Genomic DNA, 115,343 nt, shown 5'->3' on the forward strand with positions numbered 1-115,343 from the left:
TGCGCGCCCGCTCCTCACCTATCTGATGAAAAACGGCAAAGACCAGCAGAAAACTGATGATCAGTGCAAAACCAGTCAGGGGAAGAAGAGATATACGGGTCCAGATCAATGGCGGGCTATCCCAAAATACATATAGTGCACATCATATACGTATAACAGAGGCCATACAGGATGAACCGAATCAAACTTGCGACAGGTCAGTCTTTTTTAACGCTGCTGCTACTGATGCTTGCACTCGCTCCTGCGCAAGCGGACGACCGACTTGAACGCATCCAGAGCGCAAACCAGTTACGCGTCTGTATCTGGCCTGACTATTTTTCGATCAGCGCCCGCCACCCCAAGACCGGCAAGCTGGAGGGTATAGACATCGAGCTGGCCGCAGACTTTGCCAGGGATCTCGGCGTAGACCTCTCGTTCGTCGAAACCCACTTTGGCCGCTTTATGGACGACCTGGAGCAGGATGCCTGTGACATCGGCATGTTTGCCATCGCAATCACGCCAGCGCGCGCCGAACGTATCGACTACAGTGCGCCTTACCTGGCCAGCCACATGTACGGCGTGACCACCAAGACTCATCCGGGCCTGAGCCGCTGGGAAGATATGGACCAGCCAGGCAACGTGATCTGTGTTCAGCGCGGCACCTACATGGAAAGCTTCATGAAACAAACACTGCGTCACGCCGAGGTACTGGTGGTGACCGATCCGCGCGAACGGGAAGAGGCGGTACTCTCCGGGCGCGCCGATGTGTTTATTACCGACTACCCCTACTCACGCAAGGTGCTGAGATTTTACGAGTGGGCGCGACTGATCGAGCCCGAAGACAGCAACGGCCCTCGCCCCTTCAAATACGCTTATGTCGTCGCTAAAAACCAGCCGGAATGGCTAGGCCGCGTTAACCGGTTCGTCAGCCAGATCAAGCAGGACGGCCGCCTGGAGCAGGCCGCCACTAACAATGATCTGCTGCCGGCCGTCGTGTTCGCTCAGGACAACTGAACCAGGTTGTGCTCGATCGCGTATTTCACCAGCCCCGCCGCCGTCTGGATGTTCAGTTTGGACTTGATATTCTGGCGGTGGGTTTCGACCGTGCGCACCGAGATATCCAGCTCGCGGGCGATCTCCTTGTTGTTTCGCCCGCCGGCCAGCAAACGCAGCACGGTCAGTTCCCGTGGCGTCAGCACACTGCCATCATCCGCCGGAGCGCTCGGCTCGTCAAAGCGCGCAAACAGTGTCTGGGAAGCGCCAGAGCTGAAATAGGTGCCGCCGTGATGCACGGTTTCGATCGCTTTCACCATCTCCTCTGAGGAGACATCCTTGAGGATGTAACCAGACGCGCCGGACTGGATCAGCTGAAGAATATACTCGCGGTTATCGTGCATGCTGAGGATCAGCACGCGCACCTCAGGACAGCATTCACGCAGCTTTTTGGTCGCTTCGAAGCCGTTCATCACCGGCATCGACACATCCATCATCACCACATCGGGTTTTAGCTCCATGGCAGCTTCTACCGCCTTAAGCCCATTGGCCGCATCGCCCACTACCCGGATACCCGGCTCGGCCTCAAGACGCGCGCGGATACCGTCGACCACCAGCGGATGGTCGTCAACCAAAATGACATTGATCGGTTTATCGGTCATTACTGCCCTATCCCAGTACCTGTGGCCCCTTGAGCGGCAGCGCCACGCGGATGCGAGTGCCCTCACCCTCACCGGCGTCTAGCCGGTACTCACCGCCCAGCAACTCAACGCGCTCACGCATGTTGCGCAGGCCGATGCCTAGCATATGCCGATTTGCCTGGGGATCAAAACCGCAGCCGTTATCCTTTAGATCAAGACGCACCTTGCCACCCTGATGATCCAGCTTCAGGGCGATATCGCTGGCGTCGGCGTGTTTTTCCACATTGGTCAGCGCTTCCTGTATCAACCGGTAAAGAGTGATCTCTATATCTTCCGGCAGGCGGGTCTCCGGCAGGGCCACCTCTTTGCTGATACGGATATTGGTGCGCTCGGAGAAGTGCTCGAGCAATGCTGCCAGACCGCGCTCGAGCCCAAGATCGTCGAGAATGCTGGGGCGCAGATCATGTGAGATGCGTCGCACCTCCTGAATCGCCTGGTTGAGCACCTCACGGCCAACATTGAGATCCTCGAGCCCCTTCATCTCCCCCTGCCCCAGCTTGCGCTGCGCCAGCTCGATCCGATAAAGCACAGTGACCATCAACTGATTAATACCGTCGTGCAGTTCGCGGGAGAAACGCCGCCGCTCATCGACCTGAAACTGGATCGAGCGGTGCGCGAGCGAGCGCAGACGCGCATCGGCCAGACGCCCCTCATGCAGGTTGATCGCCAGCCCCAGCAGCACGATGATCAGCGTCACGCTGGAGACGATCACACTGACGTTGAAGAAGTTCTGCCGGATATTCATGCTGACTTCACCGCGAATCTGGCGCAGCTCAGCACTGATATCGTCCAGGTAAAGTCCGGTGCCGTACATCCAGCCCCAGTCCTTTATTTCCACCACGTATCCCAGTTTGCTCTCTACCTCATCCCGCCTGGGGTTGTGCCAGAGATACTGATGATAGCCACCACCGTCAGCAGCGATTCGCAGCAGATTGCGGATCACATAATCGCCGCTGTAATCCTGCATGTCGATCAGGTCCTGACCGACCAGCTCCGGCTGAATCGGATGGACCAGGTTGACGCCATCCTCGTCATAGACGAAAAAGTAGCCGTCCTCACCGAAGGTCATATCGTTGAGGATTCGCTTCACCTCCTGCTTGGCCAGATCCTCATCCTCGCCGGCAGCCTCGCGAACATGAACAACCGCGGCCTGCGCCATTTCGACATAATGCCGGAGCTCCCGGCGCTTTGAGTCGAGCAGGTTATCTTCGAAGATGGCGATCTCCTGCTCAGACAGCAGCACCGCCCCCTTGCTGCCCAGCCAGGTGATCAGAGTCGCCACCAGCAACATGGGCAGAATCGCCAGCAGCATGATTTTTATCTTCAGCGACATGACAGGCTCAATTCAGGGTACTCAGGAAATAGTGACTCAGGAAATATGCTCCAGATACAGAGAAGCCGACTGCAGAGGCTCTGCAATCGGCTTCTGTAACAGCTGAGGTCGAGGTTATACCAGGCCGAACCAGCTCGGGAAGATCATGATCGCCAGTACGATCAGGATCTGGATGGCGATGAACGGCATCACACCCTTGTAGATATCCAGCGTCGTTACCTCTTTCGGCGCCACACCCTTGAGGTAGAAGAGTGAGAAACCGAACGGCGGCGTCAGGAAGCTGGTCTGCAGGTTCATGGCGATCAGGATCGCAAACCACAGCGGCGCAATACCGAGCACGTCGGCCACCGGCGCCAGAATCGGTACGATAATGAACGCGATCTCGACGAAGTCGATGAAGAAACCGAGGATCAGGATGGCAATCATCGACAGGATCAGGAAGCCCATAGCTCCGCCCGGCAGATCAGACAGCACCTCTTCGACGATGTAATCGCCGCCGGTGTAACTGAACGCCATGGAGAACGCGGTCGCACCCAGCAGGATAGCAAACACCATCGCGGTCACCTTAACGGTTTCGATGGAGGCATCCATCAGCATCCGGAAGCTGAACTGACGATACAGCAGCGCCAGGATCAGCGCGCCTACACCACCCAGAGCCGAAGATTCGGTCGGTGTCGCGATACCGGCAAAGATGGAACCCAGCACCACCAGCACCAGCGCCAGCGGCGGGATGATGGAAACAGCCGCTTTAACGTAGAACTGACGGCGGTTGAGGCTCTCGTCACGGGGAACCGTCGGCGCCATCTCCGGCTTCATCCAGGCAATCGCCAGAATGTAGACCAGGTATGCACCCACGAGTACAGCACCCGGGATGATCGCGGCCTTGAACAGATCGCCCACCGGGATACCCAGCACATCACCGAGAATAATCAGGATGATCGACGGCGGGATAATCTGCCCCAGCGTACCCGACGCACAGATGGTGCCGCAGGCCAGGCGCTTGTCATAGTCGTACTTCATCATCACCGGCAGCGAGATAAGACCCATCGCCACCACGGAAGCACCGACAACACCGGTGGAAGCAGCCAGCAGCGCACCCACCAGGACGGTGGAGATCGCCAGGCCACCACGGACGCCACCAAACAGCTGCCCCATGGACTCGAGCAGCTGCTCGGCCAAACGCGTGCGCTGCAGCACGATACCCATAAAGATAAACAGCGGAACCGCCATCATGGTGGTGTTTTCCATGATGCTCTGAATGCGGAACGGCATAAACGCGAACATATCCGGACCTTCGGCAAGTACACCGAAGATCAGGGCCACACCACCGAAGGTGTAGGCCACCGGAAAGCCGACCAGCAACATAAGCAGGGCGGCAAAAAACATGATAATACCGATCATTATCTCAACCCTGCCCGATTAATGCTGTACCGGTGTGTAGCCATCATCTTTCAGACGACCACTGAGAATATTGATCGACTTAAGCGCCAGACCAACACCACTGATAAAGTTGAAGAACATCGCGAACGGAATCACTGACTTGATGATCCAGCGGTTCGGCAGACCACCTGGGTCGCCGGAGCCTTCGCCCAGCTGGAAGGATTCACGTGCGAAATCGACGCCGTACCAGGCGACCAGCAGGCAGAACGGCATCAGCAGGACAAAGGTGCAGATCAGATCGATCCAGGCCCGGCGACGCACGCTGAGCTGATCGTAAATAACATCGACACGCACATGCCCACCCGCTTTCAGGGTAAACGGAATACCCAGCATGAACATCGCCGCGTAGAGATGCCATTCCATCTCCTGCATACCGATGTACACGGTATTGAAAATGTAACGCGAGGCAACATCAAAAAAGACGTTGAACAGCATCAGGATAAACAGTACTGCAGCAATCTTGCCGAGCAGATCGGAAAACCGATCAATCGTCTGTTGAAGACGTAGAAGGAACATGATTTTCAACCTCATGGACCGAGGATTAGGACCAGATAACAGGCAGAACCCCGCCCATCCGGGCGAAGCTCTGCTTGAGCGAGGCGTTACTCTGCCATGCTATTGAGGTAAGCGCGATCCGCAATGTCAGTCCAGACACGAATCTGCTTCAGGTAATCCGCCTGGGAGGTCAGGATTTCCTTGGCCAGCGGGTCTGCAGCAGCGGCTTCTTCCAGCAGTTCGTCATTAGCCTGCTTGATAGCGCCCATTACTTCCGGCGGGAAGGACTTAACCTGGATATTCGGGTACTCGTCGGTCATGGTCACCCAGTTTTCGGCAGACACATGGTGAGAGTTGATGGTCATATCGTAGGCAGAGACCTTCATCGCAGTCAGCAGGATCTTCTGCAGATCTTCCGGCAGCTTATCCATGGTGCGCTTGTTGATCAGGAACTGCAGCTCGGTGGCAGGCTCGTGCCAACCGGTGTAGTAGTACGGAGCGATCTTGTGGAAGCCCATACGCAGGTCCATGGCAGGACCGATCCACTCCAGCGCATCGATGGTGCCGCGCTCCAGGGAGGTGTACAGCTCACCCGGCGGGATGTTGGTCGGGCTTGCACCCAGCTTGGCCAGAACTTCGCCGGCAAAACCCGGGATACGCATTTTCAGACCCTGAAGATCTTCAACACTGTTGATCTCTTTGCGGAACCAGCCGCCCATCTGAACACCGGTGTTACCACCCGGTACAGAGATCAGGCCCAGAGGCTCGTAGACCTTCTGCATCAGCTCCATACCACCGCCGTAGTAGAACCAGCCGTACTGTTCAACAGCGGTCATACCGAAAGGCATGGTAGTGAAGTAAAGGGTGTTGGGGACCTTGCCCTTCCAGTAATAGGAAGCGGAGTGGCCCAGGTCATACTGACCGGCGCGTACCATATCGAATACGCCCAGCGGGGATTTGTGCTTGTTGGCGGTATCGATGGTGATCTGCAGACGCCCGTTGGACATCTCTTCGGCCAGCTTGGCCATCTCGCGGGCGGGTTCGCTGAAGGTGCCGAAGTTGGTCGGCCAGGTTTCGGCGAGCTTCAGGCGGTAGGTTTTCTCTTCAGCCTGAGCCGGGGCGATCAGAGCCGCAGCACATGCCGCAGCCGCAATCACTTTGCGGGCAAACGTCATTTTCAACATTATTCTTATATCCTTTTTGTATTGGGGATTCTCCAGATTCAGCATAGACGCTGATCCGAATGCTGACAGTTTCTCAACAGATGTCAGCCTTACCTATTCGCAGTTCCCCGCAACAGGCTCAGGAAGACTACGTAGCGTCTAAGTATTTTTACTTAGTTTCATCTAAGTAATAACAGCTAGGTAGGAAGAAGATATGACAGCGACGGAAAGCGCCCGGCTTACGCGCCATCAAGCTTAAACGGGGAATAATCCTGGACCATAAAAAAGGGCGCCCCTTGCGGAGACGCCCTTTTCGATAGCTTGATTAAAAGCAGATCAGCAGCGGAAGCGCGACGTCATGGTCTGCAGGTTATCCGCATGGCTCACCACCTCGGTGGAGAAGCCTCCGATCTCACGAGTACGCTCGGAACCGCGGGAAACGTTATCAAGCACCGCGTTCATGCTGTGGGCGATCGACTGGGCTGTCGCCGCAATCTGCTCGATGCTGGCTGCCTGCTGCTGGTTACGGTCGCTGACCTCGCCAAACAGTGAGCGGATCTGCTCCATCTCATGAATCGCCTCACCACCCTGGCTACGGCTCTCATTCACCTGATGCTGTCCATCCTCCATGGCGCGGAGGATCTGGTTCATCTGGCCCTGCATATTGTTGTTGATGTCGTTGATGCTGGAGGTGGCAGACACCGTTTTCTCCGCCAGAGAGCGCACCTCATCGGCCACCACGGAGAAACCACGTCCCGCCTCGCCGGCACGGGCCGCCTCGATCGCGGCGTTTAGCGCCAGCAGATTGGTCTGCTCGGCCAGGCCGTTGATCATATCGGTCACGCCATCGACACGAGAGGAAGCTTCGTTCAGCCTGTTCAGCTCATCGTGAATGCGGGCAAACAGCGCGGAGATCTGTTCCAGAGAGCCCAGCGCTCCGGTAATCACTGCACCGCCTTTCTCGGTGGCGGCTTCCGCCTCACCGGACAAGCGGTTGGTCTCTTCGGACGCATTGGCCATTTCAGCCACGGTCTGGCTGATCTCTTCAGCCGCCGCCGCCACAGATCCGGTTTCAGACTCGGTCTGTTCACTTTCGGCGATCTGCGTCTTCAGCGTATCGCTGAGTTCGGTGGACATATGCTGTAGCTGGGAGCTGCTCTCTTTAACACTGTTAAGCACCGAGCCGAGCTGTTCATTCAAGTGGTTAACGGCAACACCAAGACGATCAAACTCATCCTGACGACCTTCGCTGACCGGCAGACGCAACTCCAGATCCCCTGCTGCCACCTTCTCCAGCGATGTAACGGTGGTGTTCAGCGCAGTGGTAGAACGCTTCAGCGTCAGCATCAACAGCAGCAGTACCGCCGCAGCGACACCGATACCGGCGATCAGGATGGTGGTGCGGGCGGTCTTGCTGGCACTGTCGGCATCGTTTCGTGCCTGCTCCAGCTGCGCCAGAACCTGTTCGAAACGCTGGTCAACCTGCTGGTTGAACTGCTTCAGCTGGGCCTCGGCGCTGACCGCCTCCTGGTTCTGGTGCTGAATCAGCGAGATCAGCGCTTCCACCTCGGTGGCGATCTCTTCCAGCGGCGCATCAAAGGTATCAACAAAGTCCAACTCGACCAGCGTCTGTCGCAGCTCCGACTTGGCAGCGCGAAACGCATCAAAAGACTCAGGAGAGCGCTGCTCGATCAACGCGGCAATACTATCCTGCATCTTCTGGAACGGCTTGCGCATAAAGGAGAACAGCGTCTCGAGAAACTCGGCCTGACGATCGGCGACTACTTTGCGCTGACCTTCAGCGTTGTTGTTACCGATCGCCTGGGCGTCTTTAATCACCGCGCTTTGGGAGACAAGCCAGGTGTCCAGTGTGGCATCCAGCTCTTCTGCGCCCCTCATGCCCTGAGCGCTGAGACCACCAAGGATACGATCCTGGGTCGCCTGGAACTCTGGCAGCGCCGCTTCGGCAGCTTTTCCGGAAAGGCGGGAAACGGTAGAGACTTCGGACCGCAGACTACTGAGATCGATCACCCAGCGGCCCAGAGTATCTACTCTTTCGGCGGCCCGGGACTGACTGTTGAGCGAGGAGATGGAGAGGAAAATCAGAGCGGCGAAACCGACAACCGTCAGTACGACCACGAGCATGAGGTTCTGCTTGAACCCCAGCTTGAAGCGGGAGAGTGACATCCTATGTTTCCTTGTAATCGTTATATCCAGCGATACGTCGGCCCCCTGCCGCCCTTAACTTTGCCCTGCGCCATGCAGCCTGGGGGAAAACCGACTGTAACTATATCGACATCATCCGCTAAGACTTTAGTACCACCTCTGTCGCAAAACAACCCCAAAAATATTGCAACTTGCTGATTTAATTACTCCGGAAGGGAGGCGTGTTTGATCCGTTCAAGCTCGTCACGCAGCTGCGCCGCTTTCTCAAACTCCAGGTTACGCGCCGCTTCGTACATCTGGTCTTCAAGCTGGTTGATCGTTTTGGCCAGCTCCTTGGTACTCATGCCGCGCTCATCCACCCGGTATTCCGCGGCCGGCTCTGCCGCCTTGCGCGCCCCACGGGAACTCTTACGACCCGGCACGGCACTGGCGCCCTCCATGATATCGGCCACCGATTTAACGATCCCTTTAGGCGTAATACCGTGCTCTTCGTTGTGGGCGATCTGCTTTTCACGACGCCGCTCGGTTTCATCCATGGCCCGCTGCATGGACCCGGTGATGCGATCAGCATAGAGAATGGCGCGGCCATTAACGTTACGGGCGGCACGACCGATGGTCTGGATCAGCGAGGTATCGGAGCGCAGGAAGCCCTCCTTGTCGGCGTCGAGAATCGCCACCAGCCCCACCTCGGGCATATCGATCCCTTCACGCAGCAGGTTGATACCGACCAGCACATCGAACTCACCGATACGCAGGTCACGGATAATTTCGACACGTTCCACCGTATCGATATCGGAGTGGACATAACGCACCCTGACATCATGCTCGGCGAGGAACTCGGTGAGATCTTCCGCCATACGCTTGGTCAGCACGGTGACCACTACACGTTCACCACGGGCCGCCACCAAACGGATCTCAGCAAGCAGGTCATCGACCTGGGTAGACGCCGGACGCACCTCAACAATGGGATCGACCAATCCAGTGGGACGCACCACCTGCTCGGCGATCTGCTCGGCGTGTGCAGCTTCATATTTACTCGGTGTCGCCGAGACAAAGATCATCTGCGGCGCCAGCCGCTCCCACTCTTCAAACTTCAGCGGCCGGTTATCCAGCGCCGACGGCAGACGGAAGCCATACTCCACCAGCGTCTCCTTGCGGGAGCGGTCGCCACGGTACATGGCGCCCAGCTGCGGAATGGTGACGTGGGATTCGTCGATAATGACCAGCGAATTATCCGGCAGATATTCAAACAGTGTCGGCGGTGGCATACCGGGGCCACGGCCGGAAAGATAGCGCGAGTAGTTCTCGATGCCGGAACAGTAGCCCAGCTCCAGGATCATCTCGATATCGTAGAGGGTACGCTGCTCAAGGCGTTGAGCTTCAACCAGCTTGTTATTCTCGCGCATCTGTTCAAGACGCTCGCGCAGCTCCTCCTTGATCTTATCCACCGCTTCGAGCAATACCTCACGCGGCGTCACATAGTGCGTTTTCGGATAGATGGTGGCCCGGGGCACCTTGCGCAGCACCTCACCGGTGAGCGGATCAAAGTGGCTGATCTGCTCGATCTCGTCATCGAACAGCTCGATACGGATCGCCTCGACCTCCGATTCCGCCGGAAACACATCGATGACGTCGCCACGCACCCGGTAGGTGCCACGGTGTAACTCCACGTCATTGCGGGTGTACTGCAGCTCCGCCAGCCGTCTTAGCAGACCACGCTGATCGATGCGGTCGCCGCGATCCAGGTGCAGCATCATCGACAGGTAGGACTTGGGATCGCCCAAACCATAGATCGAAGACACCGTCGCCACGATGATCGCATCCTCGCGCTCCATCAGGGCCTTGGTGGCGGAGAGACGCATCTGCTCGATGTGATCGTTGATCGAGGCATCTTTCTCGATAAAGGTGTCGGATGAAGGAACGTAGGCTTCCGGCTGGTAATAGTCGTAATAGGAAACGAAATACTCCACCGCGTTATCCGGGAAGAATTCGCGAAACTCCCCGTACAGCTGCGCCGCCAGTGTCTTGTTGTGGGCCAGAATAATGGTCGGACGCTGCACCGCGGCAACCACGTGAGCCATGGTGAACGTTTTGCCGGAACCGGTAACACCGAGCAGGGTCTGGGCCGCCAGCCCCGACTCCAGACCATCGACGAGCTTGGCGATCGCCTTGGGCTGATCGCCCGCCGGTTCAAATGCCGAGCTAACCTTGAATCTTGTCTTCATCCTTCTATCCTGCAATCGAGCGAACCGGGAAGTATAACGCGCCGCCGGGGGCTAAAGCATTCCGTTTACGGACGAGCCAGTGAATTACCCGACCGGTGATAGGGCAGCGCAAGTTTCCTATCATCAACTTTTTTCACCATCAGCGCCAAAATACGCCTTTTTAGGTCGCACAGGGATTCAGAGTCACCTCCGAATACTGTATGCTCCTAACGCATTTGCCATGTACATTTCAGGCGCTGACAGCAATAGAGGAATCAAGCTTGGACGTGCAACTTTCCAACCGCGTAAACAGCATCAAACCTTCTCCCACACTGGCGGTAACCAACCGTGCAGCTGAACTGCGTGCGGCAGGCCAGAACATTATCGGCCTGGGCGCAGGAGAACCGGATTTCGATACCCCCGATCACATCAAACAGGCAGCGATTGACGCCCTGAACAGCGGCTTCACCAAGTACACCGCTGTCGATGGTACTCCCGCGCTGAAAAAGGCGATTATTGCCAAGTTTGAAAACGAAAACGGCCTGAAGTACGAAGCCAATCAGATTCTGGTTTCCTGTGGCGGCAAACAGAGCTTCTTCAACCTGTCTCTGGCCCTGCTGAATGCCGGCGATGAAGTGATCATCCCTGCACCTTACTGGGTTTCCTACCCGGATATGGTGAAAGTGGCCGATGGTGTGCCGGTCATTCTGACCACTACCCAGGAGCAGCGCTTCAAGATCACTCCGGCGCAGCTGGAAGAAGCGATCACCGACAAGACCCGCCTGGTGGTACTGAACAGCCCGTCCAACCCGACCGGCGTTGCGTACACCGAAGAGGAACTGAAAGCTCTGGGTGAAGTGCTCAAGCGCTACCCGAACGTGCTGATCGCCACCGACGACATGTACGAGCACATCCGTTTCACCGGCAAGCCGTTCTGCAACATCGTGAACGCCTGCCCGGAACTGTATGAGCGCACCATCGTCCTGAACGGCGTATCCAAGGCTTACTCCATGACCGGCTGGCGTATCGGTTACGCAGCAGGCCCGGCCAAGCTGATCGGCGCGATGAAGAAGATTCAGTCGCAGAGCACCTCCAACCCCACTTCTATCTCCCAGGTTGCCGCCCAGGCCGCACTGGAAGGTTCTCAGGAGTGCGTCGAAGAGATGGTCAAGGCATTCAAAGAGCGTCACGACTACGTGGTCAGCGCCCTGAACGCCATCGAAGGCGTTGAGTGCATCGAAGCGGACGGCACGTTCTATGCCTTCCCGAGCTTCCAGAAAGTGATCGACTCCCGTCCGGAGTTTGAAGACGATATCGCTTTCGCCGAGTTTCTGCTGATCGAAGCAGGCGTCGCCCTGGTTCCTGGTTCCGCCTTTGGCGCACCGGGCAACCTGCGCCTCTCCTTCGCTACCAGCCTGGACACCCTCAAGGACGCGATCGGACGCATCTCCACAGCACTGGCAAAGTAATGCTGTTGTGATGGAGAAGTGATGGAGTAGCGATCCAACAGCGGCGGACACCCTGTCCGCCGCTTCCCTTTCATGGAAAGGAGATCCAGCGTGAAAACCCGCATAGTTGCTGAACTGTTCTCCCCAAGCCTCCTGCCCGTCGCACTGCTAAGCAAAGGCCACATCAAGTGGGCCAACGCGAGCTTCGAATCGATCCCCGCCGACATCCGCAGCCAACTGATCAAACAGGAAAAAGTGCTGGTGCATGATTACCTGTTCGAACGCCTCAGCTGCGATGAGCGCGAGCTTCTGATCGGCACTCCCTTTGTCAGCACCCAGCACGAACGCAAACTGATCCGCGAACTGCTGCCAGCCCTCGCCACCGGCGGCGATCCCTGGCTCACCTGCGCCCGTGTACTCGGACCGATGATCGGCAAATCGGAGCTGGTTGCAGTAAAGCACCAGAGCGAAGATGCGGACGAACTGCTCGGTCACTGGTATGACGGCGACACCCTGCCGCCACGACGCCTGACATCGGAACACGCCATCGCCGAGAAGGTTTATGCCGCAAAAGATGATCGACTGCTGTTCGCCAACCCTGCACAGGAGTATCCCGAGGACTCCCTGGTCGCCGATAGCAGACCGCTCTATTTCGCCAGCCAGCGCGTCGATAGCAACGATAAACCGCGCGGCTACCTGGCACTGCTTGAATCGGGCAATATCGATGCCCTGGCCGAGAACCTGCGCCTGTTGCAACTGGCCGGTGATGTGCTGGCGGGCCACTTTGCCAGCGAGCCCGAAGCCCTGCCGGAAAGCGACGACGAGCAGTTACACCCCAGAGACGAGCTAACCGGAGTTCCGGGCCGCTCCGCCTTTGACGCCGCGCTCGAAAAAGCCGAGCTGCGTTATCTGCAGACCGAGAAAAACTGCGAAATGGCGATGCTCGATATCAATGGCCTTTCAGCCATCAACAACCTCAAGGGGATCGAATACGGTGACCGGGTACTGAAGCTGCTCGCCAAGGGCCTCAAGTCGATCTGCCGCAGCGGCGACCGGGTATTTCGGTTCGGCGGAGATGAGTTTGTGCTGCTGATGCCGTTCGGCAAACATGCACCACCACTAATAAAACGCCTGAAGCAGGTAGAATCACAGCTGCGTAAGGACACCGGCATCGAGACATTCAGCCTCGCTTACGGCATTTCCAGCCTGTCAGAAACCCAAGGCAGCAGCGACGACCTGATGCTACTCTGTGATCGAAGACTTCGAGACTCCAAGGCGGAGCAACGCAAAGAGACCTAGACTCAAGCGACACTTACAAAGGGCGTATTGATGAGAATAAGGAAAAGAATCTCTGCTGTAGGTATCTGTTTCACACTCGCAACCGCCCCGGCCAACGCCGGCGCTCTTTTGGATCTTTACCAGAAAGCACTGGATGCTGATCCTCAACTTAAGTCGGCCCAGGCCACCTTCGAGGCGGACTCTGAAGTATCCACCCAGGCAAGATCAGGCCTGCTACCCCAGGCAAACCTCAACGCCAACACTGCCCGAACCGATAACCGCGACTTCGACGGCAACACCCACGGCTATACCCTGTCACTATCACAGCCGCTGTTCGACGCCAGCGCCTGGTTCATCTTCCGCCGCGGCCAACTGCTCGAAGAGCAGGCTCAACTCACCTTTGCACTGGCCCAGCAGGACCTGATCCTGCGATCCATCGACGCCTATCTGGGCGTACTGCGGGCACAGAGCACCCTGGATTTGGCCCAAGCGCGGGAGCGCGCCCTGTCACGGCGCCTGGAGCAGGTTCAGGCGCAGTTCGACGTGGGATTGATAGCGGTGACCGACGTACTCGATGCCCAGGCCTCCTATGATGAGGCCGCCGTGCAGCTTATCGACGCCCAGGGCGCACTCAGCAACAGCTTCGAGGCCCTTGAACGCCTGGCCGGCAGCCCACTCGACAGCATTCAGCCACTGGACCAGGACTATCCGATTCAGTCGGTTGAACCCACGGATCCGACCGCCTGGCTCGATCGCGCCTTTGAAGGCAATCTCACCTACAGAATAAGCCAGTACGACAGCCAGGCTGCCAGACGCTCGCTGCAGGCAGCCCGCTCGGAGCACCTGCCGAGACTGACGGTAGAGGCACAAAGCGGCGAAACCACCGAACGTGGCGATTGGGACGACAACAACAGCATCGCCCTGAGGCTGTCGGTACCACTCTATGCCGGCGGCTCAACCAGCTCCGGTGTACGCGAAGCCGACCAACGCAACCGCGCCGCCCTCTTCAACCAGGAGGACCAGCGCCGCGCCCTGACATTACAGACCCGTTCATTGCTACGCGACCTGAACACCAGCGTCGAAAGCGTCAAGGCTCGGGCGCAGAGCATCAAATCACGGGAAACCGCGCTGCAGGCGAATGAAGAGGGTTTTTCGGTAGGTACACGCAACGTGGTCGACGTACTGGATGCAGAAAACGCGCTGTACCAGGCACTGCTGGACTACGCCAACAGCCGATACGACCACATCACCACGCTGTTTGAATTTAAGCAGACAGTGGGCAGCCTGAGCCCAGAGGACCTTATCGCTCTGGACCAGTGGCTGACCTACGCAGACATGAGTAGCGGAACGGCTACCCAGTAAGCGTCAGTGAACGGTGGGGTTGTCCTCTTCGGCTTCCGACAGCAGAGGCTGCCCCTCGCCATCATGACCGATGGCGCCCACCTCGACACCACGCTCCAGCAACTGCTGAACCAGCATCTCGGTCAGGTGCGCACTGATGATCATGCCGGCAGGCGGATCACCCTCGAACAGATCGTCATCAAGCAGATCATCGCCGCGCAAGCCGAGTAACAGCGGATTTTCCACTAACAGCGGAGCGAGTTCATCCGGCGTGAAGATGGCATGATCCGAGGCCACCATCAGCGCCAGCTGATAGGCATCATGCGGACCATCTTCAAGCCGCTCGACATAGGCTTTTTCGGCCAGATGAAACAGGTCGCTGAGATGGCTGCGACCGCGCTTGGGTGCGAACTCACCGGCTTCGGTATAATCGACCCCATGCACCGCGGGCACCGAGTCCAGCTCATGGGCGTCCACCAGCACCCGCCCTTCGGAATCCACCTCAAGCCAGTTGCGATTGACCGCCACCGCCAGCAGACCCTCGAGGGCCGCCGCAACGATGTTGCTGGTGACGATAGCACCGACACAAGGATTGGGCCGCTCTCGATCCACGTCGATCAGATCACTGGCCCTGGCGGAGAGCAGTTTTGGATCTTCGTCGATCAGCGCAGCCAGCTCTTCGCCGGACAGCCAGAGACATTCGTTACAGACGCGATGGGCAGTGAGGTAAGGTTCAGTCTCGCCCTGGTCAACCATGACCTGAACATATTCGATACGAACCTTTTCCAGCAGTTCGGCTAACCGACTCATACCGCTCCTCCTGGAGAGATGGGAACACAGAAACAGGCACCGAGCCTTTAATAGTAATCGTCCCGGCGATAATTGCACGCATCGCCGGGCAGGCAATCAGTGAATAGTAATACCGATCGGCTGCACACGATCCTTCATGTCATCGAAGGCGTGACGCAGATGCGACAGCGGCATCAGGCCGAAATCGATCGGATCCGTCGGCAGCTCGTACCAGTCCAGGGACCAGATACGAGTCATCAGCTCGTATTCGCCGATCAGCGCATCAAGCAGAATCATGACCGCTTCGACACGGGCATCCATCTCGAGAATTTTCGGTGCGTCGCGCAGGTAAACCGCCAACTGCAGCTTGCCGTTCAGCTGCCGCAGGGAGCACCAGAATTCATCGATTTCGCACAGCTCATCGCCCATATTGACGAACGCCGGCACGGGATCGTAGCGCTCATTAAAGGCGCGGAAGCTGATGCCGGACAGATCCGGCGCAGCGCCGACCAGTGACAGCACAGCATGGATCGACTCCGGGTAGCCATCACAGCCAAACACCATCTCGACCGGCCCCTCTTCCGACTCCTTTTCGAAGTGGAAGGTCAGATTGCGGTCGATCTTCTGCAGGCTGGAACGATAGGCGTTCAGCAGCGCATCTGCTTCGAAATGCGCATCCTGCTGACTGGCCAGCAACTGATCGAGCGTCTGCTCGACGTGCTGCCAGAAGTCTTCTATCTGCTTGTGGCTATAGGTCATAAAGTCTGTGCTAATAGGGTGAATTGTCTCAGGTACGGGGAACGACGACGCCGGTCTGCCCCTGATACTTACCCTTGCGATCGAGATAAGAGGTTTCGCACACTTCGTCGGCCCCCAGGAACAGCATCTGGGCAACACCTTCGTGGGCGTATATTTTTGCCGGCAGCGGCGTGGTGTTGGAGAACTCCAGCGTCACATGGCCTTCCCACTCCGGCTCCAGCGGCGTGACGTTAACGATGATGCCGCAACGAGCATAGGTGCTCTTGCCCAGGCAGATCGTCAGCACATCGCGGGGGATGCGGAAGTACTCAACAGTACGCGCCAGCGCGAAGGAGTTGGGCGGAATGATGCAGACATCGGATTTCACATCGACAAAACTCTTCTCATCGAAGTTTTTCGGATCGACGATGGAGGAGTTGATGTTGGTGAAGATCTTGAACTCGTCCGCACAACGCACGTCATAGCCGTAACTGGAAGTGCCATAGGAGACGATGGGTTGATCGTTGACCCGACGCACCTGTCCCGGTTCGAACGGCTCGATCATCTTCTTTTCTTCCGCCATGCGGCGAACCCAGCTATCTGACTTAATGCCCATGTTTTCCTTTACGCGCTACGAACTTGTTTAAATATTAGCGCTGCATTCTACAGCGCTTTGGGACGCCAACGCCAGCGCCGGGACGGGCCTGAAAGCTCTCGTCCGGCGCTGGCGTCGCAATTGCGATTGAGCAAAAGCAGTGAATCGGCGAAAACTGAATCAGTCGCCGAAGATCTGGATTTTCGGGCCTCGCGGCGTGCTGCCTACTTTTCTCACCAGGCAGGCCGACAGACGCGCGGCGATCTCGAGGTAGCGCTTGGCGTGGGCACTTTCCGGATCGGAGACAACACTGGGCTTACCACCATCCGACTGTTCACGGATCGCCAGCGTCAGCGGCAACTGGCCCAACAGTTTGCAGTCATAATCCTGGGACAGCTTCTCGCCGCCGCCAGCACCGAAAACCGCCTCTTCATGGCCGCAGTTACTGCAGATATGAGTGCTCATGTTCTCGACCACGCCCAATACGGGGATATCGACCTTGCGGAACATCTCAATCCCCTTACGGGCATCCAGCAACGCAATATCCTGGGGAGTGGTGACGATCACTGCTCCGGAAACCGGCACGCGCTGGGACAGGGTCAGCTGGATATCGCCGGTTCCCGGCGGCATATCGATCAGCAGGTAGTCGAGATCATTCCACTTGGTCTGGTTCAGCAACTGCTGCAGCGCGCCGCTGACCATGGGGCCACGCCAGACCATGGGCGTATCGTCATCCACCAGGAAGCTCATCGACATTACCTGGACACCGTGACTCTCCACCGGCAGGAAGAACTTGTCATCTTCAGCGGTCTGCGGACGCGTACCTGAAGGTACACCCAGCATCATGCCCTGGCTCGGGCCATAAATATCGGCATCAAGCACACCCACACGTGCGCCCTGAGCCTTGAGCGCAAGCGCAAGGTTTGCGGTAGTAGTGGACTTGCCCACCCCACCCTTGCCGGAGGCTACGGCGATAATATTGCGCACACCCGCAAGGCCAGGCAGCTGTTTTTCAGAGCCGGTCGCTTTGATCTTCTGCTGTACATCGATGCTCACATCAGTGACACCACAGCTGCGCTTCAGCTCTTCGGCAAGCGCATCTTTCAGAGCCTGATGCTCGCACGCAGCTGCATAGGGCAACTCCAGCGCGACTGTGAGCTTATCTCCGGACAGCTCCACCTGGCGAACCACGCCGGCATCACCCAGCGACTGTTCCAACCAGGGGTCGACCCAGGCATCTACACAACGCCTGATGGCGTTCGGGTCCAGCTCTGACATGCAATTATCTCCAATACTCTACGGCTAAAAACATACCTTTATACTCAGGTATTATGTCGAATCCGTCTGGCACAAGTCCAGCGCCAGCGCACGGGCAGTGCAGAAATCCGGCTTGCCGCTTCCCAGATAAGGAAGCTCCGGCACCGCTAACACCACGCCCGGTAACATAAGTGCGGGCATACCGCCGTTTCTCAACCTTGCCGGCACTTCATCGGCCTCATCCGACTCAACCAGCAGCACCACCTGCTCCCCTTTACGACTATCCGGTATCGCGGTGGCGATCAGCCCCGTTTCCGCGCCAAGGATCGAACGCGCCTTCTCCTCTAACGCGCCGAGGGAGATCATTTCACCACCCACTTTCACAAAGCGGGAGTAACGGTCGATCAGGGTCAGGAAGCCATCCTCGTCAAGCCGACCCTTGTCGCCGGTGACGTACCAGCGCAGGCCATCCTGCTCGATGATCACGTTCGCGGTGCGTTCCGGGTCGTCCAGGTAGCCCTGCATAATCTGGGTACCGCCGATCAGCACCATGCCTGCCTCGCCCTCCGGCAGCGGCTCAAAAGACTCCGGATCCACCACTCGAAACCAGGAGCCCGGCAGAGGCATTCCCACCGTGCCATCCTTGTTGCCGACCTGCAGCGTCCAATAATTGGTATCCAGGTAATCAGGCAGGTTTACGCTGGCCACCGGCGTAGTTTCGGTACAGCCATAGCCCTCGAGTACTTTTTTACGAAAGCGGGTTTCAAACGTTTCCCTGACCCTGGGAGACAGCTTTTCCGCCCCTGCCACCACCAGGCGCAGCGACTCGAACATCGACGGCATCACCTTCGGGTTGCGGGCGTAGAGACGCAGAAAGGTACTGGTCCCGCAAAGCAGTGTCGCCTGCCAGCGGGCCGCCGCCTTGGCGACATTGACCGCATCAGTGGGATCGGGATGACAGACCAGAGGCACCCCCTCGATCAGCGGCATCATGGTGGTCGCCGTCAGGCCAAAGGCATGAAACGTAGGCAGGGTACCCAACACGCAGTCATCCTCTCGGATATTAAACACGTCGGCGATCTGCTTGACGTTGGCAAGGATATTACGATGGCTCAGCATCACCCCCTTGGGCGTCCCCTCACTGCCGGAGGAGAACAGAATCGCGGCGGTATCATCCAGCGAAGCACCGCCGCCGTAGCGGAACTTAACCCACCAGAGCGGCACCAGCCGCAGTGAGACCAGGGTAGACAGCGCTTCCAGCTTGCCAATCGACTTGCGCACTTTTTCCAGCTCGATCACTTCAAGCTGCTCAAGCAAGGGCTGCATATCCAGTCCACGCTGCTTGAGCTTTTTCAGGAACTGAGAGGACGTCACCAGCACCTTCAGATCGGCCCGCTCGGCGCATTTTTTCAGCACATCCACCGGTGCCGTGTAGTTCAGCGGCACCAGGGTTTTGCCCGCCATCAACAGCGCCAGGTTACCAATAACACCACCGGGCGCTGCCGGGAGCAGCACGCCCACTCGCTGCCCCTGACAGCGTCGCAGACGGCGCGAAAGCAGCACCGATCCCGTCAACACACGCAGATGAGACAGCGCAGGGCCGTCCAGATCGGTCAGTGCCCAGTCGGTGGGCGCCGCCCGCGCCGTGGAAATAAACGCACGCGGTAAAGATTCCAGGCTATCGGTGTAACGCGCCCAGGCGCTGATAGACAGTTCTGAGACAGCAGAACGCACGCTGACGGCATCGCTACCCAGCGGCATCGGCGCGCCAAAAGCGACAATCACGTGACGTCGCCAGCCCGCCCGGCGCGTCATCTTGGGACGAGCGTTAGAGCGGGAAAAGCGACTGCCCCAGAGGCCACGCAGGTAAAATGGAATGATGCAGGCATCGCTTTCCAGCGCCACCTCTGCTGCGCGTTCGAAACCACGCTTGAAAGGCGCCAGCTGGCCGCTGTGGCTGATCGCTCCCTCTGGAAAGACACACACCACCTTGCCTTGACTCAACAACTCGCCAACCCGCTGCATCGCCTCCCGACTGCCGGTCGAAGAGACGGGAATCACCCGGTAGCAGTCGAGCAACCATCGGAGGTACCAGCGCTCATAAAGGGAGCGCTCCATCACGAAGTGTACGTGGCGCGGGCAGGCAAACTGCACCATCGCCCAATCCAGCCAGCTGATATGATTCCCCAGCAACAAGGTACCTGTGCCATCCCGCGGCAGGTTTTCAAAACCAAGCACCTTCATCCGGTAGCGGTGGAGCATCGTGCGTACCAGCAGCCTCAACATCGCCTCGGGCATCCTGATCACCGCGAGTACCGCCGCCACAGACGCCGCCAGCGCCAGCACTACCAGCAGGCTCCGCGCAGGCACCTCGAGATAGGCGCTGACCACGGTAGCCACCAGACAGAAGAACATCGCCAGGTTCTGCAGGAAGTTATTCCCGGCCAGAATCGCCCCACTCTCCCCCTCCGGCGCGTGAAACTGTATCAGGGCATTCAACGGCACGATGCTGAGGGCGCCGCCAAAACCAACGGCAAAGAACAGTATTCCCGCCTGGAAGAGCGAGCTCGATGCGGGCAGAAACAGCAGGCCCAGAGCGACAAATGCGGCCCCCAGAGGGATCAGCCCCAGGTTGATATAGTGCCGTGACAGACGCGCCACCAGCATAGAACCGAGCAGAATACCGACACCGGCCAGCGCCATCGCCCCCTGGATCAGAAAGGTGTTTAACTCACCCAGGTGCGCCTTCACGTAAGCGGGATAGACCGCCACCATCACCTGACTGATCGACCAGAACAGCGCCAGGCCCATCACGGACCAGAATATCGGCCGATGCCCGGTGATCCGCTTCAGGTTGGTTCTGAGCAACTGGCCGCGCAGGTACGCGCCTCGATCCAGGCGCAACTGAGGCCGGTCCGTCCCCTGACCGAGTTTCAGCGCCAGCAGCCACTCCACACAGGCCAGCGCAACCAGCAGCCAGCCCAGAGGCGCTATCTGCCGCAGAACTTCCGCCGGCGTATTCTCGACTACTGCCGTCAACTCCAGCCGCGATTCGAACAGCAGCGAAAACAGTACAATGGCGCCCAGGATCGAGATGATTGTCGCCGCCTGAACCCAGCCATTGGCGCCACTGAGATTATCCGAGCCCACCAGCTCGCGGATATATCCATATTTGGCCGGCGAATAAAGTGCGCTCTGCATCGCAAGCAGAAAAGTCATCACAAAGGCAGGTACAAACCAGCCCTGATAGTAACAGAGGGTGATTGCCAGGGTCAGTACGATGGCTGCGGCAGCCGAGGTCCGGATCACCCGGGGCTTGGCAAAGCGGTCGGAGAGGAACCCCGCCGGGGTAAACAGCAGGATAAAAGGCAGCAGAATCAGCGCGTTCACCACCGCCGTCAGTAACACCTGTTCAGGCCCATCATAGGCCTTGAACAGGGTGTTCTGGATCAGGATCTTGTGACCCAGATCCAGGGTGGCATTAAGAAAGGCAACGGCAATGAAGGGGAGAAAACCGGCTATACGCCAGAGGGGTTTATCCTTTGTCTCCTGATGACGGCTACCGGATCTCATGCCCCCTCCCTTGGTTTCTTTGCGGGCCGCTGTTCAGTACTTAGCGCCGCGTCAGATAGACACCGCACTCCAGGTGGTCGGTATAGGGAAACTGATCGAAGATCGCGAATCGCTCAATCCTGTGGGTGCGAGTGATATCCCTCAGGTTCTCTTTTAATGTCTCCGGGTTACAGGAAATATAGAGGATATGTTGATATTCAACTACCTGGGACACAGTCTCATCATCAAGACCGGCCCGCGGCGGGTCAACCAGCACGGTGGTGAAATCACACTCTTCCAGCGCCAGCCCCTGCACTTTGCGGGTTTCCTTTTTGCCCTTGAGCACCAGGGAAAGATCCTCTGAGGGCATACGCAGCACATCGATATTATCGATACCGTTCTGCTCAATATTAAAACGGGCCGAACGCACCGATTCCTTGGATATCTCGGTAGCCACCACGCGACGGAAGTTCTGCGCCAGCGGCAGTGTAAAATTGCCGTTTCCACAGTAAAACTCCACCAGATCGCCCCCGGCGTCGCGGCTGGCATCCAGCGCCCAATGAATCATCTGCCTGCAGACTTCGGCGTTAGGCTGGGTAAAGCTGTTTTCGGTCTGTTTGTAGCTGTACTCGCGGCCGTCAATATCCAGCTTTTCGATGACAAAGTCGTTATCGAGCACGATTTTGTTTTTGCGCGAACGACCGATGATATCGATACCAAAACGCTCACGCAGCGGGCGCACAGCCTCAATCCACTCATCACCGATGGCACGGTGATACAGCAGACTGACCAGCAGTTCGCCGGAAAGGGTACTGAGGAAATCGATCTGGAACAGTTTGAAGCGAAGCTTGGGATCCGGCCGGATCGCATCCAGCAGCTCGAACATCACATTATGGATCCGCTCGGACACCATGGGGCACTCGTCGATGCGGATCTTCGCATGCTTGTCGCCCGGCTCGAACATGACATAGTAGAGATCATCTCCCTCATGCCAGACTCGAAACTCAGCCCGCATTCGGTAATGGGAGGTCGGCGACCGGTAAAGATCGATTTCGGGCAGCTCAAACTCGGCAAAATCGCGGCTTATACGCTCGCGTTTCGCGGCTAGCTGGCTTTCGTACTGGGCAGGCTCAACCTTGGGCAGGGGCATGGGGTCCTCGACAGACAGGCAAAACAGGCGGCGATTCTATCAGCCGCCCCCCGGTGTCTCCAACCGCTTGCTGCTGTCGTTTTACGGGTAACGTTCGGCAAACTGCTCCGCCAGCTCTTCCCAGTGCGCACGACGGTCCATCTCGCCGATCTGATCCAAGTAGCCGGTCGACAAACGCCCTGCAAGATTACAAAGCGCCTTGTTTTTAACCCCTTTGAGCAGCGCATCCGAGACATGGACTGCGGCCAATGCGGTGTAGGAGGTGTCGTCCGACGCCTGAGGCACGTGATGATAGAGCACAGCGCGCACCGTGCGCGGTGACACGCCCCAGCGATTGAGAATCGCCGCCCCCATCTCGCCCCGGGTCAGGTTGTATTCCAGCTTTTCCACCGCATAGATCGGCTGCCGAAGTACCGCGGCACGCTCCATCACATGAAAATAGCGCTGTGGATCAAGGCTGACCAGGGCTCGACCACCGATATCCAGAAAGAAGCCCGCGGCACAGGCGCTGATCGAATGAACACGGTCAGAGGCCACGGTTTTTGCCACCTGTTCAGCAAATTTGCCGCACTTCAACGAGCGCTGCATCGATGCATCGAACGAAAAGCCATCGAAACCTTCTGGCTGCGGCAGGATATTCTGCACATGCACCAGGATGCAGAGGTCGCGAAACGTCCTCAGCCCCACCAGTTTGACCGCATCAGCGGCACTGAAAACCAGGTTTTTACTGCCAAAAAGTGGATTATTGACCAGCGCCATCACCGCTTTCATATACTCGAGCTGCCCCTTGAACAGGGGCGCGACCATCGCAGCGTTGTCATTAATGCGCGAATCGATCATCGCATTGAGTGCATCGATCTTGGCGGGCAGCGGCGGAATATCATTCAGGAAAGCAGACACACTATCGAACTTGCGGGCATAAATTCTGCTTTTAACGTTCTGGGCGCGTTCAATGGCATGGGACACCTGAGCCGGATCGCATTGCGCTGACAGAGCGGTATCGACGACATCGTTAGCCTCGGTGATGTAGCGAGCGCTGGGCGACCAGGAGAGCAGAATTCGCACCAGGTCAGGCCTTGCATCGGCTATTTTTCGGGCAAAACTGAGCGCCTTCAGGTTATCTCCCTCAACCCGCAGGAGCACCGCATCGACCGAGCCTGCAAGGATCTGATCCAGCAGTTTCTCTTCGCTGGCCGCGGGCCTGCAACGCCAGTCGGAAAGATCCAGCGGGTCGAATAATGTCTCGTCGATATAATCCAGATAAACCAGTGTCGCCATCGCACATCCCTGCTTCAGGACAAAAAACTAATTTAGGGTAAATAAACTAACCGCGAGCACCTGTCCACCAGGGATGCCCGTTACCTGCGATGTAAAGGACTGCTTCTACAGGCCAATACCTTCATAAACCACGCAAACCGGCGTAGAATCATGCGCCTTGAATTCTACTCCATGAACAGGTTTTTGAGCGTCCGATGACCGACAGCAAGCGCAAAATACTCGTTACCAGTGCCCTGCCCTATGCCAACGGCCCTATCCATCTGGGTCATCTGGTGGAATATATCCAGACCGACATCTGGGTTCGCTTCCAGAAACAGCGCGGCCACCAGTGTACCTATGTCTGCGCTGACGATGCCCACGGCACACCGATCATGCTCAAGGCCAACCAGCTGGGGCTGACGCCGGAAGAACTGATCGCCAAGGTCAGCAACGAGCATCAGCGCGACTTCGCCGGTTTCATGGTTGGCTTCGACAACTATTACTCTACCCACTCGGAAGAGAACCGGGAATTCGCAACGCTGATTTATCAGCGCCTGCATGATGCCGGTCACATTGCCCGCCGCACCATCACTCAGGCGTTCGACCCTGAGAAGAAGATGTTCCTGCCGGACCGTTTCATCAAGGGTGAATGTCCGAAGTGTGGTGCTGCTGACCAGTATGGCGACTCCTGCGAAGCCTGCGGCGCGACCTACCAGCCCACCGAACTGAAGAATGCCTACTCCGCCATCTCCGGTGCCACTCCGATCGAGAAGGACTCCGAGCACTTCTTCTTCAAGCTGGGCGACTTCGAAGACTTCCTGAAGTCCTGGGTCAGCGAGCATGTGCAGACACAGATGATCCACAAGCTTAACGAGTGGTTTGAATCCGGCTTGCAGCAGTGGGACATCTCTCGTGACGCACCCTACTGGGGCTTTGAAATCCCGGGCGCCGAAGGCAAGTACTTCTACGTCTGGCTGGATGCGCCGATCGGCTACATGGCCAGCTTCAAAAACTGGTGCGACCGCAACGGCGTTGATTTCGACGAGTACTGGAAACCAGGCACCGACGCCGAGCTGTACCACTTCATCGGCAAGGATATCGCCTACTTCCACACCCTGTTCTGGCCGGCGATGCTGCAGGGTGCCGGTTTCCGCACGCCGACCGGCGTATTCTGCCACGGCTTCTTGACCGTTAACGGCCAGAAGATGTCCAAGTCTCGCGGTACCTTCATCATGGCGGAGACCTACCTCAAGCACCTGCGCCCGGAATACCTGCGCTACTACTTTGCCGCCAAGCTTGGCTCCGGCGTCGATGATATCGACCTGAGCCTGGAAGATTTCCGCTTCCGCGTGAACTCCGACCTGGTCAACAAGGTGGTCAATATCGCCAGCCGCTGCGCCGGCTTTATCCAGAAGAAATTCGACGGTGAACTGGACAGCGAGCTGACCAACGCGGCGCTTTACAACGAAGCAGTCGCCGCCGGTCGCAGCATCGCCGACGCCTACGAGAAGCGCGAGTACGGCCGCGCCATGCGTGAAATCATGCACCTGGCTGACAAGGCCAACCAGTACATCGATAACGCCGAGCCCTGGGTATTGGCGAAGCAGGAAGGCCGTGAGTCCGAAGTTCAGGCCTGCTGCACCCTGGGTATCAACCTGTTCCGCGTGATCATCAGCTACCTGGCGCCGATCCTGCCGAAAGTTGCCGAAGATACCGCTGAGTTCCTTAACATCGACGGTTTTGCCTGGGATGCCATCGAGAAGCCTCTGCTTGGCCACAAGATCAACAAGTTCAAGCCACTGATGCAGCGCGTTGAGCCGGAAGCGATCGAAAAGGTGATCGAGGATTCACGCCAGAATCTCGAAGCGGCTCAGCAGACTGCTCCGAAAAAACAGGCGGAAAAACCGGCCAAGGAAGCGATTGCCGACACCATCGAGTTTGCGGACTTCGCCAAGGTCGATCTGCGTGTAGCGCGTATCGCCAAGGCAGAACACGTTGAAGGCGCAGACAAACTGCTGCGACTGACGCTGGATCTTGGCGACGAGACCCGCAACGTCTTCGCCGGCATCAAGTCCGCCTACAAACCGGAAGATCTGGAAGGCAAGCTGACCGTTATGGTAGCCAACCTGGCGCCGCGTAAAATGAAGTTCGGCATGTCTGAAGGTATGGTGCTGGCAGCCGGCCCCGGCGGCAAAGACCTCTGGATCCTTGAACCGCACGAAGGCGCACAACCTGGCATGCGGATCATGTAACGCACTCTGCCCTCCAGAAAAGACCCGCTAGGAAAGATCCTGATCCGGGTTGAGCAGCTTCACCTGAAGTGGCTCAACCCGGCCTGACGGCATCCCGATCATCTCGTTATAGGCAGATTCCTGCAGCAGCCAGGTGTCGGTGATCCTCAACCCCTTGAAGGGCTTTTTCGCATCCAGCTGATTGCGAAACTTCAGCGGCAGACCTGAGGCATCACATACCGTAAACCGCCCCTCCTCCATCTCGACCTCCGTCAGGTAAAGACTGTTTTCAAACGAGCGTAGAAATAGACGCTGCACCTTTCCTGCAATTAACTGCTCCAGGGTGATTTTCATAACTGCATCTCGCCTCTGAGGTTGATCCAAGCACCGTTTTTAGGCTGAATACGGCCCCATGACGAAAACGGTTCTTCCTGCACGCCAGGCGACAACCAGACCTGGCACCCGGAACCCACTCAAGAGGGAACTTCAAGGCATGAAATTTCTGATCCTCGGTGCTGGCGGCATCGGCTGCTACTACGGCGCTCGTCTGCTTGGAGCGGGCCATCAGTGCACCTTCGTCGCGCGAGGCGCCCACCTGGCAGCGATGCAACAGAACGGGCTTGAGGTCCGCCATAGCGACTACCATTTCAACGCCGCCGTTGATGCCATCGCCATGGAAACACTGACCGCTGAGCGCCACGCCGATGACTATGATCTGGTGCTGTTCTGCCTCAAGGGTGGCGCAACGGCAGAAACCCTGGAGCAACTTGGGGCCTGGTTAAGCGACAGCAGCCTGGTACTGCTCTCACTGCAGAACGGCGTGGATAATGAACCGCTGATCGCGGAAAAGATTGGCGACGCACGAACACTGGGCGGTCTCGCTGTGCGTATCGGTGGACATATTCTCGAGCCAGGCGTCATTGAAGCCACTGGCCCTGCACAGATCGTTATGGGGGCCTGGCCCGACAGCGCCGCACAGCCCTCGACCGACACCTTCGCAGAGAAGTTATCCCTGCTTTTCAACGAAGCCGGCATCCCCACTCAGGTCAGCCCGGATATCCGCTACGAGCTGTGGCGCAAACTGCTGATCAACAACAGTATGAACCCGCTTTCAGCCCTCACCGGACGCGATACCCGCAGCCTGACATCGGATCCTGTTCTGCGCCCTATCATCCACGCACTGATGACCGAAACAGCCACCGTGGGTATCGCCGACGGCGTCGCGCTTGGGGAAAAGGATGTGGAGGAGATGTTCGAGCTGATCTGCGGCTTCGATGCGATCAAGACCTCGATGCTGGTTGATCGCGAGAAAGGCCGGCCACTGGAGCTGGAAGGTATCTCCGGCGCCGTGCTCTCTCGCGCCGCGAAACGGGGAATAAACACGCCGCTGACGGCCCTGATTCACCGCCTGCTGGAACTGAATATCGGCAGCGCCGAATTACTAACCTCACTCAAGAGCCACTGACAACGCTTAACAAGCACTGACAACCTCACACTGACAACACCGAATAAGGATTAATGATGACACCGGAACAGCTGGTAGAAGCCCTGAAAAACGATCAGGCAGTAGAGTTTGAAGACAGCATGCAGGTAATCGACGAGCATTTCGATTACACCCCCGCCGCCTTCAAAAATGGCGACCAGGAAAACGAAGCGGGTCAGAATGCCGGCTCCTGCAAAATCCTGGCCTTCGGCCAGTTGATGGAACTGAGCGAAGAGCAGACCCTGCGCTGCTTCGGCCGTTTCTATCAGGACGTGCTGGGCACCCCTGAAGGCGAAGACCACGGCAACATCCGCAACTTCATGAAGACAGGCTGGAGCGGCGTAGCCTTCGACAGCACGCCGCTGGTGCGACGCTAACTGGCGCGCTGATGCATCAGCTCTTCGCGATGAGCCTGGAGTCCCGCCCGGCTCAGTTGCCGCGCCAGCTCACGCAACGGCGCACTGACATCGGCACGACGGAAACGGCATAGCTGGGCGAGCTCTCTCAACGCCGGCGGCAGGTGATCCCGGAGATGCGCCATGCCGCCCTCGCCATCCTCAACCAGATAGATAATTTCACCGATACCAGCGTACAGCGCACGACTCAAACACATGGGACAGGGCTCAAGCGTGACAAGTAGACTGAGCGTCTGGCTTGGCGGCTTGTTCTCCCTGGCCTCCAGCTGATCGAACACCCGCATCTCCGCATGAGCAGCCGAATCGAAACGCCCACTGAGCACTTCATTACCGGACTCTGCCCACACCCTGTGGCGATCATCCATCACCAGCGCACCCACACCATAGGTTCCCGCCAGGAGCGACTGCAACGCCAGCTCGCAGGCATGCATAGCCTGGGCTTCATCCCTGAACCTTAGGTCCGGTTCCAGCCCTTCGAACTGCGACCTCAGCTCTGCTGCAAGGGTATCCGATATATCCATATTCATCTCCCGGTGGCACTCTTCACAGATTTGAAACTATCCTGATGTCAGGACCAATGTAAATAAGAAAAAATCGCCATCGGAGAGAGAACATGACCACTGAAAAAGAATGGCATGGCCATGAACGCAGGCATACTCCGGACCGCAGAGTGCAGCACGAGCGCAGGGAAGAGATTAGGTTTGAGCCGGGCAAAAAGGATCGCCGGCATAACCGTGGACGCCGCAGCGGTGACTCAGACCTCTGGGAAAAGGCGATGCGCGAAGACGACTGATTTTTTGCCAAGCCCGTTCTGCCGCATCTGCTAATTTCGTCACACGGCTGTCACGCCAGCGTCAAGCCGCCGTCACTTGATCGTCTTATCCTCGTCGTCGTCATGTAACAGTGTCGGGACGAGAGATGCAGATCAACGTAGAACAGGTTCTCCTCAGCAAATATCCGGGGTTCGCCACCAAGCCCTCCCCGGTACGCCGCTCCACCCTTTTCTGTCTGCGCCGGCTGGTGCGAGAGAGCGAGATCAACCGCTTTCTGGAAGATAATCGACAGGTTACCGGGTTTGAATTTATCGACCGCGTGCTCGATTACTTCGGCTTCAGCTACAGCGTATCCGCCAAGGAGCGAATCAACATCCCCTCCAGCGGCCGCGTGGTGATCGTCGCCAACCACCCGCTGGGCGCGCTGGATGGCCTGGCACTGCTCAAACTGGTCGGCGAAGTACGCCGCGATGTACGCATCATCGCCAACGATGTACTGATGCACTTCGATCCGCTGCAAAACCTGTTTCTGCCGGTCGACAATATGGGCAAGGGCACGCGCAAAAAAGATATCGCCCGTATCGTCGACTGCCTGCGCAACGAAGAGGCTGTGATCGTATTCCCGGCCGGCGAGGTCTCCCGCGCAGGCTTTACCGGCATTAAGGATGGCCCCTGGAACAGCGGCTTTCTGATGTTCGCCCGCCGCACCAACGCGCCGATTCTGCCGATCCACGTGGGCGGCAAGAACTCAGCCCTGTTTTACGGCCTGTCGACGCTGAAAAAGTCGATGTCCACGCTGCTGCTGGCCCAGGAGATGTTCAACAAGCGAGAGCGCACCCTGCCGATCCGCATCGGTGAAACCATTCCGTTCAGCCAGATCGACACCCTGCCGGTGGCCAGCAAGATCAAGGCAAAACTGCTGAAAAAGCATCTTTACCGCATCGCCCGCAACAAGTCGCCGCTGTTCAAGACCGAAAAAACCATCGCCCACCCGCAGAACCGCCAACTGCTGAAGCAGGAGCTGCGTGACGCCGAACAGCTCGGCCAGACCGCCGACGGCAAAAAGATCTATCTGTTCAACTACCGCAGCGACTCCGCCGTTATGGCGGAGATCGGCCGCCTGCGCGAGGTGGCGTTCCGCTGCGTTGGTGAGGGCACGGGCGCCCGCCAGGACCTGGACAGCTACGACCGTCACTACAAGCACCTGATCCTCTGGGACGAGGACGACCTGGAGATCGCCGGCGCCTACCGCCTGGCCGAGCCGGGCAGCGATCAGTCGCTCTACAGCGCCAGCCTGTTCGCCTATAACGACGCCATGAAACCCTATCTGACGCAGGGTATCGAGCTGGGCCGCAGCTTCGTGCAGCCACGTTACTGGGGCCGTCGCAGCCTGGACTACCTCTGGTACGGCATCGGCGCCTACCTGCGCCGTCACCCGGAGATCCGCTATCTGTTTGGCCCGGTCAGCCTCAGCAACAGCTATCCGAAACGTGCCCGGGATCTGCTGGTCTGGTTCTATCGCCACTACTTCCCTGATACCGAAGGCCTGGGCCGCTCCAACAACCCTTACCTGATCGATAGCGAGACCGATGCCGAGATGCGTCGCATCTTTGATGGCCAGGACTACAGCACCGACTTCGCGATTCTGAGGGCGCAGCTGGAATTTCTCGGCGTATCGGTACCCACGCTTTACAAGCAGTACAGCGAGCTTTGCGAACCTGGCGGCGTCCGCTTCCTCGACTTCGGCGTCGACGCGGACTTCAACTTCTGTGTCGACGGCCTGGTGCTGGTGGACACCGAGCAAGTCAAAGCACGCAAGCGCCAGCGCTATATTGGCGATGTAACCCAGATGGAGCCTCAGCCGGGCAACCAGCCCGACTGATCCGGGGGTATAACTGCCAAGCCACCCGGTCTACACTGACAGCAGATGTTTTGGCCAACCGGGTGGAGTCATGGGTAAATCGCTGAAGCCTGTATCCGACAGTAAAGAGATAGATGCTTTTCTGAACCAGGCAAAGGAACTGGTCCCCAGCACGAGCCAGACGGCAAGGCTGCTCTTCGCCATGGATGCGACTGCAAGCCGCAGCCCGACCTGGGATCAGGCCTGCGGGCTGCACAGCGAGATGTTTCTCGCCAGTGGCAACGACGGCGCGCTGCAGGTACAGCTCTGCTATTACCGCGGCTATCGTGAATTTCATTACAGTGACTGGGTCGCAAAACCCGAAGCATTGTTGAAGGAGATGAACGGCGTCAGCTGCCTCGGTGGCCACACCCAGATCGGCCGCGTTCTCGAACATGCGTTACGGGAGCATCGCAACCACCCTATCAACGTGGTCGTTTTGATCGGCGACTGCTGCGAAGAGCCGCTTGATCCTTTATGCGAACTGGCCGGCGAGATGGGCTTGCTCGGTATTCCCCTGTTCTGTTTCCACGAGGGAGATGATCCCCACGGCCGTCTCCTGTTCGAGCAGCTGGCACGCCTTTCCGGCGGTGTTTTCGCGCGCTTTGATCTGCACAGCGCCGAACGCCTGAAACAGCTGCTCGCCGCTGCAGCGGTGTACGCCACCGGCGGCATTGCCGCACTGGAAAACCTTGCCCGGAACAACCGTGATCTGCTCGCCCTCACCCACCAACTTGAGCGTTGACCCTGCCGATCCATGAATAAAACGGAGACCCTGTGAACCCACTTGGCCTGATACTGCTGGCAATTATCGCCGGTGGCGGACTGCTCTGGCTGAAAAATCAGCCACCTGCCAATCGTACCCGTGCCGCGCTAAAAGTGGCGCTGCTGATGATTTTTCTCGGTCTGCTTTTCCTTGCCATTACCGGCAAGCTGCACTGGCTCGGCGCGCTACTTGCGATCACCCTTCCCTTCGCCCAGCGACTGCTGCCCCTGCTGCTGCGGCTTCTTCCTTTTCTGCAGCGTATCTTCAGCGCTAACCGACGCCGTAGCGGCCAAAGTGGCAAACAATCCAGCGTACGCAGCCAGATGCTTGCGATGACGCTGGACCATGACTCCGGCGCCATGGATGGCGAGGTATTGAGCGGGTCATTGCAGGGCCGCGCGCTCAGCACCTTGCAGAAGGAGGAATTTCTGCAGCTGCTCAAGGAGTGCCGCGCCAGCGATGCCGACTCCGCGAGACTGCTGGAAACATACCTGGACAAGCGCTTTGGCAGCGAGTGGCGGGCCGATGATCAGGACGCCCAGGATCAGAACAGCGATACCGCAAGCAGCGGTAACATGGGTGAGGATGAAGCATTGGAGATTCTTGGTCTCAAGCCAGGCGCCAGCCGTGAAGAGATCATCGATGCTCATCGTCGGCTGATGCAGCGCAACCACCCCGACCGGGGCGGCAGCACCTGGCTGGCAGCGAGGATTAACGAAGCCAAGTCCCTGCTGCTGAAGGATTGAGACCACAGCGTTTCAGCGCGAACTCAGGGCAGATTCACTTCCCGCTCCTGCGGCCACTGCAGCGGCACACCGGACCTGACCAGCTGCAGCCCACGACCGAAATTGGGATCGTCGGTAAGCAGGCGGATGGAACCATCCTGCTCTACCGACCAGAGCAGCGTATCCTCGTTGCCACCATCGCCCTCGGTCTCCACCAGCAGGCGGCCGCTGCTCATACGGCGCCAATGACCGGTACGCACGTCGAGCGACTGATCTTCGGTATGATTATCGATCAGCAGACGGGCTCGACCATCGGCGCGCAACAGCAGGTAGAGATCGCGCAGATAGGTATCCGGCGGCGTCGAATAGCGTGACGCCAGATCGAGCCTCCCCAGGTCGCCGTAGCGGGCACACCCCCGGAACAGCTGCCCCTCCAGGTAGAGCTCTGCAGTGAGGAAATACCAAGTATCGGCGGTATCAAAGCAGGGCCGTTTGAACACCATAAGCTCTGCATTAAGGGTATTCCGGCCCCTCTTAACATCACCGCGCCAACGCCAGGTGTTGCCGTCACGGATAAACTGGAGATCAGTGAAACCCAGGGTGCGCAAGCGCTCCGCCTCCCTGAGCACGAACTTAGTGTCGCTGAGATCGGCCACCCAGTTCGGGCTGACGCCAAACGCCCTCAGCGCTGCACCTTCGATATGCTCACGACAGCTATTCAGATCACCGCCGATCACCCGCGGCTGTAACAACTGCCAACCAACAGGGCTATGCACACCCCAGCCTTCAACATAAACGGCCAGCCCCTCTCGATTCTGGGTCGCTTCGGCATATTGTTCGGTCAGCACCCTGGGCGGTGCTTCCTGGCTGTACCACTGGCGGTCACGACAGAGACGAAAACTAAACTCCCCCCCCTCCTCGGTGACCAATCCGCGCTGGTAAAACAGCTCTCCCTCTATCTCGGGTTTGAGCTGGCACCCGGTTAGCGCCAAGGCAAGGATCAGGGTTGAAACTCTAATGCGCATCCTGCGGTTTTAGCCTTCTATAATGTTTGTCTGGATCATAGGCACTGCGGCTTTGGGACTCAAGAAAAGCAAAAAACTTCGCTGTCGCTGATTTGCGTCTATACTACAAAAGTCGGGAGGCCTAAACTTGGCTAATAAACGTTAAAACGTTACATTAGAGGGGCTCGATATGTCCGAACATAGCTACCAGATTATCGAGATCGCAGGTTCATCCACCAGCAGTTATGACGACGCGATTCGCGGTGCAATTGCCGATGCGGCAAAACAGCACGAACATCTGAACTGGTGGGAGGTCAAAGAGATGCGTGGTCATATTCAGGACGGCGCCATAGCTCACTACCAGGTTGTACTGAAAGTCGGTTTCAGGATGGCCTGACCTGACAAATCCTTTATTGTTAAAACCCGGCCAGGATAAAGGATTATCCGGCCTGAAGCCCGTGGTGCATCGTTGATCTACGACAAGCCAGATAAACAAAACGCACCGACGGAAATTTCAATGGAACTGAAACAGTTAGTTCATCGTCATACGGTTGTTTCGAATGCCGTATCAGGAGCCCCAAGATGACCCCTAGCCCACATGTTTTGCTGGTAGATCAGAATCCGGATCAGCTCCGGCTACTCGACGAATACCTCGTTGAAGCCGGTTACCGGGTCTGCAAGGCCAGCAGTGGTGACGAAGCGATCAGGCAGCTGGATGCACAGACCCCTGAACTGGTTATCTGTGATCTGCGGGCAACCGCAAAAAGTGGTCTGACACTGAGTGAACACATCCATCAGGACAACCCGGAAATCGCCCGCATCCTGATTATCAATCAATCCGTGCTTCCCGAAGCGCTGGAAGCAACTGCACAGGGCGCTTTCGGTATCATTACGCCGCCCTTCGACAAAGCACACCTTATTGACACCGTACGCGCCGCCCTGGACACCGCAGTTCAACGCCGCGATCAGCGCTGGCGCGCCGACATCATCGGCCGCAGTCCGGTGATGGAACAGCTGCTCGACCAGGCCCGTCGCGTGGCTGTATCCGATGTAAATCTGATCATCAGCGGACAAACCGGCAGCGGCAAAGAGCTGCTGGCTCAGGCGATCCACCACGCCAGTGGACGCTCCGAGCAGCCGCTGGAAGGACTCAAGTGCGACAACATGCCGGAACAGATGCTCGAATCTGAGCTTTTCGGCATCCGCCGCGGCGCCTTTGACGGTGCCGACAAGGATCAGCCCGGGCTGCTTGAGCGCGCTCGCGGCGGCACACTGATCCTGAACGAGATCTGCGACCTGACGCCACGCCTGCAGGTAAAACTGCTGACCGCTCTGGAAAACAGCCGGGTACGCGGTAACGATGGCAGCCCTAGCCTGGACGTCAGAATCATCGCCACCTCGCAGCGCAACCTGGAACATGCGATGCTGAGCGGCGAGCTCAACGACACGCTCTACTACATGCTGAGCACCGTCAGCCTGGAAGTGCCTGCCCTGCAGGAGCGCGCAGAGGATATTCCACTGCTGGCACGACACTTCCTCGCACTGGAAGCCAAACGTCAGGGCCGCCGGGTACGCAACCTGTCACCGGGCGCGATCCATCTGCTCGGGCTTTCAGCCTGGCCCGGCAACGTGACTCAGCTGGCCAAGGTGATCAGCCAGGCGGTGTCAAAAAGCACCTCCCCGGTTATCTCCGAGGCGCTGGTATCTGAAGCGATGGATCATCAGGAAAGGGTTATCCCATCGTTCAACGATGCCCGTGCAGAGTTTGAACGCCGCTACCTGATCAAGCTGCTGCAGATTACCGAAGGCAACGTGACCCATGCGGCCCGTATCGCTGAACGTAACCGTACCGACCTGTACAAGCTACTCGGCAAACACGACCTGGAGCCTGCGCGCTTCAAGGTCCGCCGGACCCGCAAACCGGCGCGCGCGCGCCAGGTGGCCCGTACCGGCACCCAGGGTTAATGCCCAGGTTTGTCGGTACTAGCTGCTGGTACTGCTAACAGTAAAAGGTGGCGGACGCCAAGCGTTTACCGCGGTTAACGCTTGGCGAGCGGTGCCTGTAGACCAGAGGTCAACTCAAGCAGCACAGAGGGCGCCAGCTCGATATCGAGCCCACGACGCCCACCACTGACCAGAATACTCGCCTGACCGGCGGCGCTTGCATCAAGCACCGTCGGCAGGCGTTTTTTCTGCCCCAAAGGGCTGATGCCACCCACGATGTAACCGGTCGCACGCTGGGCATCGTCCGGCTTGGCCATCGCCACTTTCTTCACTTTCAGAGCTGCAGCCATCGCCTTTAGATCAAGGCTCAGGTCGACAGGCACGATTCCCACTGCCAGCCGCTTGGAGTCACCCTCCATACTGACCAGCAGCGTCTTGAACACCTGCTGCGGCGGGTAACCCAGTTTCTCTGCCGCCTCCAGGCCATAGGCGGGAGCAGCGGGGTCATGCTCATACTCATGCAGGATAAATGCCTGGCCCGATTTCTCGAGCAGTTTAATCGCTGGTGTCACCGTTCATTTCCCTAATCAAACACTTCACTGATGGAGCAGGCAGCTGATCCAACCGGCACCTAGTCAAACAGCCCCAGGGCGCGATCGGTCAGGTCGATGACATCCAGCACTGTGCCCCGCCCTTCCATGACACGCACGATTCTATCGCCGATGCGCAGTAATTCGATGCCGTCATCACGGCCGGTAATTCTGTTAAGCAGGTCCGACGGCAGATGCTCGGCATGACGGTAAAGATAGGGATCGATCCGGTCACCGACGATCAGTTTGTCACGCCAGCCTGGAGGCAGATCACCACCCCGGCGCAGCTTTTTCTGCAGCCCGGGCGGCAGTGCCTTATAACGATGACGCTCCGGCTCATAGGTTGCGCCGTAGTGCCCCTGCAGAATATCGCGCAGGAGGCGATCCCGGTCGCGATCAGAGAGACGGTAACGATCGTAGTCGTAGTCGTAGTAACGATCCCGGTCTCTATCGCGATCCCAGTCTCTGTCACGGTCACCGCGGTCATAGTCGCGACCTCGATCCCCGTCATAATCCTGATCGCGTTCATCGTATCCCTGATGCTGCTGCGGGCCTCCCTTGCCCTGCTGTTTGTCTTCAACCCACTGCGGCTTTTCCGCCATGACCGGCAATGCGGTAACCAGTAGCGCTGTCATCAGAATACGTTTCATCAACTTCTCCTGTTGCCACAAATAGTGCCACTCTCTCTAGCGACTCACTTTAGCCGCTTAGAGGTTTCAGCCTAGTCTATGCCGGCTTAACCTCGGCCAAACAACTCAGCGCCGCCGCAAAGGCTCCAGCACCGACTCAAGGCCGTTCAGCTTGATCTCATAAAGCAGCGCCAGACGCTCACCCAACTTACCCTCGGGGAACCCCTTACCTGCAAACCAGACCAGATAAGGCTCTGGAAGATCCAGCAGAACCCGCCCCTTGTATTTACCAAACGGCATTTTCATTGTTACCAGATCGACCAGTACCTGGTTATCCAGTTCCATATATTCCCCTTACTTAATCAGCGGAGCCGGGACTGGAAAAAAAAGCCCGCGCCAAGGTAGTATCGCCGTCGAAGCAGAGCAAGCACACCCGTCACAAAACCGATTCGACAGTTTACCCCGATGACAGCACCCAGCCCGTTACAACAGGCCCTGATGCTGATGCAGCAGCAAGCCTACCCCAGCGCCGAGGCGATCTGCCAGCAGCTCCTGGCCAGAAACCCCAAAGATTTCAATGCCCGCCACCTGCTGGGCGTGATAAAGATGCATGCCGGCAACCCGCTCTCAGCCTGCAAGGAGCTGAAACGCGCCGCCGAACTGCCAGTCGCTGAACGCTTTCGCGCCCAGGCACTGAACAATCTTTCACTGGCACTGAAACAGCGCAGCAGGTTCGACGAAGCGCTCAGGGTGCAAGAACAGGCACTGACGCTGGTCCCCGACGAGGAATCCTTTCAGATCAACCGTCTTTACCTGCTCGAGGTACTGGAGTCCTGGCCAGCGATTATTCACACGCTGCAGCAACACCCCAGCCTCAACCCGATTGATGAGCTTCAATGCCTGTTTGCGCGTGCCGAGCGCCACAGCGGCGCCACCGAGAAGGCGCTCGCCAGGATGGACTGCGCGCTATCAGAGGACGACTCCAACCTGGAAACTCTGGGCGAATACTGTCTGCTGCTGAGCCTCAGCGGGACACCACTGGCGCCAGAAAAACTCGCCAGCCTGACGATTGAGCAACTCGAATCGGTAGCCGACTACCTGGCGGAAGAAGGTTATCTGAATACCGCCCTGCCGCTTTATAGCCGGCTGCTTGAGCTAGACCCAAAGCATGCCGCCGCCCGCCACATGGTCGATGCAGCCACCGGCGAACTTGCGGAACATGCGCCCGAGCAATACGTACGAGACCTTTACGACACCCATGCCGAGCAGTTCGAGCAGCAGCTGGTCGACCGCCTCGGTTACCGCGCCCCGGCGATGCTAAGCGATGCACTGACACAACTGCTGCCCCATCACCTGAGCCGCGTGGCAGACCTGGGCTGTGGCAGTGGTCTGCTGGGCCGCAGCCTGCGAAAGGCGTTTCATATTGAGGAGCTGAGCGGTTGTGACCTGTCGGCGGGAATGCTCGACGAGGCGCGTAAACAGGGCGGCTACGACCTGCTTGAACAGGCAAACCTGCTGGACTGGCTGAGGCAACAGAAGCAAGAGCAACAACCGCTGCAACTGATCTGTGCCACCGACGTGCTGATCTATATCGGCGATCTGGGAGCGGTGATGAAGGCCGTACATCAGGCGCTGACAGCGGACGGCACCTTTGCCTTTACGGTCGAGGCCGCCGAAGAAGATCTGGAGCTGGCGACCACCGGGCGCTATCGTCATAGTGAAGCACATCTGCGCCAGCGTGCTGCAGAAGCTGGCCTTGAGGTGATCAGCTGCACCCGCTTCCCGCTGCGTGAAGAGCAGGGCAGGATGCAGACCGGGCTGATGGTGCTAAGCCGCAAACCGGCATCAATATAAAACAGGAACTGAAGGGAATCCCATGTCTAAACCCAGCGTCAGCGGACTTTATATCTACCCTATTAAATCCGGCGCGCAGATCGCCCTGCCCTCGGCCTGGACAGAAAGCCGTGGCCTGGCGATGGACCGGCGCTTTATGGTCTGCGACCCGGAAGGGATGTTTATCACCGCGCGCCAGGATCCGAAGCTGCTCAACCTGGTATCGACGCTGGTCCATGACGGTCTGATTCTCAGCGCGCCCGGCAAGCTGCCGCTCTATCTGCATTACGACCAGATCGACACCGATCGACGCCAGGTAGAGGTCTGGAGCGACATTCTTGCCGGACGCCGCTGTCCTGAAGCGGTTGACGAGTGGCTCAGCGACTACCTCGGCAAACCTGTGCACCTGGTCTACAACGACCCGGAAAGTTACCGCGTAGCCGGTCGCGCCGCCGAACGTCCGGTGCTTTTTGCCGATGGTTATCCCATCCTGCTCACGAACGAAGCATCGCTACAGGCACTGCGCGACGAAGGCCCTGCAGAAACAGAAATGCGCCGTTTCCGCCCCAACCTGGTGATCAAGGACGCACCGGCCTGGGCGGAAGATAACTGGAAGCGAATCAGAATCGGCGAGGTTGAGCTGGAACTGGTAAAACCTTGTGAACGCTGCGTATTGATTACCCGGGATCCTCTCACCGGCGAAAAATCACCGAAATCCGAACCGCTACGCACCCTGGCGCGCATCCATCGCAGCGAAGATGGCCGCGTCTGTTTTGGCCACAACCTGATGGTAACCAAACCGGGTCTTCTGGAAGTCGGCGCCGAGGTTGAACTGCTCGCCTGACCAGGCCCTCCAGGCTCAGGTTAAATCGAGGAGCTGCACGGTCAGCTCCCTCAGCCGCGCCAGCTGGGCTTTGCGCCCGCCTGCCCAGTTCAACTGCTCTGCCGGGGTCTGGCGCCAGATCCGCTCCACCAGCAAAGCCTGATCGGGCAGCTCTATTCCGAGCTCGGACCAGCGACCGACACTCAAACGCAGCAGCTTATCCAACGCCACCAGCGAACTTTCCAGGGAACGCTGGTAAAACGCGAAGCCCTGAAGCAACTGTCTGTCCAGTGCATCAAGCTCCAAAGGCTGCAAAGCATCGAATAGCGGTGGCAGCAACTCCACCGACAGAGCCTTCAGAGTGCCATTCAGACGGTAACGCAGTGCATCCGCATAGCGCCTGCGCATGCCCGGCAGCCAGGCCTGCGCTCGCGACGACAGTGCCCGCAGTTCAAGCACCGCGTGGGAACCGGACACCGGGTCGTGCCGATCTCCGACCCTTACCGGCACGAAACCGCAGCCTTGCCAGTAGTTAAGCAGCGCGGGGGTCGCTGCAAAGCTGGCACCGATATAGTCCACACCCTGCTGCTGCGCGCTGGTAACCAGCCACTGCAGCAACCGGGAACCCAGCCCATGGTGCTGACAACCGGGATGCACAGCGATACGTACGATGCGCCAGGCACTCCAGGACGCGACCTCAAGCACACCCTCGTGGGCGATCAGCGCCTGAGGCAACAGATGCCCGGTAGGCCGGCGCACACCCTGCCAGACGCCCTGTGCCAGGTCGTCAGATAACTCCCCTTCCCTGGCGACCAGCGCACAACCTAACAGCTCGCCCTCGGCACGCAGCAGGCACAGATCCAGGTTCGGGCTGTCAAGAAGCACCCGGGCATCGCCGGGCGTAGTGCGGTAGTGCGCCAGCACCAGTAATCCGAACAGCTGCCGCAGCAGGGGCTCATCCTCGGTCAGGCGATCCCGATCCAGCCACTCCATAGACAGCACAGAGCCATCACCGCTCAGGACCGGCGGTTCAGCATCCACATCCAGCAACAGCAAACGCGACAGCGACCGCTCCAGCGGATCACCCGGCGCCCAACGCACCGGGGTTTGTAGATGAATCTCGGCCACCTCTGGCGCCAGCGCACGCAGCTCAGCCATAAATCTCAGCGTAAAACCACGGCCATTACCCTCGTAACCGTGCTGAGTAGTGGCGAACAACACCCGCGAGTAGCATCGACTGAGCTGCGCCAAAACCGGCGTGGCAATAGCCGCGGCCTCATCAATAACCAGCAGATCCGCCGTCAGAGGGACCTCGGCCAGCTCGGCAGGCGCCCGGTACTCCAGGCGCAGAGAACCCGCCTGGCCGCTATTGCCCTGCCACTCGATCGGCCCGAGCAGGGCTTCGATACGTTCAAACAGTGCATCCAGCGCGGCTCGGGACGGCGCCGTCAACGCGACTTTTAGCGGTTTCTGCTGCGCTTTAAGCGCTAAAGCCAGCCCCAGCGCAGCACTCTTGCCGCGCCCACGGTCTGCGCTGAGCACCTGCTTGCAGCGGCGCTGAGCCAGCGCGCGCAGCAATCTGTCGACGGCACGCTGCTGATCCTCACTCAGATATGGCGCCTCAGCAGCAACCGGAGGAGAGAGATCCGGCCAGTTCGGCTGCCCTACCCCCGAAGCGCTCCACTTCACCACGGCAGGATCCGCATCGAGCATCCTTACCACCCGGCGCAGATAACGCGGCTCCAGCTGTTGCGGAGCCCAGGGCTCAACACTCAACTGCCGGTATTCGGGATCGTTAAAGCCCGGCCACGACCCGGAATCCGGGGCCAGAATGACAAGCCAGCCGCCAGCGGCCACAGTGCCGGCGATCTGAGCCAGGGTGTTGGGGTTAAAACCACTGTAAGCATCGAAAACAATCCAGGGGTGAGTCTGCCCAAGAATTTCTCCGGCGCGTTTCAGCGGGCGGTATTCAATATCAGCACCCAGGTCCCGGTTACTGAAAACCAGTCCGGAACCCGTCGATGCCAGACTGTCGATCAGCCGCGGAAGATTTGCCGCACAAAAAGATTCATCGCCGGCCAGCCAGAGCAGGCCCCGGTGACGACTAAGGACAAGCCGTCGTCCTAGACGGCCAAAGACACCATCGATCATGAGCTAAAAGAGGGGTTAAAGGCATCGAGCTCGACACTTTCGGCACGGTAGGCGTAGCTGCCTGGAGCCTGATCCCGAACTTCATCGATCAAGTGCAGCAACTGCGCACGGATACTCTCCGGCGTCAGGTCATTGTTCGGCTGCAGGGTGCAGGCGGCAAGGCGCACTTCAACCTGCTCGCGGCCAAGCAGTCTCTCGGCGTTCGCGATACAGCGCTCCGCGAGGCGTTCTGCCTGTTCGTTGGTGCTCGGTAACAGCAGCTCGATCTCACCGCGATCATTGAGACCAACCAGATCTCCCGGGCGCGAGACCTCATCGGTGAGCATCAACGCCAGCCGTACACGGCAGGCCGCCAGCGTAACCGGATCAGGGCATTGAAGGTCAAATCGCATCAGGGTCAGGGGGGCAAATTCACGGACCGCACGGCGGCACTCGGTGCCCAACACCCGCGAAAACCACTCAGGCAGCGCGGCGCCGGTATCCGGATCCGTCACCCGTTGGGTAATCAGCGAATGCTGCAGCTCATCCAGGCGAGCGCTCTGCTGATCGATCAGGCGACGCACACCTAAAACCTGAACCAGTAGCAGGACCAGTCCCAGACCTGCAAGCAGCATCAGCAACAGGGACAAACCCAGTATCAAAGACACCAGGAGCAGTGCCAACAATACAAGCCCCAGAGCCAGAGACAGCAGGGTCAGCATTCGCCGTTGAAGCTGAGTGGTCCGGGAATCCATTGTTGGCTGTCTATCCTTCGCTAAGCTGCTGGCGGTGATAAGTTTCTGGCAATAAATAGTTGCTGGCAGTAAAGCGTTTTTTCCAACTGACTGCAATCAGGCGACAACTCAGCTGCGGCCGTTCTGGTGCCTTTCGAGGTTTTGCTGCCGCTGCTGGCTGTTTTTACGCAGCATCACGTAGATGGCGCCAGTGCCACCCTGCTGCGGCTGCGCGGAGTGATAGGCCATCACCTCGTCGAGCGCTCGCAGCCAGATATCCAGACAACTTTTAACCCGGTTAGCGTGGCTGTCCGAATGGCGGCTGCGGCCGAAGTTGACCAAGACCGTGCGTATCCCGAGGCCGACGCACTGCTGCACAAACTCCACAAGCTCATCGGCACACTCCGCCAGGCCCTTATGCATCAGATCGAGGCGGGCATCCACGGTGTAACGCCCCAAGCGCAGATTACGGTACACCCCTTCCTGCACGCCATCGCGTTTCCACTCGATGGGGTCCAGCGGATCCAGCAGATATTCCGGAGTCAACGGCATACGCTCATCGCTACTACCCCCAAGGGCCGCCAGCCGGCGGGCACGGTGTTTGGGGTCGTGACGCGGGCGCGCGCTGCCATAGCTATGCACACGCTGCGGCGATTTGATTGGCCTGACACCATCGGCTTCCATCAATTCGAAGAACTCTTCATCTTCTCTCATGGCAGGGGCCCTCCGTCTGTTCAGTTGCGCGACCAAGATAACTCCATTTTGGTGGCCCGGGCCAGCCCGGAAAACGCCAAGCAACTTTTCCGCGCCGACAAACTCCATTATGGTGATCAGAAGCAGTCGCCGGGGAAATTAAAAACGATTTCATACTCCCCTATACGGCGACTCCCGAAAATGGACCTTATTCGGATACCCTCATGCAAAAAATAGCCGCTGCCGTAATTCTCGTTTTAGTTTTGGGAGGTGCTTATCTGTTCTGGTCCAGCGACCAGCAACCCGCGCCGACCGCCACCGATGCCGAAACGGAGGTTTCACCCGACACCGCTGAGGTGGCACGCTCCCATATCGAGACCCTCACCAGCAGCAGTGCCATGAGCGCCATCGATGTGCGCGATGCTAACGCCTTTGTCAGCGGCGAGCAGATGCTGACGCTGCCGGGCTCCGCAGAACAGGCGGCGATAGAAGCGGGTGAAGAGAGCGGCGGCGCCAGCACCTACGCAGTAGACCTGGGCCTGGCCGGCACCACCGCGGACACCTCCAGCAGCGCGCTGTCGCAGCTGAACCGGATGCGCCTCAAAGAGATACTCAACTCGCCGGAAAGCAATCCCAGCGATGTGTTCTATATTCACTCGGTGGACAGCTACGACCGCCAGGGACTCTGGGGCATCATGCAGGAAGGGCTCACCAAGACCTTCGCCCAGGGCATCAAGCTGAGCTCCAACAGCCGTACTCTAAGCACCACCATTCCGGGAGATGCGGATGAGAAACTTGCTGACAGCTCCAGCTCCTTCCTTGGCCATATTCTGGACCAGAAGGTAAAAGACAGCCTGATTTACAACTATGACCAGGGGCTGCTCGGCCAGGACCCCAACCTCATTCAGCCGGGCCAGCAGCTACTGATTATCCGTTTCAGCGAGGATGAGCTGATCCGTATTTATAACTACTTCGCCGCGCAGGAATGAGTTCACTGCAGCGGCCAGATGTCAGGAGTACACCTTGATCGATCTATATACCTGGGGGACCCCAAACGGCAGGAAAATATCGATTATGCTGGAGGCGTGCCGACTGCACTACAACGTGCACCCGATCGATATTCAGGCGGGCGCGCAGTACAGCGAAGAGTTTCTGCGCATCAGCCCCAATAATAAGATTCCTGCTATTGTCGACGAGGATGGCCCGGGCGGAGAGCCGATCAGCCTGTTTGAAAGCGGCGCCATCCTGATCTACCTGGCGGAGAAAACCGGCCAGTTTCTTTCCGACTCCCCCCTGCAGCGTTACAAAACCCTGGAGTGGCTGATGTGGCAGATGGGCGGCTTCGGCCCCTTCCTCGGCCAGGCTCACCACTTCAACCGTTTTGCCCCCGAACAGATCCCATACGCCATGGAGCGCTACACCAAGGAAGCGCAGCGACTCTGGGGCGTGCTGGACAAGCAACTCAGCGGCCGCGAGTTTGTTGTCGATGAACTCAGCATCGCTGATTTCGCCATCTACCCCTGGGCCTGTCGTTACGAATGGCAGCACGTAGACACCAGTGACTTCCCCAACGTCAAAGCCTGGATGGACAAAATGGCCGGACTGCCCTTCGTAGAGCGCGGGATGCAGGTACCCTGAAGATACCCCACAAAAGAAGCTGAATACTTTTTAACCAACAAATAACCCAATACATTGGACTTTTGGCGCATCCATGCGTAGTATGTGCGCCTTTCCTACTGGCAACGCTGCCTGATTGATCCTGCAGCAACGCCTCATCTCGACTCAGGTATACAATCACAGCATGTCAAATACTGATGCTCCCACCTCTTTTGGTGATCTGGGACTTTCATCCCCTATTCTTCAAGCACTGGCCGAAGTCGGCTACGAAACACCTTCCCCCATCCAGGCAGGTTCTATTCCGCCGCTCCTCGAAGGTCGTGACATCCTGGGCCAGGCCCAGACAGGTACAGGTAAAACTGCGGCGTTCGCTCTGCCACTGCTGCAGCGTATCGACACCTCCAAACAGCACCCGCAGCTGCTGATTCTGGCGCCGACCCGTGAGCTTGCGCTCCAGGTTGCTGACGCCTGTGAAAAATACGCCCGTCATCTGACCGGCCTGCGCACCCTGTCCATCTATGGCGGCCAGGGCTATGACAGCCAGCTGCGCGCTCTGCGTCGCGGCGTTCAGGTAATCATCGGTACTCCGGGCCGCGTTATGGACCACGTACGTCGTGGCACGCTGGAACTGGATCGTCTGCAGACCCTGGTTCTCGACGAAGCCGACGAAATGCTGCGCATGGGCTTCATCGATGACGTTGAGTGGATTCTGCAGCACACCCCGCCGCAGCGTCAGATCGCACTGTTCTCGGCTACCATGCCGTCCGTGATCCGTCGCATCGCCGACAACTACCTGCAGGACCCGGCGCTGATCAAGATCGCCGCCCAGACTGCGACTGCCAGCACCATTCGCCAGCGCGTCTGGACCGTTCGCGGCATGAGCAAGATGGCTGCCCTGACCCGCCTGCTGGAACTCGGCGAACACGACGCCAGCCTGATCTTCGTACGCACCAAAACCGCGACCGAAGAGCTGGCTGAAAAGCTGACCGCATCCGGCTTCCCGGCCGCGGCCCTGCACGGCGATATCGCCCAGCAGCAGCGTGAGCGCGTGGTTGAAAAACTCAAGCGCGGCGAACTGGACGTGGTTATCGCTACCGACGTGGTAGCCCGTGGCCTGGACGTTGAACGTATCAGCCACGTTATCAACTACGACATCCCTTACGATGCCGAGTCCTACATCCACCGTATCGGTCGTACCGGCCGCGCCGGTCGTCAGGGTGACGCCATCCTGTTTGTTGCTCCGCGCGAACAGCGCCTGCTGAGCCAGATCGAGCGCACCACGCGCCAGCCGCTGGAACAGCTGAAGCTGCCGACTGCGAAAGAGATCAACGAACTGCGCATGGAGCGCCTGAAGCAGCGCATCCTGAGCGCAGCCGAAAGCGCTAAAACAGAGCAGTTTGCCCAGCTGATCGCCACCCTGACCGAAGGCGAAGACGCGATGGAGCCGGCCAAGGCCTGCGCCGCTGCACTGTCTCTGATGTACAGCGAGCAGCCTTTCCTGCTGGACGAAAACGAGCCGGATCCGAACGAAGTACGTCAGCGTCGTGAGCGCAGCGAACGCGGCGAACGTCGTGATGACGGTCAGTCACGCCGCGCTAAGCCGCAGCGCAATGCGCCGCCGGCCGATGGCATGGAACGTTTCTGGATCGGTGTAGGCCACCAGCACGGCGTTAAGCCGGGCAACATCGTTGGCGCTATCGCTAACGAAGCTGGCCTGGAAAGCCGCAGCATCGGCCGCATCAATATCAGCGATGAGTTCAGCACCGTCGACCTGCCGAGCGGCATCAAGGACGACGCCATGCAGACTCTGCGTCGCGCCCGCATCTGCGGCCAGCGTCTCGATATTCGTCCGTGGATGGATAAGGGCGCACCCCGCAAGGGCAGCAACAGCGGCAAGCGCAGCTTCCAGAAGCGCGGCTGAGCCGAAGCGACTTTAAGCTAGAAGCGAAACATAAAAAGGGGGCATCCCGCCGAGATGCCCCCGTTTCGTGCCGGAAAGATTCCGGCTAAAGACCATGCTTAAGCATGGAGGATATGGATGCCTGCTACTCACCACACCTGTTGTGTGTTGGTACAAGGGCAGTATAGCCACTCTCCCTGCAACCGCCCCTTCATCGGACGGTCATTTCCCTGAAAGATTTTCAACGCCCCGCGCGATTTGCCAAAGCGGTTTAATTCAGTGTCCGAGATACTGCAATTACGTCCGCGTCTGATAACGTTCAGGCCAGTTTTAGACCCACCGCTACCCTTGCCCACCCTCTCTGCTGCAATCCAACCTTTGCGCCAGCGGCGCCCTAAACCATCAACTCTTCCGCACTTACCCTATAGTCTGATATCAGCCTTAGCTTTGCAGGACGTCGTAACTGCTTGATGGCGTACTCGCGCTTCAGCGCCACTGATCGATCTGCCTGAGACTCCGACCAGACCAATTGCACCGGCCTACGAACACGGGTGTAGCGCGCGCCCAGACGGTTGCATTCATTATGCTCCCGCACGCGCCGCTTGAGATCTGTGGTCACGCCGGTATAGAAAGTATCGTCGGCACAACGCAATATATAGACATACCACTGCTGCATACCCAAGAGTTTGCCAGCATCCCTTGCTGGCCGCCAGATCAGAGATCGCGCCGCGATGAACAAACGTCAGCGTAACAGCTTTTTCCAGTGCAAAGAGTTTCGTATCGAGCAGCGGGGCGCCGCCATGAAGGTGACGACAGACGCCTGCATCCTTGGCGCCTGGGCCCCGCTGCAATCAGCCCGGCGAATTCTCGATATCGGCACCGGCAGTGGCGTGCTTTCACTCTTTGCCGCACAGCGCGCCCCCGAGGCGCTGATCGATGCCGTTGAGCTCGACCCCGAGGCAGCCCAGCAGGCCAGCGATAATTTCGAAGCCAGCCCGTTCAGGGCGAGGCTCAACATTCACTGCACCGACATCCGCCGATTCCAGCCCTCTCATGCCTACGATCTGGTGCTATGCAATCCGCCATTCTTCGACAGCTCCACTCCGAACGCCAACTCCCGGCTGTCGCAGGCGCGACACAGCCCGAGCCTGCCGCTTGCGGACCTGCTCGAGTCGATCTCAACGCTGCTTGAACCCAACGGAAAGGCCTTTCTTCTACTGGAGAGAACACAGGCAGAACGGGCGCTTTCGCTGATCCAAAGCCGGCCGCTGTTTCTGAGACACCAGCTCAACCTGAACAACCAAGCAGGAAACCGGGCCCATTGCGTGATTCTTGGCCTCTCACCAGAGGCCGGTAAAACAGAGCGCCGGGAGCTGAACCTATATAGCCAGCACCCCGTTCACAGCCGCGAAGCCGGAAGTCTTCTCTATCCGTTTTATACCCGGCTGCGCTGTGAAGACCCGAAATTTGAGATTAATCAGACTCAAACAGCCATAGGTGGCGGCGCAACCTTCGACGCCCTATCTCAAAAACCAATAGCTTAGTACTAAAACACTAGAGTCTTCGACTTCAGATAGATCAGCCCCAGGAGTAGAATAGGCACCAATCCTGTGCAGTCACACTGACTGACCCTCTGCTTCGCTCAAGGAAAGCATTCGGCCGCGCGCTCGACGCATACGCCACAACAACACTCCTTCAGCCTCGCATGATCGACCGCCCAAATACTGCACACTCACTTTGATTGGGGCATCTTGCATGCATTCTCTGCTACTCCTGATCGCAGGCGTCGCCTTCCTGTCGATCGTCCTCGAGGACGTTATTCACGTCAACAAGGCCAAAACCACCCTCTTTTTCGGCACCCTTTCCTGGCTGCTTATCTTCCTCTTCCCCGAGGGCGGGATGTCTCCCGACCTGATCCGTGAAAAGCTGGATGAAAACCTGCTCGAGATCGCCAGCCTCTGGCTGTTCCTGATGGCGGCAATGACCTTCGTGGCCTTCCTTAACCACCAGGGGCTGATCGAGGCGCTGATCTACAAGGTATTGCCACGCAAGGTCGGCGAGAAAAAGCTGATGTTCATGGTGGCTGGCTTCGCCTTCCTGTTCTCCTCCCTGTCGGACAACATCACCGCAACGCTGGTCTCTATAGCACTGGTGCTGTCGCTGCGAATGGAGGCGCGCAAAACCCTCAGGTTTGCGGTGATGGTGGTATTTGCGGTGAACTCCGGCGGCGTATCCCTGATCACCGGTGATGTCACCACGCTGATGATCTTCATGGCCGACAAGGTGGAGATTCAGGACCTGCTGTTCCTTTCCATTCCGGCACTCGCCAGCGTCATGCTGCTGGCCGCACTGCTGTCGCGACCGCTTAAAGGCGAGGTCGAGATCATCCCCACCGAGCGCCGTGACGACCGTGTCGGCAAGGTGATCGCTGCGATCTTCCTGATGACCATTATCGGCACCATCATCCTCAACGTGATCGCCGGCATCCCACCGGTACTGACCTTCCTGTTCGGCCTGTCGATCATGTTCCTGATCGGCCGTTTCTATTACAAGGATGATGAGCGTGAGGGGCTGCTCGACTACATCCGCGTCATCGAATACGACACCCTGCTGTTCTTCCTCGGTATCCTGCTGATGGTCGGCATGCTCAAGGAGATCGGGGTGCTGAACTCACTGGTCGGCATCTATGAAGTGATGCCTACCACTGCCGCCAACTTCGTTATGGGCCTGCTCTCTTCACTGGTCGACAACGTACCGCTGACAGCTGCCATGCTGAAAGCGAATATCGTGATGACGCCGGCGCAATGGCTTACACTGACCTATTCGGTGGGCGTTGGCGGTTCACTGCTGGTAATCGGTTCGGCGGCAGGTATCGTCGCCATGAGCAAGGTGGAAGCGGTTACCTTTGGCAGCTTCGCCCGCTACTCATTCTTCCTGCTGATCGCCTATTCGGTGGGTTTTGCTGGCAGCTACGGCATCGGCATGATGCTGCACTGATCAAGATGATGGCTACGCCAAACCGCCGCGGGTGATCGCGGCGGGGGCGCAGCTCCTACCGAAATGCCCATTGCAGGAGGCGCGCCCTCACGCCGATTGGCGCCGGCACGACAAGGGTTTAAAACCTCGCCGCCGCCAAGCAGAAGAGCCTCAGGCGTCGGCCTGAGCCCCTTCGGTCTGACCAAACCAGGCCAGTTTTGACTGCAATTCAACAACCTCACCAAGGATCACAATCGCCGGCGCTGGCAGCTGAGCCTCTCGCTGACGCTCTACGATATCGTCGAGACGACCGGTCAATACACGCTGTTCGGCCGACGTACCCTGGGACACGATCGCCACCGGCGTATCGCCCGGCTTGCCCTTTTCCATCAACCCCTCGCACAGCTTATCCAGCGTGTGCAGCCCCATGTAGAAAACGATCGTCTGGTTCGGGTGAACCAGCTCATCGAACTTAAGGTCCGAGGTGCGATTTTTCAGCTGTCCGGTGACAAATTTCACCGACTGGGCGTAATCACGATGGGTCAGCGGAATGCCCGCGTAGGTAGAACAGGCACTGGCCGCAGTGATGCCGGGCACCACCTGGAACGGGATCCCCTGGGCCTTGAGCTCTTCGATCTCTTCACCACCACGACCAAAGATAAACGGATCACCACCCTTGAGGCGCACAACACGACGCCCCTTGAGCGCGTGTTCCACCAGCAGTGCGTTGATCCCCTGCTGGGGTACGCTGTGGTTGTCACGCGCCTTACCGACGTAGATCAGATCCGCATCGCGGCGACAGAGATCCAGCACCTGCGGCGACACCAGACGGTCGTAGAGCACGACGTCCGCCTGCTGCATCAGACGCAACGCCTTGAAGGTAAGCAGCTCCGGATCACCAGGACCGGCACCCACGAGATAGACCTCGCCAACACCGGGCTCGCCCTGATCGGCGTTAAGCTCATTTTCCAGCAGCTGCGCGGCCTCTTCATCGCGACCGGCGAAAACACGCTCGGCAACCTCGCCCTGGAGAATCTTTTCCCAGAACTTGCGACGGTCATTGACGCTACTGAAGCGAGCCTTCACCCGCTCACGAAAGCCACCAACCAGCTGCCCCAGGCGGCTGTAGCCACTCGGTATCAGGGTTTCCAGCTTGGCACGCAGCATCCGCGCCAGCACCGGCGACTGACCGCCGGAACTGATACCGATAACGATGGGTGAACGATCGACAATGGCGGGAAACACGAAGGTGCACAGCGGTGGATTATCCACCACGTTAACCGGCAGCAAGCGCTCCACGGCATCGTAATGCACACGCTCGTTGAGCGTCTCATCATCGGTGGCAGCGATCACCAGCGCCACTCCATCAAGCAGGCCCGGATGATACTCACCGATCAGCACCTGCCCCTCATGGAGCTCTACCAGCTCACGCAGCTCTGCATGCACCTCATGAGAGATCACACGCACCTGCGCACCGGCACGCACTAGCAACCGCGCCTTGCGCAGCGCCACATCTCCACCGCCTATCAGCAGTGCGTGACGCTTTTTCAGATCAAAAAATAGCGGCAGGTAATCCAACTCTTTCTCCTGAAACTAATGGGTCCCTGAAATCAATGGACTCCCGAAGCCCCGATCCGCATTCGGATTCAGGACTCCGGGCCACTCCTGCCGCGCCGGAACGCCATGAACCTGGTCATAGCATGCCTGCTCAGGGCAGACGGGAGTAGCGATAAAGCCCTTCACCCTCTTCATCAGTGTAGATGCAATCAAAACCACCCTCTGCAGGCAGCAGATCACAGCGCGCTACATGCGGCTCAAGCTCAACCCACTCTTCGTCGCAGCTGTCGCGGAACTGGCCATCAGCAATATCGAAGCGCAGCTGACCGCCGACCTTCTCCCAGCTATACGCATAGTTCAGGGTTTCGCACTGACCGGTAGGATCGAACTCTTTATAGCTGCCGCTGCCATCGGCGTTGACCAGCTCCTCACCGATCATCGGCGGCTGGCCACAGTTCTGATTCAGATCACGCACCTCGTAGCGCCCGGCCAGGTCTTCTGCGCCAAACTGTTCTGCAACAGCCGGCAGCATCTGCATTTCGGTCTCGCCGACCAATCCTGCACTGCTGATATCGGTACGATAATGCAGCCGCATCGGCTGACTGCGCACCGCTTGACGGATACGTGCGTGAGCCATGCAGGCATCGCCATTCACACCAGAAGCCTGGCTCAGCAGCGAATCCGGCAGGGTATCGATCCAGCCGGCGATACGCGGATAATCAAGGCTCATGGACATCAGCCCGTTCGGCTCCAGGCTTTCCTGGGCGAGACTTTCCACCGCACTGGCAGCCTGCTCGCCGGAATAGATCACCAGGTGCTGGCCCTGTTTACCCAGCTGGGCAGTCAGGCCAGGTGACAGGAAGCCCAGATCAACTTCGGTCATGGCGCCATCCATTGGTAACTTCGGCAGACGACCGCTGGACTGAGGTACAGCAGTGGTGTTGAACAGGGAGATCAGCAGCTCGGGGTTTTCAGTGGCGACACTGAGCAGGAAGTCCACAGACTCCGGCAGACCACTGGCCTGGGAAAAGCTCAGATCGTAAAGCGACAGGCCAGCGCCCTTGATACCCTGGGCCATACCGGTGAACACACCGAGCAATGCTGGATTGGTCGCCGTCATCTGCTGCTGCGCCTGCTGCAACTGCGGGCACTGGAAGGTCTGCTCACCAGCCAGAGACCAGAGTTTGGTCAGCGTCGGCACCAGCGTATCCATATCGATACCCATCGCCATACCGGCCATCTGATCACCGTTGACGTGCCCGGGCAGATGACCGCGCAGGCCAGCCAGGATATCGGTCACCGACTGGGACTTCATTTCCAGCAGGGTCCGCATCGCTATATCGATACTCTCCCCTTCGGCGGATACCGACTGGTAACCAAACACCAGACGCGGTACCGAGCCAACCAGGCCAACGATCTCATCGCGACAGACAGGCGCGAGATCGCCGGTAAACGGATTGGGCTTGCCTGCACGTTGACTCAGCGCCGCCATATCACGGGAAAGACGGCTATCGTCAGCCTGAAGCACGCCCTTGGCGATGCGTTCCAGGTGCACAAAACCGCTGAAGATATCGGAGAACCCCTGATCCTTGATCAGCTGCGCCGCTTCACCACTGCTCGCCAGTGACTGCTCGGGTGCCTGCAGACCAAGACGTTCCGCCTCGACCCCTTCGGCATCCAGCGAGGAAAGGAAGGTAATCGTCGCCAGGGATTCCTGCTGCGCAACCACCAGATCAACGTAATCGGCGCTATCGGCCGGCGTCAGGCGCCAGCGCTTGAGGCTGACCTCACCGCGCACCTCATCGGTGGGCTGCACGCCAGACTCGCTGCTGATGCCCTGCCAAACAGCATCAAACGCCTCCTGATCAGCCAGATGCATTCGCAGCACCGGGTAGATGCCGTGCATATAGAAGACAGACTCGCCGCTGAGGTCGATACCATAATGGCTGAACAGCTGACGATAGCTGGTGGACTGAGCAGCGAAATCCAGCATCAGCGCGCGCAGCAACTTCTGCCCCGGCGCTGAGGCTTCAGGCACCTCGCCAATCTCTTCCAGCAGCTCTTCGAGCTGAGCCGGGTCGATGGAGCTGATCGGATAATCCATTATCCGCTCGGTGACCTGCTCCTCAGGCGTGCCGCCAAAGTAAATGACCGTATCGGCAGGAATATAGGCATCAAGCCCGCCACTGCTCTTATCCGACTGCCACAGCCAGCTGCCTGCCGCCACAGCGACAAAAAACAGCAGCACTGGCACCATCAGTTTTTTCATCTGTATCTCTCCCTGAATTGATATAGAGCACGGGCTCAAACGATGCCGGGATTCTAACCCAGCCACGAGGCTTTTCCTGCCCCGGACGATAAAAAAAGCCGGGTAGATCAACCACCCGGCTTTTTTATCCCAACACTAACTGAGGCTTAACCCGCAATCGAAACGATCAAAGCTGGGTATGCAAGCCACACTCGCGAGTTTCCAGCGCCTTGGTCGGATCGAAGTAATCGGTCTCGTTCGGCAGGCCGTGCTCTTCAAGATAAGCATCCATCTGAGCCTCGCTCCAGTTAAACAGCGGCGCCACTTTCAGCACGCCATCCTTGCTGGCAGTCACCACATCCAGCGACTGGCGGAACTCGGTCTGATCCTTGCGAATAGCGTTGAACCAGAGATCCGGCTTGAGCTCAGCCAGGGCGCGCTGGAACGGCTCCAGCTTCACCTGACGGGTAAACTCTTCATGCAGCGGATCATCCACATCGGGAATACCCTTCATCAGCACGTTACGACGCGCCGCGGTCATCTCCGGGATGTAGGTGACGATGTTCAGGTTCAGATCCTTGATCACCTTTTCCGCGAAACGGTAGGTAGCCGAGGTGTTGTAGCCCGAATCTACCCACAGCACTTTGATATCCGGCTTGATACGGGTAACCATGTGCAGGATCACCGCTTCATAGGGGCGGAAGTTCGTGGTGACCAGCGGATTTTCAGACTGGCCCAGCGCCCAGGCAACGATCTCCTCGGGCGTTTTTCCTTCCAGCGCAGCGTTGGCTGCGGTCAGATCGATACTCATCTTTCTTTCCCTCTATTCTTTTCCGTTAACCCTTTCGATCAACCCTTGGCTTTAACTCTGCAGGTAGATCGGACGCGGGTCGTCGGCGCTGCCCTGGTAATGCACGCTGATCTCTTCGAACGCTTTCAGGAAGTCATCGGAGTAGACCTCTTCACTGAACTCATAAGCGTTGAAGCCGCAGCGTTCCATGTAACCGAGCTGATCACGAGCCGGGTTACCGACCGCACGCAGCTCGCCCTTGAAGCCGGCGCGACGCAGAATGCGCGCCAGGGAGAAACCGCGACCATCACGGAAAGCCGGGAACTCGACAGCGATCATCGGGAAGCTGTCCAGCGATTCCAGCACCGGAGTCAGGTCGTCATCACCGTTAACACGAACGGCGATCTCGCCCGCCTGAGCGCTCAGTGCATCCTTGTTTTCAAGGTAGAGCCCCAGCGGCAGCAGCAGATCACCGCTGGCCGGCAGATTTTCGGCATCTTCAACCAGCTGCCAGCGATCATCGGCGACAGGTTTGCGATCAATGAGCAGCGGCATAGACTTTCTCCTTGAACGGGGCTACGCCCACGCGGCGTACGGTATCAACAAAGCGCTCTTCTTCGGTGCGCTGTTCAACATAGGTTTCGAGCAGCTTTTTCAGGGTCTCGGCAACGTCATCGGCGGCAACCGCCTTACCCAGTACCTTGCCCAGCGAGGCATCTTCACGATCGGAACCACCGATAGTGATCTGGTACCAGTCTTCGCCCTTCTTATCGACACCCAGGATGCCGATAGCACCGACGTGGTGATGACCACAGGCGTTGATACAACCGGACATGTTCAGGCGGATCTCACCCAGATCGTAGAGGTAATCCAGGTCATCGAACGCGGTGTTGATCTGCTCGGCGATGTTCAGCGTTTTGGCGTTGGCCAGACCGCAGAAATCGAAGCCCGGGCAGACAATCATGTCGGTCAGGGTGCCGATGTTGGCACGCGCCATGTTGTGCTCGGCCAGCTTCTGCCAGACGGCGTACAAGTCAGCGTTTTTCACGTCTGCCAGCACCAGGTTCTGCTCGTGGGTTGAGCGCGCCTGACCGAAGGAGTACTGCTCCGCCAGATCGGCAACCACTTCCAGCTGCAGATCGGTGATATCGCCAGCCGGCTGCAGCTGAGGCTTCAGCGACACGACAACGGCGGTGTAACCCGGCACCTTGTGGTTGTGAGTGTTGTGCTCGTACCAGACACGGAAAGCTTCGTCGCTTTCCAGCTTCTGCTGCAGGCTGGTGTCGTTGGCGGCATCCGCATCGTATGCAAACGGCTGGAAGAAGCCCTTGATGCGGTCGATTTCCGCGTCGGTCAGTCCCAGTTCGCTATCGCGAATATTGGCCCACTCCGCCTCAACCTCTTCACGGAACGCATCGATACCCATGGCTTCGACGAGAATCTTGATACGTGCCTTGTACTTGTTGTCGCGACGCCCCTTCAGGTTGTACACGCGAAGGATCGCTTCGAGGTATGACAACAGGTCTTTTTTCGCCAGGAACGGACGGATCTGCTTGCCGATCACCGGGGTACGACCCAGGCCGCCGCCGACCAGAACTTCAAAGCCGACTTCGCCAGCGTCGTTCTGAACCAGGTGCAGACCGATATCGTGCACCTGTGACGCAGCGCGATCTCGCGGGCTGCCAGTGACAGCGATCTTGAACTTACGCGGCAGGTAAGCGAATTCCGGATGCAGCGTAGACCACTGACGGATAATCTCACACCAGGGGCGCGGATCTTCCAGCTCATCAGGGGTCACACCGGCGAACTGGTCGGTGGTGGTGTTACGGATACAGTTACCGGAGGTCTGGATGGCGTGCATCTGCACTTCAGCCAGCTCAGCCAGGATATCCGGGACCTCTTCCAGCTTCGGCCAGTTGTACTGGATATTCGTACGGGTCGTGAAGTGACCGTAGCCCTTATCGTATTTACGGGCGATATGACCCAGTTTGCGCAGCTGCGGCGAAGAGATCAGACCATAAGGAATGGCAACTCGTAGCATCGGCGCGTGGCGCTGGATGTACAGACCATTCATCAGGCGTACGGCGAGGAATTCATCGTCCGACAGTTCACCCGCCAGGAAACGCCGGGTCTGATCGCGGAACTGCTCAACCCTCTCGTCGACGATCTTCTGATCGACTTCGTTATAAATGTACATGTTTGGCTACCTTCAACCGGGTATTCACCCGGGTTCACTTGAGGTTGTCGTTTTAAAAGGATTCGTTTCGAATCTCAGGCTGCGATTACAAATCTCAGTCCTATGACCATCAGCAGCGACCCCATGATCGGCTGCATCAGGCGAGGTGACAGGCGGACACCGAAATGACTGCCTACGAATACCCCCGGCAGCGAACCCGCCAGCAGGTAAAGCAGCAGCTCCAGATCAACACCACCCATCTGGTAGTGACCGGCACCTGCCACAGAAGTCAAAACCACCGCGTGGACCAGATCGGTTCCCACAATGGCGGGCATTGTCATGCGCGGGTAAAGAACAATCAACAGTGCTGTTCCCAGAGCCCCCGCGCCGACCGAAGAAAGTGTCACCATCGCGCCAAGGGCAAAACCGGTGATGACGGTAATGGCCGGGCGCCAGCGACGCACGCTGGAGGTGAACGGATTATCGCGCAGCGAGCCGGCCAGATCACGGATTCGAGCACGCATAAATACCGCAACCGAGGTCAGCACCAGCGACACACCCAGTGTCATGTTCATCAGATGCTCAACCTGCTCAAGACCCTCAAGGCCTTCTAGGTAATTCAGCGTGAACAGACTGCCGGGGATGGATCCGAGCAACAAAAAGCCGACGATTTTCCACTGCACCAGCTTGTTGCGGGCGTAGGATACGACACCACCGCATTTGGTGACCGCTGCGTAGAGCAGATCGGTGCTAACCGCCACGAAAGGCGGAATACCAAACAGGACGATCAGAATAGGCGTCATCAGGGCGCCACCACCGATACCGGTGAGGCCGACAACGAAGCCGACAAACAACCCTGCAAATATGTACGCAAACTCCATTACGAGCACCCTGCTTCCCGGAATACAAAATCAGGCGACCATGGTAGCCGCAACACTATATAACACAAAATAATTAATGATAATTTTGTTATTCCAAAACGTTACATGCGATCGAGTGCTGGATTCAACACTGCTTATAACTTTATAGAATTGAAAAATTTCCATTTATTCTTTTTGATTTTATATCATCTCAGCGATAATCTCGCCGCATCGATGGTTGCATGCGCCAACTTCAACAGGCGAAGCAGCCAGGCATTAGTCATCGAACCCGACAACAGTTTTGAAGAGCGAATGATGAATCAGTTACCGGAACACCGTTTGACCCATCTGAAACAGCTGGAAGCCGAAAGCATCCACATCATCCGGGAAGTGGCGGCGGAGTTTGATAACCCGGTAATGCTCTACTCTATCGGCAAGGACTCCTCGGTGATGCTGCACCTGGCGCGCAAGGCGTTCTACCCGGGTAACCCACCGTTCCCGCTGATGCACGTGGACACCACCTGGAAGTTCAAGGAGATGATCAAGTTCCGTGACAAGATGGCGGATGAAGCCGGCATGGACCTGATCGTGCACATCAACCAGGAAGGCGTCGACATGGGCGTGGGCCCGTTCACCCATGGCTCTGCCAAGCACACCGACATCATGAAGACCCAGTCCCTGAAGCAGGCGCTGAACAAGTACAAGTTCGACGCAGCCTTCGGTGGCGCCCGTCGTGACGAGGAAAAATCCCGCGCCAAGGAGCGTGTTTTCTCCTTCCGCGACAGCAACCACCGCTGGGATCCGAAAAACCAGCGCCCTGAACTGTGGAACATCTATAACACCCGCGTTGACAAGGGCGAGAGCATCCGTGTATTCCCGCTCTCCAACTGGACCGAGCTGGACATCTGGCAGTACATCTACCTGGAAAGCATCCCCATTGTTCCGCTGTACTACTCCGCAGTACGTCCGGTAGTCGAGCGCGACGGCATGCTGATCATGGTTGACGACGAGCGTATGCCGCTGGGCGAAGGCGAGCAGCCGATGATGAAATCGATCCGCTTCCGCACCCTGGGCTGCTACCCGCTGACCGGCGCCGTGGAATCCGAAGCCGACACCCTGCCTGACATCATTCAGGAGATGCTGCTGACTACGACTTCAGAGCGTCAGGGACGCGCCATCGACCACGACAGCGCCGGTTCCATGGAACAGAAAAAGATCGAGGGCTACTTCTGATCCTCCCAGAGAGTTGATCGAAGCACGCCAATCATCCGACACAGATTTCGAACGAGTACCGAATAGTTATGAGCCACCAATCCGAACTGATCGCCGACGACATCGAAGCGTACCTGAGCCAGCACGAAAACAAGGAGCTGCTGCGCTTCCTCACCTGCGGTAGCGTCGACGACGGCAAATCCACCCTGATCGGCCGCCTGCTGCACGACTCCAAGATGATCTATGAAGATCAGCTGGCCGCGATCCAGTCCGACAGCAAGAAAGTCGGCACCACCGGTGAAGAGATCGACCTGGCGCTGCTGGTAGACGGCCTGCAGGCCGAGCGCGAACAGGGCATCACCATCGATGTTGCTTACCGCTACTTCTCCACTTCCAAGCGTAAGTTCATCATCGCGGACACCCCGGGACACGAGCAGTACACCCGCAACATGGCCACCGGCGCCTCTACCTGTGACCTGGCGATCATCCTGATCGACGCCCGTCACGGCGTACAGGTACAGACCCGTCGTCACAGCTTTATCGTGTCTCTGCTGGGCATCAAGCACACCATCGTTGCCATCAACAAGATGGACCTGGTGGAGTTCAGCGAAGAGCGCTACGAAGAGATCAAACGCGACTATCTCGAGTTCGCCCAGGAACTGAACCTGCCGAACATCCACTTCGCGCCGATCTCTGCGCTCAAGGGCGACAACGTAGTTAACCGCTCCGAGAGCATGCCCTGGTTTGACGGCGAGCCGCTGATGACTCAGCTGGAAAACGTTGAGATCAGCAAGGACTTCAACACCAACGCCCTGCGCTTCCCGGTGCAGTACGTTAACCGTCCGAACCTGAACTTCCGCGGTTACTGCGGTACCCTGACTTCTGGCATCGTCCGTGTGGGTGACGAGATCACCGTCCTGCCGTCCGGCAAATCCAGCCGCGTCAAGTCGATCGTCACCTTCGACGGCGAGCTGCAGGAAGCCTTCCCGCCGATGTCGATCACGCTGACACTGGAAGACGAGATCGATATCTCCCGTGGCGACCTGATCGTCAACTCCCAGCATGTGCCGGACGTTACCCGTCGCTTTGATGCCAACCTGGTATGGATGGCCGAGCAGGAGCTGGTACCGGGCCGCGCCTACGACATCAAGCTGGCGACATCACGCACCGCGGGCAGCATCACCGCGATCCGTCACCGCATCGACGTCAACACGCTGGAGCAGACACCGGCAGCCACTCTGGCGCTGAACGAAATCGCCCGTGTAGAGATCAATGTAGAGCGCGAACTGGTTGCCGACGACTACCGCGAGCACTCAGGTACCGGCTCGTTTATCATCGTCGACCGCCTGAGCAACGCCACCGTCGCTGCCGGTATGATCATCGGTGATTCACTGGCACTGGATGACCACTCGATCTACACCACATCAGCAGTCTCTGCCGATGACCGTGCACATCGTTTCGGCCAGAAGCCGGGCATCGTCAGTATCGACGCAGGCGAAAACACTGCGGCGCTGCTATACACACTGGAGAAGCGCCTGTTTGAACGCGGTCGCATGCCGCTGGTCGTAGAACCGGGCAACCAGCCGGAAGGCACCGATCTGGCTGCGCTGGCCGAACTGCTGAAGCAGAACGGCTTCGTGGTTCTGACCTCTGCACCGATCGACAACGCGTTCAGCGCAGGTTACAGCGACGGCGCCAACGCCTCTCTGGACGCCAACACCGACGTCAACAGCCAGGTTGAAGCCCTGACCAAGGCGCTGACACAGGCGGAACTGATCTAACCGCCCGGGGACACCCCGTTCACCAACTGAACGGGGTAGAACCTGCCGTCGTAAAAAGATGACCGGTGTATGGACCTGCGCAACTCTTTGTTGAGTGTTTCAGGCGCTGTACACCGGTTTCTCCAATTCAGGTAAAATCAGCGGCTTCCGAATTTTCCGGCGACCCGCCGCCAACACAAGGTAACGACAGTCGTTATGACAGACTTCCTGCTCATACTGATCAGCACCGTACTGGTCAATAACTTCGTCCTCGTACAGTTTCTCGGACTCTGCCCGTTTATGGGCGTGTCCAACAAGCTGGAAACGGCGATGGGCATGTCGTTGGCCACCACCTTCGTTCTGACCCTGTCATCGGTCTGCAGCTACCTGGTGTACACCTACCTGCTCAAGCCGTTTGACCTCACGTTCCTGCAGACGATCGCCTTTATCCTGGTGATAGCCGTGGTGGTTCAGTTCACCGAAATGGTGGTGCACAAGACCAGCCCGCTGCTGTACAAACTGCTGGGGATTTTCCTGCCGCTGATCACCACCAACTGTGCGGTGCTCGGTGTCGCCCTGCTTAACATCAAGAAGCAGAACGACTTTTTCGAGTCGATCGCCTACGGATTTGGCGCCGCAGTGGGCTTCTCCCTGGCTCTGGTGCTGTTCTCTGCTATCCGTGAGCGTGTTGCTGTCGCTGATGTACCCGTGCCCTTCCGTGGCGCGGCGATCGGCATGGTTACCGCGGGTCTGATGTCACTGGCCTTTATGGGATTCACCGGCCTGGTGCGGTTCTAAGGAGTTATCATGGGTACCGTACTGACAGCAATTATTGTCCTGTTACTGCTTGCCGCCGCCTTCGGTGTGCTGCTGGGCTATGCCTCCGTGCGCTTCAAGGTGGAAGGCAACCCTATCGTCGACCAGATCGACGCTATCCTGCCGCAGACTCAGTGCGGCCAGTGCGGCTATCCCGGCTGCCGCCCCTACGCCGAAGCGATCTCCAACGGCGATGCGATCAACAAGTGCCCTCCCGGTGGTCAGAGCACCATCGAGGCGCTGGCCGATCTGCTCGATGTTGAAGCGGTGCCGCTGGACTCAGAACACGGCGAGGAAAAACCCAAGTCTGTCGCCTTTATCCGCGAAGACGAGTGCATCGGCTGCACCAAATGCATCCAGGCCTGCCCTGTAGATGCCATCCTTGGCGCCGCCAAGCAGATGCACACCGTTATTACTACTGAATGCACCGGCTGCGACCTCTGTGTCGAGCCCTGCCCGGTTGACTGTATCGACATGATCCCGATTGAAACCACACCGAACACCTGGAAGTGGCCGGAACCGCCGGCTCCCATGGACCTGATCGCCACCGACCGCGGCCGCGGCCTGGCCACCTCGGAGGTCCACTGATGTCACAGGTGTTCTCTTTTCACGGCGGTATCCATCCGCCGGAAAACAAGAAGCAGTCGACCCGCGCGCCGATCGGCAAGGCGCCGCTGCCGAAACAGCTGGTGCTGCCGATGCAGCAGCATATCGGCGGCCCCGCCGATCCACTGGTCAAGGTGGGCGACAGCGTACTCAAGGGCCAGTTGATAGCAGAGCCTATCGGCCGTATCAGCGCCGCCGTGCACGCCCCGACATCCGGCAAGGTAGTGGATATCGCCCACTACCCTATTCCTCACGCCTCTGGTCTGAGTGGTGAGTGTGTCGTTATCGAGACCGATGGCGAAGATCGCTGGATCGAACATGAAGGGATCGCCGACTACAAGGCGATTGAGCGTGCGCAACTGACCGAGCATATCCGCGCCAGCGGTATCTCCGGCATGGGCGGCGCCGGCTTCCCTACCGATGTGAAGCTGCACCTGGGTGATAACCATATCGTCAATACGCTGATCATCAACGCCGCCGAATGCGAGCCGTACATCACCGCCGACGATATGCTGATGCGTGAGCGTCCGCACGAGATCATCGGCGGGATCGAGATCATTGCCCACCTGCTGCGCCCGAGCCATATCCTGATCGGCATCGAGGACAACAAGACCAACGCCATCCACGCACTGGAAGCGGCGGTCAAGCACTGCGACCTCAATATCGACATCATCGTGGTACCCACCAAGTACCCGTCCGGCGGCGAGCGCCAGCTGATCAAGCTACTCACCGACATCGAGGTTCCGGCGGGTAAAATCCCAGCGGATATCGGTATCGTCTGCCAGAATGTGGGCACCACCTCTGCCGTTTACCGGGCGGTGCACAAGGGCGAACCGCTGATTTCCCGTATCGTCACAGTGACCGGCGACGCGGTGCGTCATCCAAAGAACCTTGAGGTTCTGCTCGGCACCCCGTTCAGCAGCCTGCTGGAAGCCTGCGACCTGCGCCCGGAAGCGCTGTCACGCCTGGTGATGGGCGGCCCGATGATGGGTGTTACCGTCGATAACGACCGCATTCCCGTCATCAAAACCACCAACTGCCTGATCGCCGCCACCAAACAGGAGATGCCGCCAGCCCCTCCAGCCCAGGCCTGCATCCGCTGTGGTATGTGCGAACAGGCCTGCCCGGCAGACCTGCTGCCGCAGCAGCTGTACTGGTTCTCCAAGGGACGCGAGTTCGACAAGGCCAAACACCACAACCTGTTTGACTGCATCGAGTGCGGCGCCTGCGCCTATGTCTGCCCCAGCAACATCCCGCTGGTGCAGTACTACCGCTTCGCCAAGTCGGAGATCCGCACCGAAGAACGCGAGCAGCAGAAGGCCGACCACGCCCGTGAACGCTTCGAAGCGCGCCAGGCCCGCCTGGACCGGGAGGCTGCCGAGAAGGAAGCCAAGCGCAAGGCGCGCGCCGCCGAAGCCGCCAAGGCTCAGGAAGCACGCAAGGCCGCCGCAGCCAAGCCCAAGGAAGAAGCTGCCGCCACCGCTACCGCCGCGCCCGACATCAAACAGCTGAAGACGGCCGCAGCCGTCGCACGCACCAAGCTGAAAAAAGCGCAGAAAGCCTTTGATGAAGCCGCCGCCGGCAACAGCGAAGGCCTGGCCGAGCTGGAGCAGGCACTGAACGAGGCGCGCCTCAAAGCCGAGGAAGCGGAAAAAGCGCTTTCCGCAGGCTCCCCGGCACCCGCCGAGGGCGGCGACGCCGAGCTCAAGCAGCTGAAAGTCGCGGCCGCCGTTGCTCGCACCAAGCTGAAGAAAGCCCAGGACGCGCTGAAAAACGCTGAAGACAAGGGTCTGGAAGGGATCGATAAACTGCGCGCCACGGTAGAAGCCCTGGAACAAAAAGCCGACGAGGCGCAAAAGGCCTTCGACGCCGCGCAGCCTGCCGATGCGGCCGCGAAGCAGGAATCCGCGCCGAAAGAAACGCCCGCCAAGGCCGAACCTGCCGCTGAGCCTGCCCTGGATGCCAAGGCGCTGAAACAGCAGGTATCGATCATGCGCACCAAGCTGAAAAAAGCGGAAACAGCGCTGGAAGCCGCCGAAAGCGACGAGGAGCGCTCCTCACTGCAGGCCGATGTCGACGATCTGAAAAAGCGCTTTGACGAAGCCACCGAAGCGTTCAACAAGGTTGAAAAGGCCAAGATGGACGCCGCAGCCCAGGCCGGCATAGACCTGAAGCAGTTGCGCATCGACGCCGCCATGGCCAAAGCTGCGATCACCAAGGGTGAACGCGCCTTGAAAAAGGCCGAAGCCGACGACGAGCGCGCCCAGATCGAGCAGGAGCTGGTCGCCGCCCAGGCGAAATCGGACGAACTGCACAAAACGCTGAGCCAGTATGACTAACCTTTTTCTGCCACAGGAATTTTGACCGATGGCACTGATACACCTGAGTTCGCCTCACGTATCCAAAGCCAACAGCACCGCCAACGTTATGCGTCTGGTGCTGCTGGCCACCCTGCCCGGCATCCTTGCGATGACGGTATTTTTCGGCTGGGGAACGCTGATCCAGATCGTGCTTGCCTCGGTACTGGCGCTGGCGTTTGAAGCCGCCGTTCTGAAACTGCGTAAACGCCCGGTGGGATTTTTCCTTTCGGATGGCAGCGCACTGGTCACCGCGGTACTGCTTGCAGTGGCGATTCCGCCCTTCTCCGCCTGGTGGGTCACCGCGACCGGTATTTTCTTTGCCATTGTTATCTCCAAGCAGCTCTATGGCGGCCTGGGCAACAACCCGTTCAACCCGGCTATGGTGGCCTATGCATTGCTGCTGGTCTCCTTCCCCGTTGAGATGACCCGTTGGACCGCACCGATCACACAGAACGGCGAAGGCTGGCATGTGGCCGGTTTCCTCGACACCCTGCAGGTGATCTTCGGCAGCGTGGAGCAGCAGTGGTATGACTCGTTCACCGGCGCCACTCCACTGGATGTGCTCAAACACCGTGCCGGGCTCACCACCGAAGAGCTCTGGCGTCAGTCTGATGTACTGATGAACGGCGTTGCCGCCTGGTACGCGATCAGCGCCGCCTGGTTTATGGGCGGTATCTTCCTGCTGTCACGCAAGATCTTCACCTGGCACGCACCGCTGTCGATGCTGGTGGCCCTGTTCCTGATGGCAAGCATGTTCTACGGCTTTGATCCGGACAACTACGTCAGCCCGATCGTTCACCTGGGCGTGGGCGCCACCATGCTGGGTGCGTTCTTTATCGTCACCGACCCGGTGTCATCGGCGACCAGTAACCGCGGCAAGATCATCTATGGCGCCCTGATTGGCGTGATGATCTACATCATCCGCACCTGGGGTAACTATCCGGACGCCGTGGCGTTCTCGGTGCTGCTGATGAACCTCTGCGCACCCTTTATCGACCAGTACACCCAGCCGCGCACCTACGGCCACAAGAAAGCGAACCGCGGCACGAAAGGAAAGAACCAATGAATACAGAGATGTTTGCCGCCCTACGTCGCAGCACTCTGGGTATCGCCGTCTTCGCAGTAGTCACCGCCGGCGTCATAGCCGTCACCCAGGTGGCCACAAGCGAACGCATTGCCGACAACATCGCTCAGGCAGAAGCCCGTGCGCTGTATGAGATTGTGCCCCGTTCGGTGGACGATCAGCTGCATGAACATCGCATCCCGTTCGACGCCCCGGAACTGGATCTGGCACAACCACGCGAAGCCTGGCAGGCGATCGTGGATGGCGAGGTAAAAACCGTGATCATGCCGGTGGTCGCACCCGACGGCTACAGCGGTGATATCCATCTGCTGGTGGGCATCAACAGCGACGCAACGGTCGCAGGCGTGCGGGTACTGTCGCACAAGGAAACACCGGGGCTTGGCGACAAGATCGAACCCTCCAAGTCAAACTGGCTGGAAGGTTTTGTCGGCAAGACCCAGAGCGGCCCCGGCGATGACAGCTGGGCAGTGCAAAAAGATGGCGGTCAGTTTGACCAGTTTACCGGCGCCACCATCACGCCACGCGCCGTGGTTAACGCCACGGGGCGCGCCATACAGTATTTCCGTGCCCACAAGGCACGCCTGCTCACACCGGCCACCGAATCCGCCGGACAAGAAGGGAGCAACGCATCATGAGCGTGGATTACCGCAAGATCAGCCTGAATGGCCTCTGGCACAACAACCCGGCACTGGTACAGCTGCTCGGCCTCTGCCCGCTGCTGGCCGTAACCAGTTCGGTGGTTAACGCCATCGGCCTGGGCGTAGCCAGCACCCTGGTCCTGACCAGCTCCAACCTTACCGTGTCACTGTTCCGACGCCTGGTACCGGAAACGGTTCGTCTGCCGATTTTCGTCATGATCATCGCCTCATTCGTAACCGCCATCGAACTGCTGATGCAGGCGTTTACCTATGAGCTCTACCTGATCCTGGGCATCTTCATTCCGCTGATCGTGACCAACTGCGTGATCATGGGTCGCGCCGACGCTTTCGCCGCCAAGAACCCCGTCTCCGCCTCGGTGGTGGACGGCTTCATGATGAGCACCGGTTTCACCTGTGTTCTGGTATTGCTTGGCGCGATACGTGAAATTCTCGGTACCGGCGCCATCTTCGCCAACATGCATCTACTGTTTGGTGAAAGCGCACGCCACTGGACTATCACCCTGGCCGATAACTACGACGGCTTTCTGTTCGCCATCCTGCCGCCGGGTGCCTTCGTTGGCCTTGGACTGCTGATTGCACTCAAGAACGTCATCGACGCCCGTGCCGAACGTAAGCGTAAACAGATTCCGCTGACCGAAGCCAAGGAATCGGGCAGCAAACGCGTTCGAGTTACAGGCTAACGGTTGACCACGGGGCCATAATCGATTCAAATGCCCACTGCCTTCAATAGCGTCTCAAGGAAGTGACAGTCACAACACTGTCATAGTGGCGCCGGTTAACCGTTTTACGGCAAGCCACACCCTAAGGAGTTTTTGGTGAGCGCCCCGATCCCCGTAGTAATCTGTGACGACTCCCCTCTCGCACGCAAGCAGATGATCCGTGCGCTGAAAGAATGGAATCTGAGCGTCACCGAAGCATCGCACGGCCTCGCCGCACTCGAGGCCGCACGCGCAGGTAAGGCACATCTCCTGTTCCTCGACCTGAACATGCCGATCATGGACGGCTACCAGGCGCTGGAGCGGATCCGCGCCCATGACCTGCCATCCATCGTTGTTGTCGTCTCTGGCGATGTGCAGCCGGAAGCGCGCAAGCGGGTACTCGAGATGGGGGCGATCGGCTTTATCCGTAAACCGATCGATACCGAAGCGGTACGTGACGCACTCGCCTCCTACGGCATTCTTCGCGAGCTCGAAGCCAGCCCCATAGACCAGCCGACACCAGCCCCACCCAATCAGACACTGGCACTGCAGGACTATTACCAGGAGCTCTCCAACATCGCCATGGGCGCCGCCGCAGAGCGCCTGGCCATGCTGCTGGACGTTTTCGTTCATCTGCCTATCCCGAGCGTACAGCTGATTGATGGCAAGGAGATCTCCGCACTCCTTGGGCAGCTACGCATCGAAGCAGGCAGCATAGACACCCTTTGCCAGGGCTTTCTGGGCGCCGGCATTTCCGGCGAGGCGATGCTGGTATTCGAGCAGCACAGCCTCGAGGATATTGGCCGCCTGATGCAGGTTGAAGGCGAGATGACGCCACAGCTGAAGCGCGAACTGCTGATGGATATCGCCAATGTACTGATCAGCGCCTATCTTGGAGCCCTGGGTGAGCAGATCGAGGTTAACTTCAGCCAGGGGCCGCCGGTTATTCTGGACGGCTACTCCAATCCCTCCTCGTCCTCCGAACCGGAGCGCTGGCAGCAGACGCTGTGCATCGAGCTGGGGTATCGCATCGAAGACTACGATATCGGCTGCAAACTCCTGCTACTATTTACCGAAGACTCGCTTGCGGCCCTCCAGGAAAGGACAAACCACCTCTGATGAGCGACTCCCTCAGCACTGCGGCAATCGATCAGCTGCACTGGCAAACCGAGCTTCTGCAAAACCTGGATGTGGGCCTGTTGATCCTGGATCGGGACTATCGGGTGCAGCTCTGGAACCAGTTTATGGTCAACCACTCCGGTATGAGGGAAAAGAGCGTCATCAACCAATCGATCTTCTCGCTGTTCCCGGAGCTGCCGGAAAACTGGCTAAAGAGAAAGACGCAGTCGGTATTTATGCTGCGCAACCGGTCATTCATTACCTGGCAGGAACGTACAGCGCTGTTTAACTTTAAATCCGACCGCCCATTTACCGGCAACGTCGGTCAGATGTACCAGAACGTAACGCTGATTCCTCTCAGCGGGCCCGATGGAGCGGTCACCCATGTCGGCATTATCATCTACGACATGACCGATGCCGCCATCAGCCAGCAGCAACTGGCGAGCGCCAACAAGAACCTGCAAAGCCTCAGCCGCACCGATCGCCTGACCCGACTGAACAACCGAGGTCACTGGGAAGAGTGCCTGGAGCGAGAGTACAAGCGCTTCCTGCGCAGCAACCAGCCCGGCTGCCTGGTTATGCTGGACATCGATCATTTCAAACAGATCAACGACACCTACGGCCACCCCGCAGGTGACCGCGCGATCATCGCTCTCTCGGACCTGATCCGGCACCACATCCGCGCCACCGACATAGCGGGACGCTACGGCGGCGAAGAGTTTGCCATCCTGCTGCCAGACACCACAGACAGCCAGGCCGAAGTGCTCGCCGAACGCCTGCGACTTGCCGTGCAGTCACTGGAAATCACCTACCGCGAACAGAGCTTTGTCTTTACCGTCAGCCTCGGCATCGCTCAGGCGGCAGTGGATGATTCTGACCATGACCATTGGCTAAGGCGGGCAGATCAGGCACTCTATCAATCCAAAATCCAGGGCCGCGACCAGACCACCGTACTTTAAGGCAGGTCATTTCGAGACGACTTGTTTAGAGAAGACTCACCGAGAAACAAGCAAGAGACTCACGAGCGATCTCAGGCGGCCGAACTATTCACAGCCAGTAGCAGCAAATGAACGCCGAAAAACGCCACCAGATTTTCACCCGCCTGCGGGACGCCAACCCCAACCCCACCACCGAGCTCGCCTACAGCACCCCGTTTGAGCTGCTGGTAGCCGTAACCCTGTCGGCACAAGCCACGGATGTGGGTGTCAACAAAGCCACCGCTAAGCTATTCCCGGTAGCCAATACGCCGCAGGCGATTTTTGACCTGGGCGTTGACGGCCTCAAGTCTTATATCAAGACCATCGGCCTGTATAACAGCAAGGCGGAGAACGTCATCAAAACCTGCCGCATCCTGCTGGATGAACATGGCGGCGAAGTCCCGGAAACCCGTGAAGCGCTGGAGAAACTGCCCGGCGTCGGCCGCAAGACCGCCAACGTGGTGCTGAACACCGCTTTTGGACAGCCGACCATGGCCGTGGATACGCATATATTCCGCGTTTCCAACCGTACCCGCATCGCGCCCGGAAAGACTGTTCTGGAAGTGGAAAAGAAGCTGCTGCGCTTCGTCCCCAAGGAGTTTCTCCACGACGCCCATCACTGGCTGATTCTGCACGGTCGCTACGTCTGCACGGCACGCAAACCACGCTGTGGCGCCTGCACCATCGAAGACCTGTGTGAATTCAAGGAGAAGAGAGAATACGCCTGAGGATAAGCCGAGTTATACCCAGAAGCTGTGGATAAAACTGTGAAGAACCACTGATAAAACAGCCCCAGCGGGCATGCCTGCTGGCTTTGTTACAGAATGGTTTTTTATTAGACAGGTAGCTTTAAGCCATTGATTTAGATAAATAAAACACAAATAAAATATAAAAATCAAGGCTTGACATGAATTATTTTAAAATCTCTTTGCAAGCGGTGGATAAGCCCCCACCACTCCCCCTCTCGAACGCACTAGGGCAGAACCCCGCCGCATCCAAAACAGTGCAGTCAGACAAGAACCTCTCAAACTCGCCACCAGCAGGGCCAGAAAGGCTCTATTTTAGTGATTTTCAGCGCACAGAAATGAAGCCTCGCTTTACTCACAGTTTCTGTTGATAGATTGGTGGACAAATTCTGGAGAGATGGCGCCAGGCAGCATGATTACTGCGTTTCAGCAGATTGCAGAAAAATAGACCAGAAATTTATAAACCTTTATTTTCAATAGGTTATAAATAAAAAGACAGATTCTACAGACTTATTAAGCCCCGTTCACACAGATCCCGCCAAAAGCTCGGTGCTTGTGAAAAAGTCAACGGCCTAGCGTCAAAACAAGAGCAATTGAGTGGTAGAAAAGGAAGCTTGTGACAGAGATCAACGCCCGACTTAGGAGTCGGGCATTTCGATCTCGATATGCGTTGCCGGGCGACAACAGCAGGTAAGGATTTCGTCATCGTCCAGGTCAACGAGGCTGTCCTGTACGTATTCCACTTCGCCATCGATCAGGCGCACCTTACAGCAGCCGCAGTAACCACCGCGGCAGTTGTAAGGCGCCGGGATCTCCTGGGCTTCCAGCGCATCCAGCAGAGAAAACTCGTACTGGTAAAAGAAGGTGTGGAAATTACTGACCTTTATTCGCGGGATACCAGACATGGGGACTACCCCTTACAGATCGAAACCGTCAAAGTCGTCGGAATCGACATCGTTGTCGATCTGACCCACCAGGTAGGAGCTGATCTCAGCCTCCTGGGGCGCCACCTGTACGTTATCGCTGATCAACCAGGCATTCATCCAGGGCAGCGGATTCTGCCGCGGCTCAAACGCCTCTTTAAGGCCCAGCGCCTTCATACGTACGTTGGTGATGTACTCCACGTAATCGCCAAGAATACGGGCGTTCAGACCGATCATGGAACCTTCACTGAACAGGTATTCTGCCCAGTCTTTCTCCTGCTGCGCCGCTTCCTTGAAGATTCGGTAAACCTCCTCTTCGCACTCCGCCGCAATCTGCTTGAAGTCCGGGTCGTCATTGCCCGACTTCATCAGGTTGAGAATGTGCTGAGTACCGGTCAGGTGCAGCGCCTCGTCACGGGCGATCAGACGAATGATCTTGGCGTTACCCTCCATGATCGCGCGCTCGGCGAACGCAAAGGAGCAGGCAAAGCTGACGTAGAAGCGGATCGCCTCCAGTACATTCACCGACACCATGGTCAGGTAGAGTGCACGCTTAAGGTTATACAGCGAGGTATCGACTTTGCGACCGCCCACATCATGCACGCCCTCACCGTGAACGGTGTAGAGACTGGTCAGCTCGATCAGCTCATCGTAGAGCTTGGTCACCGACTCCGCACGGCGGATGATCATTTCATTGGTTACGATCTCGTCAAACACCGAGGACGGCTCATTGACGATATTACGGATAATGTGGGTGTAGGAGCGGCTGTGAATCGTCTCACTGAACGCCCAGGTTTCAAACCAGGTTTCCAGTTCAGGCAGAGATACGATCGGCAGAAACGCCACGTTGGGTGAGCGCCCCTGCACGGAGTCCAGCAGGGTCTGATACTTCAGGTTGCTCAGGAAGATGTGCTTTTCATGCTCCGGCATCTTCTGAAAATCTTTACGGTCGGTGCTCAGATCGACCTCTTCCGGACGCCAGAAGAAGGAGAGCTGCTTCTCGATCAGCTTTTCAAAGATCGGGTATTTCTGCTTGTCGTAACGGGCGACGTTAACACTACGACCAAAAAACATCGGCTCACGAGTCGCATCGTGATCGCTATGACTGAAAGTTGAGTAGGCCATTCAATCTATCCTGAATGCAATAGCGAAATAGACTCCTCCCGCAAGCGGGAGGAGAGAAAAGGAGTTCAGTGTGACGGACGCGAAGCCTTACAGCTTGCAGGCACCACCTTCGCACCCGATGTCGTCGTGCGAGTCTTTCGCACCATCGCGGGTGTTGTGGTAGTAGAGAGTCTTCACACCATACTTGTAGGCGGTAAGCAGGTCTTTCAGCAGCTGCTTCATCGGCACCTTCTCGCCCGGGAACTTGGTCGGGTCATAGTTGGTGTTGGCCGAGATCGACTGATCGACGAACTTCTGCATGATACCCACCAGCTGCAGGTAACCATCGTTGTTCGGGATAGACCAGAGCAGCTCGTAATCGTCCTTGAGCTCCAGGTACTCCGGCACCACCTGCTTCATGATGCCGTCCTTGCTGGACTTCACCGATACGAAACCGCGCGGCGGCTCGATACCGTTGGTGGAGTTGGTGATCTGCGAGGAGGTTTCGCAGGGCATCAGCGCCGTCAGGGTGCTGTTGCGCAGACCGAACTCACGGATATCTTCGCGCAGGGTTTCCCAGAAGTAGTGCAGCGGCTCTTCGCAGAAGCTGTCCACATCACGCTTGTAGGTGTCGATCGGCAGCAGACCCTGGGCGTAAGTAGTTTCGTTGAATTTCGGGCAAGGACCCTTCTCTTTCGCCAGCTGGTTGGAAGCTTTCAGCAGGTAGTACTGAATCGCTTCGAAGGTGCGGTGCACCAAACCGTTGGCGGAGCCGTCGGAGTAACGCACACCGTGCTTGGCCAGGTAGTAGGCAAAGTTGGTCACACCCACACCCAGGGTACGACGCCCCATGGTGGCGTTGTAAGCGGCCGGCACCGGGTAGTCCTGGTAATCCAGCAAGCTGTCCAGCGCACGCACGATCAGGTCGGAAAGGTTTTCCAGCTCGTCGAGGTTTGCCAGTGCGCCCAGGTTGAAGGCGGACAGAGTGCAAAGCGCGATCTCACCGTCGGGATCGTTCACATCCTTCAGCGGCTTGGTCGGCAGCGCGATCTCCAGGCAGAGGTTGGACTGCTTAACCGGCGCCACTTTCGGATCGAACGGGCTGTGGGTGTTGCAGTGGTCAACGTTCTGGATGTAGATACGGCCGGTAGAGGCACGCTCAGACGCCATCAGACCGAACAGCTCAACCGCCTTCATGCTCTTCTTGCGAATGCTCGGATCCTGCTCGTACTGCACGTACAGACGCTCGAACTCGTCCTGATCGGCAAAGAAGGCATCGTACAGACCCGGCACATCGTGCGGGCTGAACAGGGTGATGTTCTCGCCCTTGATCATACGGGTGTACATCAGCTTGTTGATCTGCACGCCGTAGTCGATGTGACGAACACGGTTCTCTTCAACACCGCGGTTGTTCTTCAGCACCAGCAGGGATTCAACTTCCAGGTGCCAGATCGGGTAGAACAGAGTCGCCGCACCACCGCGCACACCACCCTGAGAGCAGGACTTAACCGCCGTCTGGAAGTGCTTGTAGAACGGGATACAACCGGTGTGGAATGCTTCGCCGTTGCGGATCGGACTGCCCAGGGCACGGATACGGCCAGCATTGATACCGATACCGGCACGCTGAGATACGTATTTGACGATCGCCGCCGCAGTGGCGTTGATGGAATCCAGGCTGTCGTCGGTCTCGATCAGTACACAGGAGCTGAACTGACGGGTAGGCGTACGCACGCCAGCCATGATCGGCGTTGGCAGAGACAGCTTGAACTCGGAGGTCGCATCGTAGAAACGCTTCACGTAATCCAGACGACTTTCCTTGTCGTAGCCGGAGAACAGGCAAGCGGATACCAGCATATAGAGCAGCTGCGGGCTTTCATAGACATCACCGGTGACACGGTTCTGCACCAGGTACTTGCCTTCAAGCTGCTTCACTGCCGCGTAGCTGAAGTTCATGTCACGGCCGTGCTCGAGGTAGTCGTTGAGCTCGTCCAACTCTTCACGCGTGTAATCGGTCAGCAGATGCTGGTCGTAACGCTTATCTTCCACCAGCTTGACTACGTGGTCATACAGGTGCGGCGGTTCAAAGGTGCCGAACGCGCGCTTGCGCAGGTGGAAAATCGCCAGGCGAGCGGCCAGGTACTGATAGTCCGGCGCCTCTTCGGAGATGAGGTCGGCTGCAGACTTGATCAGCGTCTCGTGGATATCGGAGGTTTTGATGCCATCGTAGAACTGAAGGTGAGCCTTGAGCTCAACCTGAGAAACCGAAACATTTTCCAACCCTTCAGCGGCCCAGATAATGACCCGGTGAATCTTCTCAAGATCGATCGATTCTCGCCGCCCGTCACGTTTGGTTACCATCAGATCTTGCTGCATCTCGCCCATCCCTCACTACAAAGCCTGGATAATTCCGCCCGAGCCAGTTCCATGCTGAAACCCGGACAGATTTTGTGTTCTTTGGTACAAATATTGCGGCATGTGAACCTTTGGTTAAAAGTTCACCAAAACACAATATCTAGTGTCATGCCTGCGTATGGACACTAAATATAGTGCGAAGAGACTTTATTTCAAGAGTTGAAATTGTGCGGTTTTGTCGCTCTCACTACAGCCAAAATGGCGGCAGCCCCAGCGCTACGGGGGCTAAGCGGTTGTGCAGGATACAGAAGAAATTTTTTCATTCCAGCAGGAATTTTTACGCGCGTCATGCATATCAAAAAAATGCCAAAATGCGCCAAATGAACACTTTACAGCCCCCGACGAGATCTCTATTATACGCGGCCGCTGGTGGGGTTCCCGAGTGGCCAAAGGGATCAGACTGTAAATCTGACGCGCGAGCTTCGGTGGTTCGAATCCACCCCTCACCACCATTGAATTTCACGACTGAGCCTCGCCTAACCGCGGGGCTTTGTTGCTTCTACGCATACCCGAGGGTGGATGAGAAACACCGGGCGGTTCGAGCCGAGCGCCGACGTCGTGCAGCGCACGACGGCCCGAAGGGGAACAATCCACCCCTCACCACCATTTGAATTTCACGACTGAGCCTCGCCCACCGCGGGGCTTTGTTATTTCTGCACGAACCCAAGGGTGGATGAGAACCACCGAAGGTGGTTCGAGCCGAGCGCCATAGGCGCGAGACGACGCCGTGCAACACACGACGTCCCGAAGGGGAACAATCCACCGCTGACCACCATTTGAATTTCACAACAAAGCCTCGCCTAATCGCGGGGCTTTATTGTTTCTGCGCCAAGCCAGCCATAGCTGCGCGACTTTCCCACCAAAGCTGAACTACCAAACATAAAAAAGGGCCGCCTCAAAGGCAGCCCTTGGATCTATCAGCAGATACAGCGCTTAACGCAGCACCAGGTAAAACACACCACGGCCACGACGAATCTGCAGCAACAGCTTGTCATCAACGCGGGAGAGCACCTGATCCAGGTCCGCAACGGTATTCACCTTGGAGCGGTTGACGCTCAGGATCACATCATCGGAACGCAGGCCGGCCGCAGCAGCCGAGGACTGAGGATCCACTTCAGTGATCACCACGCCCTCGCCGTCCGGCGAGTTGGCAACACCTATCCCCTTAAGCAGCTTATGCAGGCGCACATCACCCGACTGCGAGTCGGACCGCCCTACTTTCACAGCCACAGTCATCGGATCGCCGTCGCGGATGATATCCAGCTTGACCTCATTACCGATACCAGAGAAGGCGATGCGGTGGCGCAGCTGCCCTGCATTCGGGGTGTCCCTGCCATCTACCGACAGGATCACATCACCGGATTTCAGACCCGCCTTCGCGGCTTCAGAGTCTTCCATCACCTCAGTCACCAGCACACCTTTCTGACCATTTTCCAGATCGAAGGCTTCCTGCAGTTCGGGGGTAATGTCCTGGATCGCAACACCGATCTGACCGCGGGTTACCTCGCCATGATCAAGAATCTGGTCCGCCACGCGGCGCATCATGTTGGCCGGGATCGCAAAGCCGATCCCCACGTTGCCGCCGCCCGGAGCGATGATCGCGGTGTTGATACCGATCAGCTCACCGTTCAGGTTGACCAGCGCACCGCCGGAGTTACCCGGATTGATCGAGGCATCGGTCTGGATAAAGTTCTCATACCCTTCAATACCCAGCCCGGTACGTCCCAGCGCACTGACCACACCAGTGGTAATCGTCTGCCCAAGACCAAAGGGATTACCGATGGCTACCACAAAGTCACCCACATTCAGCTTGTCCGAGTTACTGATCGGCAGATCCACCAGCTTGTCCGCCTCGATATGCAAGACGGCGATATCCACTTCCGGATCAGCACCCACCAGGGTCGCTTCAAAGTTGCGACCATCCTCCAGGGACACCTGAATCTCGTCAGCGCCCTTGATGACGTGGTAATTGGTGACGATAGTCCCCTCGCCGGCATCAACGATCACGCCTGAACCGGCACTGGCCTGGCGACGCTGCTGCTGGGGCCGCGCCTGCTGCTCCGGCACATTGAAGAAGCGACGGAAGAACGGGTCGTTCAGGAGAGGGTTATAAACCTTTTGAGTCGAGAAGGTTGCGATGTTGACCACCGCGGGATTTACCTCTTTCAACATCGGCGACAGCGAAGGCAGCTGTTCGCCCTGAGAATCACTGATCGGCAGCGCCGCATTAGCGTTTAACGCCAGCGCTGAACACAACGCAAAAGCACCTAACAACACTCTTTTTTTCATAACAGATTCCTCAGTCATACCTGATCCCTGCATCTAATTAGGGTCAGATAGAAACGATTCAAGTCAGCCAGCACGACGCTTGCGGTTACGACGGTTCAGACTTCCGCTAAGCGCCATATTGAGACGATCAAAGGCATCATCTATGGCCATATCCGGATGCCGCTTGTCGGCACGTATATCCAGATTCTTCTTTTCCTTGCCGCGAAAAGAGATATGGCATTCATAGTTGCAGGCGGGACTACCGTCATAAGCGATGCGGTCGAGCACCACGTCGATACGGCGAGCCTGGCTGGTTTTTGATGCAATTCGATCCAACCGACTCTGAATACGCTGCATCGCAGCCGGGTTATCGATACCGTGACGAAAATTCACTGCAGTAATCATCTGACCTCCCTGACACCGGCACGAACGGACCCTCTCGCCGGCAGGACGTTAATAGCTTTTAAATTCAGAAAGTTAACTTGGGGTCAGATAAACGAGGGAGGAGCGCGAATATGGCGGGTTGTTTCGATACGACCGACACAGTGCCGGCGAGTAGTGATCGCCCGGGTAAAGGGCGTTAAAGGCTCCAGTTGCGATACCGCTGCCGGGCAGACAGCATCGCCACTGGTTGGCGTCAGCGCCAGATCGACATAAGTGGACGAGTCACAGATGGCCAGCTGCTGGCTTACGGCTCCATTAGCCGCGCTCTCTTCTACTCCTGCGAGCAGAGAGAACGTAAGCACAACAAGTGAAACCAGGGCCTTCAAGACTCGTTTCCTCCTACAGGGCCGACCTGGAGCGTATTCCTTTCATAGAGTCATCGAATTCAACAAAGTTCATCCGATCTGTATCTAATATGTTTTATATCTGCGTCAGCGAAGCCACCCCAAGCAGAACAAACAGTCCACAGGCACTCCAGCGCACCCAGTGCAGCGGGATCTTCTGCATCAACCAGCCACCAAACAAGGCCACCGGCACATTGGCCAGCATCATGCCCAGGGTTGTACCTACGACCACAGCGATCAACGCATCTTCATAGCGCGCCGCGAGAATCACGGTGGCGATCTGGGTTTTGTCACCAATCTCGGCAATAAAGAAGAGAATACAGGTCGCTATGAAGGCCCCGTATTTAAGCGCCCCACCCTCTTCGTCATCATCCTTGTCCGGCACCAGCACCCAGAGACCCACCGCAATGAAACTCAGACCGATAATCCAGGGCACCCAGTTTTCCGGAACCCATTCCACCAGCCAGGCACCAAACAGGGCGGATATGCCATGGTTGATCACAGTCGAGATCAGAATGCCGAGAATAATGGCCATACGCTGCGCAGGGAAACGGGCAACGAGAAAGAGAGTAAGCAGCTGCGTTTTATCACCGATTTCGGCAATAGCGACCGCTAGAGTAGAAGAGAGAAAAGCTTCCATTGACAGACTTCCAGGCGGGCATAAACCATAAGACACAACCACGCTGGCCCGCCTAGAGCAGCATGAAGTGTCTTAGGTCTCGTCAAACCGCCGGCTACGTACGGTTGTCACTGCCATGAGCATTGAGGCTCAATTATGTTGACAGTGACGCTCACCGGCTGGGAACCGGAAAGCAGACTACTCCCCCAAGAGAGTGCGCGATATTACCAGTCCGCCCCGCACTGAACAAGAGCCGAACAAGCGCAAAGGGCGGACTGGCAAGTATTACGGTAGAAAATCAGAGCTGTTCGAGACTCCAGTCGAACGCGATCCGATCTTCATCGTCCACCAGCTCTTTCAGAGCCTTCAGACTTTCTTCGAGCTGAGCCAGGGTCGGGCGATTGATATTCACATGACCGACCTTGCGTCCCGGACGCAGGGATTTGCCGTACCAGTGAACATGCACGCCATCGATACCGAGCCACTCGGTTTTCCAGGTGCGGCCCAGCAGGTTGTACATCACCGATACACCCTTGATCTCAGGCTTGATCAGCGGCAGCTCCGCCAGCGCACGCAGGTGCAGCTCAAACTGGCTGATAGTCGCGCCTTCCTGGGTCCAGTGACCGGAGTTATGAACCCGTGGCGCCAGTTCATTGACCAGCAGTTTGCCGTCAACGACAAAGCACTCCATCGCCATCACGCCGATGTAGTTCTGGTCGTCCATGATGCGGCTCAGCCACTCTTCGGCGCTGTCCTGCTGCTCCTGCGGAACATCCAGGCCGGCCACGCTGGCACGCAGGATACCGTTCTCATGCCAGTTGCGGGTCAGCGGATAAAACACCTTCTCGCCCTTGGCGTTACGGGCGCCTACCAGAGACACCTCGTGACTGAACGGGATCATCGCTTCAGCTATGCAGGTTTCAGCCCACTCCGCTTCAACCTCATCACCGCGCTGCCAGCGCCACTGGCCACGACCGTCATAACCGCCACGACGACGTTTAACGACGGCACGCTCACCCAGGCTCTCGAGCTTTTCGGTAAGGCTCGCTTCGCTGTCCAGATCGACCCAGGGAGCGGTCGGCACCTGCAACTGATCCAGCAGGCTCTTTTGACGCTGACGGTCAATCACCGCGTGCAGCGCAGAGGCGTTACGGAAGTTGGGATGGTTCTTCAACTGCAGACCGGTGACCGTGTCAGGCCAGTGCTCGACCTCGACGGTGATCACATCATCCGCGTGCAGGGCAACTTCGATATCCTGGTTGGGCTCAACCGGCATCACCTTCAACTGCATCGGTGCGCCAGCCTGCTGCAGCATCTGGCCCAACTGACCGTTACCGGCCACGACAATTCTTGGCAACATCATTAAACCTGCAATCAGTTAGTCACGGGGATCGGGATTATCGAGCACGGCCTGAGTCTGCTCACGACGCCAGTCACCGATACGCTTACACAGCTCGGCATCTTCCACGGCCAACATCTGTGCCGCCATCAGGCCGGCATTGAACGCACCGGCACCGCCGATAGCCAGAGTACCCACCGGAATACCGCGCGGCATCTGTACGATAGAGAGCAGGCTATCTTTACCGCTCAGTGCCTTGCTCTGCACCGGAACACCCAGTACCGGGAGCAGTGTCTTGGCGGCGATCATGCCCGGCAGGTGAGCCGCACCGCCGGCACCGGCGATGATGACCTTGAACCCGTTCTCGGCGGCATGTTCGGCAAAGTCGAACATTTTATCCGGCGTACGATGAGCCGAAACGACCTCGGTGTGATAAGCCACGCCCAGGGTATCGAGGATTCCTGCGGCTTCTTCCATGGTCGGCCAGTCCGAGCGCGATCCCATCACGATCGCAACTTTTGCACCCATTTGTGTCTCCTGTCACAACACTATTCGGCAGACGGGCCAGGCCTCGACTGCACGCAAAGGGACAAGCGTTCGGGTCAGGTAATAAGACGCTTGCCAACGAAGGCGGGGGATTATAGCAAGCCATCGCCCGAATAAGGAGGCTTGCAGCAAGATCAGGTCGCAAACGGTTGACCAGACCTTCGCTATAGGAAAGAATAAATGAGAATAATTATCTCTTAGATTATTAGTAAATTCTTATTTGTTGATAGGCGATTGGTTGATAGGCAATTGTCAGCGCAGAGGCCGGCACCATTGGTTCTGTGTGTTGTTTGGTAGATCGCTGGATCAATCGCGACATAAATCATTGGATCATCAGTCGTCAGGGAGGCAAGCAGTGGCAATCGATCAAAAGAGTCTCGGGAGCAAATCCTCTGCTTGCGCCGCAACTGCTCTCGACGCCAGCACTCTGCTCGCTCAGCTTAATACCGAGTATCAACGCTTTCTGCCCGGTCTGACACCGTTGTTAAACAAGCAGGACCCGGACGCGCGCTGGGTCGGCAGTGCTGACCTGGACGCCTGCATCAGCGATCTGCTGGCCACCGCCGAACAGCAGAACCCGGAGGCGGGCCCACGCTACTGGCACGCCTACGCCTGGTCGACGCTCAGCTGGCAGCCGGCCGTGCTGTCGCTGCTTGCCGTGCACCGCTTGCACAGCGAACTTCCGCTGGCTGGGCTGGAACAGCAACAGCGCTCCGAGGGCGTTTACGGTTATCGGATTCGTAGTCTGATACCGCCGGCTCCGCCGCAAGGCTCATTAATCAAACGCCAGGCAGGTCTGCTACAGGCCTACCTGGAGCCTATCTTTGCGCGACTCGAATCCAAAGCGTTCAAACGCCGCCTCGGCGAAGGCCTGCTGGCTGACCGTATTCTTGGCTGCCTGCTGCAGTGGCAGCAAGGTCAGGATCTCAATATCACGGAGCTGGCCTCGCAATGGCTGAGCGCACTGAATCTCGACAACGCCAGCCGGCTGATGAGTATTCCGCTGCTGCAGGACCGGGAAGTGCTCGCACTGGACCGCAAGACCTGCTGCCAGTACTTCCGCTGTCAATCGGCAGAGCCCTGCCCCACTTGTCCACGTATTCCGCGCCAGCGCCGGATCAATCAGTTACGTCAGGAATGGAACACCGATGTATAAGCTCGAAAATATCAGGGTACGCCACGGCGAGCGTACCGTTCTCGATCTGGATAGCCTCGAGCTCCCCACCGACCGGGTGACGGTTATCCTCGGCCACAACGGCTCCGGCAAGTCGACGATGATGAACCTGCTGGCACAGCAGAACCGCCCCACAGAAGGTCAGATAAGCCTGCATGGCAAAAAGCTGGAAAGTTACGGCGCCAGACAGTTCGCCCGCAGCGCCGCGTTTATGCCGCAGCGGCTGCCTGGCACCTCCGGCCTTACGGTTAACGAACTGGTCAAACTGGGCCGGTTCCCCTGGCGCGGCCTGATCGGTCGCTGGCAGCAGGAGGACCAGGTAAGCGTTACCGAGGCGCTGCAAGATACCGATATCAGCCAGTATCGCGACACTCTGGTGGATCAGCTTTCCGGCGGTGAACGCCAGCGCGCCTGGGTTTCGATGCTATTGGCGCAAAACGCCCCGCTGCTGCTGCTCGACGAGCCTACCTCAGCCCTGGACCTGTGCCACCAGTATGACCTGCTGGCACTGCTGAAGGGGCTTAACCGTGAACGCCAGCGCGGCGTTATTCTGATCCTGCATGACCTCAACATGGCACTGCGTTTTGCCGATCACATCGTCGGCCTTAAGCAGGGCAAAGTCGCATTCCAGGGCAGCCCGGCAGAGATTCAGGATGAAGCCAGCCTGAGCGACCTTTACAGCATCCCCATCCGCCTGCTGCAACACCCGGAACAGGAAGCTCCCGTGGCGGTGATCGCCTGAACCATCTCCCACCGCGACCGTTTGTTTCACAAGGAGCTACAAGGAATACGATGAAGTCCGCTGTTTCTCTCTGCCTGTTCGGTTTATTGCTGACGCTGAGCCGCACCGGTCTGGCGCTGGAAATCACCGACAGCACCGGCGTCCACCACTTCGATAAGACGCCGCAAAGGGTTATCGCGCTGAGCTGGAACAATGTCGAAAACCTGGTCGAACTGGATATCACGCCGCTGGCCATCGCCGATATCAGTGGCTACAACACCTGGGTTGCGCAACCGACGCTGCCCGAAAAGGTCGCGGACGTGGGCGTAAGACACCAGCCGAGCCTGGAACGAATCGCGCGTCTGAAGCCGGACCTGATCATCATCGGCTCAACTCAGGGCGCCATGCTGCAAAAGCTCAAACTGATCGCGCCGGTGCTCTATTTCGATGATTTCCACGCCGATCACGATAACGAGGAAAGCGCCCGCAGCACCTTTATCAAGCTCGCACGTCTGTTTGATCGCGAAGAGCTGGCACTGAAGAAGCTGGAAAAACAGAAAGCAAAACTGAACGAACTGCGCCAGCAGGTGGCCGACCACTTTAACGGCGAACCGCCCAGCGTCGATGTCGTGCGCCTGACCAACCTGTCCCATGTCTACATCCACGACAGCAACTCCATGGTCCATGCGGCACTGAGCGCGCTTGGGCTGAAGGAGTCGATTTCACTGCCAGCCTCAACCTGGGGCGTGGGCCTGCGTCCCATGACCCAGCTGACCGAGGTGGAAGGCGTACTGTTGCAGATAGAACCCTTCCCGCTTGAAGACAAACTGTTCAACCTGCCGTTCTGGAAGGCGATGCCATTCGCCAACGCCCGGCGTCAGGGCTCAGTGGAGCCGGCCTGGAGCTACGGCGGCATATCATCCCGTTACTACATGGCCGAAAAACTCAGCAAAGCGCTACTTGAGCTGCCGTCCGATGCGCCGGAGGCCAAGCCATGAGCTGCTCTTTAACCCGCGCGCTGTTCCTGCCCTGCGCATTGATCCTGGCCGCGCTGCTTCACCTCTGGCTGGGCTCCGAAATTTCAGCCAGCCAACAGATCGATCTCCTGTTTGGCGCCACGGCCGAAACGCCTCAGGACTTTCAGTTTCTGCAATCGGCCCTGCCGCGCCTGTGCATGGCGCTGATTATCGGCGCGACGCTGGGACTGGCGGGGTCCCTGCTACAGCAGCTGACGCAAAACCGACTGCTGTCACCGATGACTCTTGGTACCTCTTCCGGCGCCTGGCTGTCGCTGCTGGTGCTAACCCTGCTGGTGCCACAGTTCGCCAGCGAGCACCGCGACCTGGCCGCCCTGATCGGCGCGGGCGCCGCCACGGTGATCGTCTTTCTGCTCGCGGGTCGCCTGGGATTTTCCGGGTTACCGATTGTGCTCTCCGGCATGGCGATCAACCTGCTGTTCGCGGCCATTGCCGCAGCGCTGATTCTGCTGAACGACCAATACGCTCAGCCGCTGTTTGTCTGGAGCTCCGGTGACCTGGCGCAGGTCAGCTGGGACAAGGTGATCTGGTTGCTACCGCGTCTGTTGTGGCCGCTGCCGCTGCTGTTCCTGGCGCCCAGAGTGCTGACACTGCTGCGCCTTGGCGAGCAGGGTGCACGGGCACGCGGCATGAACCTGCTGCCGATTTTTGCCCTGTTCCTGCTGCTGGCCCTTTGGTACAGCGCGGTTGCCGTCGCTGCCGCCGGTATCGTTGGCTTTATCGGCCTGTTGACACCGAACCTGGCACGCATCGCCGGCATGCGCAGGGCGGGCTCGGAACTGGCCATGTCGCCGCTGCTGGGCGCACTGCTGCTCACCGCCACCGACAGCCTGGCGATGTTCGCCTCCCAGGGCGGCATCCTGGTCCCCAGCGGCGCTACCGCGGCACTGATCGGTGCGCCGATGCTGGTGTGGCTGCTACGCAAGGGTGAAGGCGGACAGATCGAAGAGAAACCCTGGAGCATCCAGCGTGAACCGAGCCGCTTCACCCTGCCCCTGCTGATCCTGTTTGGCCTGGTCAGCGGCGCTGGCGCGATCTTTCTCGACCACCTCCAGGATGGCTGGATGCTGGCAGTGCCGGAACCGATTATCTGGCAGTTGCGCTGGCCCGGCGTACTCACCGCCCTTTCTGCCGGTACCGGCCTTGCCGTGGCCGGGGTTATCCTGCAGCGGCTGATCCGCAACCCGCTGGCCAGCCCCGATATTCTCGGCATCTCTGCCGGTGCGACGCTGGCGATTATTATTGGCGCGGTCAGTGGCCAGGTGATCAATAGCCCCGGCATGATCTTCAACGCACTAGCCGGCAGCCTCGGCGTACTGGCCCTGCTTCTGCTGCTTAACGCCCGCCAGCAGTTCTCTCCCGGCCGGCTCGCAATGATCGGTATCTCGCTGGCAGCACTGATGGAAGCCTGCCTGCAACTGGTGATGACCCAGGGCGGCGACCGCGCCTTTGCCCTGCTCAGCTGGATGCAGGGTGCCACTTACCTGGTGACCGGCGATAAAGCCCTGATGCTATTTATCGGCTGCATGTTCTGCCTGGGAATCACGCTGTTTGGCGAGCGCGCGCTGACGCTGCTCAGCATCAGTGAAACCGTGGCCCGTGGCCGTGGCCTGGCCACCGGCGCCGCGCGCACCGTTCTGCTCGCCGTGGTCGGCCTGGTCTGCGCACTGGTCACCGCCCTGGTGGGACCCATCGCCTTTATCGGCCTGCTGGCACCGCACCTGGCATCACTGCTTGGTGCCCGCGGCGTGCGTCAGCACCTGCTTTACGCGGCCCTGATCGGCAGCGGCGTGATGCTGCTGTCAGAGGCACTGAGCCGCACGCTGATCCCGCCCAGCACCCTGCCGGTGGGGTCGCTGACCTCGATTATCGGCGGCAGCTACTTTGTTTATCTGCTCTCCCGGCGGCGCTTTGCCAGCGCCTGAGCACCGGATAAATAAGCCCCAAGGATAGAGCCACCAAGGATACGGCCCTGATGAATCTGTTTTCGCTGTTTGAACGTTTTACCAACCCTCTGCCGGAACAGGCCGCGGGAACGCCACCAGACAACCTGGTGGCCTTCGCACGCCAGACCATCCGAGGCTTCGAGAAGCCGCTGCTGGCACTGGGGGCGCTGACGATCTTCCTGGCGATACTCGAAGTCACACTGTTCAACTTCCTTGGCGACCTGGTGGACTGGCTCGGCACCCGCTCTCGCGATACCTTTTTACAGGACGAGGGCGGCACACTGATCGGCATTTCCCTACTGGTGCTGGTTGCGCTGCCGATTGCCGTACTGCTGCACTCCATGCTGTTTCACCAGACCCTGTTTATCAACCACGGCATCTCCGTCACCTGGTCACTGCACCGTTCGCTGCTGGAGCAGAGCTGGTCCTTTTTCCAGAACGAATTTGCCGGCCGCCTGGCCACCCGGGTAGCGCAGACCTCCGAGGCGATACGGGAATCGGTCCTCAAACTGATGGATGTGCTGCTCTATGTCTGCGTCTATCTCACCGGGATGGCGGCACTGGTGTTTTCCGCTGACTGGCGCCTGTCGCTGCCGCTGCTGGGCTGGTTCGTGCTCTATACTCTGCTACTCAAGCGCCAGCTGCCGGAACTGAGTCGGCGCGCCAAGGACCAGGCAGAGGCGCACTCGGGGCTAATGGGCCACCTGGTCGACAGCTACACCAACTTCACCACCCTGAGGCTATTCTCCGATTCCGCCCGGGAAACAAAAGACACCCGCGCGGTGATGCAACGTTTTCTCGATGCGGTCTATCCGTTGATGCGTCATATCACGCGTCTGAACGTGGGGCTCTGGTGGCTTAACGCGCTGCTGATTTTCAGCACCGGTGCGCTGTCGATCTATCTCTGGATGAATGAGAGCATCGGCACAGGCGCCATCGCCATCGCCGTGGCGCTGACGCTGCGAATCAAGTCCATGTCCCAGTTCATCATGTGGGAGGTTTCCAACCTGGCGCGCAATCTCGGCACGGTTCAGGACGGTATCCGCGCCATGTCGCGACCGCTGGAGATCCTGGACGACAGCAACGCCCAGGCGCTTGAGCTCAATGCCGGACAGATCGAGATCGAGCAGCTGCGCTTCGCCTACCCTGAGCAGCCGCCGCTATTTGACGGCCTCGACCTGCAGATCCGCGCCGGCGAAAAGGTGGGCATTATCGGCCGCTCCGGCGCCGGTAAATCGACCCTGATCCACCTGCTGCTGCGTCTGCACGATCCCGAGTCCGGTTGCATCCGCATCGATGAGCAGCGTATCGATCAGGTCACCCAGGCAAGCCTGAGGCGAAACATCGGCGTCGTCACCCAGGACACCTCCCTGCTTCACCGCAGCATCCGCGACAACCTGCTCTACGGCCGCCCCGACGCCGATGAAAGCAAAATGCGTGAAGCGGCGCGGATGACCCGTATCGACGAGTTCATCGAATCCCTGCCTGACGGCTATGACACCCTGGTCGGCGAGCGCGGCGTCAAGCTTTCCGGCGGTCAGCGCCAGCGTATCGCTATCGCCCGAGTGCTGATCAAGGACGCGCCGATCCTGATACTCGATGAAGCCACCTCGGCCCTGGATTCTGAGGTGGAAACCGATATCCAACGTAACCTGGACCAGCTGATGCAAGGCAAAACCGTGGTCGCTATCGCCCATCGGTTGTCTACCATTGCCGCCATGGACCGGCTGATCGTCATGGATGCGGGCCGAATTATCGAACAGGGCACTCATCAGCAGTTGCTGGAGCAAGGCGGCCTCTACGCCAAGCTCTGGTCTCATCAGAGTGGCGGTTTTCTGCCGGACTAGCCCGACTCTTTAACTCTTAACGTTAACGCGTAATTCGTAATTCGTAATTCGTACTTCGTAATTCGTAATTCGTAATTCGTAACCCTGCAACACCGCAGGTTACAGACAAGCAATAACAACAAGCCAACACAATAAATGATAATCATTAACTCTATTATTAGCAGGACGCTATAATGAAGATACATCCCTCTTACCCGGTCTCAGCCCTCACCCTAGCCATCGCAGCACTGATCCACGCACCCTATACCCAGGCTGCCGATCAGCAGGATAACGTCGCACTGGACACTCTGCAGATAAGCGATACCGCGATCGATGGCGGTCAGAGTACCGAGAACACCTACAGATCAGAGTCTTCCGCTGCCGCCACGCGGCTGCAACTGACGGCGAAGGAAACTCCGCAGACCGTCACCACGGTTACCCGTCAGCAGATGGACGACTTTGGTCTGGATGGCGCCAAGGAGGTGCTGGATGCCACCCCTGGCGTCACCGTTGAAAGGGTGGAAACCGACCGCGCTACCTTCACTGCCCGTGGTTTCGATATCCAAAACTTTCAGCAAGATGGTCTCGGCCTGCCGTTTACCCATGACCTGCTCTACGGCGATATGGATACCGCCATGTACGACCGTATCGAAGTGCTGCGCGGCGCCAACGGCCTGATGACCGGCACCGGCTCACCGTCGGCCACGGTCAACTACGTGCGCAAACGCCCCACCGAAAAGTTTCAGGCGCAGGTCAATGCCCGCTACGGCAGTTGGGATAATCGCCGCATCGACGCCGATGTCAGCGGGGCCCTGAACAAAGCGGGAACGGTGCGCGGCCGACTGGTGGGCGCCCACGACGCCGGCGACTCTTACCTGGACCGCTACAGCCGTGAGAACAACCTGTTTTATGGCGTTGTTGAAGCCGACCTGACCGACTCCACGCTACTCACCATCGGCCACAGCCGCCAGACCGTTCAGCCGGATGCCCCGCTCTGGGGAGCCATGCCGCTGTTCTACACCGACGGTTCCGCCACCGATTATGACGTTTCCACCAGTACCGCTACCGACTGGGCTTACCTGGATAACACCCGTGAAGAGAGTTTTGTGGAGCTGCAGCAACGATTCGCCAACGGCTGGCAGCTGAAAGCGAACCTGAGCTATATCGAGAGCAAGACCGACGACGCCCTTTTCTATGTCGCCGGTACGCCGAATGCCACGAACGAGTCCGGACCTTACGCCTACCCTTCCCGCCACTCACAGGATGACGAACAGCTGCTGGGCGATATCTACGCCAGCGGTGGTTTTTCACTGGGCGGCAGAGAGCATGAAGCCGTGCTTGGCGCCAGCTGGTCTTCAACCGAGTCATCTCAGTTAAACAACTTCGGCCAGGGTATAGGCACCCCTCTCGACTGGGGCGATAAGTGGAACGGCAACTATCCAAAGCCCAGCTTTGATGCCAGACAGTCAGCCAGCAGCTGGAAAGACTGGACCCGCAGCGTATACGCCGCCGGCCGCTTCAGCCTGACCGATCAGCTGAACCTGATCGGTGGCGCGCGCTACACATCCCTGCGCACCAAAGGCGACGCCTACAGCGCAAACCAGGACCGCGGCGACAGTGAACTGACACCCTATGCCGGGCTGGTTTATGACCTGACCGAGCGCCATTCGGTTTACGCCAGCTACACCGAGATTTTCCGTCCTCAAAGTGAAACCGATTTAGCCGGCTCGCGTCTCGACCCGGTCATGGGCGATGCCTATGAAGTCGGCCTGAAAAGCACCTGGCTGGATGGCAAACTGGAGACAGGCGCCGCCCTGTTCACCGCGAAACAGTCGGACCTGGCGACCTCCGGTGGCCGCCGCGCCGACAACTCCACTTTCTACGTGGGTGAAGACACCGAGAGCCGCGGCTTTGAGCTCACACTGGCCGGTGAACTGGCGCCACGCTGGCACGCCACCGCCGGTTTTACCTACGTACAGATCGAGGATGATCAGGGAGACGCAATACGCACCTTCATTCCGGCACGCCAGCTGAAACTGGCCACCACCTATCAGCCCGCGGCCCTGCCTCAGGTGAAGATGGGCGCCAGTGTCCGGTGGCAGGACGATATCAAGCGCGAACAGGCTGCCGGCATCACCACCACCCAGGACGCCTACGCCCTGGTGGATCTGATGGCCTCCTACCGTTTCAGCGAAAATCTCAGCGCCCAGTTGAATCTGAACAACCTGACAGATGAGAAGTACCTAAACTCTCTGTACAGCACGCAGAGCTACTATGGCGAGCCCCGCAACGCCAGCCTGAGTGTGAGCTGGAAGTACTGATCGGCGCAAACTGCTCCCTGAAGAGGCATCCCCTGCGGGATGCCTCTTGCCCGGGCCTCGGTTAGAATGACCCCTCAACTCATCTGACAGGGAAACATGGAATGCGCGTATTCACCCGGGCCCGCGGCCTCTCCGTCGCTTTTGCCACGCTAATGCTCGCCGGCTGCGAGTCCATCCCCATGCCGTTTATGGGCGGTGAAGAATCCGACGTACCCGCAACCCCGCGCGCTGCAGAGGTGGAAAAAGAGACGAAAAAGCCTGAGCTGAGCCGCAACGAAAAGGTTGCCCGCGGCCTGAGCGAAGAGCTGGACTGGTTCCCGGACCTGGAACAGCCACTGGCGCAACTGGAAAGCCAGTTTGCCACCGCCAACTCGCCCGAGGCGCGCAACGAAACTCTCTCCAGCGTTGCTTACCTGTACGATACCCAGCTGTTTGTCCTGTTCCAGGATATGCTCGACTTCCTGCCCCGCGATGCCCGGGTCAAGGAGCTGACCGAGCAGAATGCCTGGCTTGACCGTCGCCGTTCGGCGATGACCCGTGCATTCCTGCAGTTTGACGATGAAAACGAGGCCCGCATCGCCGCAGGTCAGGCATTTATCGAAGCGACCCAGGCACGTATCGAAGAGATCGAGAAAAAGCGCGACCTGATCATCATCAAGTAACACCCTCCCGCAAGCTACAACCAGAAATGGGCCAGGATGCCGACCACCACGAAGGAGGCCGGCATCGATAGCAGAATCAAACCTGCCACCCGCTCGGTGGGCCCTTCGTAACGCACGGTCAGGATATAACTGATCACCGCCACCGGCATCACCGCCTGAATCATCAGCACCCGCGCATCCAACTCATTGAGCCCCAGCAGCCAGATCACCGCCAACGCACTGACCAGTCCAACCAGCGGGCGATAGGCCGACATCAGCAGCAACGGCGTCCACTGAGTGGAGCGGCCAAGCTTCAGTGCCGCCAACGAACGTCCGAGCAACAGCAGCATGATCGGCAGGGTCATCCCACCCACCATATCCAGGGTGCGCATCACAAACTCCGGTGGTTGCACCTCAAAACCCAGCAACACAGCGGCCAGTACCAGCGCCAGTGCGGGGGCGTTACGCAGCATCTGTCGCGGCGCAAAGCTGCCCGACATCACCGACACGCCGAGAGTGAAATGGCTGATGGTCACCACCGATGACACCACTACCGCCACCGCCAGCGCGTCCTCACCTAGCAGCGCGTAGGAGACCGGTATTCCCAGGTTGCCGGTATTCGGGTTGACCAGTACCGAGAGATATCGCCGCACCGACTGGCCGCAAAGTCGCAGCACCGGCCAGGTAATCAGCGCAGACAAGGCCAGCGTGGCGACCATTGCCAGCAGAATCCGCCCCATGCCGGAGAGGTCCATCTCCATGCTCAATAGTGAATGCAGCAAAAGCGCGGGCAGACCGATATTGGTGACCATGGCGCCCAGGGAGGGATTATTGAGCCATTCAGTTTTACGGCTAAGCAGTGCGCCTAAAGCGGCGATCAGAATGACCGGCAGAATCGGAACGAGGAAGGCTTGAAACATCGGGCAGGCGTATCCTTACAGGCTGAGCGACAGAGGCGGGGAACAGGCGGGCTAGCAAAATATGACCCGGCATAGCGAAGCGCCGGTCAGAATTGACCAGCGCCTGGATCGGTTCCTAAACGCCGTCCGAGCGGCGTCCCAAGCTCTGTATTATGCGCCTATACCCAGGGGATTTCAGCCATCCCAACCCTCATCCTCCATCTGGTCGAAGCGGTCATCACCGCCGCCCGCCTTGCGCTTGAGGATATTTGCCAGCCAGAATTCAGGGGATCCACTGGCCAGCTCCGTCTGCAGCGCCTCCACCAGCTCCTCCACATCCGGGCCGCCCTTCACCTTGATCGGGTTGATACCCAGGGTCACCAGTTGGCGGGTGGCTGAACCGCCAATGGAGCCGCAGTAGACCACATCGGCACCCACCAGCCAGGCCATCTTCGGTTTGAGCTTGTCTTCGTTACCATCCTTCTTCTCATAGCCAAAGTCATGGCTGGCGATCAGCTCGGCACTCTCTGCCGTGATCGCCCAGGCATAAAACGCCTGCGCCGAACCAAAGTGCTGATCGACCATCTCACCATCCTGAGAGGCAAAGGCCACGATCAGTGCCTGGGGATCGCTGACCGCATCGGCCACGCACTGGAAGCTGATATCTGTGCTCATACCTATCTCCTAGCAGAGGGCTTCCGACGCTGGCCGGAGGCGGGTGTACGGGCTGGTTTGGCAACCCGTTTGCTAAACCATTGCAAACCGCACACCAGCAGACCGCAATGAGATAGCACCCGTTAATTCAGAGACTTAGTACGCTTTTGATAGAGTGGTAGAGAATGCGGACCGGCGCCTGGTTGTCGTAAAAGCGACAACAATGCGCCGGCCCACAGCAGGAATCAGGCGCTGCGACGCGCCTGTGCTGCATCCGCCGCGGGCGGTGCGTCACGAAGATGGCGACGAATCACCTTGCCCACCGGGGACTTGGGCAGTTCGGTAACCAGCTCAACCTCCCGCGGCACCTTATAAGCCGTAAGATGGCGGCGGCACCATTCGCGGATAGCTGCACGATCCAGCGACGGGGAGTTACTCACCACGAAGAGTTTTACCCGCTCACCACTGTCCGGGTCGGGCACACCGATGGCGGCACATTCAATAACCTGGGGATGAGCACAGACCACATCCTCCACCTCGTTGGGATACACATTGAAGCCGGAGACAATGATCATATCCTTGGCACGATCGACAATACGCAGGTAACCGTCGCTCTGCTGCACCGCGATGTCGCCGGTCTTCAGGAATCCATCCTCGGTGAGCACCTCATGCGTCTCGTCTGGCCGCTGCCAGTAACCGGCCATCACCTGCGGCCCACGCACACAGAGCATGCCGGGCACGCCATCTGGCTGTTGCCTGCCCTCTTCATCCACCACCTTCACCTCGGTGTGCGGCAGCGCCAGGCCGATGGTGCCAGGCTGGATGGCATGGCGCGGATTGATCGCCACCGCCGGGGACGCCTCGGTCAAGCCATAGGCCTCCATGATCGGGCAGCCGGTCACCTTCTCCCAGCGATTGGCCGCATCCCGTGTCAGCGCCATGCCACCCGACAGGGTCAGCTCCAGCCGACTGAAATCCAGTTGCCGGAAGGTCTCGCGGTTACACAGGGCATTGAACAGCGTATTCAGGCCCATGAAGGCCGTCATCGGCCAGTGCGCTATTTCCCGCACCAGCGAATCGATATCGCGGGGGTTGGCCACCAGCACGCAGTGTCCGCCCGAGGCCATGATGATCTGCGATACGGTAAAGGCATAGATATGGTAGAGCGGCAGCGGCAGCAGCACGTTCTCCGCCCAGCCGGTGCCTTCACTGTTGATGAAGTCATAACCCTGCATAAGGTTGGAGAGCAGATTTCCCTGAGTCAGCATCGCGCCCTTGGCGACACCGGTGGTGCCGCCGGTGTACTGCAGCACCGCCAGATCATGCAGGCCCGGTTTTACCGGATCCGGCCTTTCGCCCAGATGTTCAAGTAAAACGTCTCTGAGACCCAGCGCTCCCGGCAGATAGAAATCCGGCTCGAGGTGCTTGATGTACTTGATGGCGGCATTGAGCAGAGTGCGTTTTACAAAGCCGTGCAGGTCGCCCACCTGGGTGACGAACAGGTGGCTCAACTGGGTGCGATCCAGTATCGCCTCCGCCTTGTGGGCCATGCTCTTGTGAATCACCAGTGCTCGGGCGCCGGAATCGACGAACTGATGCGCCATCTCTTCAGAGGTGTAGAGCGGATTGGTATTGACCACCACCAGACCGGCACGCAGCGCGCCGAACAATACCACCGGATACTGGATCAGATTCGGCAGCTGGATGGCGATACGGTCGCCGGGTCGAAGATCGGTATTACGCTGGATATGTACGGCAAACGCCGCGGAGAGTTGCTCCAGCTCGGCATAGTTGAGGGTACGGCCAAAACTGGTGAAGGCGGGTTTATCAGCGTAACGGGCGCAGGTGCGCTCGAAAAAATCAACGAGATTGGAGTAAGCCCAGCGGTTCAACCCCGCCGGCAAGGTCGAATAAGAAGTTGCGTAGGGATTGATACTGCCCATCATAACTGCGCCCTCCGGGTTATTATTTTTTTGGGCGATCTACTGTCTATAGCTTAGCCTGCTCCGTTTGGCTGTCACGCCGGAAACTCAAAAATCATGCATGAGAAGATACCGATATTATTATCCCGAAACTGCAATACAGATAAAAAACAGGGCGCCCATTGGCACCCTTGTTTTTGCTGGTGATACCGGCTCAGCGGCACTTGGGACCATTGCCCTTACAAGTGCTTGATCCATCGCCAGATCCACCACCGGAGTCCCCCCCTGTTGCGGCAGGCGCCACCGTCACTTCACTACTGTAATTCCAGGCTGAATCCCCCACCGAGTTATAAGCCTGAACTCTGTATTTATAGGTTCCATCGAGTCCGGAATCCTCATAAGCCACTGCATCGATTTCAGCGACAAGGCTGTAGCCCGACCATTTGTTTTTGCGGTTTAGCTGGGCGCGCTCAAGGCGGAAGCCGGTCTCATTATCGCTCTGGTCGGACCAGCTCAGCGTTATAGACCCATCGCCGACTGCGCCAAATCCGAGGTTAGTGGGCGCCTGCGGTGGCGCAGGTTCCGGCGCGATGGTGCCGCCGCCGGCGAGAGTCAGAGCATTGCCCGCCGTTAACAGCCCATCGCCGCAAAGAGTGCAGTTTCCGGGGAAGTTCCGGGCACTGGCTTTCAACACTGCCTCAACCTCAGCGGGAGTGATGCCGGGATCCTTGATGTAAAGCAGCGCGGCCACGGCCGCCGCATGTGGCGCCGCCATGCTGGTGCCCTGGTAGAAAGCGTAGGTATCGAGGCCTGGCGAGGTGAGACCCTCATTCAACGTCGACAGCACACCGGCACTGGCATCGGTGCTCTTGTCCCCACCGGGTGCGGCCAGGTCTACAACCTCTCCAAAATTAGAGTAATAAGCACGGTCGCCGGTACGCCCTGTCGCAGCGACGGAGATAACATTGGCGCAGCTTGCCGGTGAATAGTTCGCCGCATCGGCATTGGAGTTACCCGCCGCAACAACAACGGTTGTGTTCGCCTTCACGGCATCATTGATGGCCAACTGGTACTCGGAGTCTGGCTTGCAGGCGCCGCTGCCACCCAGACTCATATTGATCACCTGCACCGGCTGATCGATGTTCGAGACGCCCTCTACGTCATACCCCGCCGCCCAGCGGATGGCATCGGCGATATCGGAGGCGTACCCCCCGCACTGCCCCAGCGCACGTACCGGCACCACCTTGATCAGGTTATAGCCGATACCGGCAACGCCTTTACCGTTATTTGTCACGGCCGCCAGCGTTCCGGCCACATGGGTACCGTGCCAACTGCTGTCACTGGGTAGCGAGCCCAGGTAGCAGTAATTACGCGTCGTCCAGTCGCCGGGATCCCGGGCATCCTGATCACGGCCATCGCCGTCGTTGGATATATCGGGATCATGCACCATATCGACCCCGCTCAGCAGGTTGGCCGCAAGATCAGCATGCTCGGTGTAACCGGTGTCGATCACGGCAACACGCACCTCGTGATCGTTAGAATCCAACTGAGCCCAGGCCCCTGGCGCATCCATGCCGGCACTGCCGAAGTAGTGCCACTGCAGCTGATAAACCGGCGAGCCATCGGACAAGAGAATACCTTCAGCTGGTGGGTCGGCGAGCGCCTCATTGGCAAACATCATCTCGTCGGCAGCCGCATAGCGTACGCCGGAGGTCGCCATCAGCGCCTTGGCATAACCCGTCACCTGCGGCAGGGATTCGCGGGAAGGGAGTTTGTAGATCGTCGAACCCAGCGAGGTTTCGCGCACATAGATCAACTCTTTGCCGACGATCTCGGACAGACCACGCGCCTTGGCTTTCCCTCTGGTCCACTGGTCGTCAAAGCGCACAATCAGTTGATCGGTGCGGTTGTGCGGCTGAGCCGCCAGTGCGGTTTCAGCCATTAAAGGGCTGATGCCGAGCACCAGGGCAGCAGCGCCCGGAACTATGACTTTTGGGGCTATCATTCTTGGGACTATGACTCTTGGAGCAGTGACTCTGGCTAGTACAGCCTTGGAAACTGCAGACTTTGAAGCTGCAATCCAGGAAAAGACAGGTCTCATTGTTATTATCCTTAGACAGATTCGCTGAAAGCATTATTAGCCGCTTATCTTATCTATAGCGACCGAGAACCCATCCGGTTCAGCCAGAAATTTTCATCAAAAGCCCTGTTAAGCGTAGATGTATTCATAGTGAGGACAGGCTTCGCGTTCACCGGACTCTGGCCACCCGGCATGGCCAAGATCGCGACCGCCGAGAGCACGAATGGCTGCTATCCTCATTGCAGGCTCCTCCAGACGCTGGAGGTTAATTCGCAGGCATGGAGGTTAGTGGCAAGCTGGAAGGTGAATGGAGACACGTGGGCACACAAGCAGTGGCATGAAAACGATTTGACAGGGGAACTCGCACTCTCCTACTGCCTCAAAGGGTGTCAATACCTACCGGTAGGTAGATTTAATTTATACTTCACCAACGCGCTGTTACACTAGCTCGCACCTGCCATCCCCTCTTGTTTAAGAGGCTTCGGGCAGCAATTAACTCATATGCAGATACAGGCAAAGTGGATGAAATTTCGTTTCCCCGTTGTCATCATCGATGAAGATTTTCGTGCCGAGAACATCTCCGGCTCTGGTGTTCGCGACCTCGCCGAGGCGATCAAAAATGAGGGTATGGAAGTCGTTGGCTTTACCAGCTACGGCGACCTGACCTCCTTCGCCCAGCAAGCCAGCCGCGCTTCCTGTTTTATCCTTTCCATTGACGATGAAGAGTTCGGCGGCGGCACCGACGAAGACATCAGCATCGCGCTGAAATCGGTGCGCGACTTTATCGTCGAGGTGCGCAAGCGCAACAACGATATTCCGATCTTCCTTTACGGCGAGACCCGTACCTCGCGCTCTATCCCCAACGATATCCTGCGTGAGCTGCACGGCTTTATCCATATGTTCGAGGATACGCCGGAGTTCGTCGCCCGCCATATCATCCGCGAGGCACGCAAGTATCTGGATAACCTGGCGCCGCCTTTCTTCCGCGCGTTGATGGACTACGCCAGCGATTCCTCCTACTCCTGGCACTGCCCGGGCCACTCCGGCGGCGTCGCTTTCCTGAAGAGCCCGGTGGGCCAGATGTTCCACCAGTTCTTTGGCGAGAACATGCTGCGCGCCGACGTCTGTAACGCCGTCGATGAACTGGGCCAGCTGCTCGATCACACCGGCCCCGTCTCCAGCAGTGAGGCGAACGCCGCGCGCATCTTCAACAGCGATCACCTGTTCTTCGTCACCAACGGTACCTCCACCTCCAACAAGGTGGTCTGGCACTCGACCGTGGCGCCGGGCGATATCGTTGTCGTAGACCGTAACTGCCACAAGTCGATCCTGCACTCGATCATCATGACCGGGGCTATTCCCGTGTTCCTGATGCCGACGCGCAACCACTACGGCATCATCGGCCCGATCCCGAAAAGCGAGTTCGATCCGGAAACCATCCGCAAGAAGATCGAGGCCAACCCCTTTGCCCGCGAGGCGAAGAACAAGAAGCCGCGTATCCTGACCATTACGCAGAGTACCTACGATGGCATCCTCTACAACGTGGAGACCATCAAGGCGATGCTCGGTAACAGCATCGATACGCTGCACTTTGACGAGGCCTGGCTGCCGCACGCCACCTTCCACCCCTTCTATCGCAACATGCATGCGATCGGTGAAGGGCGTCCGCGTTCGGATGAAACCCTGGTGTTCGCGACCCAGTCCACCCACAAGCTGCTGGCCGGCCTGTCCCAGGCTTCGCAGATCCTGGTGCAGGATGGCAAGAACCGTAAGCTGGACACCCACCGCTTCAACGAGTCATACCTGATGCACTCGTCCACCAGCCCGCAGTACTCCATCATCGCCTCCTGCGATGTGGCAGCGGCAATGATGGAGCCTCCGGGCGGCAAGGCACTGGTTGAAGAATCCCTGCACGAAGCGATCGAGTTCCGCCGCGCCATGCTCAAGGTGGACGCGGAGTTCGGCAAGGACGACTGGTGGTTCAAGGTGTGGGGGCCGACACCCAAGTCCGACGAGGGCATTGGTGACCGCGATGACTGGATCATCCACGAAGGCGACACCTGGCACGGCTTCGGCAATATCGAGTCTGGCTTCAACATGCTCGACCCGATCAAGTCCACCATCATCACACCGGGGCTGGATCTGGACGGCGAGTTTGCCGATGACGGTATCCCTGCCGCTATCGTCAGCAAATACCTGGCCGAGCACGGCATCATCATCGAGAAGACCGGGCTCTATTCGTTCTTCATCATGTTCACCATCGGCATTACCAAGGGCCGCTGGAACTCCATGGTGACCGAGCTGCAGCAGTTCAAGGACGATTACGACCAGAACCTGCCGATGTGGCGCGTAATGCCGGAGTTTGCCGCCAAGTTCCCGCAGTACGAGCGTGTCGGCCTGCGTGACCTGTGCAGCGCGATCCACAGCGTGTACAAGGAGTACAACGTGGCGCGGATCACCACCGACATGTACCTGTCCAACATCGAACCGGCGATGACACCGGCCGATGCCTGGGCGAAGATGGCACACCGCGACGTGGAGCGGGTATCGATCGACGAACTGGAAGGCCGGGTAACCGCCATGCTGGTCACCCCCTACCCGCCGGGAATTCCGCTGCTGGTACCGGGTGAGCGTTTCAACAGCACCATCATCGATTACCTGAAGTTCGCGCGTGATTTCAACGCCCGCTTCCCGGGCTTTGAAACCGATGTCCACGGCCTCGTACGTGAGATCGTGGATGGCGAAGAGCGTTACTTTGTCGACGTAGTTAAAGATTGAGAACGACTCGACTGGCGCTCTCCCGACTCTTTAGGTAAGCTGCTTCAACCCGCCTGGACACTATTCTCGATGGTGTCCAGGCGGATCGCCAAGTGCTAAAAGCCCGCCTTCAAACGATGTTATGCCGAGCGGCAAACGCTGCTGTTACGACGTTTTCTCGTAAACAATAAACCGCTTTTTCGTCGCTTCAACCACTTTCCAGGTTCCGCTAAAACCTGCCGGGATGACAAACTCATCCTTCTCTTTAACGGTAAATACTTCCCCTTCCGCGGAGGTAATCACACTTTCACCCTCAAGGATGCAGCAATACTCCTCCTCGGTATAACTGACTCGCCATTCACCGATTTCACTGGCCCAGATACCCGCAAAGAACTGCGCGCTTTTATCCTGATATTCAACCCATAATGACTGCTTGGGGTTACCGCTGATCAGCTTCTCTTGATCGATATAGTACTCTTCCACTGCAACGCTCGGGGCAGCGGCGAGCATCAGAGGTTTAAGCCCTGGCATAAGATTCTCCTGAGATTAATATTGAGCCGATTGTCGCTGAATGCAGGGATACTGAACATCTACCCTAAGGGGTATATATGCGCATAAATAGCGCCAAGGGAGAGCTAACAAACGACGCAGATCAGCTATTGCGGACATCAGGACGAACGTGAACCGTCGTTTCTGAAGCCAGACCCGATACAGGCAGGTGTGAGTTACAACGAGCTGGTACAACGAACAGGTACCAGTGAAAAGAGACAGGGAAAATCGGTTGCGCCCAACTGATAGCTATCAGTGTCAGCCAACCTGAACCTGCGACCGAGATTGGTCGCAGGGGCGAAATAGATCCAAGGGATCAGCTCTGGGTCGGAGTTTCTTCTTTTTCTTTTTTCTCGACCGCCTGCTTCAACGCTTTGCGCTCAGACTTGCTGAGCCACTTATCGATCCACTCCTCGATCTGAGAGCGCTTGGAAGAGGTCTTGCACCATTCCTTATAGGCCTTTACATGCTTCTTGCTGACCCCTGGCTTGCCGTCTTCCTTCTCGGCAATGCACTTTTCGGGAAACAGCGGGTTGTTGGCGAACTGGCGATCGACCCACCAGCCAACTACTCCTTTATCACCCTTGCTCAACTTCATCGAATAACCTCGGTTGAATAAAATATTGCGCGGCAGATTCTACAACCATAGGCGCGTATTTCGATGACAGTTTGATTAAAAACACCCTATACATTGGTACTACAACGTAGCGACCGGAATCTCAGTAGCATCGGATTCTGGACGAATACGTCTTCAGGTTCATACTCATGTAAGAACAGTTTTTCATGAGGTATCACATGAACGATCAGATCTCCCGAGCCAACTTCGACCAGGTAATGGTGCCCTGCTACTCACCGGCGGATGTCATCCCGGTACGCGGAGAGGGCTCCAGGCTCTGGGACCAGCAGGGCCGTGAATATATCGACCTGGCGGGCGGTATCGCCGTCAACTGCCTGGGTCATCGCCACCCGGCGCTGATGCAGGCTCTGCAGGAACAGGCCGACCGGGTCTGGCACCTGAGCAACGTTTTTACCAACGAACCGGCACTGGAACTGGCCAAACGGCTCACCGAACTCACCTTCGCTGAACAGGTTTTCTTCGCCAACTCCGGGGCCGAGGCAAACGAAGCCGCATTTAAACTGGCACGTAAGTACGCCTACGACCACGCAGGCCCAGACAGCGGCAAGCACGAGATCATCTCCTTCAATGGCAGCTTTCACGGCCGCACCCTGTTCACCGTCAGCGTCGGCGGCCAGCTGAAGTACCGCCAGGGCTTTGAGCCGGTGCCCGGCGGCATCACTCACCTGCCATACAATGACAAGGCCGCGCTGGAACTGGCCGTCAGCGACAAAACCTGTGCCATCGTAATGGAACCGGTGCTAGGCGAGGGCGGCGTGATACCCGCCGACCCCGAATTTGTGCGCCTGGCGCGCACCCTCTGCGACCGTCACGATGCCCTGCTGGTGTTCGATGAGGTACAGACCGGCGCCGGCCGCACCGGCTCGCTTTACGCGCACCAGGCGCTTGGCGTTACGCCGGATATCCTGACCTCCGCCAAAGGACTTGGCGGCGGCTTTCCCATAGGGGCTATGCTGACCAGCCGTAAAGTGGGCGCCAGTTTTGGCGTTGGCAGCCATGGCACCACCTACGGCGGCAACCCGCTGGCCTGTGCCGTGGCGCTTGCCGTGATCAATACACTGGACGACCCGGCTTTGATGGCTGGCGTTGAACGTAAATCAGAACTTATCCGCTCGGAGCTGACCGCCCTGAGCCAGCGCCATGGATTCTTCAGTGAGATTCGTGGCCGCGGCCTGCTGCTCGGCGCAGAACTGGCACACCACTGGAAAGGGCAGGCCAAACGGGTGCTGGACGCGTGTCGCAATCAGGGACTGATGCTGCTGATGGCTGGCCCCGATGTTATCCGTCTGACCCCATCACTGATCATCCCGGACGCCGATATCCAAGAGGCGATTACCCGCCTCGACCGGGCACTGAACGATCTGGTTGCGGAGGGACCGACGGGGAGCTGAGCGCGCAAAACGGGAGTATCCAAGATGAACCTGAGCGCCTACCAAACAGAACTGGACTGGATAACCAGTCAACAGCAGGCGATGCTGCATGCCACCAGTGAGCTCGCGCTGATCAACTCCGGCTCTATGAACGTTCAGGGTATCGAGCGTGTCGGCGACCGCCTGCTGCAATACAGCGCCCCGCTGGACGCGGAACAAAAGCGCATCGATCTGCCCCCCCTGGAAGAGATCAACGACCGGGGAGAGCTGCACAACCGTTCTGTGGGAGCGGCCATCCGTCTGCGTAAACACCCCCAGGCGGAGCGCCAGATACTGCTATGCGGCCACATGGACACGGTCTTTGCGCCCGATTCGCCCTTTCAGGAGCTGACCTGGCTTGATGCCAACCGCCTTAACGGGCCGGGCGTCACCGACATGAAAGGCGGGCTGGTCATTATGATCCATGCGCTGATAGCGCTGGAGCGCAGCGCCCTGGCGGGCAAGCTCGGCTGGACGCTGATCTTCAACCCGGACGAAGAGATTGGCTCGCCCTGCTCCGACATCCTGATCACCGATGCCGCCAAACACGCGCAGCTTGGACTGGTGTTCGAACCCGCCCTGCCCGATGGCAGTTTCGCCGGTGAGCGCAAGGGCAGTGGCAATTTCACCCTGGTGATGCGGGGCCGGGCGGCCCACGCCGGCCGTGATATCGGCAGCGGTCGCAACGCTATTCGGGCCCTGTGCGACTTTATCTCCGCACTGGATAACCTGAACGGCCAACGCGAGGGCGTCACTATCAACCCGGCACGCTTCAACGGCGGAGGCCCCTTGAACCAGGTGCCTGATCTTGCCGTCGCCCGCTTTAACGTGCGCACCCGCAAAAAGGAGGACGAACACTGGATTCAGCAACAGCTGAATGCGCTGAGTGCAGAGATCAACGCCCGGGACGGCCTGTCTCTGCGTATTCACGGCGGCTTTTCGCGGCCCCCTAAGCAACTGACACCGGCTGCGCACGAACTGGCGGCGCTCCTCGCGGAGTGCGGTTCGGCACTGGATATTCCGGTGCACTGGAGCGCTACGGGGGGCTGCTGCGACGGCAACAACATCGCAGCCCAGGGGATTCCGGTTATCGACACCCTTGGTGCTGAGGGTGGCTGTATTCACAGCAGCGAGGAGTTTCTGATCGTCGACAGTCTGAACCGCCGCGCTAGGCTCACCGCACTGCTGCTCTTTTCACTCGCCGAGGGTCAGCTGGATTACCAGCTCTGGCCCCAGCTGACCAGCCGCTAAGCCAGGGAGATGGTTATGTCAGGCAACCTGTTGATCGACAACCGCTGGATTGCGGGCAAAAGCGATCCGTTCGAATCACTGGACCCGGGTCGTAACCGGGTTATCTGGCAGGGACGCGAAGCCAGTGCCGGGCAGATCGACGACGCTGTTGACGCGGCCCGACGCGCTTTCCGCGACTGGTCACGCCAGCCTGTTACCGAGCGCCTCGAGCTATGCCGCCTCTTTGCCCAGCGACTGGAGCGACATCAAGACAGCCTCGCCCATGCCCTCGGCGAGGAAACCGGCAAGCCGATCTGGGAGGCACGCACCGAGATAACGGCGATGACCGCGAAGATAGAGATATCGATCCGCGCCGCCACCGAACGCACCGGCGAAAGCGATCAGCCCCTGGGGGATGCCCGCTCGGTACTGCGCCACCGTCCCCACGGTGTGCTGGCTGTATTCGGCCCCTATAACTTCCCGGGACACCTGCCTAACGGGCATATAGTGCCGGCACTGATCGCGGGCAACACCATCGTGTTCAAGCCCAGCGAGCTGACCCCGCGCTTTGCCGAACTGACGCTGCAACACTGGCTCGCTGCAGGCCTGCCCGCCGGGGTAATCAACCTGATCCAGGGCAACCGCGATGCCGGTCGCGCGCTCGCTTCCCACCCGGGCCTCGACGGCCTGCTGTTTACTGGATCCAGCAGTGTCGGGCACCAGCTGCACCAGCAGTTCGCCGGCCAGCCGGAAAAGGTGCTTGCACTGGAGATGGGAGGGAACAACCCGCTGATCATCGGCCAGATCAGCAACCCGGCCGCGGCGGCCTACGAAACGGTGCAATCCGCCTTTCTCAGCGCCGGTCAGCGCTGCACCTGTGCCAGAAGGCTGATCGTCCCCGTCGGCACTGAGGGTGACCTTTTTCTGAATAAACTGATTGCACTGACATCGCGGATACAGGTTGGGCTTTTCGATGACGATCCCCAGCCCTATATGGGCTGTTTGATCTCCAGTGAGGCGGCAGATCGCATGCTCGGCGCACAGGCAAACCTTGCGGCCCTCGGCGGCCAGGAGCTCCTCACCATGGCGCGTCAACCCGCCAGCAGCGCCCTGCTCAGTCCCGGGCTGATCGATGTCTCCGGCGTCGATATCCTGCCCGATGAGGAGTATTTCGGACCACTGCTGCAGGTCCAGCGCTATGACGATTTCGAGACCGCCCTGGAGCTCGCCAATGAGACAAGGTTTGGACTCGCCGCCGGACTGTTCAGCGACGACAGAAGCCAGTACGAGCTGTTCTGGCACCGTATCCGCGCCGGTATCGTCAACTGGAACCGTCAGCTCACCGGTGCCAGCAGCAGCGCGCCCTTTGGCGGTATCAAGGCCAGCGGCAATCATCGTCCCAGCGCCTGGTACGCCGCCGATTATTGCGCCTACCCGGTGGCCGGTCTGGAGAAAGAGCGGCTCGAAGCGCCACAGAAACCGACGCCCGGTATCCACTTGACCGATGATAAAGAGGCTCAGGATGGAGAGCCGCAGCCATGACCGCACGAGAAGCTAACTTCGACGGACTGGTCGGCCCAAGCCACAACTATGCCGGCCTCTCCCGCGGCAATATCGCCTCGGAGCAACATCGGGGGCTGACCTCGCACCCCAGGGAAGCAGCCCTACAGGGGCTGGCAAAGATGAACCGGCTTAGCGAGCTGGGGCTGATTCAGGGGGTCATTCCGCCGCAGGAAAGGCCCGATCTGGCCACCCTGCGACGCCTGGGATTTCATGGCAGCGATGCCCGAGTTCTCGCCGATGCCGAGCGGGAAGCGCCCCTTCTGCTGCATAACTGTGCCTCGGCCTCCGCCATGTGGAGCGCCAATGCGGCCACCGTCTCACCCAGCGCCGATACCAGCGATGGGCGTGTGCATTTCACTCCTGCCAACCTGATCAGCAAGCTTCACCGCTCCCTGGAGGCGGGCACCACTGCGCAACTGCTGCAGGCGATTTTTCCCGATACCGATCACTTTGCCCATCACGCTCCTCTGCCAGCCCACCCTTTGCTGGGCGATGAGGGTGCGGCTAACCACAACCGGCTCTGTGGCGAATACGGTGACAGCGCCGTTGAGCTGTTTGTCTATGGCGGCTCCTCCTCGTCGCCGCTTGCACCGAGGCATTTTCCGGCGCGACAGACGCTGGAGGCGAGCCAGGCGATCGCCCGCAAGCACCGGTTAAAGGAAGAATGCGCGCTCTATGTACAGCAAAACCCCGAGGTCATAGACCAGGGGGTGTTTCATAACGATGTGATAGCGGTTTCCAATCGTGGACTGCTGTTCTGCCATGAGCAGGCGTTCGTGGATCAGCAAGCTCTTTACCGGGCTCTGGAGCAAAGAGTTGGCAAGGATTTCAGACTGATCGAGGTATCCAGCGACGAGGTCGATGTAAAAGATGCGGTGAGCAGCTACCTGTTCAACAGCCAGTTGCTAAGCCTGGCGGACGCTTCCAACCTGCTGCTGGCGCCGACGGAGAGCCGCGATAACCCGAGGGTAAGCAGCTACCTGAAGCAGCTTGAAGGTCGAGGGATCGATAAAATCGAGTTCTGTGATCTACGCCAGAGCATGGCCAACGGCGGCGGTCCGGCCTGCCTGCGGCTAAGAGTGGTGCTGACAGAAAAAGAGCTGGCGGCGGTTAACCCCGGCGTACTACTGAACGAGCCGCTGTATGACCGCCTGCGCGCCTGGGTGGAAACATTCTACCCGGAAAGCCTGACGCCCTCCGACCTGGCAGACCCTGCACTGCTGCAAAGCGGGCGCGAGGCGCTGGACCAGCTCACCCGGCTACTTGGCCTTGGCAGTGTTTACCCGTTTCAGCGCGACTGAAGCAGCTCTCCGGTCTAAACAGACGTGCAAAGTACTCATCTAACCACAAGCCAAGCAATAAGGCGCCGGTTTAGCCCTGCACCACGCGACCGCGGTAAATCCGCACCGAGCGACGCGGCACTTCGGTCTGAGGCTTGCTGGCAGGCGATTCGGCGCGCTGGTATTCCGCGATACCCAACTGGCTCAGCAGCGCCTGGGCCTGTTCCGGCAGCAAGGTTTCCTGCAGCGGGAAAATCAACTCGGCGGTGAAAGAAAACCTCAGGCCCTGTGCCCGGTTGAGCGCCTCTGCCGCCCCGTCGCCATTGGCTCCGGCGTAGGTCAGGCCCAGTATCTGTCCGTTGTGCAACACGATCTGTCCCGATTTATTATCGGCGCAAGCCAGAAAGAAGGTGCCTGTCCGTTCAGCTTCACAATGATCGAACAACGCGTGCCAGAGTGCTTCGGTCTCATTCGGAATGCTCATAATCCAATCCTTGAACGCTAAGATTCGGGAGGAATGGAAAGAGCCAAGCAATAGTTGAACCAGTCGAACATTTTCCCGGATATAGCTGTTAAACCAGCGGCTATATCCAGAGAAAACGGGTAGGTCCACGAAAAAAGCGCGGCCTCATAGAAGAGGCCGCGCCTTGTTTCAGCGCACCCGGCGGATAACCGGCACCAAAGAGGATCAACACCGCAGGGGCGCGGGATCAGTCCTTGGCGTGCTCCGGCAGAGTAACGTTCAACTCCAGAATCGAGCAGTTTTCATCCAGGTTTACCTGGACATCATCGACATCGATGTCGACGTAACGGGAGATTACCGCGAGAATCTCCTGCTGCATCTGTGGCAGATAGTCCGGCTGGTTACGCTGGTTGCGCTCATAGGCAACCAGCACCTGCAGGCGTTCCTTGGCGACGGTAGCCGAGGTCTGCTTCTTGGAGCGGAAATAACTCAGAATACCCATTAGCCCTTCCTGCCGAATACGCGGCTGAACAATCCTTTGCGCTGTACTTCGAGGAAGCGGTGCTCACGCTCCTCGCCGAGGAAACGGCCGATCGCATCCATATACGCCTGGCCGGCATCGCTCTCGCTGTCCAGCACTACCGGCTGCCCCTGGTTGGAGGCTTTCAGCACCGCCTCGGATTCAGGCACCACACCCAGCAGAGGAATCGCCAGAATCTCCTGCACGTCTTCAACGCTGAGCATCTCGCCGGCCTGTACCCGAGCCGGGTTATAGCGGGTCAGCAGCAGATGCTCTTTCACATGTTCGCCGTTTTCCGCCTTGCGTGACTTGCTCTGCAGCACGCCGAGAATACGGTCGGAGTCACGCACGGAGCTGACTTCCGGGTTGGTGACGACGATGGCCGTATCGGCAAAGTACAGCGCCAGCTGGGCACCTTTCTCGATACCCGCCGGGGAGTCACAGACGATGTAATCGAACATCTCTGAAAGCTCGTTCAGGACGCGCTCCACGCCTTCGTGGCTCAGCGCATCCTTATCGCGTGTCTGGGAGGCCGGCAGGATATAGAGTCCCTCGGTACGCTTGTCCCGGATCAGCGCCTGATTCAGTGTCGCTTCGTTGTTGATCACGTTGACCAGGTCGAACACAACGCGGCGTTCACAGCCCATGATCAGGTCCAGGTTACGCAGGCCTACGTCGAAATCGACCAGAACAGTCTTGTGCCCGCGCAGGGCCAGTCCAGTACCGATTGCCGCACTGCTGGTCGTTTTGCCGACCCCGCCCTTACCGGACGTCACAACAATAATTTCAGCCATTTACACAGTTTCCATACATATGGATTAAACAGGTTCAGGTGCAGTTTTATTTTTTGCTTACAACTTATCTTACAACAGCACCGTATCCAGCCGGGTCCCGGACAGGTGAGCCTGTACGGGTTTCTTCCAGTGCTCACTCTGTAGATCTTCGCACGCTTTGAAGTAACCGGCTATTGAGATCAGTTCAGCTTCCAGGCTTTGACAGAAGATACGCGCACTGCTGTCGCCACTGACACCGGCCATGGCACGACCGCGCAGCGGACCGTATACATGAATGTTGCCGTCGGCCATCACTTCCGCGCCGGCGCCCACCGATGACAGGACAATCAAATCACCGCCCTGCACGTACACCTGCTGACCGGAACGCACCGGCGTGGTCAGAATTCGGGTTTTGCTGCCGTTTTCCTCAACCACTTCCGCAGTTGCCGCCACTTCGCTGGTTTCGCTGACAGACTCAGGTTCGGGTTGGCTCGGGCTCTCGGCTGGCTTCTCTTCGCGAACGCGTTCGCCACGGCCGCTGGCCCCAAAGCAGGAAAGTCCCAGGCTCTGGCACAGCGCCTCGTCGTAACGGCTGCTGCCACGGATGCCGATCGGCTTCAATTCGCTGTCACGGCAGACCGCCAGCAGCTCATCCAAAGGAGGTAGCGGTTTATCCGCCGGCAGGCGCTCAAAATTAAGCAGTACCGGCATCTGCCTGAACAGTGAGGGCAGTCGCGCCGCGTGGCGCTCCAGCTCGGCTTTCAGGCGCGACTCGTCATAGTCGAGCAGTACCAGTTCGTTGAGTGATACGCGGGAGTTCTTGAACTGAAAAAGCGGGGTATCTGAATTCATAAGCAGGTAATCTGAGCGTTCTCACTCCAAAGATTGAAAGCGCGCTAAGGGTATCACGGGCTCCCGGGACTCACTACAGCCCGGTTGTGTAAAGCAGACCAGAATTGACGATAAAGGTTCGCCCGGAACTAAAACTCCCGTTTAAATCCTTTTTTCTACGGTCTTTGAAACTGTTTACGCGCCGCCTCAATCTCAGCGCGGCTGACACATTCGTACAGATGATCGTTGACCAGCCCCATCGCCTGCATAAAGGAGTACACCGTGGTTGGGCCAACAAACTTCCAGCCACGCTTCTTCAGCTCTTTCGACAGGGCGATCGATTCCACCGAGGTGGTCTGGCTTTGCGGCTCGGGCTGAGACTCGGGCTCGTACTTCCAGACAAAAGCGGCGATAGAGCCCTCTTTTTCAATCAGCTCCAGCGCCCGCCGGGCGTTGTTGATCACCGCCTCGATCTTGCCGCGATGGCGGATGATACCGGCGTCCTGCAGCAGGCGCTCCACATCGGCCTCGGTGAATTCGGCAACGCGATGGAAATCGAACCGGGCGAAGGCCGTGCGAAAATTTTCCCGTTTGGCCAAAATCGTGCGCCAGCTCAAACCGGACTGAAAGCTCTCCAGACAGAGCTTTTCAAACAAGCGCTGATCGTCATCCACCGGGAAACCCCATTCACGATCGTGATAGGGAAAGAACTCATCTACCTGACCACACCAGCCACAGCGCGGCTGGCCATCGGGTCCGTTTACGGTCTTTGCCATGCTGATGCTCTCCATTTTCACAACCCACCTTAACAATCCGCCTTCTACTGCCCACCTTTCCTGCCCACCTTAGGATTAGGTCCGCTTTTCAGGCTTTAGGGCTGAGAATCTAGCAGACCTGCTGCTCTCCAGACAGTAGCATGGCTACTGGAATGTTTATCACCCTGCTGCCGGCTGAGTCGACAACGGCACTATTATCAGCCGGGCTTCATGCCAAAGCTGCCAACTCTCCACCGCCTGTTTCGAACTTCCAGACCCGCTTCAGGTCTTTTGCACTGTCGCGCAACGCAGCCAAGCAGATCATCAGTAAGCGCTGGCATAGATAAATGTTACGATATAACATATTTAGCCTACCGATGACCCGCCTTGATCAGGACAGGAGATCTTATGAAACATGCCGCCAAACTCGTTTTGCCACTGCTGATTACGGCATCGGGCAGCGCCCTCGCCCAGGATTCACTGGCTCCTCATGTGCACGGCGAAGCACTGCTGCAAGTGGTGCTCGACGGACAGGAACTGGTCGTCAACCTGAACAGCCCGGCGTTTAACCTGCTGGGTTTCGAGCGTGCACCAGAAACCGATGAAGAGCAGGCCCTGGTGGAGAATCTCGACACCAACATGCGCGATCCCCAGTTCTGGCTGGAGCTCCCCTCAGCGGCTAACTGCGCCCTCAGCCGCGTCTCTCTCGGTCAGCATGTGGAGACAACCAAACAGGGGGAGCTTCACGAACATGAACATGAACATGAACACGAACACGAGGATGATCAAAAGATCCTCAGCGAACATCGAGACCTGGCCTTCGAGTACCATTTTCTCTGCGCCGACCCGGACCAACTCGACCAAGCCCAGGTCAAGCTGTTTAAACACTTCCCGGCTCTTACCGGTCTGCATGCAGAGATCATAGGCGACAGCCAGTCACTGCAGGAGCTGAATGCCGCCAATCCCGTTCTGCGCATGCCATGAGCGAAGCGGCTGCCATCTCCATCCATGAGCTGAGCTTTCGCTGGCCCAGGGCCGACAAGCCACTGCTGAAAATACCTCAGCTGACGCTGGCTGCGGGCGAAAGCCTGTTTCTTCAGGGAGCCTCCGGCAGTGGCAAAAGCACTCTGCTAAACCTGATCGCCGGTGTCCAGACAGGCTACGGCGGCTCGATCCGGGTCTGCGGAGAACAGCTGGAGAACCTATCCACCCGCCAGCGTGACCAGCTACGCGCAGACCGTATCGGCCTGGTATTCCAGCAGTTCAACCTGCTGCCCTGGCTGTCACCGCTGGAAAACGTGGTGCTCGGCTGCCGCTTCTCTGCGCAACGGCGCCAACAGGCCGCCAGGCAGGACGGCTCCGTCGAGGCTCAGGCGCTACGTCTGCTGGGCGAGCTTGGTCTGGCCAGCGTAAGCGGCGAAAAGCGCGCCACCTCGACCCTCTCCATAGGACAGCAGCAGCGCGTCGCAGCCGCCCGTGCGCTGATCGGCAATCCGCCGCTGATCATCGCCGACGAACCCACCTCATCACTGGACTCGGACCACCGCGACCGCTTTATCGAGCTGCTGCTGACCGAATGCCGACGCAGCGGCGCGGCACTGCTGTTTGTCAGCCACGACCGGCTGCTGGCGACACACTTTCACCGCAGGCTGCAACTGGATCATCTCGTGCAACCGGCCCAAGAGGGTAAACCATGCTGATCGGCCTTGCCTGGCGCAGTCTGCTTAACCGCAAGAGCTCGGCACTGCTCTGTGTGCTCACCATCGCGATCAGTGTCACGCTGTTGGCAGGCGTCGAGAAGATCCGCCATGACATGCGCGACGGCTTTTTCAATACGGTATCGGGCACCGACCTGATCGTCGGCGCCCGTTCCGGGCAGGTAGAGCTGCTGCTCTACTCCGTTTTCCACCTGGGATCGGCCACCAACAATATCCGCTGGTCGAGCTATCAAACCATCGCCAAGGATCAGTCCGTAGACTGGGCGGTGCCGCTTTCACTGGGCGATTCGCACCGCGGCTTTCGCGTTGTCGGCACCAGCTCCGCCTTCTTCGATCGCTACCGCTATGGCAGCGAACGCCAGCTCGGCTTCAGCGCTGGCGAAGGCTTTTCCGCCCTGCACCAGGTTACGCTCGGCGCAGATGTGGCCAGCAGCCTCGGCTACCGCCTCGGTGATGAGATCGTCGTATCACATGGACTGGGTAATGTAAGTTTCGCGCAGCACAAGGATCAGCCGTTCAAGGTGGTCGGCATTCTTGAACCTACGGGTACACCGGTGGACCGCTCCCTGTTTGTCAGCCTTGAGTCGATCACCGCGATTCACGTCGGCTGGCGTGCCGGGGTACCGATGCCCGGTATGAAGGTGAGCGAGCAGCAGTTGGAAGAGATGGACCTGACGCCCAAGGAGATCACCGCCGTAATGCTTGGGCTTAAGTCCAAAACAGCGGTATTCCAGCTGCAGCGGGCGATCAACAATTTCCGTGGCGAACCGCTGCTGGCGATTCTGCCCGGCGTCGCGCTGCAGGAGCTCTGGAAGGTGGTGGGCCGGGCCGAACAGGCGATGCTGGCGATCTCCGCCTGCGTGGTGCTGGCAGGCCTGACCGGCATGCTCGGAGTACTGCTGACCGGCATGGAGCAAAGGCGACGCGAACTGGCCCTGCTACGCGCCATCGGCGCATCGCCTCATCACCTGCTGTTTCTGGTCATGCTCGAAGCCGGGCTGCTGACAATAAGCGGTATTGCCCTGGGGCTGGGCGTGCTCTGGTCGGTACTGTTTTTCGCCGGTGATAAACTTCAGCAGTTATTGGGGGTCTACCTGACACTGGGTTGGCCAGCATCACTGGGCTGGATCAGTCTGGCAGTGCTTGTTGCCGGACTTCTCGCTGGTACACTGCCGGCCTGGCGCGCCTGGCGATATACACTTGCCGACGGCCTGACTCCTAAAAACTGAGTACCAGAAGCCAACCGCCTGGACTGCTAACGGAAGCGCCCGATGAAGAAACTGTGCCGACTGACCGCCCTGCTGCTGCCACTGCTGCTGATATCACCCGTTCATGCCGAACAGATGAATGGAGAAGAGGTTCGGGAGATCACCTGGGATGACCTGATGCCCGCAGACTATAACCTCAGCTTTGAAGACCTCTACGGCACCAGCGAAGACAACCTGGATGCGCTGGACGACTACACCGAAGAAGCGAGCAATCTGCTGGACCATATGCAGCAAGTGCTTGCCTCTGCGCCGGTCGTAGATGAGATGGACGGCAAGATGGTTCGTGTACCGGGTTTTGTGGTGCCGCTTGAGGGCGAAGACCAGCGTGTGGACCGTTTCTTTCTTGTCCCCTACTTCGGCGCCTGCATTCATACACCGCCGCCGCCCTCCAACCAGATCATCGACACCCATTACGAGCCCGGCACCCAGCTCGACAGTCTCTACGACGCCGTATGGATCACCGGAAAACTGACGGTGCATAGTTTCCAGCACGAGATGGGCACCGCCGGTTACCGGCTAGAGGCTTTCCGTATCGAGCCGTACGAGATGGAAGAGGAAGAGAACCAGGGCTGATTTAACAGCAAGGGCGCTTACTTCACAGACAATATTCATCAAATCCAGAGACTTGATGCAGGTCTGGCGATGTCGAATATCTTTATTCGCCAGACCCGTCACAATTGCATAAACTCTTTTCAGGCGTCTGACCGACCACGACAAGGAGTTAACATGCGCAGTTCAACGAAGACCGGCATCGCTCTGACCGCAGCTCTTCTCGCCCTCCCCGTATACGCACAGAACCCATTGAACACCCATAACCACGGTAGTGCTACCGTGCAACTGGTGCAGCGTAACCAGGAGCTGGTGATCTACGTGCGAGGCACGGGAGTCGATATGCTGGGCGTTGGCCACCTTCCGATCAACATGGAAGAGCAGACAAAGCTGGGCCAGCTGGAAAGGGATATGCGTAACCCGCCGTTCTGGATAGGACTGCCCGCAGCTGCCGGCTGCAGCATGACGCGCTACTACCCTTCCCAGCACCCCGTGGTCGCCGGCCGTGGCGCCCTGCAGGAGATGTCGCCGGGCAAGGTTTACGAAAGTAACGGCGAGCACATGGACCTGAATTTCACCTATCACTTTCAGTGCACCAGCCCGAACCAGCTTAGCAGCGCCGAAATAAGGCTCTTCAAGCACTTCCCTTCGCTACAGACGGTGAACGTAAAAATTGCCGGTTTCAATCAGAAGGTAGTGGCTGTCGGCCCCGATAATCCGGTGGTGCAGATTCCCTGAGGCCATTGTAGGAGGTGCGCCCTCGCGCCGATTGAACCTGGCACGGAGGTCATTCAAAACCCCGCCGGGTGATCGCGGCGGGGGCGCTGCTCCTACGCAAAAAGAACCACCGTCGTGCTTAGTTCGGCGTTATATTCTGGTTCTCACGGAAAAAGTTATCCGGATCCATCTGCGCCTTGATCGCCGCCAGGCGGTCATAGTTGGCGCCGTAGGCTCCATCGATACGATCCTCACCCTCACTGATAAAGTTCACATACACACCTCCCGTGGCTAAAGGCCGGGTCGCATCGTAGAAATCCCTTGCCCAGTCGATGCAGTTCTTGTCCTGATCCTCGGTCTCCCAACGGGTATGAACATTCATGATGAACTCCGTATCCCGGTGCGGATACGCCGTAGCCACTGGATCCACCCGGTTGGTGGCACCACCCATCTGTGCCACGAAAATCTCTGACTGGCTACTGGGCAGCCGGCCGCCGTAATCCACCAGCATATCGATCAGGTCGTCAGGCAGGCCGGTGAAGTTGTGCGACTTCCAATAGTTACGCGCTCCAGGTGTTAACAACGGGTCGAACGCCTGCTGGAAACCGGCAAAGGGATAAGCGCCGATTCCGGTACCCAGTTCATCGCCAAGCTTATGGATCGGCGCCAGCGCCTTTTCCCCCTCACTCAGCTCACCGTTGTACACGCCGACGATGATCACAACCTTGGTGCCATGCACCTCTTCCTCCAGAAACGGCAAGGGCGGCGCATCGCGGATTACCGCCCAGACAGTCAGTTGGTCGGGGGCTTTCGCGCACAGCTCCCGGTAGGCGCCAAGCACCGACTTGGCCTGGGAAAACGGAAATACCGTCGGCCCGGCCATCAGCATCGGACCTACGGGATGCAGGCGAAACTCGAATTCGGTAACTATGCCGAAGTTGCCGCCACCGCCCCGTATCGCCCAGAACAGATCCGGGTTCTGCTGTTCGTTACATACCAGCCGCGCACCGCCTGCCGTCACTATTTCGGCCGAGATCAGGTTATCCACGGTCATTCCGTAGCTACGACTTAGCCAGCCAAAGCCGCCACCCAGCGTCAGGCCAGCAACACCGGTGGTCGAGTTGATGCCCACCGGGCAGGCCAGGCCAAAGGCCTGGGTTTCGTGATCCAGATCGCCCAGGGTGGCGCCCGGACCTACCTTCACCGTTTTCGCGTCGGGATCGACCCGGACGCTCTTCAGGGCGCTGAGGTCGATCAGCACAGCACCGTCCGACAAGGATTTGCCAGCGATGTTATGTCCGGCACCGCGCACAGACACGAGCAGATTATGCTTGCGCGCATAGGCCACGGCACTCATCACATCGGCGGTGCCTGAACAGACAAGGATCAGGCCGGGTTTGCGGTCGATCATCGCGTTCCAGATTTCCCGCGACTGATCGTAGGCTGTATCCCCAGGGCAGATTACCTGCCCATGGATTGCCCCCTGAATCTCGGCGAGTTGTTCATCGTTGAGCGAGACTGGTGTACCGCTCAGCGAGCGGACCTGACTATCAGCCATGACAGATACCTCCACTTTGTTATTTTTGTGCGTGGAACAGGTAACAACCGGGCAACTATTGGACAGCGCCAGAGACACCGACCCGGCAAGGTGCGGGCTGGTTGGCTTGGGAGCTGAAGGGGTTCAGAAGCAAGGAAACCGGGCAGACTGTACAGCGTGTTAACTCTGGAGCAGCGGCTGTACAGGCTGTTTAACTCACACCTGGAACCTGCTAACACTTTGCATTAGCAGTTACGAATAAGTGTAAGCCATACGCAACGATAAACGGGGTCAAGAATACGTACGAATATTCACCTGGATACAGGTTCAGGGTATTTCCAATCATAATTAGGGAGGGAGACCGGTCTTGCTGAGCGCAGAGCACAAACTGGAACAAAAACGGAGGCGCCAGGCCTCCGTTTTATGTTGCTACGCCGACAAATCAGGCATAAACCGGCGCAAACGCCTCGCCCGGGTTTTCCACCGGACCGTTCTCACCCCAGTAGGGTGAGAGTTTGCGCAGCTTGGCGACGATTCCCGGCACCTCTTCGATCACCCGCTCCACCTCTTCCATGGTGTTATAACGCGAGAACGAGAAGCGCACGGTGCCGTGCGCAGCGGTATAGGGAATACCCATGGCTCGCATGACGTGGGACGGCTCCAGCGAGCCTGAGGTACAGGCAGAGCCGGAAGATGCCGCAATACCCACCTTGTTCAGCAGCAGCAGGATCGCCTCGCCTTCAATGTACTCAAACGCAATACTGGCGGTGTTCGGCAGACGGTTGTCTGGATCGCCGGTGGGGAAGCAGTTCGGGATCACGGCCAGCAGGCCCTCTTCCAGCCGATCGCGCATCGCTTTCACCTGGGTGTTCTCAAACTCCATGTGCTCGGCAGCCATCTCGCAGGCTTTACCCAGACCAACAATCGCCGCGGCATTCTCGGTGCCCGCACGACGACCGCGCTCCTGGTGACCACCGCGCAGCAGCGGACGGTAGCGCACGCCACGACGCAGGTAGAGCACACCGATACCTTTGGGCGCATGCAGCTTGTGACCCGACAGTGACAGCATGCTGATGGCACTCTCTTTCAGGTTGATGGGCACCTTGCCCACCGCCTGAACGGCATCGGTATGGAACATGACGCCAGCTTCCGCCGCCATCTGCGCCATCTCTTCCACCGGGAACAGCGTGCCGCTCTCATTGTTGGCCCACATGACGCTGACGATCGCGACCTTGTCACTGAGCAGCGATTTGTACTTATCGAGGTCCAGACGGCCCTTGGAGTCCACCTCCAGCCAGTGAACGGTGTAGCCCTCGGTTTCCAGATGCTCACACAGGGTCAGCACGGCCGGGTGCTCGACCACGGTGGTGATGATTTCCTTGCGCTCAGGCTGTGCCTTGAGTGCGGAGAGAATCGCTGTGGAGTCGGATTCGGTCCCGCAGGAGGTAAAGATGATCTCGGAGTCATGCTCGGCGCCGAGTAGATCCTGTACCTGCTTGCGCGCCTTTTTCAGCGCAAAGCCCACCTTATTGCCGAAGTTGTGCAGTGAAGAAGGGTTACCGAACTGCTCGCAGAAGTAGGGTTTCATCTCTTCGAACACGGCCGGATCGACCATGGTGGTTGCGTTGTTGTCGAGATAAATATCGCTCATGATCAGGCCCCCATGCTTACCAGTGATTCCTTGGCGACCGGCACGACCTTGACGAACTCGCCAAGCTCTTCGATCAGGCGCTGCTGGATACCGCCCAGGGTCATGGCCGCCATCTGGCAACCGGTGCAGGCGCCGGTCAGGTTCACGTAGATGCTCTTCTCATCCACGTCGATCAGCTCCACATCACCGCCATCTGCCTGGAGTGCCGGGCGGATGGAATCCAGTACCGCTTCGATCTTGCGAATACGCGCCAGGGTACCCATCTTCGGTGATTCCGGAGCCTTGGCAGCCGCGGCAGCAGGAGCCGGAACGGCAGCGCCGCCAGCGACGAAGGTTTCACCGTTTTCAGCCAGCACGCGGGTGAGGATGTTCTCGATACCCTCATGGCAGGATGAGCAGCCACCACCAGCCTTGGTATAGTTGGTCACCTCTTCAACCGTGTGCAGGTTGTTGGCGCGAATGGTGTCTTCGATCATCACTTCGTCGATGGCGAAGCATTTGCAGACCAGCGCGCCCTCTTCGTGATCGTCTTCCCAGACTTCGCCACGGTAGTTGGCGACCGCAGCCTGCAGCGCTTCACGGCCCATGACCGAGCAGTGCATTTTTTCCGGCGGCAGACCATCGAGGTAGTCGGCGATATCCTGGTTACTGATCTTCAGGGCATCATCCAGGGTCATCCCCTTGATCATTTCGGTGAGTGCGGATGAGGAGGCGATCGCAGAGCCGCAACCGAAAGTCTGGAAACCTGCATCAAGAATCACTTCGGTTTCCGGATCCACCTTCAGGGTCAAACGCAGTGCATCACCGCAACTGATTGAGCCCACATCACCGACCCCGTTTGCGCCTTCGACTGCACCGGCATTTTTTGGATCGTAAAAATGTTCTTTAACCTTTTCGGAATAATCCCACATCGCTTGAACTCCTCAGTCGATTTCTGCCGGTCCGGCCTTAAGAGAATGATTTGCCGCAGCCACAGCTGTTAGTGGCATTCGGATTTTCAAATTTGAAGCCGCTTCCCTCGAGACCATCGAGAAAGTCCACGGTCACGTTTTCGAGCATTGGCTGGCTGGCCGGATCGACCAGAATCTTGAGCCCGCCCATATCGACCACCTGATCGTCATCCGCCGCGCTCTCCTCCAGCTTCATGCCGTACTGGAGCCCGGAACAACCACCGCCTTCAACCTTGATACGCAAGCCGGCAA

At 58.3% G+C, this 115,343-nt stretch carries 103 protein-coding genes, 1 tRNA gene and 1 other RNA gene (2 of these 105 cut by a window edge); 50 read left to right on the forward strand and 55 right to left on the reverse strand.

The genetic code is table 11. From position 1 onward, the window contains the following. On the reverse strand, positions 1-109 hold the start of the coding sequence (locus C4S72_RS08555) for a bifunctional diguanylate cyclase/phosphodiesterase (RefSeq protein WP_104002595.1). The gene continues 2,528 nt to the left of window position 1, outside the view; only the first 109 of its 2,637 coding nucleotides appear in the window; its start codon is at positions 107-109; its stop codon lies beyond the left edge, outside the window. 62 nt (positions 110-171) lie between these two features. On the opposite strand from C4S72_RS08555, the gene C4S72_RS08560 reads away from it, so the two are divergent. Next, entirely contained in the window at positions 172-993 is an 822-nt protein-coding gene (locus C4S72_RS08560; RefSeq protein WP_104002596.1) for an ABC transporter substrate-binding protein, read from the forward strand. Here the strand turns inward: C4S72_RS08560 and C4S72_RS08565 are convergent. The 7 genes from C4S72_RS08565 to uvrB form a co-directional block, all read right to left on the reverse strand. Then, positions 981-1,634, reverse strand: a complete 654-nt coding sequence (locus tag C4S72_RS08565) for a response regulator (RefSeq protein WP_104002597.1) — start codon at positions 1,632-1,634, stop codon at positions 981-983. The genes C4S72_RS08560 and C4S72_RS08565 overlap by 13 nt on opposite strands. A 7-nt stretch (positions 1,635-1,641) precedes the next feature. After that, positions 1,642-3,006, reverse strand: coding sequence for a cache domain-containing protein (locus C4S72_RS08570; protein ID WP_104002598.1), 1,365 nt, complete (start codon positions 3,004-3,006; stop codon positions 1,642-1,644). Positions 3,007-3,120: 114 nt separating this feature from the next. Next, positions 3,121-4,407 (reverse strand): TRAP transporter large permease, encoded by a 1,287-nt coding sequence (locus C4S72_RS08575; protein ID WP_104002599.1) that lies wholly within the window; start codon positions 4,405-4,407, stop codon positions 3,121-3,123. An 18-nt stretch (positions 4,408-4,425) separates the two neighbouring features. Beyond that, on the reverse strand, positions 4,426-4,962 hold the full coding sequence (locus C4S72_RS08580; protein ID WP_200826700.1) for a TRAP transporter small permease subunit: 537 nt from the start codon (positions 4,960-4,962) through the stop codon (positions 4,426-4,428). Positions 4,963-5,048: 86 nt separating this feature from the next. Beyond that, a complete protein-coding gene (locus tag C4S72_RS08585; RefSeq protein WP_104002600.1) occupies positions 5,049-6,125 on the reverse strand; it encodes a TRAP transporter substrate-binding protein in 1,077 nt (358 codons plus the stop codon). A gap of 315 nt (positions 6,126-6,440) precedes the next feature. Further along, positions 6,441-8,291: a methyl-accepting chemotaxis protein gene (locus C4S72_RS08590; RefSeq protein WP_104002601.1), complete on the reverse strand. Its 1,851-nt coding sequence runs from the start codon at positions 8,289-8,291 to the stop codon at positions 6,441-6,443. 182 nt (positions 8,292-8,473) lie between these two features. Further along, on the reverse strand, positions 8,474-10,495 hold the full coding sequence (gene uvrB, locus C4S72_RS08595; protein ID WP_104002602.1) for an excinuclease ABC subunit UvrB: 2,022 nt from the start codon (positions 10,493-10,495) through the stop codon (positions 8,474-8,476). A gap of 260 nt (positions 10,496-10,755) precedes the next feature. Here uvrB and C4S72_RS08600 point away from each other — a divergent pair, with 260 nt between their 5' ends. The 3 genes from C4S72_RS08600 to C4S72_RS08610 all read left to right on the forward strand — a co-directional run bounded on the left by C4S72_RS08600 (position 10,756) and on the right by C4S72_RS08610 (position 14,562). Further along, the gene (locus C4S72_RS08600; RefSeq protein ID WP_104002603.1) at positions 10,756-11,943 is read left to right on the forward strand and encodes a pyridoxal phosphate-dependent aminotransferase; all 1,188 of its coding nucleotides are present in this window, start codon (positions 10,756-10,758) and stop codon (positions 11,941-11,943) included. A 90-nt stretch (positions 11,944-12,033) separates the two neighbouring features. Continuing rightward, positions 12,034-13,221, forward strand: coding sequence for a GGDEF domain-containing protein (locus C4S72_RS08605; protein WP_160115475.1), 1,188 nt, complete (start codon positions 12,034-12,036; stop codon positions 13,219-13,221). A gap of 30 nt (positions 13,222-13,251) precedes the next feature. Then, entirely contained in the window at positions 13,252-14,562 is a 1,311-nt protein-coding gene (locus C4S72_RS08610) for a TolC family outer membrane protein (RefSeq protein WP_104002605.1), read from the forward strand. Positions 14,563-14,565: 3 nt separating this feature from the next. Here C4S72_RS08610 and C4S72_RS08615 read toward each other — a convergent pair whose 3' ends face one another. The 7 genes from C4S72_RS08615 to C4S72_RS08645 form a co-directional block, all read right to left on the reverse strand. Continuing rightward, positions 14,566-15,351: a hypothetical protein gene (locus C4S72_RS08615; RefSeq protein ID WP_104002606.1), complete on the reverse strand. Its 786-nt coding sequence runs from the start codon at positions 15,349-15,351 to the stop codon at positions 14,566-14,568. A gap of 96 nt (positions 15,352-15,447) precedes the next feature. Then, positions 15,448-16,089: a hypothetical protein gene (locus tag C4S72_RS08620; RefSeq protein WP_104002607.1), complete on the reverse strand. Its 642-nt coding sequence runs from the start codon at positions 16,087-16,089 to the stop codon at positions 15,448-15,450. A gap of 28 nt (positions 16,090-16,117) precedes the next feature. Next, on the reverse strand, positions 16,118-16,684 hold the full coding sequence (dcd, locus tag C4S72_RS08625) for a dCTP deaminase (RefSeq protein WP_104002608.1): 567 nt from the start codon (positions 16,682-16,684) through the stop codon (positions 16,118-16,120). A gap of 159 nt (positions 16,685-16,843) precedes the next feature. Further along, positions 16,844-17,941 carry an iron-sulfur cluster carrier protein ApbC gene (gene apbC, locus C4S72_RS08630; protein WP_104002609.1) on the reverse strand — a complete coding sequence of 366 codons (1,098 nt, stop codon included), beginning with the start codon at positions 17,939-17,941 and terminating at the stop codon, positions 16,844-16,846. Between the two features lie 51 nt (positions 17,942-17,992). Beyond that, on the reverse strand, positions 17,993-21,493 hold the full coding sequence (locus C4S72_RS08635) for an acyl-[ACP]--phospholipid O-acyltransferase (protein ID WP_104002610.1): 3,501 nt from the start codon (positions 21,491-21,493) through the stop codon (positions 17,993-17,995). 40 nt (positions 21,494-21,533) lie between these two features. Next, the gene (gene trmA / locus C4S72_RS08640; protein WP_104002611.1) at positions 21,534-22,622 is read right to left on the reverse strand and encodes a tRNA (uridine(54)-C5)-methyltransferase TrmA; all 1,089 of its coding nucleotides are present in this window, start codon (positions 22,620-22,622) and stop codon (positions 21,534-21,536) included. 81 nt (positions 22,623-22,703) lie between these two features. Further along, positions 22,704-23,900: an HDOD domain-containing protein gene (locus tag C4S72_RS08645; protein ID WP_104002612.1), complete on the reverse strand. Its 1,197-nt coding sequence runs from the start codon at positions 23,898-23,900 to the stop codon at positions 22,704-22,706. A 194-nt stretch (positions 23,901-24,094) separates the two neighbouring features. Here C4S72_RS08645 and metG point away from each other — a divergent pair, with 194 nt between their 5' ends. Next, positions 24,095-26,131, forward strand: coding sequence for a methionine--tRNA ligase (gene metG, locus C4S72_RS08650; protein WP_104002613.1), 2,037 nt, complete (start codon positions 24,095-24,097; stop codon positions 26,129-26,131). Between the two features lie 27 nt (positions 26,132-26,158). Here the strand turns inward: metG and C4S72_RS08655 are convergent, their stop codons facing one another. Next, positions 26,159-26,464 carry a DUF6482 family protein gene (locus tag C4S72_RS08655; protein ID WP_104002614.1) on the reverse strand — a complete coding sequence of 102 codons (306 nt, stop codon included), beginning with the start codon at positions 26,462-26,464 and terminating at the stop codon, positions 26,159-26,161. A gap of 139 nt (positions 26,465-26,603) precedes the next feature. On the opposite strand from C4S72_RS08655, the gene C4S72_RS08660 reads away from it, so the two are divergent. Next, positions 26,604-27,575 carry a ketopantoate reductase family protein gene (locus C4S72_RS08660; RefSeq protein ID WP_104002615.1) on the forward strand — a complete coding sequence of 324 codons (972 nt, stop codon included), beginning with the start codon at positions 26,604-26,606 and terminating at the stop codon, positions 27,573-27,575. Between the two features lie 56 nt (positions 27,576-27,631). Next, the gene (locus C4S72_RS08665; RefSeq protein WP_104002616.1) at positions 27,632-27,970 is read left to right on the forward strand and encodes a HopJ type III effector protein; all 339 of its coding nucleotides are present in this window, start codon (positions 27,632-27,634) and stop codon (positions 27,968-27,970) included. On the opposite strand, the gene C4S72_RS08670 is transcribed toward C4S72_RS08665, so the two are convergent. Beyond that, the gene (locus C4S72_RS08670; protein ID WP_160115476.1) at positions 27,967-28,530 is read right to left on the reverse strand and encodes a nucleoside deaminase; all 564 of its coding nucleotides are present in this window, start codon (positions 28,528-28,530) and stop codon (positions 27,967-27,969) included. The two genes, C4S72_RS08665 and C4S72_RS08670, sit on opposite strands and share 4 nt — an antisense overlap. Positions 28,531-28,622: 92 nt before the next feature. Here C4S72_RS08670 and C4S72_RS08675 point away from each other — a divergent pair, with 92 nt between their 5' ends. The 4 genes from C4S72_RS08675 to C4S72_RS08690 all read left to right on the forward strand — a co-directional run bounded on the left by C4S72_RS08675 (position 28,623) and on the right by C4S72_RS08690 (position 32,194). Then, positions 28,623-28,802 carry a hypothetical protein gene (locus tag C4S72_RS08675; protein WP_104002618.1) on the forward strand — a complete coding sequence of 60 codons (180 nt, stop codon included), beginning with the start codon at positions 28,623-28,625 and terminating at the stop codon, positions 28,800-28,802. Positions 28,803-28,927: 125 nt separating this feature from the next. Next, positions 28,928-30,664: a GNAT family N-acyltransferase gene (locus C4S72_RS08680; RefSeq protein WP_104002619.1), complete on the forward strand. Its 1,737-nt coding sequence runs from the start codon at positions 28,928-28,930 to the stop codon at positions 30,662-30,664. Positions 30,665-30,734: 70 nt separating this feature from the next. Continuing rightward, positions 30,735-31,427 carry a vWA domain-containing protein gene (locus C4S72_RS08685; protein WP_104002620.1) on the forward strand — a complete coding sequence of 231 codons (693 nt, stop codon included), beginning with the start codon at positions 30,735-30,737 and terminating at the stop codon, positions 31,425-31,427. A gap of 32 nt (positions 31,428-31,459) precedes the next feature. Next, a complete protein-coding gene (locus tag C4S72_RS08690; RefSeq protein WP_104002621.1) occupies positions 31,460-32,194 on the forward strand; it encodes a J domain-containing protein in 735 nt (244 codons plus the stop codon). 23 nt (positions 32,195-32,217) lie between these two features. On the opposite strand, the gene C4S72_RS08695 is transcribed toward C4S72_RS08690, so the two are convergent. After that, entirely contained in the window at positions 32,218-33,198 is a 981-nt protein-coding gene (locus C4S72_RS08695) for a hypothetical protein (protein ID WP_146071882.1), read from the reverse strand. Between the two features lie 169 nt (positions 33,199-33,367). Between C4S72_RS08695 and C4S72_RS08700 the strand changes: the two genes are divergently transcribed. Together C4S72_RS08700 and C4S72_RS08705 are read left to right on the forward strand one after the other, a co-directional pair. Continuing rightward, the gene (locus C4S72_RS08700) at positions 33,368-33,574 is read left to right on the forward strand and encodes a dodecin (protein WP_104002623.1); all 207 of its coding nucleotides are present in this window, start codon (positions 33,368-33,370) and stop codon (positions 33,572-33,574) included. Between the two features lie 185 nt (positions 33,575-33,759). After that, positions 33,760-35,142, forward strand: coding sequence for a sigma 54-interacting transcriptional regulator (locus C4S72_RS08705; RefSeq protein WP_104002624.1), 1,383 nt, complete (start codon positions 33,760-33,762; stop codon positions 35,140-35,142). Positions 35,143-35,216: 74 nt separating this feature from the next. Here C4S72_RS08705 and ybaK read toward each other — a convergent pair whose 3' ends face one another. The 3 genes from ybaK to C4S72_RS08720 form a co-directional block, all read right to left on the reverse strand. Then, on the reverse strand, positions 35,217-35,693 hold the full coding sequence (gene ybaK, locus C4S72_RS08710; protein ID WP_104002625.1) for a Cys-tRNA(Pro) deacylase: 477 nt from the start codon (positions 35,691-35,693) through the stop codon (positions 35,217-35,219). A gap of 59 nt (positions 35,694-35,752) precedes the next feature. Further along, the gene (locus C4S72_RS08715; protein WP_104002626.1) at positions 35,753-36,361 is read right to left on the reverse strand and encodes a hypothetical protein; all 609 of its coding nucleotides are present in this window, start codon (positions 36,359-36,361) and stop codon (positions 35,753-35,755) included. A gap of 105 nt (positions 36,362-36,466) precedes the next feature. Beyond that, positions 36,467-36,685, reverse strand: a complete 219-nt coding sequence (locus C4S72_RS08720) for a DUF3820 family protein (protein WP_104002627.1) — start codon at positions 36,683-36,685, stop codon at positions 36,467-36,469. Positions 36,686-36,805: 120 nt separating this feature from the next. Here C4S72_RS08720 and C4S72_RS08725 point away from each other — a divergent pair, with 120 nt between their 5' ends. Together C4S72_RS08725 and C4S72_RS08730 are read left to right on the forward strand one after the other, a co-directional pair. Further along, a complete protein-coding gene (locus C4S72_RS08725) occupies positions 36,806-38,194 on the forward strand; it encodes a class I SAM-dependent DNA methyltransferase (RefSeq protein WP_104002628.1) in 1,389 nt (462 codons plus the stop codon). Between the two features lie 22 nt (positions 38,195-38,216). Beyond that, positions 38,217-39,017, forward strand: coding sequence for an MOSC domain-containing protein (locus tag C4S72_RS08730; protein ID WP_104002629.1), 801 nt, complete (start codon positions 38,217-38,219; stop codon positions 39,015-39,017). Between the two features lie 15 nt (positions 39,018-39,032). Here C4S72_RS08730 and C4S72_RS08735 read toward each other — a convergent pair whose 3' ends face one another. The 3 genes from C4S72_RS08735 to smrA all read right to left on the reverse strand — a co-directional run bounded on the left by C4S72_RS08735 (position 39,033) and on the right by smrA (position 42,574). Then, complete coding sequence (locus tag C4S72_RS08735; protein WP_104002630.1) at positions 39,033-41,147, reverse strand: tRNA(Met) cytidine acetyltransferase TmcA; 2,115 nt, start codon at positions 41,145-41,147, stop codon at positions 39,033-39,035. After that, a complete protein-coding gene (locus C4S72_RS08740; RefSeq protein WP_146071883.1) occupies positions 41,144-41,881 on the reverse strand; it encodes a hypothetical protein in 738 nt (245 codons plus the stop codon). Before C4S72_RS08740 ends, C4S72_RS08735 begins: the two co-directional genes overlap by 4 nt. Before the next feature lie 108 nt (positions 41,882-41,989). Continuing rightward, positions 41,990-42,574 (reverse strand): DNA endonuclease SmrA, encoded by a 585-nt coding sequence (gene smrA, locus C4S72_RS08745; RefSeq protein WP_160115477.1) that lies wholly within the window; start codon positions 42,572-42,574, stop codon positions 41,990-41,992. 203 nt (positions 42,575-42,777) lie between these two features. Here smrA and C4S72_RS08750 point away from each other — a divergent pair, with 203 nt between their 5' ends. The 3 genes from C4S72_RS08750 (at position 42,778) to C4S72_RS08760 (ending at position 46,091) form a co-directional block, all read left to right on the forward strand. Next, complete coding sequence (locus tag C4S72_RS08750) at positions 42,778-43,542, forward strand: hypothetical protein (RefSeq protein WP_104002633.1); 765 nt, start codon at positions 42,778-42,780, stop codon at positions 43,540-43,542. A gap of 34 nt (positions 43,543-43,576) precedes the next feature. After that, complete coding sequence (locus tag C4S72_RS08755) at positions 43,577-44,191, forward strand: glutathione S-transferase N-terminal domain-containing protein (protein WP_104002634.1); 615 nt, start codon at positions 43,577-43,579, stop codon at positions 44,189-44,191. Between the two features lie 163 nt (positions 44,192-44,354). Beyond that, positions 44,355-46,091 carry a DEAD/DEAH box helicase gene (locus C4S72_RS08760; RefSeq protein WP_104002635.1) on the forward strand — a complete coding sequence of 579 codons (1,737 nt, stop codon included), beginning with the start codon at positions 44,355-44,357 and terminating at the stop codon, positions 46,089-46,091. A gap of 373 nt (positions 46,092-46,464) precedes the next feature. Here the strand turns inward: C4S72_RS08760 and C4S72_RS08765 are convergent, their stop codons facing one another. Further along, on the reverse strand, positions 46,465-46,746 hold the full coding sequence (locus C4S72_RS08765; RefSeq protein ID WP_104002636.1) for a GIY-YIG nuclease family protein: 282 nt from the start codon (positions 46,744-46,746) through the stop codon (positions 46,465-46,467). A 55-nt stretch (positions 46,747-46,801) separates the two neighbouring features. Here C4S72_RS08765 and C4S72_RS08770 point away from each other — a divergent pair, with 55 nt between their 5' ends. Both C4S72_RS08770 and nhaD read left to right on the forward strand, forming a co-directional pair. Beyond that, positions 46,802-47,614 (forward strand): tRNA1(Val) (adenine(37)-N6)-methyltransferase, encoded by an 813-nt coding sequence (locus C4S72_RS08770; protein ID WP_104002637.1) that lies wholly within the window; start codon positions 46,802-46,804, stop codon positions 47,612-47,614. Between the two features lie 211 nt (positions 47,615-47,825). Next, the gene (gene nhaD / locus C4S72_RS08775) at positions 47,826-49,067 is read left to right on the forward strand and encodes a sodium:proton antiporter NhaD (protein WP_104002638.1); all 1,242 of its coding nucleotides are present in this window, start codon (positions 47,826-47,828) and stop codon (positions 49,065-49,067) included. 150 nt (positions 49,068-49,217) lie between these two features. Here nhaD and cysG read toward each other — a convergent pair whose 3' ends face one another. The 6 genes from cysG to C4S72_RS08805 all read right to left on the reverse strand — a co-directional run bounded on the left by cysG (position 49,218) and on the right by C4S72_RS08805 (position 56,698). Continuing rightward, positions 49,218-50,624: a siroheme synthase CysG gene (cysG, locus tag C4S72_RS08780; RefSeq protein WP_104002639.1), complete on the reverse strand. Its 1,407-nt coding sequence runs from the start codon at positions 50,622-50,624 to the stop codon at positions 49,218-49,220. A 130-nt stretch (positions 50,625-50,754) separates the two neighbouring features. Then, the gene (locus C4S72_RS08785) at positions 50,755-52,872 is read right to left on the reverse strand and encodes a hypothetical protein (RefSeq protein WP_104002640.1); all 2,118 of its coding nucleotides are present in this window, start codon (positions 52,870-52,872) and stop codon (positions 50,755-50,757) included. Between the two features lie 166 nt (positions 52,873-53,038). Then, complete coding sequence (locus C4S72_RS08790; RefSeq protein WP_104002641.1) at positions 53,039-53,662, reverse strand: phosphoadenosine phosphosulfate reductase domain-containing protein; 624 nt, start codon at positions 53,660-53,662, stop codon at positions 53,039-53,041. Between the two features lie 51 nt (positions 53,663-53,713). Next, the gene (locus C4S72_RS08795; protein ID WP_104002642.1) at positions 53,714-54,196 is read right to left on the reverse strand and encodes a DUF934 domain-containing protein; all 483 of its coding nucleotides are present in this window, start codon (positions 54,194-54,196) and stop codon (positions 53,714-53,716) included. Continuing rightward, complete coding sequence (locus tag C4S72_RS08800; RefSeq protein WP_104002643.1) at positions 54,180-55,838, reverse strand: nitrite/sulfite reductase; 1,659 nt, start codon at positions 55,836-55,838, stop codon at positions 54,180-54,182. The genes C4S72_RS08795 and C4S72_RS08800 overlap by 17 nt, the downstream gene beginning before the upstream one ends. Positions 55,839-55,912: 74 nt before the next feature. After that, a complete protein-coding gene (locus C4S72_RS08805) occupies positions 55,913-56,698 on the reverse strand; it encodes a sulfite exporter TauE/SafE family protein (RefSeq protein WP_104002644.1) in 786 nt (261 codons plus the stop codon). Between the two features lie 294 nt (positions 56,699-56,992). Between C4S72_RS08805 and cysD the strand changes: the two genes are divergently transcribed. The 11 genes from cysD (at position 56,993) to nth (ending at position 68,696) form a co-directional block, all read left to right on the forward strand. Continuing rightward, on the forward strand, positions 56,993-57,910 hold the full coding sequence (cysD, locus tag C4S72_RS08810) for a sulfate adenylyltransferase subunit CysD (RefSeq protein ID WP_104002645.1): 918 nt from the start codon (positions 56,993-56,995) through the stop codon (positions 57,908-57,910). Between the two features lie 68 nt (positions 57,911-57,978). After that, entirely contained in the window at positions 57,979-59,670 is a 1,692-nt protein-coding gene (cysN, locus tag C4S72_RS08815) for a sulfate adenylyltransferase subunit CysN (protein WP_104002646.1), read from the forward strand. A gap of 195 nt (positions 59,671-59,865) precedes the next feature. Further along, positions 59,866-60,447 carry an electron transport complex subunit RsxA gene (gene rsxA, locus C4S72_RS08820; RefSeq protein WP_104002647.1) on the forward strand — a complete coding sequence of 194 codons (582 nt, stop codon included), beginning with the start codon at positions 59,866-59,868 and terminating at the stop codon, positions 60,445-60,447. Between the two features lie 9 nt (positions 60,448-60,456). After that, positions 60,457-61,053, forward strand: a complete 597-nt coding sequence (gene rsxB, locus C4S72_RS08825; protein ID WP_104002648.1) for an electron transport complex subunit RsxB — start codon at positions 60,457-60,459, stop codon at positions 61,051-61,053. Next, positions 61,053-63,410 carry an electron transport complex subunit RsxC gene (rsxC, locus tag C4S72_RS08830; RefSeq protein ID WP_104002649.1) on the forward strand — a complete coding sequence of 786 codons (2,358 nt, stop codon included), beginning with the start codon at positions 61,053-61,055 and terminating at the stop codon, positions 63,408-63,410. Before rsxB ends, rsxC begins: the two co-directional genes overlap by 1 nt. Before the next feature lie 28 nt (positions 63,411-63,438). Then, a complete protein-coding gene (gene rsxD, locus C4S72_RS08835) occupies positions 63,439-64,497 on the forward strand; it encodes an electron transport complex subunit RsxD (RefSeq protein WP_104002650.1) in 1,059 nt (352 codons plus the stop codon). Further along, positions 64,494-65,150, forward strand: coding sequence for an electron transport complex subunit RsxG (rsxG, locus tag C4S72_RS08840; protein WP_104002651.1), 657 nt, complete (start codon positions 64,494-64,496; stop codon positions 65,148-65,150). The genes rsxD and rsxG overlap by 4 nt, the downstream gene beginning before the upstream one ends. Continuing rightward, positions 65,147-65,854, forward strand: coding sequence for an electron transport complex subunit E (locus tag C4S72_RS08845; RefSeq protein ID WP_104002652.1), 708 nt, complete (start codon positions 65,147-65,149; stop codon positions 65,852-65,854). The genes rsxG and C4S72_RS08845 overlap by 4 nt, the downstream gene beginning before the upstream one ends. Before the next feature lie 135 nt (positions 65,855-65,989). Then, on the forward strand, positions 65,990-66,991 hold the full coding sequence (locus C4S72_RS08850; RefSeq protein ID WP_104002653.1) for a response regulator: 1,002 nt from the start codon (positions 65,990-65,992) through the stop codon (positions 66,989-66,991). Beyond that, positions 66,991-67,950 carry a sensor domain-containing diguanylate cyclase gene (locus tag C4S72_RS08855; RefSeq protein WP_104002654.1) on the forward strand — a complete coding sequence of 320 codons (960 nt, stop codon included), beginning with the start codon at positions 66,991-66,993 and terminating at the stop codon, positions 67,948-67,950. The genes C4S72_RS08850 and C4S72_RS08855 overlap by 1 nt, the downstream gene beginning before the upstream one ends. Before the next feature lie 107 nt (positions 67,951-68,057). After that, positions 68,058-68,696 (forward strand): endonuclease III, encoded by a 639-nt coding sequence (gene nth, locus C4S72_RS08860; protein WP_104002655.1) that lies wholly within the window; start codon positions 68,058-68,060, stop codon positions 68,694-68,696. A 656-nt stretch (positions 68,697-69,352) separates the two neighbouring features. Here nth and yfaE read toward each other — a convergent pair. The 3 genes from yfaE to nrdA all read right to left on the reverse strand — a co-directional run bounded on the left by yfaE (position 69,353) and on the right by nrdA (position 73,114). After that, on the reverse strand, positions 69,353-69,619 hold the full coding sequence (gene yfaE, locus C4S72_RS08865) for a class I ribonucleotide reductase maintenance protein YfaE (protein WP_104002656.1): 267 nt from the start codon (positions 69,617-69,619) through the stop codon (positions 69,353-69,355). Positions 69,620-69,631: 12 nt separating this feature from the next. Then, a complete protein-coding gene (gene nrdB, locus C4S72_RS08870) occupies positions 69,632-70,762 on the reverse strand; it encodes a class Ia ribonucleoside-diphosphate reductase subunit beta (RefSeq protein ID WP_104002657.1) in 1,131 nt (376 codons plus the stop codon). An 87-nt stretch (positions 70,763-70,849) separates the two neighbouring features. Continuing rightward, positions 70,850-73,114, reverse strand: coding sequence for a class 1a ribonucleoside-diphosphate reductase subunit alpha (gene nrdA / locus C4S72_RS08875; protein ID WP_104002658.1), 2,265 nt, complete (start codon positions 73,112-73,114; stop codon positions 70,850-70,852). 407 nt (positions 73,115-73,521) lie between these two features. Between nrdA and C4S72_RS08880 the strand changes: the two genes are divergently transcribed. Continuing rightward, a tRNA-Tyr gene (locus tag C4S72_RS08880) sits at positions 73,522-73,605 on the forward strand. A gap of 46 nt (positions 73,606-73,651) precedes the next feature. Next, a non-coding RNA gene (locus tag C4S72_RS08885) (RtT sRNA) lies at positions 73,652-73,759 on the forward strand. A gap of 327 nt (positions 73,760-74,086) precedes the next feature. Here C4S72_RS08885 and C4S72_RS08895 read toward each other — a convergent pair. The 6 genes from C4S72_RS08895 to purE form a co-directional block, all read right to left on the reverse strand. Next, positions 74,087-75,442, reverse strand: a complete 1,356-nt coding sequence (locus tag C4S72_RS08895) for a DegQ family serine endoprotease (protein ID WP_235009079.1) — start codon at positions 75,440-75,442, stop codon at positions 74,087-74,089. A 63-nt stretch (positions 75,443-75,505) separates the two neighbouring features. Further along, positions 75,506-75,826, reverse strand: a complete 321-nt coding sequence (locus C4S72_RS08900; protein ID WP_104002660.1) for an HPF/RaiA family ribosome-associated protein — start codon at positions 75,824-75,826, stop codon at positions 75,506-75,508. A gap of 83 nt (positions 75,827-75,909) precedes the next feature. Beyond that, a complete protein-coding gene (locus C4S72_RS25640) occupies positions 75,910-76,167 on the reverse strand; it encodes a hypothetical protein (RefSeq protein WP_146071884.1) in 258 nt (85 codons plus the stop codon). A gap of 118 nt (positions 76,168-76,285) precedes the next feature. After that, positions 76,286-76,849: a TMEM165/GDT1 family protein gene (locus C4S72_RS08905; RefSeq protein ID WP_104002661.1), complete on the reverse strand. Its 564-nt coding sequence runs from the start codon at positions 76,847-76,849 to the stop codon at positions 76,286-76,288. Between the two features lie 277 nt (positions 76,850-77,126). Then, positions 77,127-78,188: a 5-(carboxyamino)imidazole ribonucleotide synthase gene (gene purK / locus C4S72_RS08910; protein ID WP_200826702.1), complete on the reverse strand. Its 1,062-nt coding sequence runs from the start codon at positions 78,186-78,188 to the stop codon at positions 77,127-77,129. Between the two features lie 18 nt (positions 78,189-78,206). Continuing rightward, the gene (gene purE / locus C4S72_RS08915) at positions 78,207-78,695 is read right to left on the reverse strand and encodes a 5-(carboxyamino)imidazole ribonucleotide mutase (protein WP_104002662.1); all 489 of its coding nucleotides are present in this window, start codon (positions 78,693-78,695) and stop codon (positions 78,207-78,209) included. 373 nt (positions 78,696-79,068) lie between these two features. Here purE and C4S72_RS08920 point away from each other — a divergent pair, with 373 nt between their 5' ends. The 7 genes from C4S72_RS08920 to C4S72_RS08950 all read left to right on the forward strand — a co-directional run bounded on the left by C4S72_RS08920 (position 79,069) and on the right by C4S72_RS08950 (position 88,400). Next, positions 79,069-79,869, forward strand: coding sequence for a hypothetical protein (locus C4S72_RS08920; protein ID WP_104002663.1), 801 nt, complete (start codon positions 79,069-79,071; stop codon positions 79,867-79,869). Next, entirely contained in the window at positions 79,862-80,629 is a 768-nt protein-coding gene (locus C4S72_RS08925) for an ABC transporter ATP-binding protein (RefSeq protein ID WP_104002664.1), read from the forward strand. Before C4S72_RS08920 ends, C4S72_RS08925 begins: the two co-directional genes overlap by 8 nt. Before the next feature lie 50 nt (positions 80,630-80,679). Beyond that, positions 80,680-81,606: an iron-siderophore ABC transporter substrate-binding protein gene (locus C4S72_RS08930; RefSeq protein ID WP_104002665.1), complete on the forward strand. Its 927-nt coding sequence runs from the start codon at positions 80,680-80,682 to the stop codon at positions 81,604-81,606. After that, positions 81,603-83,570, forward strand: a complete 1,968-nt coding sequence (gene fhuB / locus C4S72_RS08935) for a Fe(3+)-hydroxamate ABC transporter permease FhuB (protein ID WP_104002666.1) — start codon at positions 81,603-81,605, stop codon at positions 83,568-83,570. Before C4S72_RS08930 ends, fhuB begins: the two co-directional genes overlap by 4 nt. Positions 83,571-83,620: 50 nt before the next feature. Next, positions 83,621-85,438: an ABC transporter ATP-binding protein gene (locus C4S72_RS08940; protein WP_327332593.1), complete on the forward strand. Its 1,818-nt coding sequence runs from the start codon at positions 83,621-83,623 to the stop codon at positions 85,436-85,438. 173 nt (positions 85,439-85,611) lie between these two features. Further along, on the forward strand, positions 85,612-87,738 hold the full coding sequence (locus tag C4S72_RS08945) for a TonB-dependent siderophore receptor (protein WP_104002667.1): 2,127 nt from the start codon (positions 85,612-85,614) through the stop codon (positions 87,736-87,738). 101 nt (positions 87,739-87,839) lie between these two features. After that, complete coding sequence (locus tag C4S72_RS08950; protein ID WP_104002668.1) at positions 87,840-88,400, forward strand: hypothetical protein; 561 nt, start codon at positions 87,840-87,842, stop codon at positions 88,398-88,400. A gap of 14 nt (positions 88,401-88,414) precedes the next feature. Here C4S72_RS08950 and C4S72_RS08955 read toward each other — a convergent pair whose 3' ends face one another. The 4 genes from C4S72_RS08955 to C4S72_RS08970 form a co-directional block, all read right to left on the reverse strand. Then, positions 88,415-89,299 carry an AEC family transporter gene (locus C4S72_RS08955; RefSeq protein ID WP_104002669.1) on the reverse strand — a complete coding sequence of 295 codons (885 nt, stop codon included), beginning with the start codon at positions 89,297-89,299 and terminating at the stop codon, positions 88,415-88,417. A gap of 174 nt (positions 89,300-89,473) precedes the next feature. After that, positions 89,474-89,953, reverse strand: a complete 480-nt coding sequence (locus tag C4S72_RS08960) for a NifB/NifX family molybdenum-iron cluster-binding protein (RefSeq protein WP_104002670.1) — start codon at positions 89,951-89,953, stop codon at positions 89,474-89,476. A 224-nt stretch (positions 89,954-90,177) separates the two neighbouring features. Next, positions 90,178-91,878: an AMP-binding protein gene (locus C4S72_RS08965; protein WP_327332595.1), complete on the reverse strand. Its 1,701-nt coding sequence runs from the start codon at positions 91,876-91,878 to the stop codon at positions 90,178-90,180. A 190-nt stretch (positions 91,879-92,068) separates the two neighbouring features. After that, complete coding sequence (locus C4S72_RS08970; RefSeq protein ID WP_104002671.1) at positions 92,069-93,859, reverse strand: S8 family serine peptidase; 1,791 nt, start codon at positions 93,857-93,859, stop codon at positions 92,069-92,071. A 597-nt stretch (positions 93,860-94,456) separates the two neighbouring features. Between C4S72_RS08970 and C4S72_RS08975 the strand changes: the two genes are divergently transcribed. Continuing rightward, complete coding sequence (locus tag C4S72_RS08975) at positions 94,457-96,712, forward strand: arginine/lysine/ornithine decarboxylase (protein ID WP_104003098.1); 2,256 nt, start codon at positions 94,457-94,459, stop codon at positions 96,710-96,712. Positions 96,713-96,856: 144 nt separating this feature from the next. Here C4S72_RS08975 and C4S72_RS08980 read toward each other — a convergent pair whose 3' ends face one another. Both C4S72_RS08980 and C4S72_RS08985 read right to left on the reverse strand, forming a co-directional pair. Further along, positions 96,857-97,222, reverse strand: a complete 366-nt coding sequence (locus tag C4S72_RS08980; RefSeq protein ID WP_104002672.1) for a cupin domain-containing protein — start codon at positions 97,220-97,222, stop codon at positions 96,857-96,859. A 334-nt stretch (positions 97,223-97,556) separates the two neighbouring features. Beyond that, on the reverse strand, positions 97,557-97,838 hold the full coding sequence (locus C4S72_RS08985; protein WP_104002673.1) for a hypothetical protein: 282 nt from the start codon (positions 97,836-97,838) through the stop codon (positions 97,557-97,559). 197 nt (positions 97,839-98,035) lie between these two features. Here C4S72_RS08985 and C4S72_RS08990 point away from each other — a divergent pair, with 197 nt between their 5' ends. The 4 genes from C4S72_RS08990 to astB are packed head-to-tail and all read left to right on the forward strand — an operon-like array spanning position 98,036 to position 103,380. Beyond that, positions 98,036-99,268 (forward strand): aspartate aminotransferase family protein, encoded by a 1,233-nt coding sequence (locus C4S72_RS08990; RefSeq protein ID WP_104002674.1) that lies wholly within the window; start codon positions 98,036-98,038, stop codon positions 99,266-99,268. Between the two features lie 24 nt (positions 99,269-99,292). Next, entirely contained in the window at positions 99,293-100,537 is a 1,245-nt protein-coding gene (locus tag C4S72_RS08995; RefSeq protein ID WP_104002675.1) for a hydrolase, read from the forward strand. A 15-nt stretch (positions 100,538-100,552) separates the two neighbouring features. Beyond that, positions 100,553-102,058 (forward strand): succinylglutamate-semialdehyde dehydrogenase, encoded by a 1,506-nt coding sequence (astD, locus tag C4S72_RS09000; RefSeq protein WP_104002676.1) that lies wholly within the window; start codon positions 100,553-100,555, stop codon positions 102,056-102,058. Beyond that, entirely contained in the window at positions 102,055-103,380 is a 1,326-nt protein-coding gene (astB, locus tag C4S72_RS09005; protein ID WP_104002677.1) for an N-succinylarginine dihydrolase, read from the forward strand. The genes astD and astB overlap by 4 nt, the downstream gene beginning before the upstream one ends. Positions 103,381-103,450: 70 nt before the next feature. Here the strand turns inward: astB and C4S72_RS09010 are convergent, their stop codons facing one another. From C4S72_RS09010 to C4S72_RS09030, 5 genes are all read right to left on the reverse strand, one after another. Further along, entirely contained in the window at positions 103,451-103,843 is a 393-nt protein-coding gene (locus C4S72_RS09010; RefSeq protein WP_104002678.1) for a hypothetical protein, read from the reverse strand. Between the two features lie 226 nt (positions 103,844-104,069). Beyond that, entirely contained in the window at positions 104,070-104,324 is a 255-nt protein-coding gene (gene minE / locus C4S72_RS09015; protein ID WP_104002679.1) for a cell division topological specificity factor MinE, read from the reverse strand. Beyond that, positions 104,324-105,136, reverse strand: coding sequence for a septum site-determining protein MinD (gene minD / locus C4S72_RS09020; protein ID WP_104002680.1), 813 nt, complete (start codon positions 105,134-105,136; stop codon positions 104,324-104,326). Before minD ends, minE begins: the two co-directional genes overlap by 1 nt. A 69-nt stretch (positions 105,137-105,205) precedes the next feature. Further along, the gene (gene minC, locus C4S72_RS09025; RefSeq protein WP_104002681.1) at positions 105,206-105,967 is read right to left on the reverse strand and encodes a septum site-determining protein MinC; all 762 of its coding nucleotides are present in this window, start codon (positions 105,965-105,967) and stop codon (positions 105,206-105,208) included. 155 nt (positions 105,968-106,122) lie between these two features. Next, positions 106,123-106,722, reverse strand: coding sequence for a DNA-3-methyladenine glycosylase I (locus tag C4S72_RS09030; RefSeq protein ID WP_104003099.1), 600 nt, complete (start codon positions 106,720-106,722; stop codon positions 106,123-106,125). A 387-nt stretch (positions 106,723-107,109) separates the two neighbouring features. On the opposite strand from C4S72_RS09030, the gene C4S72_RS09035 reads away from it, so the two are divergent. The 5 genes from C4S72_RS09035 (at position 107,110) to C4S72_RS09055 (ending at position 110,974) form a co-directional block, all read left to right on the forward strand. Next, positions 107,110-107,685 carry a ZrgA family zinc uptake protein gene (locus C4S72_RS09035; RefSeq protein ID WP_104002682.1) on the forward strand — a complete coding sequence of 192 codons (576 nt, stop codon included), beginning with the start codon at positions 107,110-107,112 and terminating at the stop codon, positions 107,683-107,685. Next, entirely contained in the window at positions 107,682-108,401 is a 720-nt protein-coding gene (locus C4S72_RS09040; RefSeq protein ID WP_104002683.1) for an ABC transporter ATP-binding protein, read from the forward strand. Before C4S72_RS09035 ends, C4S72_RS09040 begins: the two co-directional genes overlap by 4 nt. Beyond that, positions 108,395-109,648 (forward strand): ABC transporter permease, encoded by a 1,254-nt coding sequence (locus C4S72_RS09045; protein WP_104002684.1) that lies wholly within the window; start codon positions 108,395-108,397, stop codon positions 109,646-109,648. Before C4S72_RS09040 ends, C4S72_RS09045 begins: the two co-directional genes overlap by 7 nt. Before the next feature lie 42 nt (positions 109,649-109,690). Then, complete coding sequence (locus C4S72_RS09050; RefSeq protein WP_104002685.1) at positions 109,691-110,260, forward strand: DUF3299 domain-containing protein; 570 nt, start codon at positions 109,691-109,693, stop codon at positions 110,258-110,260. Positions 110,261-110,413: 153 nt separating this feature from the next. Further along, on the forward strand, positions 110,414-110,974 hold the full coding sequence (locus tag C4S72_RS09055) for a ZrgA family zinc uptake protein (protein ID WP_160115478.1): 561 nt from the start codon (positions 110,414-110,416) through the stop codon (positions 110,972-110,974). A 118-nt stretch (positions 110,975-111,092) separates the two neighbouring features. Here the strand turns inward: C4S72_RS09055 and C4S72_RS09060 are convergent, their stop codons facing one another. The 4 genes from C4S72_RS09060 to C4S72_RS09075 all read right to left on the reverse strand — a co-directional run. Continuing rightward, positions 111,093-112,511, reverse strand: coding sequence for an FAD-binding oxidoreductase (locus C4S72_RS09060; RefSeq protein WP_104002687.1), 1,419 nt, complete (start codon positions 112,509-112,511; stop codon positions 111,093-111,095). Positions 112,512-112,932: 421 nt separating this feature from the next. Then, complete coding sequence (gene nifS, locus C4S72_RS09065) at positions 112,933-114,141, reverse strand: cysteine desulfurase NifS (RefSeq protein WP_104002688.1); 1,209 nt, start codon at positions 114,139-114,141, stop codon at positions 112,933-112,935. Between the two features lie 2 nt (positions 114,142-114,143). After that, on the reverse strand, positions 114,144-115,052 hold the full coding sequence (nifU, locus tag C4S72_RS09070) for a Fe-S cluster assembly protein NifU (protein WP_104002689.1): 909 nt from the start codon (positions 115,050-115,052) through the stop codon (positions 114,144-114,146). 37 nt (positions 115,053-115,089) lie between these two features. Next, positions 115,090-115,343, reverse strand: the 3' portion of a protein-coding gene (locus C4S72_RS09075; RefSeq protein WP_104002690.1) for a HesB/IscA family protein. It continues 67 nt past the right edge of the window; the window shows 254 of its 321 coding nt (coding positions 68-321); the start codon falls outside the window, past its right edge; the stop codon is at positions 115,090-115,092.

The sequence above is a fragment of the Marinobacterium lutimaris genome (genome assembly GCF_900108065.1).
Lineage (GTDB): Bacteria > Pseudomonadota > Gammaproteobacteria > Pseudomonadales > Balneatricaceae > Marinobacterium_D > Marinobacterium_D lutimaris.

Bases quoted from the DNA above. Each gene is read 5' to 3' on its own strand.
- C4S72_RS08560 (WP_104002596.1), top strand. From the start codon at position 172: ATGAACCGAATCAAACTTGCGACAGGTCAGTCTTTTTTAACGCTGCTG.
- C4S72_RS08565 (WP_104002597.1), bottom strand. From the start codon at position 1,634: ATGACCGATAAACCGATCAATGTCATTTTGGTTGACGACCATCCGCTG.
- C4S72_RS08570 (WP_104002598.1), bottom strand. From the start codon at position 3,006: ATGTCGCTGAAGATAAAAATCATGCTGCTGGCGATTCTGCCCATGTTG.
- C4S72_RS08575 (WP_104002599.1), bottom strand. From the start codon at position 4,407: ATGATCGGTATTATCATGTTTTTTGCCGCCCTGCTTATGTTGCTGGTC.
- C4S72_RS08580 (WP_200826700.1), bottom strand. From the start codon at position 4,962: ATGTTCCTTCTACGTCTTCAACAGACGATTGATCGGTTTTCCGATCTG.
- C4S72_RS08585 (WP_104002600.1), bottom strand. From the start codon at position 6,125: ATGTTGAAAATGACGTTTGCCCGCAAAGTGATTGCGGCTGCGGCATGT.
- C4S72_RS08590 (WP_104002601.1), bottom strand. From the start codon at position 8,291: ATGTCACTCTCCCGCTTCAAGCTGGGGTTCAAGCAGAACCTCATGCTC.
- uvrB (WP_104002602.1), bottom strand. From the start codon at position 10,495: ATGAAGACAAGATTCAAGGTTAGCTCGGCATTTGAACCGGCGGGCGAT.
- C4S72_RS08610 (WP_104002605.1), top strand. From the start codon at position 13,252: ATGAGAATAAGGAAAAGAATCTCTGCTGTAGGTATCTGTTTCACACTC.
- C4S72_RS08615 (WP_104002606.1), bottom strand. From the start codon at position 15,351: ATGAGTCGGTTAGCCGAACTGCTGGAAAAGGTTCGTATCGAATATGTT.
- C4S72_RS08620 (WP_104002607.1), bottom strand. From the start codon at position 16,089: ATGACCTATAGCCACAAGCAGATAGAAGACTTCTGGCAGCACGTCGAG.
- dcd (WP_104002608.1), bottom strand. From the start codon at position 16,684: ATGGGCATTAAGTCAGATAGCTGGGTTCGCCGCATGGCGGAAGAAAAG.
- apbC (WP_104002609.1), bottom strand. From the start codon at position 17,941: ATGTCAGAGCTGGACCCGAACGCCATCAGGCGTTGTGTAGATGCCTGG.
- C4S72_RS08635 (WP_104002610.1), bottom strand. From the start codon at position 21,493: ATGAGATCCGGTAGCCGTCATCAGGAGACAAAGGATAAACCCCTCTGG.
- trmA (WP_104002611.1), bottom strand. From the start codon at position 22,622: ATGCCCCTGCCCAAGGTTGAGCCTGCCCAGTACGAAAGCCAGCTAGCC.
- C4S72_RS08645 (WP_104002612.1), bottom strand. From the start codon at position 23,900: ATGGCGACACTGGTTTATCTGGATTATATCGACGAGACATTATTCGAC.
- metG (WP_104002613.1), top strand. From the start codon at position 24,095: ATGACCGACAGCAAGCGCAAAATACTCGTTACCAGTGCCCTGCCCTAT.
- C4S72_RS08655 (WP_104002614.1), bottom strand. From the start codon at position 26,464: ATGAAAATCACCCTGGAGCAGTTAATTGCAGGAAAGGTGCAGCGTCTA.
- C4S72_RS08660 (WP_104002615.1), top strand. From the start codon at position 26,604: ATGAAATTTCTGATCCTCGGTGCTGGCGGCATCGGCTGCTACTACGGC.
- C4S72_RS08665 (WP_104002616.1), top strand. From the start codon at position 27,632: ATGACACCGGAACAGCTGGTAGAAGCCCTGAAAAACGATCAGGCAGTA.
- C4S72_RS08670 (WP_160115476.1), bottom strand. From the start codon at position 28,530: ATGGATATATCGGATACCCTTGCAGCAGAGCTGAGGTCGCAGTTCGAA.
- C4S72_RS08675 (WP_104002618.1), top strand. From the start codon at position 28,623: ATGACCACTGAAAAAGAATGGCATGGCCATGAACGCAGGCATACTCCG.
- C4S72_RS08680 (WP_104002619.1), top strand. From the start codon at position 28,928: ATGCAGATCAACGTAGAACAGGTTCTCCTCAGCAAATATCCGGGGTTC.
- C4S72_RS08685 (WP_104002620.1), top strand. From the start codon at position 30,735: ATGGGTAAATCGCTGAAGCCTGTATCCGACAGTAAAGAGATAGATGCT.
- C4S72_RS08695 (WP_146071882.1), bottom strand. From the start codon at position 33,198: ATGCGCATTAGAGTTTCAACCCTGATCCTTGCCTTGGCGCTAACCGGG.
- C4S72_RS08700 (WP_104002623.1), top strand. From the start codon at position 33,368: ATGTCCGAACATAGCTACCAGATTATCGAGATCGCAGGTTCATCCACC.
- C4S72_RS08705 (WP_104002624.1), top strand. From the start codon at position 33,760: ATGACCCCTAGCCCACATGTTTTGCTGGTAGATCAGAATCCGGATCAG.
- C4S72_RS08715 (WP_104002626.1), bottom strand. From the start codon at position 36,361: ATGAAACGTATTCTGATGACAGCGCTACTGGTTACCGCATTGCCGGTC.
- C4S72_RS08720 (WP_104002627.1), bottom strand. From the start codon at position 36,685: ATGGAACTGGATAACCAGGTACTGGTCGATCTGGTAACAATGAAAATG.
- C4S72_RS08725 (WP_104002628.1), top strand. From the start codon at position 36,806: ATGACAGCACCCAGCCCGTTACAACAGGCCCTGATGCTGATGCAGCAG.
- C4S72_RS08730 (WP_104002629.1), top strand. From the start codon at position 38,217: ATGTCTAAACCCAGCGTCAGCGGACTTTATATCTACCCTATTAAATCC.
- C4S72_RS08735 (WP_104002630.1), bottom strand. From the start codon at position 41,147: ATGATCGATGGTGTCTTTGGCCGTCTAGGACGACGGCTTGTCCTTAGT.
- C4S72_RS08740 (WP_146071883.1), bottom strand. From the start codon at position 41,881: ATGGATTCCCGGACCACTCAGCTTCAACGGCGAATGCTGACCCTGCTG.
- smrA (WP_160115477.1), bottom strand. From the start codon at position 42,574: ATGAGAGAAGATGAAGAGTTCTTCGAATTGATGGAAGCCGATGGTGTC.
- C4S72_RS08750 (WP_104002633.1), top strand. From the start codon at position 42,778: ATGCAAAAAATAGCCGCTGCCGTAATTCTCGTTTTAGTTTTGGGAGGT.
- C4S72_RS08760 (WP_104002635.1), top strand. From the start codon at position 44,355: ATGTCAAATACTGATGCTCCCACCTCTTTTGGTGATCTGGGACTTTCA.
- C4S72_RS08765 (WP_104002636.1), bottom strand. From the start codon at position 46,746: ATGCAGCAGTGGTATGTCTATATATTGCGTTGTGCCGACGATACTTTC.
- C4S72_RS08770 (WP_104002637.1), top strand. From the start codon at position 46,802: ATGAACAAACGTCAGCGTAACAGCTTTTTCCAGTGCAAAGAGTTTCGT.
- nhaD (WP_104002638.1), top strand. From the start codon at position 47,826: ATGCATTCTCTGCTACTCCTGATCGCAGGCGTCGCCTTCCTGTCGATC.
- C4S72_RS08785 (WP_104002640.1), bottom strand. From the start codon at position 52,872: ATGAAAAAACTGATGGTGCCAGTGCTGCTGTTTTTTGTCGCTGTGGCG.
- C4S72_RS08790 (WP_104002641.1), bottom strand. From the start codon at position 53,662: ATGAGTATCGATCTGACCGCAGCCAACGCTGCGCTGGAAGGAAAAACG.
- C4S72_RS08795 (WP_104002642.1), bottom strand. From the start codon at position 54,196: ATGCCGCTGCTCATTGATCGCAAACCTGTCGCCGATGATCGCTGGCAG.
- C4S72_RS08800 (WP_104002643.1), bottom strand. From the start codon at position 55,838: ATGTACATTTATAACGAAGTCGATCAGAAGATCGTCGACGAGAGGGTT.
- C4S72_RS08805 (WP_104002644.1), bottom strand. From the start codon at position 56,698: ATGGAGTTTGCGTACATATTTGCAGGGTTGTTTGTCGGCTTCGTTGTC.
- cysD (WP_104002645.1), top strand. From the start codon at position 56,993: ATGAATCAGTTACCGGAACACCGTTTGACCCATCTGAAACAGCTGGAA.
- cysN (WP_104002646.1), top strand. From the start codon at position 57,979: ATGAGCCACCAATCCGAACTGATCGCCGACGACATCGAAGCGTACCTG.
- rsxA (WP_104002647.1), top strand. From the start codon at position 59,866: ATGACAGACTTCCTGCTCATACTGATCAGCACCGTACTGGTCAATAAC.
- rsxB (WP_104002648.1), top strand. From the start codon at position 60,457: ATGGGTACCGTACTGACAGCAATTATTGTCCTGTTACTGCTTGCCGCC.
- rsxC (WP_104002649.1), top strand. From the start codon at position 61,053: ATGTCACAGGTGTTCTCTTTTCACGGCGGTATCCATCCGCCGGAAAAC.
- rsxD (WP_104002650.1), top strand. From the start codon at position 63,439: ATGGCACTGATACACCTGAGTTCGCCTCACGTATCCAAAGCCAACAGC.
- rsxG (WP_104002651.1), top strand. From the start codon at position 64,494: ATGAATACAGAGATGTTTGCCGCCCTACGTCGCAGCACTCTGGGTATC.
- C4S72_RS08845 (WP_104002652.1), top strand. From the start codon at position 65,147: ATGAGCGTGGATTACCGCAAGATCAGCCTGAATGGCCTCTGGCACAAC.
- C4S72_RS08855 (WP_104002654.1), top strand. From the start codon at position 66,991: ATGAGCGACTCCCTCAGCACTGCGGCAATCGATCAGCTGCACTGGCAA.
- nth (WP_104002655.1), top strand. From the start codon at position 68,058: ATGAACGCCGAAAAACGCCACCAGATTTTCACCCGCCTGCGGGACGCC.
- yfaE (WP_104002656.1), bottom strand. From the start codon at position 69,619: ATGTCTGGTATCCCGCGAATAAAGGTCAGTAATTTCCACACCTTCTTT.
- nrdB (WP_104002657.1), bottom strand. From the start codon at position 70,762: ATGGCCTACTCAACTTTCAGTCATAGCGATCACGATGCGACTCGTGAG.
- nrdA (WP_104002658.1), bottom strand. From the start codon at position 73,114: ATGCAGCAAGATCTGATGGTAACCAAACGTGACGGGCGGCGAGAATCG.
- C4S72_RS08895 (WP_235009079.1), bottom strand. From the start codon at position 75,442: ATGAAAAAAAGAGTGTTGTTAGGTGCTTTTGCGTTGTGTTCAGCGCTG.
- C4S72_RS08900 (WP_104002660.1), bottom strand. From the start codon at position 75,826: ATGATTACTGCAGTGAATTTTCGTCACGGTATCGATAACCCGGCTGCG.
- C4S72_RS08905 (WP_104002661.1), bottom strand. From the start codon at position 76,849: ATGGAAGCTTTTCTCTCTTCTACTCTAGCGGTCGCTATTGCCGAAATC.
- purK (WP_200826702.1), bottom strand. From the start codon at position 78,188: ATGTTGCCAAGAATTGTCGTGGCCGGTAACGGTCAGTTGGGCCAGATG.
- purE (WP_104002662.1), bottom strand. From the start codon at position 78,695: ATGGGTGCAAAAGTTGCGATCGTGATGGGATCGCGCTCGGACTGGCCG.
- C4S72_RS08925 (WP_104002664.1), top strand. From the start codon at position 79,862: ATGTATAAGCTCGAAAATATCAGGGTACGCCACGGCGAGCGTACCGTT.
- C4S72_RS08930 (WP_104002665.1), top strand. From the start codon at position 80,680: ATGAAGTCCGCTGTTTCTCTCTGCCTGTTCGGTTTATTGCTGACGCTG.
- fhuB (WP_104002666.1), top strand. From the start codon at position 81,603: ATGAGCTGCTCTTTAACCCGCGCGCTGTTCCTGCCCTGCGCATTGATC.
- C4S72_RS08940 (WP_327332593.1), top strand. From the start codon at position 83,621: ATGAATCTGTTTTCGCTGTTTGAACGTTTTACCAACCCTCTGCCGGAA.
- C4S72_RS08945 (WP_104002667.1), top strand. From the start codon at position 85,612: ATGAAGATACATCCCTCTTACCCGGTCTCAGCCCTCACCCTAGCCATC.
- C4S72_RS08950 (WP_104002668.1), top strand. From the start codon at position 87,840: ATGCGCGTATTCACCCGGGCCCGCGGCCTCTCCGTCGCTTTTGCCACG.
- C4S72_RS08955 (WP_104002669.1), bottom strand. From the start codon at position 89,299: ATGTTTCAAGCCTTCCTCGTTCCGATTCTGCCGGTCATTCTGATCGCC.
- C4S72_RS08960 (WP_104002670.1), bottom strand. From the start codon at position 89,953: ATGAGCACAGATATCAGCTTCCAGTGCGTGGCCGATGCGGTCAGCGAT.
- C4S72_RS08965 (WP_327332595.1), bottom strand. From the start codon at position 91,878: ATGATGGGCAGTATCAATCCCTACGCAACTTCTTATTCGACCTTGCCG.
- C4S72_RS08970 (WP_104002671.1), bottom strand. From the start codon at position 93,859: ATGATAGCCCCAAAAGTCATAGTTCCGGGCGCTGCTGCCCTGGTGCTC.
- C4S72_RS08975 (WP_104003098.1), top strand. From the start codon at position 94,457: ATGAAATTTCGTTTCCCCGTTGTCATCATCGATGAAGATTTTCGTGCC.
- C4S72_RS08980 (WP_104002672.1), bottom strand. From the start codon at position 97,222: ATGCCAGGGCTTAAACCTCTGATGCTCGCCGCTGCCCCGAGCGTTGCA.
- C4S72_RS08985 (WP_104002673.1), bottom strand. From the start codon at position 97,838: ATGAAGTTGAGCAAGGGTGATAAAGGAGTAGTTGGCTGGTGGGTCGAT.
- C4S72_RS08990 (WP_104002674.1), top strand. From the start codon at position 98,036: ATGAACGATCAGATCTCCCGAGCCAACTTCGACCAGGTAATGGTGCCC.
- C4S72_RS08995 (WP_104002675.1), top strand. From the start codon at position 99,293: ATGAACCTGAGCGCCTACCAAACAGAACTGGACTGGATAACCAGTCAA.
- astD (WP_104002676.1), top strand. From the start codon at position 100,553: ATGTCAGGCAACCTGTTGATCGACAACCGCTGGATTGCGGGCAAAAGC.
- astB (WP_104002677.1), top strand. From the start codon at position 102,055: ATGACCGCACGAGAAGCTAACTTCGACGGACTGGTCGGCCCAAGCCAC.
- C4S72_RS09010 (WP_104002678.1), bottom strand. From the start codon at position 103,843: ATGAGCATTCCGAATGAGACCGAAGCACTCTGGCACGCGTTGTTCGAT.
- minE (WP_104002679.1), bottom strand. From the start codon at position 104,324: ATGGGTATTCTGAGTTATTTCCGCTCCAAGAAGCAGACCTCGGCTACC.
- minD (WP_104002680.1), bottom strand. From the start codon at position 105,136: ATGGCTGAAATTATTGTTGTGACGTCCGGTAAGGGCGGGGTCGGCAAA.
- minC (WP_104002681.1), bottom strand. From the start codon at position 105,967: ATGAATTCAGATACCCCGCTTTTTCAGTTCAAGAACTCCCGCGTATCA.
- C4S72_RS09030 (WP_104003099.1), bottom strand. From the start codon at position 106,722: ATGGCAAAGACCGTAAACGGACCCGATGGCCAGCCGCGCTGTGGCTGG.
- C4S72_RS09035 (WP_104002682.1), top strand. From the start codon at position 107,110: ATGAAACATGCCGCCAAACTCGTTTTGCCACTGCTGATTACGGCATCG.
- C4S72_RS09040 (WP_104002683.1), top strand. From the start codon at position 107,682: ATGAGCGAAGCGGCTGCCATCTCCATCCATGAGCTGAGCTTTCGCTGG.
- C4S72_RS09045 (WP_104002684.1), top strand. From the start codon at position 108,395: ATGCTGATCGGCCTTGCCTGGCGCAGTCTGCTTAACCGCAAGAGCTCG.
- C4S72_RS09050 (WP_104002685.1), top strand. From the start codon at position 109,691: ATGAAGAAACTGTGCCGACTGACCGCCCTGCTGCTGCCACTGCTGCTG.
- C4S72_RS09055 (WP_160115478.1), top strand. From the start codon at position 110,414: ATGCGCAGTTCAACGAAGACCGGCATCGCTCTGACCGCAGCTCTTCTC.
- C4S72_RS09060 (WP_104002687.1), bottom strand. From the start codon at position 112,511: ATGGCTGATAGTCAGGTCCGCTCGCTGAGCGGTACACCAGTCTCGCTC.
- nifS (WP_104002688.1), bottom strand. From the start codon at position 114,141: ATGAGCGATATTTATCTCGACAACAACGCAACCACCATGGTCGATCCG.
- nifU (WP_104002689.1), bottom strand. From the start codon at position 115,052: ATGTGGGATTATTCCGAAAAGGTTAAAGAACATTTTTACGATCCAAAA.